The sequence below is a fragment of the Rhizobium yanglingense genome (genome assembly GCF_977109285.1).
The window spans coordinates 393,775-506,697 of the sequence record NZ_CDSAWY010000004.1 but is presented as its reverse complement, the minus strand read 5'-3'; the positions used below and the strand labels follow the sequence as shown (position 1 = coordinate 506,697).

Here is a 112,923-nt window from a genome sequence, read left to right as displayed (position 1 = left end):
TCCAATTTTGCGACGGTGTAAGAATCAGTTGCAAATCTGGTGCTTTAATCGGGAACTTCGCGACAGGGTTTTTTCGGCTCACGACACTACAGAACTAACTGCAGTCGAAGAGGAAACCATGGAGGCCAGCGTAAGGAAGCTTTTCGAGCGATACGAACGCTGTTTCAAGCAGTCCCTCCGCGGCGACATTGAAATGGATGAGGTCGCATCGCTGTATGCTTCCGACTTCCTAGCTGCCTCGCCTGCTGGGGTGATGACTGGAAAGAACGATGATCAACTCAAGCAAGTCATGGCGCAAGGTTATGCGCGCTATCGGGCGATAGGGACGAAGGAGATGCGGATACGCAATGTCCGGCCTGTCCGCCCATAGATGAACATCATTGCGTGGCCCATGTCGCTTGGAGAGCAACCTATGTCCGGCAAGGATCAACCGGACGTGGCGATAGATTTTGATGTTCACTATCTTCGTCCAAGAGCTGGACGGGGAGCCGAAAGTATTTCGGCTGGGTGTCAGGCGACGAGCAGGCGCTTTTAAGGAAGCACGGCATCATCTGAAGTCCGCTCACTGCCCAATCACGACACCGATCCGTCGCGCGATTCCTGGGATCAGGATCCACAGTTGAGGAAAAACTCACATGACCGCTTCGACCCGGCCAGAGCGGATTTGTCAGCCGGTCGATGCGGCGTTGAAAACCGATAACTGAGCGTCGAAAGCACGCTTGTATGCCGGCCGCGCTTCGCCACGGGCAACATAGGCGGAGAGGTTCGGATACTCGTCCAGTATACCCGATCCTTTCAATCTGAGCAGCACCGTGCACCATCATGAGGTCTCCGGCACTGAACGCACCATCGAGCCAGTCCGCATCGCCAAGCCGAGCGGAAAGTTCGCCCAGCCGCGCCCGGATGCGGTCCTGGACGAGAGGCAGGCGCTGTTCATACCAGGGCTTGTCGCCTTCCATGTACCATGCGACTTCGCGATCAACGATCGGCGGCTCCACCGTGCTGAGCGCGGCAAACATCCATGTGATCGCGCGCGCCCGGGCACTGGCATCGTCCGGCAGCAGGCCGGGATGGCGCTCCGCGATATGGAACACGATTGCTCCCTAACTCGAACAGGGCGAGATCGCCTTCTTCATAGGTCGGAATCTGCCCGAAAGGATGAAGCGCGAGATGCGCGGGTTCCTTCATCGCTTTAAACGAAAGAAGGCGAACGTCGTAAGGCTGGGCCAACCTCTTCGAACGCCCAGCGAACGCGCATGTCCCGCGCCAGGCCCTTGCCGCCATCGGGCGACCGTTCAAAGGCGGTAATAGTGATAGTCATCGCTGTTCTCCATAGCACGTCTGTCTTGAGGACGAGTGGCTAAACGAGATTCCGACACTGCCATGTCTGCGATCGTCGCTTCATCGTTGGATTTCCTTCGCACCAGTTTTTATTGTCGCAAATCGTCGAATGGGCGTTTTTGATGACGCGGTCCCGGTTGCAAAGCAACTGCAGGCTTTTTTGAGGATTTTCTGGCCCGGATGTGCGAAAATCGCGAAACGGCACGCAAACAGGGCGGCGGCAAGATGTTCGTTTTCTCAATCCAGGATTTGCAAGGGCTGCTGGCAGCAGATGCGCCTCCCGGTGCCTCTGCGCGGACCGGCCTCAATTCCCTTCCGCGCCTTCGGCATCCGCCCGAGCCGGATGAATCCGAACACCTGCACGATTTGCGAACTCATGTTCACACGCGTGATGAAAGCCCGCAAGATCACTGTTGATGTATCTGTGCTTTTTGCGGATCTGAGAGGCTATACGGCGCTTTCGCAGTCGCTTTCGGCAGATACTGTCTCGTCGCTGCTCGATGATTTTTACGATGAATGTGCCGCAGCCATTTGGGAATACGACGGCCTTCTCAACAAGACGGTCGGGGATGCCATCATGGCAATATTCAACTTTCCGATCCACCACCAGGACCACGCCGAACGTGCTGTGCTCGCTGCGCGTGAGATTCAGCGCCGCTGCCAGTTGCGTCGTGAACGTCACATGGCTGAAGGTGCCGGGCTGGACGGAAGTGAGCTCGGCATTGGTATCGGCATCGACACCGGCGAGGCCAGCTTCGGAGAGTTCGGCCGATCGCACCGCGACCTGACTGCGATTGGAACGGTTGTGAATACTGCCGCTCGCGCGCAGTCAGTTGCTGGCGCAGGGCGAGATTCTCGTTACCAAGGCCGTTTGCGAGCGGGCGCAGAGCCAAACGGCCGACAGCAAAGGTCGGGCATACCGCCTGAAGGGCTTTGAGGAGCCGATTGAGCTTTACTCGATCTGAGCACCGTTGAATGCCAGGTCGCTTGAATACCGCACATTTAGAGCCGGGCGGGTGACGCGCTTTCGGGCTGCAGATAGCAGAAGCTTCCTTGGCGAGCCACCGCGGGACGCAGCCTCATTCTCAGCGGGCGCGCTCAGTCCCTCGATCGGCGGCAGCGGTTCACATTCCTCGCAGATACAGCAAAACGGCGTGATTGCGATCGCCGTCATACTCCGCGCAGTGCCCAGCTTGCGAAGGGGTGGGGAGATTCCGCCATTTCCCTTTCCGGCTCAGCTTTCGCGCGAAAGGCAATCCTTCATGCTGTTGGCGATGCCGCGCATCAGTGTGAAATAGAGATCGGGACCGGCCTCCAGCGTTGCCGCCTCCGGGTCGAGTACGCCGGCTTTCGCATCGGTGCCTTCGATGACGACATTGACCAGGCGCGGCTCGAACTGCGGTTCGGCGAAGACGCAGGTGGCGCCGAGGTCGGCAACCTTCTTGTGGATCTCCGAAACGCGCTCGGCGCCGGGCATGTTTTCCGGGCTCACCGTGATGGAGCCGGCGACGCGGACGGCATAGCGATGCTCGAAATACTGGTAGGCGTCATGGAAGACAATGAAAGGCTTGTCCTTTACCGGTGCGACGATGCCGGTGATTTCCTTGTCCAGCGCATCGATCTTTTCGTCGAGCGCCTTGGCATTGGCCTGGTAGGTCAGCGCGTTGGCGGGATCGGCGGCCACCAGCGTCGTGGTGATTTCCGCAGCCATGGCCTTGGCATTCATCGGGTCGAGCCAGAGATGCGTGTCGAATTCGCCGTGATCGTGATCGCCTTCTGCATGCGCGTCATGATCGTGCCCGGCCTCTTCGTGCTCATGTCCGGCTTCCGCCTCGTCGCCGTCATCGTGCGGTTCGAAGGCGCCGCCTTCGCGAAACTTCAGCTTCACAAGGCCTGGCGCATGCTCCAGCTCGGCAATGCTGGCGCCGGAGCCTAGCGATTCCAGCGGCTTTTCGAGGAATGCTTCGAGGCCGGGACCTGCCAGAAGATCACCTTGGCGCTCTGCAGTGCGCTCGCATCCGACGGCTTGAGATTGTAGGTATGCGGGGAGGCGGCGCCATCGACGATCAGTTCCGGCGTGCCGACGCCCTGCATGATCGCCGAAACCAGCGAATGGATCGGCTTGATCGAAGTAACGACTACCGGCGCATCCGCCGCCTCGGATGCCCCGGCCAGCAGGATCGCCGGAATCGCAAGGGAAAGGCCCATAGCCAGTTTCATGTTCACGCTCCGCTTGAATAGCAATTGTAATGTTATTACATCAATTGCGTAATGCTATAACGTGTGCGATAGCATGACGCAACAGCACTGTCGGAAAAATGATGTTATCTCCCGCAAACCCTGCCTCGAAGCCGCTGGTTTCCCTCCACAATGTGGGCGTCCGGCGGGATGGCCGCTGGCTCGTCCGGGGCGTGGAGTTTTCGATTTCACGCGGCGAGATCGTGACCCTGATCGGTCCGAACGGCTCCGGAAAATCGACAAGCGCTAAGGCGGCGATCGGCGTTTTGAAGCCCGATGAGGGCAGGGTGGAGCGGGCGAGCGGCCTCAAGGTCGGCTACGTGCCGCAAAAGCTTGCGATCGACTGGACGCTGCCGCTCACCGTCCGGCGCCTCATGACGTTGACCGGCCCGCTTCCCGAACGCGAGGTAATGGCCGCGCTCGAGGCCGCCGGCATGGCTCATATGCTGAATGCCGAGGTACAGGCACCCTCTCCGGCGGCGAGTTCCAGCGGGCGCTGATGGCGCGTGCCATTGCTCGCAAGCCCGATCTGCTCGTGCTGGATGAACCGGTGCAGGGCGTCGATTTCTCCGGCGAGATCGCGCTTTACGATCTCATCAAGCAGATCCGTAATTCTACCGGCTGCGGCATTCTCTTGATCTCGCATGATCTCCATGTCGTCATGGCGGAGACCGATACGGTGATCTGCCTCAACGGCCATGTCTGCTGCCGTGGCACGCCGGAGACGGTCAGCCAGAGCCCGGAATATGTGCGCCTCTTCGGAAGCCGGGCGGCAAAGACGCTCGCCGTTTACAGCCACCACCACGACCACACGCATCTGCCGGACGGCCGGGTGCTGCATTCGGATGGTTCGGTGACGGATCATTGCCATCCGGACGACGGCCATCACCACGATCACGACCACTCGGATCATGACCACGACCATCATGCGGGAGAGCGCCATGCTTGACGATTTCTTCGTCCGCGCGATCCTTGCCGGTGTCGGTCTGGCGCTCACCACCGGGCCGCTTGGCTGCTTCATCATCTGGCGACGCATGGCCTATTTCGGCGATACGATCGCCCATTCCGCGCTCCTCGGTGTCGCGCTGTCGCTGCTCTTTGAATTCAACCAGACGCTTGCCGTCTTCGCCGTTGCGGCGACGGTTTCGATCCTGCTGCTCTTCCTGCAAAAGCGGCAGGCGCTGTCGGCCGATGCGCTGCTCGGCATCTTGTCGCACGCGACGCTGGCGATCGGGCTCGTCATGGTCGCCTTCATGAGCTGGGTACGCATCGACCTCATCGCCTTCCTTTTCGGCGATATCCTCGCCGTCTCGAAAACCGACATCGCATTGATCTGGGGTGGCGGCCTCTTTGTCGTCGCCGCGATCGCCTGGCTCTGGCGTCCGCTGTTGGCATCGACCGTCAACCCCGAGCTTGCTGAGGCCGAGGGGCTGCAGCCTGAGCGGGCGCAACTCTTTTTCATGCTCCTGATGGCGGTCGTCATCGCCATCGCGATGAAGATCGTCGGCATCATGCTGATCACGTCGCTGCTAATCATCCCGGCGGCCGCGGCCCGCCGCTTCTCGTCGACACCGGAGGTCATGGCCGTTCTCGCATCGCTGATCGGTGCTGCCGCCGTCATCGGCGGCCTATTCGGCTCGCTCACCTACGACACGCCGTCAGGCCCTTCGATCGTGGTTGCCGCACTCATTCTCTTCATCCTCAGCCTGCTGCCGCGGCTGGGGCGCAAGGAACCGCAAGGACAAGGCTCATGAACGCACCGCAACTGACCAAGAACCAGGCGCTGGTCTTCGACGTGCTGGAAAAGGCCGACGGCCCGCTCAGTGCCTATACGATCCTCGACAAGCTGCGCGACCACGGGTTCCGCGCGCCGCTGCAGGTCTACCGTGCGTTGGAGAAGCTGCTCGAATATGGCGTCGTGCATCGGTTGGAGAGTATCAATTCCTTCGTCGTGTGCGCCCATCCGAACGAGAATTGCCACAGCCACGGCACCGTTGCCTTCGCGATTTGCGAAAGCTGCGGCCATGTCATGGAGTTCCACGATCACGAGGTCGATCACCGGCTGATGGACTGGACGCGCGGCAAGAAGTTCAAGGCGGAGAAGACGACGATCGAAATCCGCGGTCTTTGCGAGACCTGCGCCGCCTAGCGCAATTCCGGGGAGTTAGTCGATCCGCTTCAGGTCGCGGGCGAAACGCTGCCAGTTGGCGACATATTTTTCCGCCGAGCGCCTAAGCCCGTCGATCGCCTTTTCATCGAGCGTCCGTATGGCGCGGGCAGGCGAACCGACGATCAGTGAAGCGTCCGGAAATTCCTTGCCTTCCGTCACCAGGGCATTGGCGCCGACAAGGCAGTTGTTGCCGATCTTCGCGCCGTTCAAGACGGTTGCGCCCATACCGATCAGCGAATTGTTGCCGATCGTGCAGCCGTGGACGATCGCGTGATGACCGATGGTGCAGCCTTCGCCGATCGTCACCGGAAAGCCCGGATCGGTGTGCAGCATCGCGCCTTCCTGGATATTGGTGTTGTTGCCGACGGTGACCGGCTCGTTGTCGCCGCGAAGCACGGCGCCGAACCAGATGCCGACGCCTGCGCCAAGCTCCGTCTGCCCGATTACATGCGCGTCCGGCGCAATCCAGTAGAGCCCGCTCGGCGGCAGTTTCGGCGACAATCCTCCAAGCGCGTAAACGGGCATGGCAATCTCCTCAGACGACGGTTACGGAAAGCGTCGCGATACCGTCGATGCCGCATTCGACGCGATCGCCTTTCTTGACGGCGCCGACACCGGCCGGCGTGCCGGTCATGATGACATCACCCGGCGCCAGGACGAAGAGCTTGGAGAGCTCTGCGATGATTTCCGACATCTTCCAGATCATCTGCTTCAGATCTCCATCTTGAACGCGCTTGCCGTTGTGATCGAGCCAGATGCGGCCCGCGTCCGGATGGCCGAGGCGGCTTGCGGGCACGATTGCCGAAACCGGTGCCGAGTATTCGAACGCTTTCGCAACTTCCCATGGACGGCCGAGCTTCTTCGCCTCGGCCTGCAGATCGCGGCGCGTGAAATCGATGCCGACGGCGTAGCCATAGATGCAGTCAAGCGCGTTGCCGAGGGGAATGTTCTCGCCGCCCGATTTCAGCGCAATCACGCATTCTGCCTCGTAATGCACGTCATTCGAAAGAGACGGATAGGGAAACGGCTTGCCGGGAGGCAGCAGGTTGTCGGCGTTCTTCTGGAAGAAGAAGGGTGGCTCGCGGCTCGGGTCGTGCCCCATCTCGATCGCGTGGTCCGCGTAGTTGCGCCCGACGCAATAGACGCGGCGCACCGGAAAGACGTCGCTGCTGCCTTCGATGGGAAGCAGAACCGGCTGCGGAAGTGGGATGACGGTGGCGGGGCTTGTTGCGGACATTGAGATGCTCTTGCTGTTATCGAGTCCGGCGATCTTAAACGGAAAATCGCAAGCGGGGAAAGCGCAACGGGACGATTATCCTTCCGTGCCCGAGACATCGCTGCGAACGATCGGCATAATAGGCCGCAAGTTCGGGGATCATCTCCGACAGCGTCTGGAATACGGGATCGTCCGGCGAAAGCTTGCCGGTATATTTCATTTCCACGAAGGCCTGGTGCGCCGCCAGCGCCGCGGCATCCGCGTGATGCAGCACCGTGAAAACCGGGGTGGGGAGCGTCTTGCCTTTGACGAGGACACGGTCGAGCTCGGCGACCGTATAGGTGCCCGCCACAAGCTTCGCAGTCTGTTCGCCGAGAAGCAGAGCGACGCCATAATTCTTCGAGGCTCCCTCCAGGCGCGAGGCGAGATTGACCGCATCCCCGAGACAGGAATAGTCGAAACGCCTGTTCGAGCCCATGTTGCCCACAACGCACTCGCCGGTATTGATGCCGACGCCCATTTTCAGCGCATGCAGCGGCGTTCCGTTTATCCTGGCCTCTTTCTCGAGTTGCCTGTTCAGGCTCGCGATCGCTTCCTGCATCGCGAGCGAGGCGGCAACAGCATGTAGAGCATGATCCGCATCGTCGAGCGGCGCGTTCCAGAACGCCATGATGCAGTCGCCCATATATTTGTCGATCGTCCCGGCGTGATCCATCACGACATCGGAAAGCGGCGTCAGCAGGCGGTTGATGAGCCCGGTGAGCTGCTCCGGATCGTCCTTCAGCGTTTCGGCAATCGTCGTGAAGCCCCGCACGTCCGAAAACAGGACAGAGAGCGTCCGCCGCTCGCCGCCGAGCTTCAGCTGTGATGGATCCTCGGAAAGCCGTTTGACGAGATCGGGCGATATGTATTGCGAGAAGGCGAGGGTGACCTGCTTCTTCTTGCGCCGCTCTTCGGCAAAATCGAATGCCGCCTGGCCGAAGGCGACGGACACATAAGCCACGACCGGCCCCAGCGGCGAGACGAACAGATTGCCGAAGCGGATGCCGGCATAGCTCAGCGCCGCCGCCACGCCGATGACGACAACTGTGGCGGTGAATGTCCGCCAGCCCGTGGATTTCCAGACGGTCGCAGCAGCGAGAATGGCGGCAATCAGGATGGCGAAGGCAACCACTGGAAGGCGCGCCAGTTCGATCGAATAGCGGTGCACGATATTGTCGTAGATCGTCGCCTGGATTTCGACGCCGGCGACCAGTCTGCCCGTATGGACCGTGTAAGGCGTCGCAAAAGCATCGGCACCTCCTTTTTCGATTTCCGGCGCATTCTGCAGGCTAAGTCCGACGAACACCACGCGGTCCTTGAAGAAATCCTTCGGCAGAAAGTTCTCTGGGTCCAGCGCCTGATAATAGGAAACCGTCGGATAACTGCGTGATGGTCCGAAAGACTAAATCAGTGCGTTGGCGGGCAGGCGGCCCGGTGCCTTCCCGGCTGCCTGCGCAAGCGTTATGGCAAAGCCGTCCTGATAGGACGGGATGGTGCGGAAGACGCCGTCGCCGCCGAGGTCGATCGAGGCAATGCCGGTTCTCGCGCCGGCTTCTGTCAGTTGCGGCATCGGCGTGGCGCGGATCAATTGGTCGGCCTGCGGCGTTTGGATTAGCGTCTCGTCGCCGGCAAGCACAATGTCCGGCCCGACCGCCGCCGTTATTGCCGCATCGTCCTCTCGCGAAGACTGTTCGGCCATGATGATATCGAGGCCGATCGCCTTGGCGCCCGCTGCGCGCAGCTGCCGGATCAGCCGGGCATGCAGGCTGCGCGGCCAGGGCCATTGCTCATTCATCTCCGCCAGCGACGGCTCGTCGATCGCCACGATCACCGGCGCATCGGCAGGCGGCAGCGGGTCGTCGACGGTCGAAAGATAGTCGAAGCTCCGCAGTTCCAGCAGCGACCAGGCGGGCAGACGCGAGAGCAGCGAAATGGTAATCAGCGTCAAAAGCACCAGTACCGCCAGCCGCACTGGCCGGCTGCTGAACGGCCAGCCTGGCTGGCGCATTTTATGCCCGGTATCCGCGACCGCGATCATCAGAAGCGGATTTCAAGCGTGCCTTTGAACACGCGGCCCCAGCCGTTGAACCCTGAGGCGACCTCAAAGTCCTCATCAAGCAGATTGTAAGCTGCGGCTTCCAGTGCGAACCGTTTATCAAGTGGCTCCCAGACAAGATTTGCATCGAGCGTCCAGTAATCGTCAACAATCTCATCGGACTGATCGCCGTGCCGTTCACCGACATAGTTGGCCGCAAGCGTAGCTTTCACATTGGCTTCGTTCACCCACGTGAGGGCAATTTGTCCGGAGTGCTTTGGAAGGAATGGCAATTCTTGGCCATAACCGCCGCTTGACGGGTCGTTATCTTCGGAATCGCTGAGAGCGTAGGTCGCGGCCAAGCCAAACCCATATCCCAATGCAATGTTTGCTGTAAACGAAGCACGATCTGCGCGCGCTTTGCGAGTGTCAAAGCTCTCCAGCGCAATGATGTTGTCGATTGAGAGATCGCGTAGTTCCTGATGCTGGAAGTCAACAGCCGTAAACAACCAGTCATTCCATTCAGCATCCCACCGAACAGTGAACGTATCCGCATACCCTGAAAGATCGGTGCCGAATGTGTTAGGCTGCAGGCCAACGATGCCGACCGGGGCAAGGGTTGGCGTGGTGCCGTTCGTGCCTTGTCGCAAATAACCGGCTCGCAGCCAATGGCCTTCCGCCGGCGACCACGCGATTCCTATACGGGGCTCGAGACGTTGAATGTCTACCTCGTCGCCTTGGTAAAAGGTACCGAAAAGCGCGTACTGTGCATTCAAATCGGGCGTTATCTCATGAAGGAGATCGATGTACACCTTGCCATAGCGTGTACCGGTATGTTCCTCGACCTCACCGAGAGGAACGCCAACCAATGAAACACCCGTGGTCGTTTCTGTGTCGATCCATCCTCCTTCGACACCGTAGCGCCAGGTAAGGTCATCCATTCCGTAGGTGTGATTTATCGCGCCAACGTAATTTTCCTGCTTAGTGTGTATCAGGCTTGAGAACAGACCGGGAATTAGTGGCGGAACGAGAATGTTTTGATCCATCGAAGAATCAATCGATGAATAGAAGAAAGCCGAATTTAATACGTTTCGATATCCGAACGTGTGGCTCAAGCCAACTCCGGCAATGGTAAATTTGTTATCCAGCCCATAGTAGAGGCCCGGCACCAGCGGCAGAAATGCTCTGGAGGGAATGTCGAGATCGTATTTTGAAATCTGAATGATTGACGAAAGCGACGAAACGATCGTCCGGAGTCATGGAGGCCGTCACGTAGCCATTGCCGGCGACCAGCTTGGTATCGGTGTTTAAATCAAGTGTGCCGTTATTGTATTCGCGGGTCGTGTCCGAGGTCTTTTCCCATTGAAAATTTGCGAAAAAGCTGATGGGCCGGGGTTCGTTGGAAAAGCCCTGAATTTCAGCCTCACCCAAGGATCCCGCATTTTCTTGCGTCAGCGTTGTTCCGGCGCCAATCGAGCCTTCCAGGAAGGGCATGCGCGCGAGATTTGCCGACCGCGAACGACCTGAAAGCATATGGGGATCGAACAATAACCCTTGAATGAAGGATGAATAGGATGACGCGTTTGCGGTGTTGGTGACCACATTCCCGCCATAAAGAAATAAATTGGCGAGCGGGTTCACGCTTCCACGAAAAGTCTGGTCGAAATAGCTACTTCCCGAAAACGGATCGAAGACAGCATCCCCGTAATATTGGCCCCAGGCGTCCAAACCTTGGAGGCGGAAAGCTGCATTGAGCGTCGAGCCGCCGTTTTGGTTGGCTCCAAGCGAGGCGTAATATCCGCCCTGCGCGCGCGATCGCTTGAGGTATTCACGGGCACTCTTCATCGCGCCATCAGAGTCATAGTCGTCAATTGCAACGGCTGCGCGGAATGCCGCGACAGAAGGATCGTTCTTGTCCAGTCGATCGGCATTGTCGAGCGCCTGGCTGGAGGCTTCGCGGTTGCCATTCTCGTAGTGGCCGGCGGCGAGCATCAGCTGCGCCTGCGAATAGCCCGGGTTGGCAGTTGAGGAGGCGAGCAGGTCATCGACCGCCTTCTCCCTCTCGCCCATCTGCAGATAGTAGCGGCCGCGTGCCAAAATGGCGATGTTGAAGGCCGGGTCGGCGGCGAGCGCCAAATCGATCTCGCGCTTGGCTTCTTTCATGCGCGACTGGTCGAGATAGAGGATCGCGAGATTTGCATGGCCAACCGGATCGTCTGGATCGAGTTCGATGGACCTCTTGAGTGCGGCTTCCGCTTCACGCGTCGCACCGCGGGCATCTTGGAGCAGGCCGAGGTCGTTCCAGGCCGTGGACGAGCCCGGCGCGACCTTGATCGCATAGTTCAGGTCCTCCAGCGCTCCGTCGAGATTGCCTTCATAGTCGGCGCGCATTCGGGCGCGGGCCTGCAACGCATTGGGGTCTGTGGGGTGGATCGAGAGCGATCGATCGATCGCCTCCTTCATCTGGATGCGGTCGTTGATCAGCATCGCGAGCTGCGCGCGCAAGGCGGGCAGGGTGGAATCGTTCGGATATCGCGCTTCCGCCTGCTTCATCGTCGCTATCGCGGCTGGGATATCCTCAAGGAACCCTGCCGTGTAGGCCTTCATCACGGCAGCATAGGGTCCCGTGACGTTTGCCGGCGGCTTTTCGGCATGACTTCGGATCGCGCAGTGAACGCGAATAATAGCTGCCATAGGCCGCGATGCTCCGGCGCTGCGGATCGAGCACCCGTTCGGCCCGCGAGAACAATTTTGCTGCCTCGTCGTATCGCTTCTCGGCGCCGGCAATCAGGGCGTCGATCAGGTCGGCACGGGCGCGCTGGGCGGCAGAAAGCTTGAGCGTGCGCGCATTCGCCAGCAATTCCAGCGCTTTCTGCCGGCCGTCGAGCGACAGTTGCACCTCGGCTAGCGTCAGCCAGTCCTCCGCACTTCTTGCCTCAGGTGCCCTGGCTTCGATGCGGTCGCGTTCGTTGCGCATCTTCTCAACCGGAAGCGGCGAGGCGGGCATGAAGGTGAAACCGCCGCGCAGCGTCAGGTAGAACAGCATCTGCTCGCGGTCGTCCGGCGTAACGATGACGAGCTTGCGCGGCGCCTGGCCGATGGTGGCGACGGCTGCTTCACCCTGCGCGACCTCGACGCTGCCGTGCTCGTTCTTCAGCTCCACGCGGCCTTCCAGCACGATCAGGGAGGTCTGGTCGCCCTTGACCGTCAGCGTCCAGTCGGTGCCACGGATGGCAGCTGCCGCGGCCGGTGTCTGAACGGTCAGGCCCGAGCCGCCGCGCTGGGCGCGGGCCCACATCGTACCGGATTGGAGGTTGAGGATCGTATCGCCCGCCGGCGCCATCTGTTTGACCTGCAGCGACGAATTCCGGCCGAGGCGTACCTGCGTGCGGTCCGCGAATAGGATTGCGAGCTGGCCGGTGGCATTCGTGCGCAGCACGTCGCCGCCCAACAGATCCTGACGCAGATCGACATTCTGCCAGTTCGACAGGTCGACGAAGCGGACTTCCTCGCCGACCTTGCGGTCGATGACGGAGCCTGCGGCCGGCGCTGCGCGCTGCACAGGATGAGCGGCTGCCGGAAGCGCAAGACAAGACGCCGCCACAGTCAACACCGCAATGGTGGAGACGGAATTGAAAAACTTACCCCTCATGTCTAAAGCGTTTGTCTACATCAAGTTGAAAAGTCAAGCTGTGTTGTACGCGCGCTATTGCTTTGCCTGTGAAGTGTAATATCACGGAAACACTTTGGGCGGGAGTTGAGAACGTGACGGATTTCGAAAGTGCGGCAGAGCTTATGAGGAGTGGGCCTTCGACAGGAGGATATCGGTGCAGAGTATTTTGATCATATAAAGAAAATCAACGATATATTTTACGACCAGATTAAGATTTCTGACCAGAAAGCCGCGTATATTTTTACTTTTATGCTCGCCTTTTTGGTGAGTTCAAGCGATGTGCGCAGCGTATTTACCTTGGGCCGCTATGTGAACGGTTATCAGCAAAGCATGCTTTTCTCGGGATTGCTTGCCGCGGCCTCGGTCTTTTCAATCATATCGGCCATCCTCGTAGTGCTGCCGCGCCACGTGAACAAGTCGACCTCCCTGTTCTGGGGCTCTTGGGGCAAGCACCGCCATCGCTTCTGGGATGCGGCGCAGCGCCGGGACGAGGTCTATCTTTTCAACGAGTACCTGAACAATGCCGATATTCTCTCGGCCATCGCGCGTGGAAAGTACCGCTGCGTGACCTTCGCCTTCCGCGGGCTGATGGTGACCGTCATCGCCTATGTGCTCCTGCTCATTGCGGCTTGAGCGATGCAGCTGCGGCGCAAGCTGGCCTTGGACCTATTTCTTGGCTATAAGCCCTCGTCCTGCGCGAGCTAAGCTCACCATGCTCCGGTTCGGAGCAGCGGGGCGACAGCGAAAAGGCGGCAATATGTCTGTGGCGGAGGGCAAGCGGCACCCAATGGCCCCGTGTTCGCCGGTGCGCCGATGATCGACGAGGCTCGGAGCGACATGGCGGCGGAAGCGGACGGCTCCGTAAAATCAAACTAGGCAGCTCTGGCAATTCGCCGGAGCATCATAGAAACCCGTTGCCTCAGAGATCCTTGAACCCGTCTCCACAGTGGACATACGTCTCAATAGATCACTCAGCCTGATCGTGCTGGCGCTTTACGCGACTTGTCCATACGCGAGGGACCTGACGGATGGGCAGTGGGCGCTGATCGCGCCGATGATTCAAAGGCCGAGCCTGGGGGGCGGCGGCGTTTACTCCTGCGTGCCGGTTTCTGCCCGCACGACCTGCCACCATGTTATCAATCACGCTTCTAGCGGCGCTCGACGCCCTTTGCCACCAAGATGTCATCAACGGCTGTCGAAATCAGAAATTCCGACAGCTGCTTGGCAGCTTCTGCGTCCGTTGGATCAGCGCTCATTCCAACGGCGAAGTCAACGTAACTTTGGAGTTCTGCCGGAAACCGCCCGACAAGTATGACCTCGGGAGCGGCTGCAAGAATCGAAGTCACGGGAACGACCCCCAACTCGGCTTCCCCACGGCCTACGGCCGACGCTGTCTGCCCTCCTGGTACGGCCACCAGCTTGGGCTTCACCTCATCCGCTATTCCCAAGCGTTCGAGCAAATCGGAGAAGTAGCCACCGCTGGTTCCTTCACTGGCGTAGGCGATTGATCTGGCGCTCTTCAACGCATGTTCGAATGCTCCCACGGACCCAATTTTGAGCGGTCGACTGCCTGCCTTGGCCGCCACCCCCATTGCTATCCGGCCGAACGCTACCTGGCTTCCCACCTTGACTTTTCCCAAGGCGGTCAGATCCTGAACCAGGTTCGGGTTGATGATGACGAGGTCAAAAGGTTCCCCAGCTTCAATCTGCTTCTTTACTGTCGGATTGAGCTCCCACTTGACCGCAACCGTGAATCCTGTCGCCGTTTCGAACTGGGATATGAGAGCAAGGACGGCGGGTCGGACCGCAATAGCGCCAAAAAGCCGGATTTCCTGATTCATGGCCTAACCTGAAATTGGTCGAAACGATCTTCCTTTACAATGCATATCCAGCCCGCGTTCCACGGCTGCCGGCCAATCTATGTTCAGCGTCCATCGCGTCGGCCCCCTAAACAAACCGACACCCAATGAATCCATTCCAGAATCATGCTGGGAATGCACTTCTGAAGCACGCTCAAAGAGAGGGGAAAGGCAAGCCCAAGCCACATTGGCGGGGGCATTCGATCTAACCTTGACCCGCGACCACCCAGCATTCAGTACCCGAACGCAGTTGCAGATGATCTCTCGAACTTCATGATCTCTCGTCATCGGCCTCGACCGCATCGGGTTCCGAGTTGCGTCCGTGCCGTGCCAGCGAGAGCACCAGCAGATCGCAGTTCCGGCAAGCCTCGATCTTTCGGCCGGCAAGATCGTGCGCCATGAGCCAGCCTTCATCGCGGTCATGCAAGCGGATAGGGCCGCGAGGGCGGCGTCGCTAGCGTAAGCAGGTTGCCGTCAGGATCACGCACCTGCGCCAGCGTGGAGTAGTCGCCCTCAATGTCGTCCCCGAGCACGATCCCCAGGGCCTGCAGCCTGCGGCGCTCGGCCGCGACATCGTCGACGACAAGGAACATCACGCCCCTGCCGGCGATCTCATCGTCGGTTGAAAGCGCTAACCCGCCCTGATCGAAGAGCTCCCACTGCACCAGCGTGTCCATTGGCCGATAATCCGGTCCACGACCGAGCAGCTTCGTATACCAGCCTTCAGCCGCCGCAAGGTCTGCGGTGAGCAATGTAGTGTAGATCTTCTGCAGGTTCATAGTTCTTCTCCGGGCCAAACTCGGCGTGAAACGCTGGCCGACCAGCAAGGCTGCCGCGACATCTGGAGCGAAGCGCCCCGTTTCAGTCAATGAGAAAGCGCGCCGTATAGTGTCAAAGAACGGCCGAAAAAGCGAGCTGCGTTGAATGCAGACGCGGGCAACTAGTCGCGGCTTCAAAAAAGCGGCCCTGTATCAGCGCAGGCTTGGGTTGATAGTGATGGCGTCCGGCGGCATGATCGCGACTAGCGAAGGCGCCAACCGCATTCGGCTCGCCCGCTCAATAGATGACTGATCAATGCCAGCATTGCGGGTGTGCGCAAACAGGTCGCTTCTATGCGTCCGTGTTCGGCGCTGGACCTCATCGAGATCACACTTGGCGGCCGCGTGAGCCAAGCTGCGTCCTGCCGACAAGAGGCGCATTTGACGCGCTGTGTGACGAGGTCTCTCAAGCGCCTTTCATGGTCTCGAGTCCGTTGCTTTTCTCGAGCAGCAGGCGCCGGAACCATGTGTGGCGCAGGGTCGCTATCGTTGCGTCGATGCCAGAGCATCGTCTCGCGATAGCCGGAATAGTCGAGCGGGACGGGGAAAGCGCTGATGCCGCGCCAATCAGACAAATCGAGAATGTTGGCCGATAGCGTGCAGATCAGGTCAGTCCGCGCGATGATCGGCGGCACGGCCATCGCATAAGGCAGGCCCATGATGACGTTCCGCTTCAGGCCGCGGTCGTCCAACATTCTGTCGATATAGCCCTTCAGATCACCGACATGGGTCACTACCAGATGCGGGTATTTCAAGTACAAATCGAGCGTAAGGTCCTGGCGTATCTCCGGATGTTCGGATGATACGATCGAAATCCAGTCCACGTGAAAAAGCTGGGCGCGTTTGATTGTGGTCGGCGCGTCCGGAAGGATTGTGATGGCGAGATCGATCGAACCTTTTTCCAGGCAATCGACAATTTCTTGGCGATGCAGGCTGCGCAACACGATTGAGGTTCCTGGGGCTGTAATGCGTAGAGCCACCATCAGGTCGGGCATGAGCGTCGCGGCAATGTGGTCGGTCGTGGCGATACGGAAGATGCGGCGGGAGCTTTGCGGCGCGAATTTCGCCATGTCCCCCAAAGCGTCCTCGATCTGTCGAAGCGCGAGCCTGATCGGGTCCGCCAGGTCAAGTGCCTTCTCAGTTGGCCGAACGCCATCGGCGTAGCGCACGAACAGATCATCCCCGAAGAGCGCTCGCAGATTGGCAAGGCGCTTACTCATTGCGGGCTGACTGAGGCCGATGCGGACGGCGGCCGCACTCGCCCGAACCTTCACTCAGCAACGCATCGAAGGCGACGAGGAGATTGAGATCGACACCCGCTAGGTTCATGGGACTATTATTCCATATGTGAATATCGGAATATCTAATATCGATTGGATGAATGCAAAGGCAAATGTGACAATGGAGATCCAACGGAGATCTCTCACTATGCGACGATTAGCTTTTCTCACCGCCCCGGCTTTCCCGCTCCTTGCGTCTCTCGCCTTGGCGCAAACACCACCGCAAGACCGGCTTTTTGTTTTATCTGATACCGACATGGTGCCTACGGTCTACGAGACGGGGCACCTCGGTCCAGTCGATCCTTACCACACGGACACGCTTGGGATTATTGCATCGCCGTCCGGCTCGGCGACCCCTGGCCTGACGCGGGTTTCTAATTCAACTTACGGTCCGCCGGGAGCCCTCGACGTTTCCGCCGACGGACGCATTGTCTTTGTGGCGGAGACCTTCGAGAAACGCCCTGAAGGCGCGACCCGTCTTGACGAGCTTCCGCAAGGCAACACCGTGCGTTCTCTGCGGGTCGAAGGTGTGCAGGCTACCGAGATCGATAGCGTGAGCATCGGCACGCAGCCTCAAGCGATCCATCTCAACCCGGCCGGCGATCTCATCGTCGCGATCACGGTCGATGCCGAGAAGGAACTGGCATTCGTTCCGGTGAGGGACGGGCAGTTCGGCGAAGTTGCCAGGTTCGGTCTCGGTCTGGAGCCTTCGACCGGCTTCATTCCCCTGAGATCGACCTGGCTGCAGTGGCATCCGAGCGGACGCTACGTTGCTGTGAACCTTGTCGACCGAGGGCAGGTCGCCTTCTACGAGATCGTCCGTGCCGCCAATGGTTCCGTGGCCGTGGTCAGACCGTGGGGAAATCGCGTTCAGACGAACAAATTTCCCTTCGTCGGCCAATTCTTCGCCCGACGGACTGCATTATGTGACCTCTGACGTCCAATGGGGTATCGATACAGCCGGCTTCTATGGTGTGCAGGAAGGTGTCCTGACGACCATTCGCCTGGCCGATGTAGGCGCCACAGGCGATGACGCACGCCATACGGTGCCGCAAATCACCCTGGGAGGGTGGGGTGGCGAGACGATCGCCTTTTCTCCCGACGGACGTTTCCTCGCCAGTTCAAATCTTCGCGGCACCGGCAAGCCAGACGGGTCCTCCGACTGGACCGAGGCAGCCTCGATAAGTCTGTATGAACGGGACGCGGAGACGGGCCGGCTGACCCAGAGCGAGGCGAGTGGCCGATTGCTGGTGTACTACCGCAAGGTCTCGCTTTCGACAGGGCCGGGCGCGTGTTGTTCATTGGCGTAAATCGCTATCGAAACGAGGATACGCAACTCGGCGGCGCTGTTGAAATTTGGCGAGTTCAAACAGAAGGCGCCCCAACTATGGCTGATTCAGGAGAACGGATCCGGCTCCCAGCAGGCGTACACACTGTGGTCGCAAGATAACTCGCCAATACACGCGGCATGGTAACAGCCCGGATCGGCTGTTCGCGAGGAGGTGTTCTATTCTTGAGGTTCCTGGTCCCTCAATCGCAATTCCCAAGTCCGCTTTTTCAGTCAGGAGCTTGCTGCCAGCCATATCTGAAGGTCTGGGCTTCGCTTGGCACGAGGGCGCCGTCCCGCTTAATCCGATTCTGTGCGGTATAAGCCTTCGTCCATTTTTTTCGCGTTCGCTCTGATACGCACCCATCAGTGCTACAAACCCTCCTGCAAGTTCTACGCCGTAGCATTGGCATCTCACAAACGGGCGCAAAAGGCAGAAAACGAGATTCAGCGAGACATGACGGAACTCACCGGAAGGCCTGGAACACAAGGAAAATCCCACTATTCTAATGGCCTCGTGCTCGCGGTTGCACCGATGATCAATTCGACGGACCGTCGCAGATTTCCTTAGTAATAACAAGTATATATGCGAGAATGCATGTACCATGTACCAAAAAAATCTGAATGGATCGAGGAAGATGCAACGGTCCGACAGAGCGGAGGCCGTGGTCACAGGCCCCGAAAAGACGGTCGAAGTTCGTCGTCACGAGGCGAACGTTCCCCACGTCTCCTCCGGACAGATCAAGGACCAGGCGGTGAGCGGATAAATTTACATTCGCCTCCGGTCGGAGGGCTTCCGCCACTGCGGCATGAATATCTGTCGTATCGAATTCACGTTCGAACAATGAGAAGACGCGGTCGGTCGCAACAAAGGTTCCGATCCCTTCGATCGGTGCGGCATCCAAGGCAACGTTCAGCAGCTTCCTGGCGGAACTGTCGTGGACAACGCCGAGCCGATCCAGGTCTAGGCAAGAAGAGGGAGCAACTGGCTGCCCTGCCGTTTTATTTCCGTAAGGTATGGCGTATCGGAGAGCACGAAATGGGTAATACCAAGCTCTTCATATTTACGCAGCGAGCGCGCAACGTCCTCGGCTGACCCGACCAGCCAGGTGGTTCCCGCTCCACCTCCGCCGAATTTCCCCGGCGCCGTGTAGAGATTGTCATCGAGCACGTCGCCTTGCCGGGCAAGGTCCAGGAGGCGTTGCTGACCGACGGCAACCCCGTGGCGATGGTCCTGCCAGCTTCCCGCCGCTCCCTCGGCCATTTTGGCGACCTTCGCTTCGGCGTCGGCCCAGGCTTGCTCCGTCGTGTCCCGAACGAGGGTCGTGATCCTCAGGCCGAATTCCAGTGGCTGCAGGTCGCGATCGAGTGTCTTGCTGAGTGCCTTCAGCCGCTCGATCCGCTCCCGCACGCCATCCAATGGTTCGCCCCAGAAGAGCTGCACGTCGGCTTCGGTCACGGCGACCCGCTCGGCCGCTTCCGAGGCACCTCCGAAATAGAGTTTGGGATGACGGCGATCGCCGATCGGTGCGAGCCGCGGCGCCGCCGTGGATCCGGTTACCTGGAAATGCTCACCACTGAAGGTGACGTCTTCTTCGGTCCAGAGCCTGCGGATCAGCCGCATGAATTCCTTGGTGCGGGCATAACGCTGCACCTGGTCACCTTCCTGGTCGCCATAGGCTGCAAGCGCATCCGGCCCGGAAACGACGTTGACGCGCACACGACCGCCGCTCAGATGATCGAGCGTCGCTGCTGAGGAAGCGAAATTTGCCGGTTTCCAATAGCCGGGCCGAACCGCGATCAGTGGCTCGAAGGTCGTCGTGCGGGCGGCGAGCGCAGTTGCGATGGTGAATGTATCGGGCCGTCCCCAGCCCGTGCCGATCGCGGGCGCCTTTCCAGCCATGCTGTTCCAGAGCTTCTGCCTGGCTCGTCAGGGTGTCCAGGCTGTTGTGATCCGGATCAGCCGCATCGCCTCGGTGGCCGGCTTTGACGTCGTTGGGAATGTACCAGAGGAATTCGGAACGGTTACTCATGATATATCTGTACCTGATTTCGAAGTCTTCCTTCATCGAGCAAAATCCTGACCGTCTTCGCCGCGTTCAGGCGCATCTCGACGGCTGCATGATCGGAATAGAAGGCATTGTGCGGCGTGATCACCAGCCGCCCGGCAAGCCAGTTCTCTCGGTTACGCCACGCTGCCAGCAGTGGATGATCACCGGGCGGCTCCTGACCAACGTATCAATGCCCGCGGCGGCGAGATGTCCGCTTCGCAGCGCGGCCTCGAGCGCGTCGAGATCATCGATCAGCTCTCCACGTGCGGTGTTGACGACGATCGCTCCGTGCTTCAAGCGGGCGAGACCAGCCGAGTTCAGAAGGCCGCGCGTTTCGCGTTCGCCGGGCAATGCAGCGTGACGATGTCCGACTGAGCGAGGAGCTCCTCCAACTGGTCTGTGCGCTCATAGCCGATGACCTTCATGTCCCGGGCGGCTGGCCCGGATCATAACCAAGGATGCGGAAGCCGAATGGTTTCAGCCGATTGACGACAGCGGTTCCGATCCGCCCGACGCCGACGAACGCCCACCGTGGCCCGGTTCGAACGCGAAAGCGGCTTGAGGCTGTGGACCTGCCATCCCGGACTATAGCCGCGGGCACGAGCGTCGTGTTCCCAAAGCCGCCGATGCAAGGACAGGATCATCGCAAGCGCGTGATCGGCGACTTCCTCGGTGCCGTAATCCGGGTTGTTGGCAAACGGGATACCGGCGCCTGTGAGTGCCGCCAGATCTGTCTCATAGCCGACGCCATAGCGCACCACGCGCCCTGCAACGGGTCAGGTGGGCGATGCTTTTCGCTCCAAGCTGTGCGCCCCGACCATCAGGGCATCGAGCCTTGCCAGGCGATCAGGGGCGAATGATGCCTCATCCGTGCTGGCGAAGAAGTCTATCTCGACATCATCGCCGAGCACGTCCGCTTCGAGATCGGGCGCGCCGATCATGTGGTCGGTTATCCCGACCACGTATTTCTTACGATCTGTCATTCTTGTCCCGATGCGTTGGCGCTAGCGCGTCATTCCCCATTTCGCCACCGTTCGCTGCTCCAACTGGCGGAACAGGACGTTTTCGACCAGAAGGCCTAACAGGATGACCATGATCAGCCCGGCGAAAACCCGGTCGGTGTAAAGCTCGTTGCGGTTCTGGAAGATGTACCAGCCGAGCCCGCCCTTGCCGGAGGAGGCGCCGAAGACGAGTTCGGCCGCAATCAGGGTGCGCCAGGCGAAGGCCCAGCCGATCTTGAGCCCCGCAATGATCGATGGCAGAGCGGCCGGTACAAGGATCAAAAGCACATACCGCAAGCCGCGCAGTCCGTAATTGCGGCCCGCCATCCGTAAGGTTTCCGGCACGCTCGTGAAGCCGGTATACATGTTGAGCGCCAGCGGCCAGAGCACCGAATGGATCAGCACGAAGACGAGGCTCCCTTGTCCCAGCCCAAACCACAGGAGCGCCAGCGGCAGCAAGGCGATCGGCGGCAGGGGATTGAGCATGGAGGTCAGGGTCGATAGGAGGTCGCGCCCGATCCGGGTTGAAACGGCAAGCGAGGTCAGAACGAAGGCCAGAACGACACCTGCCGCATAACCCTTGATCAGGACATCGAGCGAGTTCATGGCTCGGCTCGGAATGATGCCGCTGGAAATATCCTCCACCAAGGCTTTTATCGAGGCGGTGAACGACGGCAGGAGCAGCTCATTTCCCTGAAGCCTGGCGGCAAGTTCCCACAGCAAGGCAAGACAGATCAGGATCAGGCTCTTGCGCAGCCAGGTGCGCTGCCAGAGGCGTTCGTACAGCGGCAGAGCCTCTTCGCTTTTTAATTCAGCAAGCGGCTCGAGCGGCAACTCGTATTCGGGGCGGATAGGAGGTACAGGGCGGCGCGTCCCGCTCTTGGCGCCTGTGCTCAAGACTTCAGTCATGCCTGGCTCCATCAACGGCTTCGGCCTCTTCGAAAAGAAGGCGGTGGATGCGGTTTGCAGCTGCCTGAAAATGCGAGCTCCCGCCACTTTTGAGATCCCAGTCATGGCTGTTGATCTCCGCTCGCATGCGTCCCGGGTGCGGCGACGAAAGCGCGATGCGGTTGCCGACGACCAGAGCTTCCTCGATGGAATGGGTGACGAACAGCAGGGTGAAGCGAACCTCTTCCCAAAGCGCCAGCAGTTCCTCCTGCATTTTCCGCCGCGTGAGCGCGTCCAGAGCGGCGAAGGGTTCATCCATCAAAAGGACGCGCGGTTCCATTGCAAGCGCGCGAGCAATGGCTACTCGTTGCTTCATGCCGCCGGACAGCGTGTTCGGATAGGCGTCTGCGAAACGGGTTAGGCCGACTTTCTCGATATAGTGCTCGGCGCGTTCGGTGGCCTCTTTGCGGCTGAGGCGGCCTGAAGCCCGCACCGGGAACGCCACGTTCTCCCGCACCGTCTTCCATGGCGGCAACTGGTCGAATTCCTGGAAAACGACGACGCGATCCGGACCGGGGCCGTGCACCGGCCGCCCGTCCAGCAGGATCCGTCCCTGGCGAGGTGCAATGAAGCCGCCGACGGCTTTCAGCAGGGTGGACTTGCCGCAGCCAGAAGCCCCGAGCAGGATGAAGCGATCTGCTTCCCCAGACGTCAAAGCTGACATTCTGCGTGGCGCGAACCACCCGACCGGGCGCCTGGTATTCGAGGGTGACGCCCTCGACCGAAAGAAGGGGCGGGGGAGGCGGAACACCGTTCTCCCGAACGGGTGCAGTCATGCCGTCCATTCTCAATTCCATCGTTGACGGCCCAGAACAGGCTTGCATCGCATCTAGTCCTGAGCCGTGAAGGTTGTGATGCGATATCAGCTGCCGTTTTCGCCGTATGCCTCGGGGAAGAAATAGTCCTTCCAGGAACCTGCCTGGTTTTTCAGGACGCCAAGCTTGTGCAGCTCGGCCGCATAAACGAAGGTGTTCTGAGGCCTGATCGTGAAATCGTTCTCGGGATCGTTGATGATATCGAGAACGAACTGCGGCGACAGCTTCGAACCCTGCTGACGGATGAAGGCTTCTGCAGCCTTCTGCTTGTTTGCGTTGATCCAATCTGCAGCCTCACGCAGGGCGGCGTAGAAGGCTGCATAGGTCTTCGGATTTTCGTCGTGGAAGGCCGTGCTGGTATCGAGTACGTTGAACGTCGCCGGCCCGCCCAGAATGTCATAGGAACTGATAACCTTGTGGACTGCCTTACCTGCCTGCAACGCCTGGTAATCGAAAGAGCGCAGAGGAAAAATGCGAGTTCACCTCAGTGCCGCCGGAAATCAATGCCGCGGTCGCATCCGGATGCGGCAGGCTTCATCGGAAATCTGGTCGAGCTTCTGGAAACTGTCGGCCCCGAAGAGCTTGGCAGCCTCGATCTGCAGCGTCCGCGACTGGAAGCCAACACCGGCGGCAGGCACCGCGATACCGGTTCCTCTGTCGCTGAAATCCTTCAGCGTATGGACATCCGGATTGGTGGTGATGAGATAGTTCGGCGAGGAGCCGAGGGCTGCCGCTGGCTTGACGTCACCCTTGGTGCGATCCCACATCGTCAACGCAGGCGGCACAGCCTGCCGAGACGATGTCGAGATTGTTGGCCAGAAGCGCCTCGTTCATACGCCGTCGCGCCGGAAATGCTCGCCCACTCGACGTCAATGTCGACGCCAGCTTCGTTGCCATATCTTTCGATGAGTTTTTGGTCGCGAACGACATCCAGGAGTCGGGTGGGGAATGCCGAACTGCTGTGCGATCCTTATCTTGCCCTCGGCTGCGGCCTGTCCTGCGAGCAGCGTGGCGGCAATGCCGAATGCCGCGCCAAGAGCCGTGCGGCGACCAAATTTGACGCTCAATGTCGTAAGGCCAAGTGCCTTCATAAATACCTCTATTCGGCGAAATGATTTAAGTGAACGCGATGAAGCGCGTGCTTCTCCGCGTCGATTCTTGGAAAGCTGCATCTTCGATGAAGACGAGAACCAGCTTTATGCCAAAGAACAGCCTAAGGTTCACCACGAATTCTATCGATACAGTCGTGTTCTGTTCTGGCGCGTGAAATGAGAAGCGGATCGCTCGGCACGGTCGAAATGTCGGAAAAAATCTACTTGGCGCGCGGTGTTCTGCTCGAAGCAGGCGACTTCGCGGGTGGGAGTTCTTCGGTACGATGCGGGCGGCGGCGGGATTCCTACTCCGCCGCTATCGCCGCAGAGGTCGAGCGTGCGTTGATAAGCATCGGCAGGCCCTCGCGAAGCGCCCGGTTCACGCGGCCGAGGATGGCAGGCGAGGGGGCGCCGTCGGTGAAATCACGGCCCGAGGCATAGATGGCGCTCGGCGTGACGAAGGCTTCGGAAAATGCGAAAAGCGGGCGCCGATTGGTGCTCGACAACCAGCGAATGCCGGTCTCCGCCGCCCGTAGCCGTCAGCACGATCGGTTTGCCACGCAGATCGGAGGGATCGAGCAGATCGATGACATGCTTGAACAGCCCGGTATAGCGTCCGCTTGTAGGTTGGCGATCCAATGACGAGCGCGCTCAGGGCCTCGATAATCGTTCGGATCACCCTACGAGCAACGGGATCCAGATCGGTCACCGATCTCGCCGCCGTCGAGATAGATGCCAGATGCCTCGAGCGCGTCGAACACCCACGTGCTGCAGGCCAGATTGTTTCGCCAGAGCTTCGGTCACGCTTTCGACGAAACGTCTTGTGCTCGACGGGCGGGAGATGTTGCCGGAAAAGCCGACGATCAGATTGTTGCTCATTCCAATTCCTTTCAGAAAGTGTTCGGAAGGCTGGGAGGAAACGACGTCAATACCTTCCCCGTCAGGCCGTCTTGTCGAATGGATAGGGTCTTCTGATAGCCCGATTGGGCGACCTCGGCCCGGTTCCATCGGTCGAAGGCGGCGCGACCGAGAATGGAGACGGACGTATCTTCCTGCGGAGACATGGACGAGCACGGACTGGATATCCCGGAAATGCCGTTCAGAGAGCCCAGATCGGCGTTGAGGCCCGGATTGCCGATTCCGCGGACTGCCCATCTGCACGGCTTCGCGGATCTGCCGGCCGGCAAGGAGCCGCGCTCTTATGCAGGCCTCTACCGCTGCGTCGAGCTTGCTTTCAAGCGCGCCGAAGATGATCTGGCGGGCACCGGAGACGAGCAGGTCAATTTCGCCTGAGAGCGCGACGAATCGCTGGGTGCGAGCCGATGGGATGACCCAGATTGGCCGGCACACGTTCATGCGCAAAGCGGATGAAGGCTTCCTGTGCGGCCTCCGCTGCGCCTGGGTCGATTGCGGTCAGCGCCAAGGTGATCGCCGCATGGCCACGATTGTCCCTGCTGGGCCGCCCGATCGATCGACGAGCTCCAGCACGTTCTCCGCCGGGATCTCGACGTCAGTATATTCTACATCATGCGACCCTGTGGCGCGCATGCCGAGGCTTTTCCGAGTTCTCCGATTACCCGGATGCCAGGCAGACCCGTTCGGCACGGCGAACGTCCCAACCCTTGACGCGCGCGGCCGTCTCGTCCGCCTACGCGCCAGACGAGAAAGTGAGTGAGGCCATAAGCGCCTGTTACGAAGCGCTTGCGACCGGTGATTGACCAGCCCTTGGCGGTGCGACGAGCAATTGTCGCTGGCAGGCCGCCCCGCGCCGGCGACCCCGGTTCCGGCTCGACGCGAGCCGCGAGTCCAGCGATAGCGGACGCTGCTTCGCCTCTGCCGGCGGACACGCCTGTAGAGATCGTCCGGCCAATCGCCTTGCGTCGCTTGCGCCAGGGAGACGGTTCGAAGATCGTCATGGCGCTGGTTAGCGCCAGGCCGAAAGGATCGCCGCGTCCGACAGTGCCGCCAGAATGTGGGCCGCATCGCTCAGCATCGCACCTTCACCGCCGTAGCGGGTTGCAACGGTGCTTTCGAGAAGGCCGGCCGAATGAACGGCACGGGATTCTTCGGTCCAGGGAAGCTGCGGCGCAGGGCTTGATCCGCATCCGGTGCGGCCTCTGCGAGAACGCGCACCGTTGCGTCGAGAACAGTTGGATCATGGGACATGCGGCTCAGGGCTTTCTGGCTGGCGAGGGAGCGGCATCCTTCACGAAAGGACAGATAACTCCCTCTGCTCCTTACGAAGGAGAAAAAGAAGAGGGCTTGCAGTCTGGCGAGGGGGCCAGACCGCGCGCAACATGCAGCCGCCTTTTTCTTCGCATCTTCCCGTTCGCGAATACCTTCACGCACGAGCGGCAGATGTATGCGTCCGTAATCGACCGCATCGTTGTAATTGTCAGTAGCCGCGGATCGAGATCAGATCGGCACCGAGATCGATGTTGATCGAGAATAGAGCGAGTCTGCAATCGTGCGCGGAGATATCCAGACAGAGCGCCGTGGTGGCACCGCTGGCGTTGGTGGCGGTGACCGTCGGGTACCAGAGGGCGCCGGTGTGCAGTGCACGTCGCCGCGGGATGCAATGTCCAGCAGCCGCTGCGAACCGACATTGGCCGGCGGTGCGGCGTTGATGGGCGCGCGTGCCAAGCCTTTCTGGCGGTTCTCGTTCAGCCGATCCAGAACGTTATTGGCCTTTTCCCACGCCAACTCGTCGGTCTCGGCGACGATCGGCCGGAAGGTGACCCATATGCGCCGACGGTCTGTCCGGGCCCGCCCCTGCCGCCTACTGCGTCGATCCGCTCGATCTGCTGTTTTGTTTCGGCCAGCGGCTCGGCCCAGAGCCCGAAGATATCGCAGAGCGAACCACCGATGCGATAGGCGGCATCCGAAGAGCCGCCGAGTGAAATCGGAATGAGCCCGTTTGTCGGGCAGCGCCGCCGCTGCGAAATTGCTTGAACTGATAGTAGTTGCCGTCGAAATCGAAGGGCTCCGTCGACGTCCAGGCAAGGCGCAGGATGCGGATATATTTCTTCCTGTGCCGCTCGTAGCGCTACTTCCTCTGTTGAGGAAGTCGCCTTCACGCGCCTGCTCCTCGTCGCTGCCGCCGCGCAATGAAGTGGACCACAACGCGGCCGCCGCTCAACTGATCAAGGGTGGCCGACGATTTGGCTGCGACCGTCGGATAGACGGTCTTCGGCCTCGAGCGCCACGATGATCTTGATGTTCTTCGTGTGTGCCAGCACGGTGGCGCCAGTTGTGAAGGGGTCGAGGGACGACGACGCGTAGGGGATCAGCGTATAGTTGAAACCGGTAGTCGTCGAGTGCGCGTGCGTATCGCTCCAGATAGCGAGGATCCACGGGGGCGTCGCGTATGCGGGTTCAGGTCGTTCGACGCATTCGGGAAAGCTTACGCTGATGAATTCCGCAGCCATGTCATCTCCTTGGGTTACGAACAGTGACACGAAGGTAGGCCGCAGCGACGAACCGAGGAAGACAGGTCGTTTCTCTTTCTACTGAATTTATAGAAAATATCCTCTATGATGGCCCGCGAGAGATAGGAGTGAGCCACCGCTATGGCGTTGTTTCACGCTCATGGTGCGTGGCCGGCGACCATCCAAGCGCTGGAGCCACCGTCTGCGCCAAATCGGTCAACAGCCGCACGTTTTCGGCAAGTCCGAAGGCCGGGGGCAGAAAGAGCACGACCTCGTCCGCCGCTGCAAGGCCGGGGTCATTGAACACCGCCTCGATCACCTGGTCGGAAGTGCCTTGGAAGACCGGCGAAATCAGGATGTTCCGGCAGGCTGGCTGGGAGGTGCGAGTGCACCCTTGGGGCGCGACGCGGCAATTCCCTTGGTGCGACGCTCGAGGTCATAGGCCGCATATTTCTCGCGCAGCTCTGCGGTGGTGCCGACCAGGATGGAGGCGGCGACGGCCACCGCTGGCGGCTCCGTTGCCCAGGCCTTGCGCCAGGTGGCGCGGAAGGTCTCGATGATGCGGGCCTGATACTGCCCGAACGTCTCGCCCTCATCATGGTCGTGCAGTACGGTTCCCGAGATGAGCCCGATGCCCAGTTCGGCTGCCTGCACCGCCGAGCTTAGACTGGCCGAGCCTTGCCGAATACGGGCCCGCAAGGTCGGGCTATGCGGTGTCACGCGCAGCTCCGCACCTTGAGGCGCGCCCTGGCCCGGCTCGACGACGGTGTGCAGGACGTCACCTGAAATTGCGGAGAGGAAGCGTGCCTGACGGCGTTTCGCTTCCGTTCGGTGCGTCGGCATCGACTGCACCGAACACAGCATCGAAGGCCGCGTTGGCACCGGTCGAAATGGCGAGTTCCAGCCGGCCATCGATCAGCAGATCCGTCGTCCCTGCCGCCTCCGCGAGCAGGATCGGGTCCTGATAGCGCATCGGGATGACTGCCGATCCGAGCCTGATACGCCTGGTATGCTGGCCAACGGCAGCGAAGAACGGAAGCGGTGAAGACAGGTAGTGATCGAAATGTCGCTGGTAGGCCCAGCCGGACTGGTAGCCGAGCTGTTCGGCCTGTCTGAACAGTTCGATCCCGTCCCGCAGCCCCTGAGCCGGCCCGGCCTCGTCGTTGAACGACACGCGGGTGTTGAAGCCCAGCCGTTGCTTCGGACGGAACGATGCGGGCAGGGTGCTGGCAGGTGCAGCAATGGTCATGCGATCTGTTCCTTTCGGAGAATTTGCCGAGATTTTGGCTGCGGCACGCGGACGGGATCGGCGATGCTCGACGGGATCGATTCCAGCAGCGATGCGGTATAGGGGTGTTGCGGATTGCCGAAGATATCCGTGACCGTCCCATGTTCGACGATGCGGCCCCGGTGCATCACCGGAGACAGTGTGCGCGAGCTGGCGAATAAGTGCCAGGTCATGGGAGACGAACACATAGGTCAGGCCGAGCCTGGCCTGCAGAGAAAGCAGGACTTCGACGATGTCAGCCTGAACGCTGACATCGAGAGCGGAGGTGGGTTCGTCCAGCACGATCACGTCGGGTTTAAGGACCAGCGACCGAGCGATCGCCACGCGCTGGCGCTGACCGCCTGACAGGGCTCCGGGCTTGCGCGTGAGGAGGTGTTCGCCGAGCCCGACATTGGCGAGCGCTTCGCGGACCTGCTCCGCCCGCTCCTTGGGCGTCCCGATCTTGAACCGGTCCAGAGGCTCGCGCACCAGATGCTCGACAGTCCACGTCGGGTCCAGCGAGATGAACGGGTTCTGGTAGACAAGCTGAAGATGGCGCCACACCACCCGCAGCGACTGGTGCGAGCGACCGACAAGGCGCTCGCCGGCAACCGAGATTTCGCCAATGTCGGGTTCTTCGAGCCCCAGCAGCAGCCGGATCGTCGTCGTCTTGCCTGAACCCGATTCGCCGACCAGCGCATGGGTCGTACCGGCCGGGACGGTGAAGGAAACGTCGTCGACCGCAGTCAGGATATTCCCATCGACCGCGAACCGCTTGGTGACGGCGCTGACTTCGATCTTCGGCGCTTCGCTGCCACCTCGCAAACGAAAGCCTGGGTCACGCAGCCTCGCATAACGATCAGGGTTGAGGGCCGGAACATCGGCATGCAGTTTCCTGGCATATGCCGAAGCCGGCGACGAAAAGACAGCCGATGTCTTGCCTGCTTCCTGCACGAGGCCGTCCTTGAGGACCACCAGTTGGTCCGCCCGCTCCGCCGCGATTGCCAAGTCATGGGTGATAAGGAGCAGGCTGATATCCAGCTCTTGCTGCAAACGCGAGAGCAGGTCGAGGATCCGCTTCTGGATCGTGACATCGAGCGCGGAGGTCGGCTCGTCCGCAACCAGGAGCGCGGGCCGCGGCAGGACCGCAAGGCCGATCAGTACCCGCTGCAGCATGCCGCCGGACAGCTGGTGAGGATAGGAATCGTAGACCCGTTGAGGGTTGTCGAGCCCGACCTGGGCAAATGTTTCGAGAATGAGCGCCTTGCGGATGGCCGCATCGGCCTCGTCGGTCAGCGCCGCCGCCTCCATCGCCTGCACACCGATCATTCGCACCGGGTTGAGTGCGTTGCCGGGATCCTGGGGTACAAATCCAATGGCCCGTCCCCGCAACGGCCGGAACCGACGCTCGGGTAGCGCCAGCAGTTCCTGACCATCGAACTGGACATGTCCGGTCGCCTGCGCGCCGCTGGGGAGAAGCCGCAGCACCGCGCGGGCGATGGTCGATTTGCCCGAGCCAAATTCTCCTATGAGGGCAAGGCTCTTGCCACGGTCCAGGTCGAACCCCACGTTGCGAACGACCTCGTTGCTTCCGTAGGAGACCGATAGCCCATCGATTCGAAGTACGGGGGCAGCGTGTCGTGGCGCTGGCGCCACTGGAGCGGTGCGAATGAGAGTGGCGGTCAATCTGTCTTGCGAAGCCATCGGCTGATCCTATTCACGGAGAGGACGGTCAAGATCGTGACGAAAGCGGGGGCGTATATGAGCCACGGCCACTTGAGGTAGTCCTTGCCGATCGAGATCAGCAGGCCCCAGTCGGAGGCGGGCGGCGGGTCGCCGTAGCCGAGGAAGGCGAGGCTGGCGATCACCAGGATCAACTCGCCGAACTGCAGCACTGCGAGCGGCAGTACGGATCGTGAGGCATTGGGCAGGACGTGACGCCAAAGGATATACCAGCGCGAACCGCCGAGCAGGAACGACGCCTCGACGAATGGCGCTTGGCTGGTCTTAATGACTTCCGCGCGCGTCACGCGGGCGAAGATCGCCACCGCCGACACACCGGTGGCGATGGCCGCGTTTACGGTCTCGAAGCCGATAGCAGTGACGACGATGACGGCGAGCAGGAATTTTGGAATAGCCAGCAGCACATCGACCAGGCGGGCGAATACGACATCGACCCAGCCGCCGAGAAAGCCTGCCAGAAGGCCGATGAGGCCTCCGGCGACAACTCCGATCACGACCGCGATGAGCGCGCTCGATACGGAGGAGGCTGTGCCGTAAACCACGCGGGTATAGACGTCGCGCCCGAGGTGATCGGTGCCGAACCAATGGGCAATGCTCGGCCCGAGCAACTTGTCCGCCGGGACGCCGACAACCGGGCTATGGCTGGTGAACAGACCTGGAGCAAGCGACCACGCGATCACGAGCGCGATCACCGGGAACGATAGTGCCACAATCGGCGGTATTCGCAGCGCTCCCGCCCAGCCGGCGGTTTTGGCATTCGAGAGAGTGGAATTGAGGGCGAAGGTCATGGAGTCACCGCCTTGGTCGCGCCTATGGAGGTTTCGTCCGCGGTGGTCGGACGCCGCTTCGGCCCGCCAAGGAGCTTCACGCGCGGGTCGAGCAACGGGTAGAGGAGATCGGCGATCAGGTTGACGAGCACGAAGACCACCGCCCCGAGCGAGACGACCGCCTGCAGGACGGGCAAGTCCTGTGTGCTCACTGAGCGTTGCACCAGACTGCCGACACCGGTGCGGCCGAAGACCGTTTCGGTGATCAACGAGCCGCCGAGAAGCTCTCCGATGGTAAGAGCGATGACAGTAACGACGGGCAGGGAGGCTGGCTTGAGCAAATGCTTTGCGAACAGGCGCATCTGCCCGATCCCGCGACTGCGGGCGACCGCGGCATATTCTTGCTCTGCCTCTTTATCGAGATTTGCAATGAGCACTTCGGCGATCTGCGCGGATAGGGGTATCCCGAGTGCGACTGCGGCAAACAGGGTTGCCCAGAAGCTATTCGGGTCAATGACGCGGAAGAGGCCGATCTGGAAGCCGAAGACGTGGATCAGCACCAACCCAATCACGAAATTGGGCACCGACAGGAACAGCGACGGGAAACCTCGCAGCAATCCCTGACCGAACCGTTTCGGAACAAATCGGGTCCCGTAGGCAACCGCCACCGCCAGTACCAGAGCGACGGCGAGCCCCGCCGATGCAAGGATCAGCGTCGAGGGGAGAACTTCGGCGATCAAGGTTGCCACGGGTCGGTTGGATCGCATCGACATGCCAAGGTCGCCGCTCAAAAAGCCGGACAGCGATGTCCACAATTGCACGATGACCGGCTTGTCCAAGCCCTGAACGGCGACGATCTGCGCGATCTCCTCCTCGCTGAAGCCGTTCTGGGGATTGCGCAGGACACTCGTGATCGGGTCGCCAGGCAGGATACTGACGACAACGAAGGTAAAGACATAGGCCAGCAGGATAACGACGGCCGCCTGGCCGAGCCGCTTTGCGGCATAGGTTAGATAGGCAGTGCTCATGCCGACAACCTCCTCACATTGCTCGGTTTCGCGACGCGTCAATCGGTAATAAAGGCGGTGTAGTAGCTGGCATAGGCGACGCCGTTGTAGACTTCGCCCTTGAGGGTCGGCGACTGCACGTAAATGCGCTGGACGATCTGCGTGCGCGGGATGAAGTAACCCTGCTCGAGGACGTATTTCTGCAGCTCGTCGAGGAGCGGCTCTCGGGCATCGATGGAGGCGGCACCGGCGATCTTGTCGCGCAGTCCGTTGAGCTTTGCATCGCTGTCACCCAGCGCGAACCAGTTTTCGCCGTTGTTGGCGTTGGTAAGGATGCTGGCGACAGTGCCGGCGTCGATGAAGCTGCGCGTCACTTCGTAGGCCGGCACGGCCGGACCGCCATACTTGACCTTCTCGCCGTACGTCACGACGTCGTAGGCCCGGATGTCGACCTTCCAGCCGATCTTGCCGAGCTGCTGGGCGATGGAGCTCATCGATGGACTTCGACGTCGCGAGGTAGGGGTTTGAGTGAAGCGTTATCGCCAGCGGCTTTCCTTCCTTGACGCGTATGCCGTCGGCGCCCTTGAGCCAGCCCGCCTCGTCGAGGAGCTTCTCTGCCTTGTCGGGGGCATAAACCAGCAGGGCGCCGTGATCGGTCGCGCCGGGCACGTTGCTTTGAATGAAGGATTTCGCCAGTTGCCAATCTGCTGTGTAGACTGTGTCGATGATCTCCTGCCGATTGATGCCGGCCTGAAGCGCCTGACGCACCTTCACGTCACCATAGGGCGGAAGCTTGGTATTGACCGCCCAGCCATTCACGAAGCCAAGATAACGCGGCGTCGCGATCGTGAATCCCTCCTCTTTAAGGGATTTCAGCTCCTGAGGGGAGGCATTGTAAGCGACGTCGGCTTGCCCGGACTGAACCGAGGCGACCCTGAGTGATGGTTCTGACACTAGCTTGTAGGTGATCGAGTCGAGAAAGGCCGGACCGGTATGGCCGACGGCCGCAGGACCCCAGTTGTAGTCCTTGCGCTTCACCAGCTTGACGAAATCGCCCTCCTTCCAGGAGACGACCACATAAGGACCGCTGCCGGAGGTCTTGCTAAGGTCAGCCTGCTCGGCAGCGGGCTGCGCGATGGTCTTCGGGGAAATCAAGATCGAGCCGTGATAGCCGAGCGTTGGGATAAAACCGAGCGTCGGCTTCTTGAAGAAGACCTTGACCGTGGTCGCGTCGACCGCCTCGGCGTGGTCGTAGGTTTTGGGGAAGAGACCGATCGGGTTGATGCCTTCGTTCTTGCGCCCTGCGTACCAGATATCGAGATTGGCGACGACGGCGGCTGCATCGAGCGGCGAGCCATCGGAGAAGGTCACGCCGCTCTTGAGATGGAGCGTGAATTCGGTAGCCTTCTCGTTCTGCTCCCAGCGGTCTGCGAGCCAGGGACTGACCTTGCCATCGGCGTCGACATAGAGGAGCTTGTCGGTCGACATGGCCCCAGATGTGGCCCTGGAAGCTGGAGATCGCGCTGTTGTTCGGAATCCATGTGTCGCCGGGCGAGTTCGATCAGGAAGGTGATGTCGCCGCCGTCGCGCGGGCTGTCGGCAGCCTGGGCCGGAGCAAACCCCGTCGTTGCGACCAGAACGGCTGCAGCCGCCGCGGATGTCGTGATCAGCAGCCGGCGCCTGGAAAAGGAGAGCAAGGTAAAGCGTTCGGTCATGAAGGGTCCTGATGGTTCGAGTTGTTGTCTGTGCCTGTAATTTCGAGCTGTCTCAGTTCTACCAGTGCGTCCTCATCCAGATTTCCTGCGAACGGTGCACCGAACCGCATCCGCTTCGGCGACCTTGCCGAGCCGGCGAAACGCCTGCCTGAAAACCGAGAAAAGTCTGTCTGCTTACGTCACCTGGACGGCCAGAACGAATGCTTGGCGCTGGCGCAATTGCTCAGCGCTTGATCGCCATTCAGCCGAAGACCGTGCTTGCTGATAGTTTTCCGGTCGTGAGCGGCCCCTTGTTTTTTGACGAGAAGATCATGGCGATAGCCTAGCATGGTGGCTCAATGGAGAAAGACCAGTTGTTCTTTTTCTACTAAAATTATGGATTATTTTGCCGTGGTTCTCGCAGCTGTTAGAATCAGCTTTTCAGGGGACTTTCGATCGTTACTCACGGCGCTGTTTGATCAGGGCTGGATCTGTCAGCCGATACACCGAACTTCATCCCCTCGAAAATCCGCAACGGCGGCGGTTCTCCGGCAAACCGTTTCACTTCTACCTTCGTGATCTGTCCGGTTGAGCCCTGCGCCAGCTGGGAAGTTCCGACATCGCGAGTGAGGATGTTCGGATTGCCGTGGACGCACATGGCTTTCTCTGCCGTCGGGTCGTCCGGCGCGAACCATGCGCCCGTTGCAAGCTGCATGACGCCCCTTCGAACGTCTTCACTCAACACAGCTGCAGCAAGGCAACTGCCTCGCGCGTTGAAGAGACGCACGATATCGCCCTCCAAGATGCCGCGCTTGGCCGCATCAACGGGGTTGATACGAACCGGCTCCCGGTCCTTGATCTTGGTCGAGCGGCTGAATTGGCCATTGTCCAGCTGGCTATGCAGGCGCTGATACGGTTGGTTGCAGACCAGATGCAGCGGCGAGTGCCGCGGCGGTTACGCCGGAACCGCAGCTTGCGATAACAGGCTTTGAGAAATCGAGGCCTGCCGTCTCGAACGCCTTCGCGATGCTGGCGACATCCACCAATTCGCCCGTCTGGGAATTGGTAAGCGCGTTGAAGGGAAGGTTGAGGCTACCCGGAATATGGCCGGAGCGCAGTCCCGGACGCGCTTCCTTCTCGTCTGCCGTGAAGCGGGCGGCGGACCGTGCGTCGATGACCTGATCGGCCCGGCTATGGAGATTGCCGAGGACCTGAGCCTTGGAACGCACGGCGTCAGGATGGAAGCTCGCGTGGAAATGGCCCATGCGTGCCGGCGTAACCTGATTGGTGACCGGGCGACCGTCCGCCAACCATTTCCTCAAGCCGCCGCCGAGCACTGCGACCTTGTCGTGACCGAAGGTGCGCAATGTCCACCAGACGCGACCGGCCGACATCAGGCCGGGCGTATCATAGACTACGACGGTGCAGTCGTTCGAGATGCCGAGGTTGGAGGCATAACGCTCGAAGGCATCGGCAGAGGGCAGCAAGTGCGGTAGCGAAGTCTCGTGATCGGCAATGTCATCGATATCGAAGAAGCGCGCGTTGGGGATATGACGCGCCGCAAAATCCTCGGCAGCGACAGGCGTGACGCCCGGTAGCTTGAAGGACCCGTCGAGAATAACAAGGTCTGGATGGTCGAGATGTGCCGCCAGCCATTCGGTGGAGACGAGGGAACCCGGCAGGGAAAGAGACATGGAGAACTCCGGAGATATGTCTGGTAGGCCGCAAACTGCGTCGCGGGCAGCCGTTGGCGAAGAAATCAGGCGACCAGTTTTTCGCCTTTGAGATGTTTTTCCAGGAAAGGCAGGCTGTCCTGTCCCCAGTAGAGTTCATCCTCGTAACCGAAGGTCGGAAGGCCAAACACGCCGGCGGTCTTGGCGGTCTCGTAGTTGGCTTTCCGGATCGCCTGCACAGCGTCGCTCTGGCCCTGCTCATTCAATGCAGCACCGTCAAAGCCCGCAGCGTCAGCAATCGCCCAGCGGATCTCGGCGTTGCCGATATCCTCGCCGCGCGTCCAGAAGGCTTCCTGAAGCGCTTTCGTCAGCTTGAGCCAATCTTTGCCTGCCTCGATGGCGGCGATGACCATGAAGCCGGCCGGTGTCGGATCTGAAAGGGCGGCGCGGTTGTCGAAGTTAAGAACCTTTCCCCGCAGTGCCGCCCAGCGTTTCAGGTCCTTCGTCCAGTAGGCCCGGCGCGCTTCCGGCCGATTGCGCGAGTAGATACCGCCATTGTCCTCAATCAGGGGAATGACATAGGGGCGGATCATGGCGCCATGCTCGCTCGCCAGTGCCGCGAAGGGCTCCAGGCCGATGAAGGCCCAGGGCGAGCCGATGCCGAAGAAATAATCGATGGTCTTTGTCATGGTCTGCTGCTTTCAGGAGGGCTGATCGGTGGAGACTGCCGTATCGAAGACGGAAAGTGCGCAATCGCGGGCAACGAGAACGGCGCGCGGATCGCGTCCAACCGCCACCGTGGCGAGGGCTCCTTCATAGAGAAGGGAAAGATGCGCCACTGCTTGGTCCGGGGTGTCACTTGCTCTCGCCATGATGGCGGCAAATATGTCCCTCACCATCGCCTTATGGGTTCGCGCGACGGACACAACACGTTCGGAATCGCCGTGCTCGGCGACCGCAAGAGCAAAAGCGCAGCCCCGAAACTCGGGGCTATCGGCCTTTTCGTGCAGGCGCTCGAAGATCAGTTTGATCTGGTCCCTTGGAGGCCCGGCTGCATCCAACACTTCCTGCAGCGAACGGATAACCCGATCGTGACGAGCCTGGAGATAGGCTGCAACGAGATGGTCCTTCGACGGGAAATGACGGTATAGCGTTGCCTTGGCAACATTCGCTTCCTCTATGATGCGATCTATGCCGACCGCCCGGATGCCTTCGCGATAAAAAAGCGCGCTGGCGGCGGTGAGGATCTGGTCTGCTATGGCTTCTCTCATGGGGCTCTTCAGGTTCGTTGTGTCATCGTCATGGGATCGGCAGACTGCCGCTCACCTCGCTGCAGCGAGACCGGTCTGTCTCGCCTGATGGGATTTGTCGACCAGTTGCAGGATCGCGTCAAGCGGCAGCGCGCTCGAGAAGTCGCCTTGATGTGCCAATCTCCCTGCAAGCACCTGAACAGCCGCATTGTAAGGTGTCGATGTGCCATGGAGACGACCAAGCAAGACGATCTCGCCGTTAAGAAAATCGACCTCGCTCGACGCACCGCGCGTAAAACTTTGCCAGGTCGATTGCTGGCCCGGATGGATGCCGCTGTTTTGCGCCGTGCGCCAATCCGAAATATCGACGGTCCGCTCAGACGGCAATGCAAGTGTGTACCCAGCAGCCTGAAGAGCGCGTCGCGCCTCATCCACGAGAGCCTCCCCGATCGCACCCCGCAGATCGGCGGCCCCATCGAACAGTTCCAGCACGTTTCGCACGTTGTGAAGGAGCTTGGCCGATTTCCAGCGACGGATCTCGGCGCTTGCCTCTACGAGATAGCCCGCATGGTTCAGGTCTGCGGCAATCCGGTCGCCCGTTTCGTCACGCCCAAATGGAAAGCGCCCGACCGTGATCACGCCAACCTGCGGATCTCCGCCCACAACGACCTTGCCCGTCTCGGTAAACCGTGCCGGCGTCAGGATACTTGCCCCATAGACATGGGTAAAGGTCCTGAGCGCAGCCGCTTCCGTTGCAAGCCCATTTTGGAAAGTTACCACCGGAAGGCTTGTCGCCGCCGCACCTGTGGAGTTCGATACGTTTCGCCAGGACCAGAAGGCGAGGGCGCCGGCCGCATCCTGCGACTTCACCGTCAGCAACAGGATATCGTCCGGCGTCAATTCGGGTGGATCGGCTAGGTCGAAGGCATTCAGATTTATCTGCCGCGTACCCGAAGGGCGCTGGTAGCTCAGGCCGTGTTTCCTGATGTGGCTGATCTGCGCTCCGCGGCCGACCAATGCATATTTGATGCCGGATTGCTCGAACTGCGCAGCGAGGCTCGCGCCGACCGCGCCGGCCCCGATGATAACATAGCGTGTCATCTGTTTTTCCTCGTCCTGTCCTGCCTCACACACACAGATTCTGCCTGAGGGTCTCGTGCTGGTAGTCGTGGTGGAAAATATCCCGCGCCGCTGCAGTTCGGGGATCAGGTGATCTGTCACTGCGGAAAGGCCGAGTTCGTATTTCAGGGTGAAGGCCAGGAAATTGAATCAATCGGTGCGCCCCGCTCGTACCGATCCTGCAACTGATCGGCGATATTCTCGACCGAGCCGATGGGGAACCAACGGCCGGCACCGCTGGAGTGATCCCAACGGATGGTTCGGATACGAGGCTTGGAATAATCATTGGTCTCCTAAAGGCCACAGGCAAAGGCGGGTCGGATACAAAAACCGTTCGCTACCGCATGTCAGGAAGCCTAAGGGAACAGGGCGCCACCAAGAAAGACTGGTCGTTCTTTTTCTGCTGAATTTATAGAAAATAGTTTGGTGATTTGCTGTTTTGCCGCGACCATTGTGCACGGGAGCTTCAAGGGATCTGAGAACGCGGTGCGGCGAAGACGAAGCTTGCAGCCTCAAACTGCTGGTCTTAGCAGCCGCCGGAGCGATGATGCCGCCAAGCTCTCCTCAAGACAATTTTTTCATTTCCGCTGCCATTGATGCAACGGCGTTCCTTAGCGCCGAGCGGATGCATACATACCTTTAGAGCTAACGATATCTGCGAGAGCCCGCTTCATGGCAAAATCCCTGCATCTTACAGCCTTCATGCGTCCGGTCAGCCTGCACACGGGAGCGTGGCGTTATCCCGGATCTTACCCGGACGCGAATTTCAATTTCGGCCATATCAGGTCGTTCATCCAAAAGCTCGAGGAGGCGAAGTTCGATGCCTTCTTCATGGCCGACCATCTGGCCGTGTTGAACATGCCGATCGACGCGCTTGTCCGCAGTCATACGGTCACGTCGTTCGAGCCCTTCACGCTGCTTTCGGCGCTTGCCTCGGTCACGGAAAAGATCGGCCTTGCCGCCACAGCTTCGACCACGTTCGACGAGCCGTATCATGTCGCCCGCCGCTTCGCCTCGCTTGATCATATCAGTAACGGACGCGCCGCCTGGAATATCGTCACCACGTCCAATCCCGAATTCCGCCCGGAATTTCGGCCTGGACGAGCATGTCGAACATGGCGAGCGATATGCGCGGGCGCGCGAATTCTACGAGGTCGTCACCGGGCTCTGGGACAGTTTTGCGGACGATGCCTTCATCCGCGACCAGCAAAGCGGCATTTTCTTCGACGCGGCGAAGATGCACGTGCTTGATCACAAGGGTAAAGAACTCAGCGTGCGTGGCCCACTTAACATTGCCCGGCCTGTCCAGGGCTGGCCGGTGATCGTGCAGGCGGGGCAATCGGAGCCCGGTCGCCAGCTTGCCGCCGAGACCGCGGAGCTCGTCTTCTGTTCACCGCGCGATCTTGCCGCCGCCAAGATGCTTTATGCGGACATCAAGAGGCGAATGCCAGCGTTCGGTCGCAAGCCCGAGCATTTGAAGATCTTGCCGGCTGCACTCATCGTGATCGGCGACACGGTCGAGGAGGCGAAAGCCAAACGCGCCAAGCTCGACAGCCTTGTGCACTACGACAGTGCGATCGCTTCACTGTCAATCGCGCTAGGCCATGATGCATCGGGTTTCGATCCCGATCAGCCCTTGCCGGAAATTCCGGAAACCAATGCCAGCAAAACCGGACGCGCCCAGGCCGTGCGCTTGGCGCAGGAAGAGAAACTGACGGTTCGCCAGCTCGCACAGCGCTACGGCGGCTATGCCGGACTTGCCTTCGTTGGGACGCCGCAAACCATTGCCGACGAAATGGAGGCCTGGCTTTCGGAGGAAGCGTCGGACGGATTTACAGTCGTCTTTCCCTATCTACCCCAAGGTCTGGACGATGTAACGCAGCGGCTTGTTCCGGAATTGCAACGGCGTGGCCTTTTCCGCAACGATTACGAGGGAACGACGCTTCGCGAACATTTGGGCCTTCCCCGCCCGGCTAACGCGTTCTTCGCCTAACGGGGTTTGCCGGGGGATGCGCACCAATATGGCTCTGCTGCACGCTGCCCACAGTAGAGGACGTGCATCGGAGTTGAAGGTTCCCCGCAAAGTATGCTTTTCTCAGGCTTGCTTGCCGCAGCCTCGGGTTTTCGATCATATCGGCCATCCTCGTGGTGCTGCCGCGCCACGTGAACAAGTCGACCTCGCTTTTCTGGGGTTCCTGGGGCAAGCACCGCCATCGGTTCTCGGATGCCGCGCAGCGCCGGGACGAGGTCTACCTCTTCAACGAATATCTCAACAATGCCGACATCCTGTCGGCCATCGCGCGCTTTCCGCGGGCTGATGGTGACCGTCATCGCCTACGTGCTACTGCTCATTGCGGCTTAAGCGATGCAGCGATGACGCGAGCTGGCCTTGGACCTGTTTCTTCTGTATAAGCCCTCGTCCCGCGTGAGCTGAGCTCTCCATGTGCCGGTTCGGAGCAGCGGGGCGGCAGCGAAACGAGATCGAGTTATGACGCAAGGCAAGATGTCTGTGGCGGACGGCAAGGGGCATTATTCCAATGGCTCCGTCTTCGCCGTTGCACCTATGATCGACTGGACCGATCGCCATTGCCGGTATTTCCACCGGCAGATCAGCCGGAATGCTTTGCTCTATACCGAAATGGTCGTGGCGGACGCGATCATTCACGGGCCGCGGGAGAGGCTGCTGTCGTTTGATAGCGACGAGCATCCGGTGGCGCTGCAGCTCGGCGGATCGGATCCGGTGAAACTTGCTGAGGCGCTGCGGATCGCCGGGCCCTACAGCTACGACGAGATCAACCTCAATGTCGGCTGTCCTTCGGACCGGGTGCAATCGGGAACCTTCGGGGCCTGCCTGATGCTGACGCCGGAGGTGGTGGCGAATTGCGTTAAGGCCATGAAGGCAGTCTCCAAGGTACCGGTCACGGTAAAATGCCGGATCGGCGTGGACGAGCAAGAGCCGGAAGAGGCACTGCCGGAACTGTTGGCGCGGGTGCTGGACGCAGGCGCCGATGCCGTGTGGATCCATGCGCGCAAGGCCTGGCTCAAAGGGCTGAGCCCGAAGGAGAACCGCGAGATCCCGCCGCTCGACTACGGCATCGTCTATCGCATGAAGGAGCGGTGGCCGGAGGTCTTTATCGGTATCAACGGCGGCATCCAGACGCTGGACGAGGCAGCGGCGCATCTGGAGCATGTCGACGGCGTGATGCTGGGGCGGGCGGCCTATCAGAATGCGGGGATCCTGGCGGATCTCGATCACCGCTTCTTCGGCGCGCCGGCGGCCGAGCCGGACTGGGACGGGCTGCGCGACCGCATGATGGCCTATGCCGTGCGGCATATCGAAACCGGCGGGCGGCTGCAGCATGTGGCGCGGCATATGGTCGGGCTCGTCACCGGGCTGCCGGGCGCCAGGCGCTACCGGCAGATTCTGTCGAGCGATGCGGCAAAGGCAGGCGCCGGGCCGGAGGTGATCGCGGCGGCGTTTGCGGCGGTGGATTTTTCAGGTGCCAAGGAGGCGCTGAGCGCCTGAGGCCCAAAGCAAAAACGGCGCCTGGGAGGCGCCGTTCTCATTCCTGCCGTGGCAGAAACTAAAATCAGTTGGCCGAGATGTTGACGGCCTTCGGGCCCTTGCCCATGCGGTCCGGCTCGGTGTCGAAAGTGACCTGCTGGCCTTCGCGCAGCGACTGGATGCCGGATGCCTGGAGAGCGGAGATGTGGACGAATACGTCCTTTGCACCGCCGTCAGGAGTGATGAAACCAAAACCCTTGTCCTGGTTGAAGAATTTTACGACGCCTTTGGTGGCCATGTGGGATAGTCCTTTTCCCTTAGTCTGTCTGGTATCCGCGCCCCCGAGAGGAAGCGGACGGCTTTAGCTTTCGTCCCGTTAGACCGGAACGAAGGGTCAGTCGGAGAAGTCACGTACGGGGAAAGAACGTCTACGCAGGCGGGGGTTACCCGCGCCGCCTTCCGTAACGGAAGGCTTTACCACATCTGTCCAGTCACCGGCATGCTAATGCCCGAGTGCTGCAATTGGTGACAGCATTTTGGGAAAAAAGCAAGCGGCAATATTGTGGCATGCGCTGATGCAAGCCCGGAAACGCCAAAGATTCAAACACTTGACGAAATGTTACCTTTCGCAGTGCGGCCTGTGTCATTTGCGGATTCCGTAACGGAACGGGACCGTGCCGCGCTTCCTCTGCAGCGATATCGACCGCCGCCTGCACCCTGCGGTTCCATACCCGCCGCCATCTGCGGCGCGCCCCATTCCCTGTGTTTTTCAGAGCAATCCAACCTCGGCGCGTCGGCGCCGTGCCGGCGCCGTGAGTGACTCTCTTACAGTGTTGAATGAGCCTCCCGCGCCATGGACGTGGCGCTGCTGGTGCCCTGTGACAAGCATAGGAATGAGGGATGGCCGCCGAAGTCGGTTCATCGAAGCGCTCGTGCGTCCCAGCGAATTCACATGCCGCTCCACAATTTCGTCCCGACTGGACCCGAATATGGCGGGCGCGGGTGCTTCGGGCTTGATGCCGGAGGGCCGAGGGGGTAGGTCACGGGAGTGGGGACAGGTGAATGCTAATGGACAGGTGGGCGGTTTGATCGATCCCTATATTTTGCTTGGACTTGACCGCGACGCCGGCGAGCAGGCGATCCGAAGCGCCTGGCGCAAGGCCGCCAAGACCGCGCATCCCGACTCGGGCGGCGATGCGGAGCATTTCGGCCGGTTGCAGACCGCCTACGAACTCTTGAAGGACCCGGTGCGCCGCCGCGTCTACGACGACACCGGCTACGATCCGCAGCTTGCCGACCCCAAGGACCTCGAAGGCGTGCTGATGCTGGAAAAGCTCGTCAACGACGTCATCCTCGACGAGCGCGAACCCGGCAGCTTCGACGCGGTGGCGGCCATGCGCAGAAAACTCTCCGACGATATCGTCAAGAACCGCTTCCACATCCTGGAGCTGGAGCGCCACCGCAACCGCGTGCGCCAGCACATAGACCGCCTCGGCCGTCGCCCGGAAACCGACGTGCTCGGCTCCATGCTGCGCGCCCGCAGCCAGTCGATCACCGACGCCATCCGCAAGGCGGAAGGCCAGATCGAGGCGATCGAGCATGCCTATCAGATGCTCGAGGGGTATTCCTACGAGGTGGAAATGGTGGCGATGGTGGCCGTGACGGAGCGGCGTGGGGAGGCCGCGGAGTAGGGGGCGCTCCACGGCTGTCGGTCATCCTCGGGCTTGACCCGAGGATCCACGCTTAACGTCCAATTCTGGATATTGATCCTCGCAGGCGCATCGCAGGCGTGATTATACGGATCATATGCGCGCATTTATGGACGGCCGGTCGGAAACTGGTTTCGCATGTCGTGACCGACAACGATTTCCGACCAGGTGCTGCACGTCGATCAGTGGCTTGACTGAAGGGTGCATAGAAAGGGTCATTCACCGCGCCGACTGGATCCCCGACCGAGTCCTCGATGGGGAGGAAGTTCAGTGGCCCGGACGCCCGGTCTTGCCCTTCGTCCGGCCCTTGCGCTTCTGATCCGCAGGGTCCTCGTAGGAGCCGGCGCCCGTTTTGCCGCGGACGAGGGGGCGGGGGTCGTCGCTGGATCCTCGGGTCAAGCCCGAGGATGACGGAGAGGAGGGCGCGTCGGCGCGTTCCGGCTGGCCTTCTTCCAGCGGTGAGAAGGGCTTCGTGCTCTTCGCGGCATCCGGCTTTATCGGCAGCTTGCCGGTGACTGGTTTTTCGGTGCGGCCGACGGTCATTTCGTCGAGGGTGTTTTTGCGGAAAAGGGGCTTCCTCGCGGGTTCGGCGACGTCGCGGCCCATTTCATCCAGATCGGGCTTGCGGAAGAGCGGTATTGCGGTGTCGGTGCCGGGTCCCATGTCGTCGAGGCTGGGTTTGGCGAAGGAGGAGGTTCCACGCCCGCCCTCGTGGTTCGAGACTGTCCGTTGAGCCTCCTCACCATGAGGGCTTCTGCTGGCGCCAGTTGCGGCACGGCTTGCTCCACCCCCATGCTGAGGCGCGGAGGTCGAAGACCGGAGCCTCGAGGCATCCTTACGTCCGCCCTCCATCGCCCTTGACTCCTCGCGGGCCATCGGGTCGTCCATGACCGCCAGCTCTGCGGCCTTGAGGCGTTTGATTTCGTCGCGGAGGCGGGCGGCTTTTTCGAAATCGAGGTCGGCGGCAGCGTCGCGCATCTGTTTTTCCAGCGCGTTGAGATGAGCAGCCAAGTTGTTGCCGACGAGGTTGCCGCCGTCGGCGAAACCCTTGCCGGAGACGCCGGAGATGTCGGCGCGGACGTGGTCGCGTTCGTAGACCGAATCGAGGATATCGGAAATGCGGGCCTTCACCGATTCCGGGGTGATGCCGTGTTCCTCGTTGTAGACCACCTGCTTTTCGCGGCGGCGGCTGGTTTCCTCCATGGCGCGCTTCATCGAGCCGGTGACGGTGTCGGCATAGAGGATGACCTTGCCGTCGACGTTGCGCGCGGCGCGGCCGATCGTCTGGATCAGCGATGTTTCGGAGCGCAGGAAGCCCTCCTTGTCGGCGTCGAGGATGGCGACGAAGCCGCATTCGGGGATATCGAGGCCCTCGCGCAAAAGGTTGATGCCGACCAGCACGTCGAAGGCGCCGAGGCGCAGGTCGCGGATGATCTCGATGCGCTCAAGCGTGTCGATGTCGGAATGCATGTAGCGGACACGCACGCCCTGCTCGTGCAGGTATTCGGTGAGATCCTCGGCCATGCGCTTGGTAAGCACTGTGACGAGGGTGCGGTAGCCCTTGGCGGCAGTCTCGCGGATTTCGCCGAGCACGTCGTCGACCTGGGAGCGGGCGGAGCGAACTTCCACCGGCGGGTCGATGAGGCCGGTCGGGCGGATGACCTGTTCGGCGAAGACGCCGCCGGCCTGCTCCATCTCCCAGCCGCCCGGCGTGGCGGAGACAGCGACGGTGTCCGGGCGCATCGCATCCCATTCCTCGAAGCGCAGCGGGCGGTTGTCCATGCAGGACGGCAGGCGGAAGCCGTATTCGGCGAGCGTCGCCTTGCGGCGGAAGTCGCCGCGGTACATGCCGCCGATCTGCGGCACGGTGACGTGGCTCTCGTCGATGAAGAGCAGGGCGTTGTCGGGGATGTATTCGAAGAGGGTGGGCGGCGGCTCGCCGGGGGCGCGCCCGGTCAGGTAGCGCGAATAGTTCTCGATGCCGGCGCAGGAGCCGGTGGCCTCCAGCATCTCGATGTCGTAGCGGGTGCGCTGCTCCAGGCGCTGGGCCTCCAGCAGGCGGCCGGCCTTTTCCAGCTCGGCGAGGCGGAGCCTCAGCTCCTCCTTGATCGCCTTGATGGCGCCGTTGAGGGTGGGGCGTGGTGTGACATAGTGCGAATTGGCGTAGATCTTGACCGATTTCAGGTCGCCGGTCTTCTGGCCGGTCAGCGGGTCGAACTCGGTGATGGCGTCGATCTCGTCGCCGAACATGCTTATGCGCCAGGCAGCATCTTCGAGGTGCGCCGGGAAGAGCTCGATCGTGTCGCCGCGGACCCGGAACGAGCCGCGCTGGAAATCCATGTCGCGGCGCTTGTATTGCTGGGCGACGAGATCGGCGAGCAGCTGGCGCTGGTCGAGACGGTCGCCGACCGACATCTGGAAGGTCATGGCGGTGTAGGTCTCGACCGAGCCGATACCGTAGATGCAGGAGACGGAGGCGACGATGATGCAGTCGTCGCGCTCCAGCAGCGAGCGCGTCGCCGAGTGGCGCATGCGGTCAATCTGCTCGTTGATCGAGGATTCCTTCTCGATATAGGTGTCGGAGCGCGGGACGTAGGCCTCCGGCTGGTAGTAGTCGTAGTAGGAGACGAAATATTCGACGGCGTTGTCCGGGAAGAAGTTCTTGAACTCGGAATAGAGCTGGGCGGCGAGCGTCTTGTTCGGCGCCAGGATGACGGCGGGGCGCTGTGTCGCCTCGATCACCTTGGCCATGGTGAAGGTCTTGCCCGAGCCGGTGACGCCGAGCAACACCTGCGAGCGATCGCCGTTTACCAGGCCCTCGACGAGGTCCTTGATGGCGGCCGGCTGGTCGCCGGCGGGCTGGTAGTCCGAAGCCATGCGGATGGTGATTCCGCCTTCGGATTTCTCCGGCCGGGCCGGGCGGTGCGGTGTCCAGATCTTGCCGTTCTTGTGCAGTGGATTGCCGGACTCGATGAGCGCCGAAAGCGCCTCGACCGTGGCCGTGACGGCGGTGCTGGCCGAAAGCTGCGAGGCCTCCTCCAGCGTCGTATCCATGCCGGAGACCGGATTGAGGCCGGCGGCGGCGCGAGTCTTCGGATCGGTCGAACCGCCCATCGAGGTGCCGCGCGCCGATTTCGAGGCGGCGATCTCCACCTTCTTGCGGTGCTTGCCGGCCTTGGAGGCTATCTCGCGCTGCGTCTCGACGCTCGACGCCTCGGCATCGGCCTCGAGCTGCTTCACCCAGTCGGCGACGGAGCCCTCCAATGAAGCGCCTTCAATGGACGACTGCGGGGCTTCCTCGAAGCCGTTCGGGGCGGGGGATTTCTTCGTCGATTTGGCCATGCGCGGAATATGGAGAGAGTCAGCGCTAAAGGGAAGAGGCAAAGAGTACAAAAGGGAAACGAATAAATCGTTCGCATTTGGTAAATAGTGCCGATCAATTTTTTCCCGGCCCAATTTTTTTCGGCCGTTGTCGGCGCGGACGGCTGCCCCACGTCCTTGGCAGGTAGCGGGGCATGTAACGGGGCATGTAACGGGAGCACCCACCTGGGGCATGTAACGGGCCACAGGCGCCACGAAGGAGAGCAGATATGAGAAAGATCATCACCGGTGCATTTGTCAGTCTCGACGGCGTCATGCAGGCCCCGGGCGGCCCGGACGAAGATCCCGTCGGGGGCTTCAAGTACGGCGGCTGGGTTGCCCCTTATTTCGACGAGGCGATGGGAAAGGCCGTGGGCGAGATGTTCGCCCGGCCGTTCGATCTTCTGCTCGGCCGCAAGACCTACGATATTTTCGCCGCCCATTGGCCCTATGTCGCTGCCGACGACCCGATCGGCCCGCTGTTTGACCGCATCACCAAATATGTCGCGACCCGCAATCCGGGCTTCAAGCTCAGCTGGCAGAACAGCCAGATGCTCGGGGACGACGTGGTCGGCGCACTCAGGACGCTGAAAAGCGGGGAGGGGCCGGATCTGCTGACTCAGGGCTCGACCGACTTTCTGCAGACCCTGTTCAGAAACGACCTGGTCGATGAAATCAATGTCTTCTTCTTTCCGGTCGTGCTCGGGAAGGGCAAGAAATTGTTCGGCGACGGTGCCTTTGCGGGCGCGCTGAAACTCGTCGGATCGAAGGTCTCCGGATCCGGTGTCACGATCAACAAATACGTCCGCGACGGCGACGTCGTCACCGGCTCATTCGAATTCGAACAGCCGACCGCGGCGGAGCTTGAGCGGCGCAGGAACCTGAGCTGAGGCGAACGGGTGCGCCTGACAGGTTGATAGGGCCGGGGTGTCCCACCTTCGGCGCGGAGGGACAATCGCCGTTTATGCGGTCAGGACGTCCTCGATGTGGATCGGCAGGGTCCGCACGCGTTTGCCCGTTGCGTGGAATACCGCGTTCGCAATCGCCGGTGCGGTTCCCACCAATGCAATCTCGCCCAGCCCTTTCACGCCGAGTGGGTTCACATGCGGATCGACCTCGTCGACGAAGAGTGCGTCCAGCTTCGGGATATCGAGATTCACAGGCATGAGGTAGTCGGCCATATGGGCGTTGACCGGCCGGCCGTTGCGCAGATCGAGGACCGTGCGCTCCATCAATGCCATGCCGATGCCCCCGATCATTCCGCCGGTGCATTGGCTTCTGGCAAGCAGCGGGTTGACGACGCGCCCTATGCCATAGGCCCCGACGATGCGGCGCACCCGGATCGTGCCGACATCGGGATCGATGGCGACTTCAGCAAAAACCGCGCCGAAGGAATGCATCGAAAATCGTTCCGTCACCTCCCGATCGCGCTGAGCAGATCCGTTGGCTTCGATCGGAATGCCCGGTCTCTGGCGACGATGTCCTGATAGGACAAACCCGGCGACGCGCTCCCCGCGGCGGTGAAGACGCGCCCCGCTCCACTCAAGATCGTCCACCGACGCCTCCGAAGGCCGACGAGCCGGCATCCTCCGTCGGCACTGGCGGGCGGCCTGCGCCTGTGCCTCAAGACAGGCAGCCCGGATTGCCGACCCTACCGACGCCATCGTCCATGAACCGCCATGCGAGGGTGTCTGGCGGGTAATCCGACCTGCCGAGCCTGAACCGAACCTGCTCCAGCGGCAGTCCAAGGAATTCCGCCGCTACCTGGGTCATGGACGTATAGGTTCCCGGACCCATGTCGCTGGCAGCCGCCTCGACCTCAGCCACGTTCCGTCGGCCAGCAGCCGAACTCTGGCGTTCGCAGGTGCATGGAAACGCCGGATAGGTTGCGGTGGCCGCTGCCCATGCCGATCTGAAGACGTCGCGTCGCGCATGGAGCGCGGTTCGGGGATCCGTTCGAGCCCAACCAAAGCGGTCGGCGCCGAGTTCATAACATTGCATCAGCGAGCGGCTGGAGAATGGCTTGTTTTCAGCTTCATCGTTCTGCGGCTCGTTGCGGCGTTTCAACTCTATCGGATCGATCCCGAGCTTATAAGACAATTCGTCCATGGCACTTTCGAGCGCAAATATGCCGCTCGCTTCGCCAGGACCGCGCATGTGATTCGGCGTGTGCTCGTGTCGAGTTGCGCCAGGCGGTAGCTGGGTGCTCACGTTGGGGCAGGAATAGAGGTAATCGGTGACGGTGGTCAGGGCCTCCGTGAATTGCTCGTAGCGGCTTGTCTCTCCCGCGCCTTCGTGAACCACTGCCCGTGAGCCTACCCTCAAGCGTTGCTCCAAGAGCAATCCTCTGAAGCGTGCCGCGGCCGGTGACCGGTGGTGAAGAACATCTGCTTGCGGGTGAGCACAAGCTTGACCGGCCGTCCGACATGGCGTGCTGCAAGTGCCGCGAGCGTGACATGCGGCCAAGTCCGGAGGCTCGTTCCGAAGGCGCCGCCGATGAACGGACAGACGACTTCGACGTTGTCGACGGGCAGGTCGAACACTGCTGCGATCTCGGCTTGCTCATTCACGAGATACTGGCTCTTGCTCCAGAGGGTCAGCCGATCGCCGTTCCAGACTGCGATCGTCGCGTGCGGTTCCATCGGATTATGGTTCTCGCGGGCGATTTCGTAGATTCTCATCGATTTTGAGCAGGCCGCCTGCATCAGCGCGGCTTCGGCATCGCCCCGCGATCTGTCGGCATGCCCGTCCTCTGGAGCGATCCTGGCTACACTGCGGATCGGCGTGGTCGACGATCGGTTGCCGGGCCTCATAGGTGATCCGCAACGCGGCGGCGGCGCGCTCGGCATGGTCCATGGATATCCGCCACGACGACGGCGACGGGCTGGCCGTAGAAGCGCACGCTGTCGTCCTGCCAGTACGTGAAGGCGTTCGCCGACCGCTGGATCGATGACGGCCTTGTGCGGCAGATACGGCCAGACGTTCGGCGCGTTGCGGTGCGTGATCACACGCAACGACACCGGGCATGCCCTCGACCTCGGCGCTTTCGATCCCGGTCACTCGGCCGAGTCCGACGGTCGCGCTGACGATGCACGGCGTAGAGCTGGTCCTGGCTGGTTGAAATCGGCGGCGTAGCGCGCCTTGCCCGTGACCTTGGCGCGGCCGTCGACGCGGGTCAGAGGCTTTCCGATGAGGTTCATCGCTCATGCGACCTCTCCCGCCATTTCGAGCGCTCAGGACGATCGTCCTGGGCAAGAGCTCGACCTTGAAGTGCGTTGTGGTGCAGCGGCCGGACGCCCTCGCGTGGCCAGCTGCGCGGCTGTCCTCGAAGGCCTGCCTGCTCCGGCCTTTCTTCCAGCCAAGCGCGGCCTCGCAATCGCGCAGCCGCCAAGGCCGCGTGCCGACGCCGCCTGACCGCAATGACGGGCCTCGCGGATCACGCCGTCCTCGACCGCGAGGACAGCAGCCGCGGACACCAAGCGCGAATTCGTAGGAGGCGCGGTCGCGGACCTTCAAATAGCGGGCGCTGCGCTGCATGTGAGGTCCGCTCGGGCACGCGGAGTTCGACGATCAGTTCGCCTGGCAGCAACGTATGTTCGAGATGCAGGCGTATCGCCCGGCAGCCGGAAGAGCTCCTCCACCGGGAAGCTGCGCTCGCCCTGCGGACCTCGAACGCGCATGGTGGCGTCGAGCGCCACCAGCGCCACCGCGACATCGGAAGGATGCGTCGCCACGCAATGGTCGCTCGTGCCAAGGATAGCATGACCCGCATTCAACCCATCGATCGCGGCGCAGCCCGAGCCGGGCGTGCGCTTGTTGCAGCCGACATCGAGCATGCGGAAATAGGGACAGCGCACCCGCTGCAGCAGGTTGCCGCCCATCGAGGCCATATTCCGCAGTTGCGGAGAGGCGCCCTCGATCAGGCTTTCGGCGATCAGCGGCTGCAGACGCTTGAACATTTTCGGATCGGCGGCGACTTCGGCCATACGAGCGAGCGCGCCGATGACCAGATCCCCACCTTCCGCACGGATGTCGCGCAGGGGCAAGCGCTATTGATGTCGACGAGCCGTTCGGGCCGCTCGACCTCCTCGCGCATCAGGTCGACGAGTGTGGTGCCCCCGGCAATATAGCGCGCGCCCGCTGCCGGCTGCCGCTATAGCGTCTTCGGTACTGCGTGGCTTCTCCAAGACGTGAAGGGAAACATGGATCAGCGCCTTCCGCCCACGTTCGCTGAGCTGCCGCGACGATGCCCGGATAGGCGCCGCAGCGACAGATGTTGCCGCTCATCCAGAACTGGATCTCTTCCGGCGAACCTGCATGCCCTTCGGCTATGCAGCCCAGTCCGGACATGATCTGGCCGGGCGTGCAGAACCCGCACTGCAGGCCCTCGTGCTCGACGAACGCCTCCTGGAGCGGATGGAGCGTCGCCGTCCTTCTCGAGCCCCTCGATCGTCTCGATGCCGGGCTCCGTCGTGCATCGGATGCCAAGCGTCAGGCAGGAAACGACACGTCTGCCGTCGACGAGAATGGTGCATGCGCCACAGGCACCCTGGTTGCAGCCCTTCTTCGTGCCGGTGAGATCGAGCGTCTCGCGCAGGACATCGAGAATGGACTGACGCGGATCGACAGTCAGCATATGAGCGCGGCCGTTCACGGTCATCGTCAACGGCTACGTCTCGTTCATGACGGCTGCAGGAGAGCTTGTTGCCGCCATAGACTGATGTGGCAATGCGGCCAGCGCTACCGCCCCGGCGGTTGCCTGAAGCGCTTCCCTGCGCGACATGATGGGACCTGGCGGATGCAATTCAAACGTATTCTCGGCCATGAAGGGACCATCCTCTTCAACGCAATTGGGCGCGCGAAGGATAAGATCCGATGCCGCCAAGCTGCTGTCGCGATCTTTCGGAGTTGTTTGAATATTGCGACGATCGACGGAGAGCGAGACTGCACGAGGGCGAGGCTTGTGCCACACTCAGGTGCTTCTTGCTGGACGCGAGTGCTGAAACAGATGTTGGTTCTCAGAGCCGGTGGCGGAATTCGCTCGGTGTAAGGCCCGCCACTTTGCGGAAGCTCGCCGGTGAAAGAGGACTGGGTTTCGTATCCGACGACGAAAGCGATATCGATGATGCGCAGCCTTCGGTCTTTGAGCAGCGTCTTGGCATAGGCGATCCGCTGGCGGGTCAGCCACTGATGCGGCGTGTGCCCGGTGGCCATATGGAAGGCCGTGCAGAAATGGAAGCGGCTCAAATTGACCAGGTCCGCCAACTCCTGGATGCCTGATATCCTCGGCGAGATTTTCACGCATGTAAGCTGGTGACGCGCTTGACCTGCCAGCCCAACAGTCCGCGCCGCGGTCGAAGGCGAGATCGACGTCGAAATCGCTGAGTGGAATCTGATGAGTTGGAGGCAGACAAGATCGAGGAGTTGCTCAATAAACAGGTGAGACATTGCGTCTCGCGAACTGATTTCGTCGTTGATCAGCTTCATGATCGCGAACAGTTTGGGGTCGTTGAAATGCACGCGGTCGATCAGCTCCGGCTCCCGGCCATTCCCTACCTGATCCGCACATGCCAGGAGGCGATTATGGCCAAGAAATATGTTCGAAACCTCGACGGAACCTTCTGACCCGCCAAAGGCCATCATGCCCTCTTGGCGCTAACGTTATCATCCCCATCGCTGCGGGAGCAGCAATCGTCTGCCGGCCCATCTTTACCGATGAGAGGCCGTCCCCGGCGTAATTTGCGGAGAGAACATGATCCTTCAAGGGCGGCAAATTGTACTCGAACGGTATCGTTCCGCCATCGGCCGACTAACCGCGTCTCTCCGGAAAACACCTCTGGAATGACGGGTGGCGATAGGCCTCGCTGCAAACGGCGAATATGAAGGGTCGTGTCCGCAAGCCCACTCCCACCCATGTAGATATCTCTTGTCGATCCGCAGGAGCCGTACTCCTTCCCGAACCCGTAGCATCTCCCGCGCCGTTTGAGAATGTTGGCCGCGTACCCAATTCGGCTTATCTTGCGCTACTTCTTCACTTCGAAGCAGGGGTGCTTCTCGGGCTGTTCTCGGTCGGCCAGGCCGGTGCTTTGTGGCGGTCAAACTGTCGCAGGCGCGGAACAAGGGCAGGAGTGCTGCCGTTGTCGGGCGTTGCCATCCGGCAACCCCGGTTCCGGGCCAACCTCTCTTCGACGGCATCCGGACATTGCCCGCCTCGCCGCCGCTTTCGGACGGAGGAAGCATAATGTCCGCATTGGAAAGCCTGCGCGCGCTCAGCCAGCAGCAGCGCAACACCGTCATTGCCAGCTATCTCGGCTGGACGCTCGATGCCTTCGATTTCTTCATTCTCGTTTTCGTTCTCAAGCATATCGCCGAGGAGTTCCACACCGACGTCCCGGCTGTTTCGGTGGCGATCTTCCTGACGCTTGCGATGCGGGCGGTGGGCGCGCTGATTTTCGGGCTTGCGGCCGACAGGTTCGGGCGGCGCGTGACGCTGATGGCCGACGTGGTGCTCTATTCGCTGTTCGAATTCCTGACCGGATTTTCGACGGGCCTGACCATGTTCCTCGTGCTGCGCGCATTCTATGGCATCGCCATGGGCGGGGAATGGGGCGTCGGCGCCTCGCTGGTCATGGAGACCGTGCCGGAGGAGAGCCGCGGCATCGTCTCCGGCATCCTGCAGGCGGGCTATCCCTCCGGCTATTTCGTCGCCTCGATCGTCTTCTTTTTGCTCTTCCCGGTGATCGGTTGGCGCGGCATGTTCTTCGTCGGCGCGTTGCCGGCGCTTCTCGTGCTCTATATCCGCCGCAATGTCGCCGAAAGCCCGGTCTTCCTGAAGCGGCAGGCGGAGGGACGGCGGCCGTTCCTCACCATCCTTAGGGAAAACATTCCGCTGTTCGTCTGGTCGGTGCTGCTGATGACGGCATTCAACTTTTTGAGCCACGGCACGCAGGACATCTATCCGACCTTTTTGGAAACGCAGCGCAACTACGACAGCTACACGACCGGCGCGATCGCCATCGTCTACAATATCGGCGCGATCTGCGGCGGGCTGTTCTTCGGCCAGCTATCGCAGCGGATCGGGCGGAAGCGGGCGATCGTCATCGCCGCGCTGCTTGCCGTGCCCGTTGCGCCGATCTGGGTCCATGCGCCGGGGCCGGTGCTGCTCGCCGTCGGCGCCTTCGTGATGCAGTTCTTCGTGCAGGGCGCCTGGGGCATCGTGCCGGTGCATCTCAACGAGCTGTCGCCCGACGAGGTGCGCGGCACCTTCCCGGGTTTCGCCTACCAGCTCGGCAACTTGCTTGCCTCCGGTAACGCCACGATGCAGGCGGGGCTCGCGGCGCACTGGAACGGCGACTATGCAACGGCGCTGCTGATCGTCGCCAGCGCGGTGGCGGTAGCCGTCGCACTTCTTTCCGGCTTCGGCTACGAGAAGAAGGACGTGCGCTTCGGCACGGAGGAAGCCGAAACGCCGCAGGGCGTTTTGCACAGCTGAACGGCGAGGGACCTGGCGCGATGTGCGCCGGGTTCCTCATCGCCTTGCCATAGGCCCCTCTTAACCGCCCGACGCTCATGTCTGTCGCGCGCAGGTCAGGTATTGCGTCCCGCCCGCGAGGGTTTGATGGCTTCCACCGACAATTTCGCTTTTCTGCTGCCGGTCATGATGCTGACGTCCGGCTGCACGTTCCTGCTCGTCGCCGGGTTCGGATCGCGCGAAGCGCACCACAGCATCGGCCGAAAATCTGGTCATTGTCTTCTCCTTCCAGCAGACATACCAATCCAAATCTCACGGCGATTTGGAATAAATCGATTGCAACCTTTTAGTGTATTGTGATGTATTGCTGGGTGGCCTGCGATGGGACGGGTTTTTGCGCCCAGGACCGCAGTATTTGAATCGGGCGAACTTGCTCGCCAGGTATCAATCCTATGTAATCATCGCATGCATACAGTTTCTGGCTTCAGTCGAATCCGTTTGGACTGTGAGGATTGTGTGCGATGACGTTCAAGTGGCGGAAAATGACGCACAAGGAGGGACATTCCATGCTTTACGCCATCCTGGCCTATCACGACGAGAAAGTGGTCGAATCCTGGACCAAAGAGGAGGATGCAGCGCTGATGAGCGAACTGCTCCAGGTCAATGATCGCCTCGTCGAGGAGAAGCATCTGGGACCGGCTGCGCGGCTTGGCCCGACAGGGCGCGCCGTGACATTGCGGGGGACGGGTGCCGGCATGATCACCGACGGCCCGTTTGCTGAAACCAAGGAGCAGTTGCTCGGCTTCTACGTCGTGGATTATCCAACGCTTGAGGCAGCCGTCGCCGCAGCGCGCGACCTGCGCCGCGCCAATCCCTCCGCAGTCTATGAAATCCGGCCGATCTCGCTTTATCTCCCTGGTGCGCCACTGGCATCGCGGGACGAAGGTTAGCGCCCGAGCTGTCGGCGGTGGCATTCGCACCGCTATATCGGCGTCTTCGGTGGGGAGGGGCTGCGGCATGTTGCCATGGCCCCTTGAGCCCTGGCTATTTGGAGATACAAGCTGGCGCTAGTTTTCTCCCATCGGATTCGCCCATGTATTTTTCGCTAAACCCCGCCGCCATCTGGCCTGTCGTCATGCTTTTCGCCTCCAACATCTTCATGACCTTTGCCTGGTACGGGCACCTGAAGCACAAGGGCAGTGCGATCGCCCTTGCCATCGTCGCGAGTTGGGGGATTGCCTTCTTCGAATACTGCCTGGCGGTGCCAGCGAACCGTATCGGCTCGGCGGTCTATACGACGGCGCAGTTGAAGACGATGCAGGAGGTGATCACGCTGATGGTCTTCTCCGGTTTTTCGGTTTTCTGGCTTGGCGAGAACCTGACCTGGAATCACGCCATCGGCTTTGCGCTGATCGCCGTCGGCGCCTCCTTCATCTTCCGCGCATGAACGCTACCTTTCTAATGGATTACAAATAGTCCATGTCGGGAAATTTACCGAATTGCTGACGCATTTGGCTGGGAGGCTGTCACCATTCAGTGATCAGGAGGTGACCGTTCATGAGCCTCTCTTTCCAGACGATGGCGGCCATCCGGTTCGGCTATGGATTGCGGCCGGGCGAGGCGCCGCCGCAGAACAAGGACCAGTTGCTTGGTCAGGTGAAGGACGCCGCGCTGCGCGCGCCGTCCTTTCCGGCCGGCGGCATCGATGGACGCCATCAGCAGATTGTCGATCTGCAGGACCGGCTCCGGGAGCTGCGCCAGAGCGGTAGCGACGATGAGGTGCGCCGGAAAAGGCGCAAAGCGATCCAGAAGCAGGTGCAGCAGGGGTTCCAGCGTGACGCCTACGCGCGGCTGATGCAGGCCGTGCTTTCGCCGAACGGATTCTACGAGCGGCTTGCGACCTTCTGGACCAATCATTTCTCGACGAGCGCGAACAAAAGCCTGCCGATGCGGATGATCGTGCCGCTTTACGAGGCGGAGGCGATCCGGCCCAATATCGGCGGATCGTTTCGCGACCTGCTGCGGGTCGCGACGGAGCACCCGGCGATGCTCATCTATCTCGATCAGGCGCAATCGCAGGGGCCCGAATCGGCCCGCGGCATGAAGCAGAAGAAGGGTCTCAACGAGAACCTCGGCCGCGAACTGCTGGAACTGCATACGCTGGGTGCGGGCAGTGGCTACACGCAGGCCGACGTGCGCGCCGCGGCAATGGTGCTGACCGGGCTGACGATCGATCGCGAGGAGATGGACGCGGTTTTCCGTCCCGGCATTTCGGAGCCCGGCAGACATTCGGTTCTCGGTGTCAGCTATGGCGGCGCGAAACGGTCGCGGAAAGACTATCTGGCGCTGCTCGACGATCTTTCTATCCATCCGATGACGGCGCAGCATATCAGCCGCAAGCTCGCGGCTCACTTCATCTCCGATCGGCCACCGGAGGAGATGGTGACGGCGATGGCGGATGTCTGGAAAGGGACGGACGGCGACCTGACGGCCGTTTATGGCGCAATGCTCGACCATCCCGCAGCGTGGCGCGACGAGGGCGCGAAGGCGCGCCAGCCGTTCGACTATGTAGTGACGGGCTTGAGGGCGCTGAACGCCGGCCGCGACAACGGTATTGCTGGCGACTTCATGAAGGCCGATCAGGAAGACGACGACGATGTGATGGCGCCGTCGAAGGACATGGCGGGACAGGACAATGCCATGGGCGGCGATGCGGGCGCAATGGCGCCCGATCCTGCCAAAGAAGCCAAGTCCAAGCGGCGCATGGCTTTCCAGACGGCGCGGGCGCTGGGGCAGGGTGCACTTCGCCGTATGGGCCAGCCGACTTGGCTGCCGCCGAGCCCCGCAGGCTTCGAGGAGAATTTCTCCGCCTGGATAACGGCGAGCCAGCTTGCCGAGCGGCTTGCCTGGGCGCGGCGCGCTTCCGCCCAGTTCGGCAAGGACGAGGATCCGCGCCAATTCCTAAGGTCGACGCTTGCCGATGCGGCGCGCGACGAGACGATCCGCGTGGTTTCGCAGGCGCCGAGCAAGATCAGCGGCCTGACGCTGGTTCTTGCTTCCCCCGAATTCAACCGCCGATAGGAGCTGGTCATGACCGAGATTACGCTTTCCCGCCGCGGCTTTCTCGCTTCCGCCTGTTGCCTTGCTGCCGCTCCGATCTTCACGCCGGTCACCTTCGCCGCCATGCCCGGCGACAACCGCTTCGTGACCATCGTGCTGCGCGGCGCGATGGACGGCCTCGACCTCGTGCAACCCTACGGCGACGCAGCTTTTGCGGCGCTGAGGCCGACGTTGGCGCGGACGCCGGATAAGGGGCTCCTCGACCTCGACGGGCATTTCGGGCTCAATCCGGCGGCGGCCGACCTGATGTCGCTCTGGAAGAGCAGGGAGCTTGCCTTCGTGCATGCGGTTTCGACGCCCTATCGCGACCAGCGCAGCCATTTCGACGGGCAGGACATGCTGGAATCGGGCGGCGAACATGTGGCCGAGGAGAAGACCGGCTGGCTGAACCGGGCGCTTTCGGTGATCCCGCGCTCGGATGCCCGCAAGGCGATCGACGTGAATACCTCGACGGAGCTGATCCTTTCGGGCCCGAACAATGTCGACGTCTGGGCCTCGGATTCCAATCTCGGAACGGCGAAGGACGAGATGCAGTTCCTGATGCGGCTCTATGCCGGCGATCCGGCCTTTGCCAAGGCGATGGAAGAGGCGACGCGCGCGAACAATGCGGCGATGATCACCGAGCCGGACGGCAAGCGCGACGAGAAGATCGCCGACGTTGCGACGCTCGCCGGCAATATGCTGAAGGGCGACTACCGCATCGCGAGCTTCTCGATCACCGGCTGGGATACGCATGTGGCACAGACTGGGCAGTTCAAACGGCCGGTGCAGGATCTGGCACAGGCGATCAATACCCTGAAGGCGACGCTCGGTCCGGTGGTCTGGTCGAAGACCGTGGTGCTGGCGATGACGGAATTTGGCCGCACCGTGCGTCAGAACGGCTCCGGCGGCACCGACCACGGCACCGGCGGCTGCGCGGTTTTGGCGGGCGGGGCGATCCATGGCGGACGCATTCTCGGTAAATGGCCCGGCATTGGCGCCGGCCAACTGCTCGACGACCGCGACCTGATGCCGACGGCCGACGTGCGCGAGATTGCCGCCGCGATGCTCTACCGGCAGTTCGACGTGACGGCTGGGGACCTGACGGGCAAGATTTTCCCCGGATTGAGCTTCGACAAGGACTCGCAGTTTTTGAAGGCGTGATGAAGGCCGGGCGTTAGGGAGGCTCTCTTTGCGCCAACAAAGGAAGGCGGACTTCAATTTCTATTCTGGGGTAGCGCCGCGTTACTCGAGGTCGTGCGCCCTTTCTGTGAGCGCCGGTTCTCCAAAAGGCGCAACAGCAAGTTCCGTTTTCTCTTGCGCTGGACAAGATCAATATCACTGACAAGCTTTGCGCCGCCCTCGCGCCGCTCCAATGTGATCTTGCGGCTATGGAAGGCTTCCAGCTCAGCTCGATGCGCTACGCTTATGATGGTGACCTTCGGCAGTTCATAAATCAACATCTCCATCATCTTGTCCTGACTCTTCTCATCCAGTGCTGACGTTGCTTCATCCAACACGATGATGTCGGGCGCGTGTAGCAGGAGACGCGCAAAGGCGAGCCGCTGCTTTTCGCCACCCGACAACGTCTGGTCCCATGGCGCGTCGTCCTCGATCTTGTCGTTCAGATAATCGAGTCCCACCTTCTTGAGGGCCGCCTTGATCTCATCCAGCGTCCAGCTGTCGGCGGCGCGGGGATAGGCGATTGCACGGCGAAGCGTCCCGGAAGGGATATAAGGCCGTTGCGGTAACATGAACAGTCGTCTGTCGGCGTGGAAATTGACGCTGCCGTCACCCCACGGCCAAAGACCTGCAATGGCCCGCACCAGCGTGCTCTTGCCTGAGCCGGATTCTCCGGCTACGAGCACCCGCTCGCCTGGTTCGATCGCGACCTGGGTTTCCTTGACCACGGCGGTGCCGTCATCAAGCGACACGGAGAGATCGTTTAGGCTGAGCATCGTATCGCCTTCAGTTTCACCGCGCTTGATGCGTCCCAAAGCGTTGCTCTGTTCCGCGCGCTCGAGCCCGTCGAGCGACATCATCAGCGAAGCGATGCGGCGTGCACAGGCGTTCCAATCGGCGAGACGGGGGTAGTTGTCGACCAGCCATCCGAACGCGCTTTGAACGATGGCGAAGGCAGAGGCAGCCTGCATCACCTGTCCAAGGCTCATGCTGCCTTCGAGAAACTTTGGAGCGCAAAGCAAAACCGGCACGACTGGCGCAAACAAGCTCGACCCCTGCGACACAAGCGCTGTGCGCATATGTTGGCGCGCAAGGAGCGCCCATTGCCTGAGCACCTTGGCGAACGTCTTCTCGACGTCGTTACGCTCCTCCTCTTCACCGCCGAGCAATGCGATACTCTCGCCGTTTTCCCGTACATGCGTCAGCGTATAGCGAAATTCGGCTTCCGCCTGATTTTTGACCTCAGAGACGTGGACGAAATGGCGGCCGATGACCGCCATCGAGCTCGATGTGATCGCGGCATAGAGTACCGCGGTGATGACGAGGAAGCCAGGAACAGTGACGGTCGAACCTGCGATTGTCAGACTGAGGGCTCCGCCGATGGACCAAAGCACCACGATGAAGGTCGAGGCAGACAGAAATGCGGAAATGACACCCGCGATGAAATCGACGGGTGATTCGGTGGCAATCCGCAAATCTTCCGCGACGCGCGCTTCGGGGTTTTTGTGGTCGCCGCCGATGAGGTTCAACTGATAGTAACGGCCGTTTGCGAGCCAGCGCGCGATGACTGCTGTAGTAAGCCAGCAACGCCAGCGGCGCTGAATCGCCATACGAAGGGCGACTTGTGCAACGACAAGGACGACGGTTCCGAGCACCAGTGGCAGGAATACGGCGCTCAGAAAATATACGGTGCGGGCATTGTGTTGCTCTATGGCGTCAAAAATTGCGCGATTCCAGACATTGATTCCATACTGAAAGCCGACATTGATGCCGATCAGGGTCAATAGCCCGATTGAGCACGGCCAAGCGAGCCTGTCGCCGCCGCGGCCCCAGTAACCGCGCGCGCTGATCCAAAAACGCGTTAGCAAGTACCTCTTGCGCGCCTGCTCGGCCTCCTCAGGGGTCAACTCTGTATCGGGTTCGATGACATTTGGCGGCGGCGCGACCTCGACAGTCGATGCCTTCTCTTGGCGCGACGTCTCGGCACCGTGCGGGTTGGTGCCGTCGACCGATTTCGGATTGAATTTAGCGTCGGTCATACGCACGACAACGGCGTAAAAATCAAAAGGTTTCATGATGCCAGTGTCGAACATGGTATCGGAGGGCTTGTCTTAAAAATGAGGCGGTCGCCGCTCGAACTCACAAGGCACCGGGACGCCAAGCCACATTGCGCATTTTCCAAGTCGGCATGCGTGGATGCTGAGAAGGGGAGGTTCGGGCACAACGCTGATGGGTGGGGCACCTTCACCACGCCTGGCAAGACAACTGCAAGAACTTGAGCCCTTTCTTCGGCTGCCATCCGGTAGGCGTGCGGTACCGCTCGTCCCGTAGTTATTACGTCCTCGATGAATGTAAGGCGGTTTCCCGCGACATCCTGCCCCTCGCTCTCGCTACACGCGCCATAAGTCTTTGCCTCTTTGCGAACCAAACAGGCAAGGAGGCCTGTTCCGCACATTGGAAATGACTGGCGTTCTCCCCGGCTTGAGCGTTAACTGTTGTTCTGACGGAGGAGGTGACATGAAAGAGGCCGCCTCCACCGATAGAACGGATCACTGAGATGCAGGTGATGATCGAGGGACAGTCACGCTTCCAGCCTTTCGGCTTACCTTATTGGGGTTTCATACATCTCAACAAGGGAGTTGGAAGCATGACTGCCTCTTATGATTACCATATCGGCGTCGACTATCACAAATCCTACAGCCACCTGGTGGTGCAGGACAGCAGCGGCAAGACGCTCAGATCCGGCCGGGTGAAGAACGACCGCCAGTCGCTTGGCGGCTTTCTCGAACGCTATCGCGACAACTCGCATGCGGTTGTCGAGGCCACTCGCAACTGGATGGTGATCTACGACTGGCTCGACGACATTTGTGATGATGTCGTCCTCGCCCATCCGTGGAAGGTCAAGGCGATCGCCGATGCCAAGATCAAGACCGACAAGATCGACGCGACGGTGCTGGCGCATCTGCTCAGAGCCGACCTGGTGCCGGAGGCCTGGGCACCTGGAGAGCGCGCCCGCGAGCTGCGCATCGCCCTGCGTGAGCGGATGTTTTACGTGCGGCTGCGGACGATGACAAAGAACCGCATCGTCACGGTGTTTGATCGCTATCCGGAGCAGACGGCGCAGTTGAAGAAGCTCGGCGACCTGTTCGGCAAGGCCGGCCGCATCCAGCTGGCGCAGGTCAAGGTCTCGGAGATCGACCGCATCCAGATTGACCGCGGTCTCGACTTCATCGGCGACATCGATGTGCGGATCAAGCAGTCGGAAGCAACGATCCGGGCAATGACCAAGGTTAATGGCAATGTGAAGCTGTTGAAGACGATCCCCGGCATCGGCGAGTTCTTCGCCCGGCTGATCGATGCGGAGATCGATGATGTCGGTCAATTCCGCAATCCGAAGAAGCTTGCCGCCTATGCCGGGCTGGTGCCGTCGACCTATTCCTCCGGCGGCAAGACCTTTCACGGCAAGATCATCAAGCAGGGCAACAAGTGGCTGCGCTGGGCGTTCGTCGAGGCGGTGGCTCCGGCCATCGCCAGCGATGCGCAGCTTCGCGCCCAATACGAGCATCTGAAGATCAGAGGAGTGAACAAGGCGCGTGTTGCCATTGCGCGCAAGCTTTTGACGATCGCCTTCCAGATCCTGCGTGATCAGCGCGCTTACGAGCGGCGCGGTGAAAGCCCCATGGAAGGCGCGTCGACGATATCCCGGTTGTCCTGATGGTCTACTAGCGAGCCCGGCAGGTCCGGGTTGCGCTCCTTGAGGAGAATGGGAAACCGGGAGCCGAACGTCACTCTGTGACCGAAGCTAAGGCATCAGGTCACGCATTGGAGATTGGTTCGAGAACCGCAGGACGGCAACAACCTGTCCAGCGAAGGGAAGAGATTTAGCCGATCGGCAAAAACGCTGATCAAACCATAACCGAACCCAAGGAAAAGCCGCCAGTTAAAGGCGTTTTGCCCCTTGTGTTCTTTCATTGGAGAAAACCATGGCCATGTATCTCACGCGCTTCAGCTACACGCCCGAGACGTGGGCGCGCATGATAGAAAACCCCGAGGATCGCCGAGAGGCGGCACGTACTTATATCGAATTTGTGGGCGGAAAGCTCCATGGGTTCTGGTACGCCTTTGGCGAACATGATGGTTGGAATCTGTGGGAGGCGCCTGATAACGTATCGATGGCGGCTGTCGCGCTAGCTATCGGCGCAGGAGGCGCGCTCAGCTCTATTGAGACCACTGTTCTCCTCAGCGTCGAGGATACGATCGAAGCCTTGGAAAAGGCGAAGTCGATTCGATATCGTCCACCGGCGGCGTAGGCGCGGCCCAATGCTTCCCATCCATGTTGAAGACGCGCGATGTTTCGTTTGAGTCTACTTCCGACGAACGCCTGGGCCGGAAAGCGCCCAAGAGCGGACGTCGGCTGGCTTATGATGGATAGCCGCCCTTCGGCAACCGACCCAGAACCGCTGAGCCAGCAGCAACCGGTATCGCTCCCACGCCATCCGGGTTACGATGCGTAGCTGAGAACGGGCGCGGGCGCCCGTCGGACCACCTACGTCGGGAGGGCAGTGTGAAATCGCCAACAGTGAGAGTTATGGCAGCGGCCGAGGAAGATCTGGCGGTCGAAACGGTCATGCTGGCGTTTGCAGCGGATCCTATGGCGCGATGGACTTGGCCGCATGCACACCAGTACCTTGCGGCCATGCCGCGAATGATCCGGGCGTTCGGGAGCAGGGCATTCTCTAACGGAAGCGCCTTTTGCACCGACGGCTACGCCGGGACGGCGCTGTGGCTATTGCCCGGCGTGAATTCCGACGAGGAAGGGCTTGGTGCGGTGCTCGAGAGCACGGTTGCGCGCGCTCTTGCCCCCGAAACCGCGGCCATATTCGAGCAGATGGTCGCGTACCACCCGACCGAACCACATTGGTACCTGCCCCTGATCGGCGTCGACCCGGCGCATCAAGGCGAAGGTCACGGCGACGCCTTGATGGCGTACTCACTCGCACGGTGCGATCGCGATCACGCGCCAGCCTATTTGGAATCCTCGAACCCGCGCAATATTCCGTTCTACCGACGCTACGGCTTCGAACCGCTCGGCGCGATCCAGGTCGGTTCGTCGCCGACGCTCGTCCCGATGCTGCGGCGGCCGCGTTGAGCTTCAGTTCGATCAGATAGTTTGTGGCATACGGGCGCCGAGCGCGGCACAGCCGTGAAACGAAGATGGAACGGACCGGCGAGAACGTTTGCCGGCGGGCGCCTAGTCGGGTTATACGCGATGTCTGCTTTTAGACGTCGGACGATCTAGCTTTGACGACCGGCGTGAGGGCGCAATGCTACCGGGCCAAGTCGGACGCTGGTGACCCCGGGGGCTGCCGTTCGATCCGCGACTAATGCGCACAAGCTTAACAGCGTCATCGTAGCCGAGCTGATCCACGGTGTCCCGATCCTGCGGTTGGTTTACCCAAGTCTCAATCGGGTTGATCAAGGATGCTGCGAGTGGGATGGGAAGCACTAGAGCTGTGGGGTAAAGACGCGGTTCGCATCGAACGGCTCGCTGGCGGGGTTGCCAATGACGTCTGGAGCGTGCACATCCACGGGCAACTTGCAGTCGGTCGTCTAGGTACCAGGAGCAACGCTGATCTGGCGTGGGAGGTTGAACTCCTCCGGCACCTTGACCGTGAAGGTCTGAGCGTGCCGGTGCCGATCCCGGCGGACGACGGCCGGCTATTCGCGGATGGCCTGATGGTTATGAAATACATGCGTGGCGGACCACCCGAGACCGAGGGCGACTGGCGTCGCGTAGCCGAGACCCTCCGCGAACTGCATCGTTTGACGCAAGGCTGGCCGCAGCGCCCAGGGTGGCGATCCTCGACGGACCTCCTGCATGCCCGAGACGGGGACGAGGATCGACCTTGCCGCGATGCCGCCAGATGGCGTCGCTCGATGCCGCGCGGCGTGGGCACGGCTTATCGGATGTGAGACAAGGGTCGTCCACGGCAATCCCAACAACCCTGCCAACATCCGCATGACCACGGACCGCGTGGCACTGATCGACTGGGATGAGTCGCATATCGACGTCCCCGACTTTGACCTCGTCTTGCCCCATAATGCTGCCGATCTGGAAGCCGGGGCGTATGACATCGCCGCGCAAGCATCGGCCGCATGGGAAGCCGCCGTCTGTTGGGATGACGAATACGCGAAACAGCGACTTGCCGAAGTTCGAGCGGTCTAAGCGACGGCCGCTCCTGGCGCATCGATGCAGTCGAAGCTTAGCAGCGGCTCGAAGGTCCGCTTTTGACCCGCAGCAGACGATTTTTGCTGCCGCCGCCGCGGTGCATGACCTCGGATGACCGGTCTACGGCATGGAAAGTTCGGGACGCTTGCGCTTCCTGCGCGAGCAGGTTAAACACTGAACTATATGGTTCAGTATGTAAGTCCTCCCCTCGATCTCTCGTTTGCGGCGCTGTCCGATGCGACCCGCCGCGGGATCATCGATCAGCTTGGGCGAGGGGACGCGTCGATCACCAGTCTCGCGGATAAGTTCCAGATGACGCTGACCGGCATGAAGAAGCACGTCCAGGTTCTCGAGCGGGCGGGGCTCGTCGTCACGCAGAAGGTCGGACGGGTGAGAACCTGCAAGCTTGGGAAACGCGGCCTCAAGGCGGAGGCCGAGTGGATCGAGGCGCATCGCAAGCTCTTCGAGGCCCGCTTCGAAGCATTGGACGAAATCATCAGCGAAATGAAACAGGAGGGAAGCGATGAATCAGCAAGTTAACAGTGCAGGTGGTGCGCAGAACCGCACGTCAGTCGAGCGCAGAGGGGATCGCGAACTCGTCGTAACGCGGACATTCAATGCGCCGCCGAGCACGGTTTACAGGGCGTGGAGCCAGCCCGAGCTGTTCCAGCGCTGGTGGGTGCCAAAATCGGCATCCGGCGTTTCGCTCGTATCGTGCGATATGGACGTCCGTACCGGCGGCAAATATCGGCTGGAATTCGGCGCCGGCGGTTCGGACACCATGGCCTTCTATGGCAAGTATCTCGAGGTGGTGCCGAACGAGCGCATCGTCTGGACCAACGACGAGGGCGAAGAGGGCGCGATCACGACCGTGACCTTCGAGGACCAGGGCGGGAGGACACTGCTGAATTTCCACGAAGTCTATCCGTCCAAGGAGGCGCTTGAGGAAGCACTACAGGGCTCGGCGGCCGCATTGCCGGAGCAGTTGGAGCAGCTCGACGAATTGCTTTCCAGCATAGGCGAGTAGCGCGGGTCGGGAAACTCGCCTCGGGGGAACGTCTGCTCTTGGGAAGTGACTCCACCGGCCTTTCCGGCCGGAGCGAGGCGCGAAGCTGTCCTTTAGTGACCGGACTGTCGATGTCCGCTAGCGGCCAACAGCGGATGAAACGCTCGGCGGGAAAGCGCCAACAGCAGACATTGCCGGCATCGCAAAACCGTCTATTCTGCGACGTTGCAAAAGCCAGGAAAACAAGTGTCGCTTTAATCGGGAATTTCGCGACAATAGAGAACCACAATATGGAATGATTATCGAGATTGGGACCATAAAAGATGTTGAGTCGTGGGCGAAGCTTCGCGTTGCGCTGTGGCCGCATCACTCGCTCGAAGATCATCGAGCTGAGTTGGGCCGGGCGTTTCTTTCAGAAAGTGGAGAAGCCGTCGCGTTCATCGCTCGAAATGCTGCGAATGGAGCTGTCGGGTTTGCTGAGGCCACTTTGCGACATGATTATGTGAATGGATGCAGCAGCTCGCCCGTTCTATTCCTCGAAGGGATTTATGTCCGGCCCGTTGACAGGCGAAAGGGTATCGCACGATTGCTTTGCAATGCCGTTGCCGATTGGGGGAAGTCGCTTGGGTGTGTTGAGTTTGGCTCCGACGCACTGCTTGAGAATTCAGCCAGCCATGCGCTCCATACCGCTTTAGGATTTGAGGAGACACAGCGCGTCGTGTTCTTCCGAAAGCCACTGTAGGCCGGTGTTGCCCTTCCACGAGGATGGTTCGCCGCACAAATCCTGACTTTTGCGACACTCCGGTCTTTCCTGAAAAGCGTTCGAGGATTCACGCCGCAAAACTCTGTCGCAAAAGTTGGAGTTTCGCGGCGGATTTTTGCGACGGCCAATGACCGGTTTGGGCCGGAAGCAAACAAGACGTTTCGCCTCGCACCACACTCCGTTAAGAGGCTGGCGGCTTGTCTTCCGCGAGAGTGTGCGCCACGACCGCATTTGCATGACCGTGGCCCATTCCGTGTTCGCTTTTCAGCATACCGACAAGTTCCATGTGCTTGGCAGGATAGTGCTTTCGCACGAGCTCTTGCCAGTCATCGATAGGACGGCCGTATTTCTTCTCGATTGATGGAAAATAGGAAGCAGGTCCTTTAATCTTCCCGGTGGTCATAGCGCGTCATCCCCTTTTCGTGCCGCATCGATCACAGCTACGTCGATTTTCCTCATCGTCATCATCGCGTCGAATGCGCGCGTTGCTTGTTCGCCACCTGCTGCAAGCGCTTCCATTAGAATGCGAGGTGTGATCTGCCAGGATACTCCCCACTTATCCTTGCACCAGCCGCATTCGCTTTCCTGACCGCCATTGCCGACGATGGCGTTCCAATAGCGATCTGTTTCTTCCTGATCCTCGGTGCTGATCTGGAATGAGAAGGCTTCGCTGTGCTTGAATGTGGGGCCGCCGTTCAATCCGATGCACGCGACACCCGCCACCGTGAACTCGACGACCAACACATCTCCCTCTTCTCCATCGGGGTATTTGCCGGGCGCGCGGATGATGGCTCCGATCTTGCTGTCTGGGAAGGTGTCGGCATAGAAGCGGGCGGCTTGCTCAGCGTCCTTGTTGTACCATAGACAAATGGTGTTCTTAGACATCGCGTGGTCCTCCTGGTCGTTGTCCTTCAGATCGAGAGCCCGACCTGATGATACGATGACGCACCAGCCGCCCCCGATCCGACATCATGATCAAAATCGCTGCTCTCTTTTAACCCCTCTCGTCTTGCGCGGGCCAAACGCCGGCAACCTCGGCCGCCTTGCGCGGTGAGTGCAACTGGTCATTGCGACCGTTGCAGAATTGCCTATTCTGCGATGTCGCAAAAGTCAGGAAAACAAGTGTCGTTTTATTCGGGACTTCTGCAAAAGGTCATTGACCGCTTTCGGCCTTTACGCACACTCGGCACAGTGGTCTTAATTTCGGCGAAAGAGATGTCGAAGCTCCGTAGGCGTCAAAGTCAGGGATGAATAATATGGCCACCTTTATCCTTATACCCGGAGGCTGGCAGGGCGGTTGGGTCTACCAAAAGGTGGCAGATATACTTACTGCGCACGGGCACAAAGCCTTACCGATCACGCTTTCGGGGCTCGGCGATGCTCCCGCCCCAACGGCCAATCTTGAAGATCACATAGGTGAGGTCGTTAGTGCTGTGAAGTCGCATCGCGACGACCTGGTGATTGTTGGACAATCCTACGGCGGGATGGTCGTGAGCGGCGCAGCTGATGCTGCGGCATCGCAAATCCGGGCGTTGGTCTATGTAGACGCCTATGTGCCTGATTCCGGTGAACTCTGTCTGGTCCTTGACGTCGCCTCGTTTTCGAGATGTCTTCGTCGCGGGCGCGAAGGCTGACGGACTCACTTGCGCGCCGCCTCCCAATCTTGACCCGCGATGCCGGCCGCATCCGATTGGGACGTTTCTCCAATCTATCAATCTCAGCGGACGTTGGCGTGAAGTGCCGCGCAAGACCTTCATCGGTGCATTTGGATGGGAAGGAAGTCCGTTCCTTGACCTTTATCAACGCTTAAACGGCGAGCCGGAGTGGTCGACCTTTGCCTTCGATTGCGGGCACAATGTAGCACGGCTGAAGCCCGAAGCTCTGACCGAGATATTGCTAGCTCAGGTTTGACCAACGAATGACTGCAATCCACCCAAATACGAAATGCCGTGTAGCGAATTCCCAATTTTCGCGCCAAAAACCGACAATGCTGAATGTTCAGGAATTCTCTGTCGCAAAATTCCCTCGCAAAAGTCGGCGTGTCGCCACCGATTTTTGCGACCGCCTCATGGCGGCTTTGGGCCGGCTTGCCGGAGAACGCTTCGGCCGAAATGCGCCCAAAAGTAGCAGATTTGCCTCGGTTTGGGTGCGCCATTAGCGGACGCCAGGACTTTGCCAACGACTATAAAAAAGACATCAGAACATCAGCGCCATGCCGACCCGCCGAAGTGGATCGGCACCCTTTTCCACTTCCGAATGGAGAACGAATTGGAGGCGCGGCGAGCATTTGTCTCGTTCAATGAGCTGAAAGCCCAGAGACTCATAGAAGGGCGCATTGAACGGCGCGAAGCGATCCGTCGTCAGTGTTGCTCCCTTTAGCTTTCTTGAGCGGCCCTCACTAAGCATCGTCTCCATAAGCCTCCTGCCAAGGCCCTTTTGTTGCCAGCTGGGATGCACGTCTATCTCCCCGATGTGAAGCCAGCCTTCGGTAACATACCCTCCACCGTAACCGACGGGGACGTCTTTCTCATCGAACACACCATAGAGAAGCCCGTGGTCGAGGTACTTCTGCAACTCCTCCTCACTGCTTGCCGATGGCTCGCCGCTGACGGCATGTGCGTCGCGCAACGTTTCAAATGATGCCAGTTCTATGGTTCGCAACGCGGAAAAGTGATCGCGGCTGGCCTGTTTGATAAACATGTTCGATCCGAATCCGTGTCTTGTGGGCAACGGGGAGATTGGCAGCGGCGACGACCTCAAAGGGCAAGTCCGAAGGATGTCTCGGTGACGGCTGCGGTGGCTTCGTCAATCTCAAGCGGAATATCGGGAATGCCAGTCCTGGAACTCAGCAACGGTGCGAACGTGATGGTCCATAACAGCCTCATAGACCAACGCACTCGAAATTTTGTCCGACCCCTCTGGTAGTTCGGCCAAGACGGTTTTGATCTGAAGGATTGTTTCCCGGTCTGTCTCAGTGAGGCGAGGCATCAGCGTCCTCAGATGTGCGAGGTCGGGCTGCCTTTCCGGCTTATCGACCAACCAAATATCGATGGTCCACATCGCTTGGTCCGGTGCTCGGACCGATAGCCACAGATAGAGCCCATCCGGATATTTCTCAGGTTCTACGTTCCAGTTCGCGGTGTCGTTGCGAAAGCGCACCGAGAAAACGCTTTCGGTCACCTGCATGAGGCGAGCGCCAATACCAGCAAATGCTTCGAGGGCGTTGGCATCCAACTTAGGACAGGCAACAGTAATATCGATGTCGCGCCGGACCATAAGACCCATGGCGGAACTGCCAACACGGGTAGGATGCCCGACATGAGAAAGAAGTTCATCAAGGTGGAGCGCTCGTACGATTTCATCAGCTTCAGTCTGTAATCGTCGCTGGACTACCAACAGGTCGGACATAGTCTTCCTCTAATCGCGTTATTCCAACCTATTAAAGCAAGTTCGCACCGCTCTGGAAGTTCGACATTCCATCGTCCGATAGCCATGCGACTTGGCCGAAGGGTTGATGTGCGAGATGATCGGCCTTTCGGTCGCGGAATGGTGGCTGGATTCCTGCGACCGGCACAGGAATGAGGATGGATGGAACCAATCGCTGCCATAAATATGAAGTCTCCCGCGGTGTTTCTTAGGCGACTGGACGATGCCGGCGAGACCCGTGAGCAGGCGGGTGAGGCTGAGGCCGATGACCATCGCCATTATGGCGCGGATATAAACAAAGACCTCCGGTGTCGCCACCGCTTGCATGATGTCACTCCTTGGGGACCGGCTTCGGCGCGCCGTTTTCGTCGAGCGCCACCATGATGAAGGTGCCGGCCGTGACCTTTTCCATCTTGTTGTAGCGCGAACGGTGCGCCCAGGCCTCGACGCAGAGGGTGATCGAGGTGCGGCCGACGCGGTCGATGTCGGTAAAGACCGAAAGTGTGTCGCCGACCTTCACCGGCAACTGGAAAGCCATTTCCTTGACCGCGGCGGTGACCACGCGGCCCCTGGCGCGTTCGGCGGCGCGGATGCCGCTCGCCAGGTCCATCTGCGCCATGACCCATCCACCGAAGATATCGCCTGCGGGGTTGGCGTCGCCAGGCATGGCAAGCGTGCGGAGCGTCAATTCGCCTTTCGGCTTCGGGGTCTCGGTCATGGTCCTACTTCGTGATGTTTGCGGTTTCGATTCCGCCCGCACGGTAATGCAAAGCGCAAGCGAAATGAACACGCAAAAGGCCGGCGTTTTGTGCGCTAGGCGTCGCCGGTCCTGAAACAAATCTCTTTAATATAAAATTCTAAGATAATTCAGATCGTTGCAACGGGAGCCGGACCGCCGGCAACCACCTTCCGTTACGTTATGTCGCCTCACTCTAATATTAGTTCACCATCCAGTAATGGATCCCCCTCATCATTCAAAGATCGATTCTGCATGGGAATGCCGGGGGAATTCATGCGTAACATCAAGATATCAACGCGTCTGTATTGTCTCGTCGGCCTGACGTTGGCGATCTTTGTGGCGACGATGGTTTTCTTTCTGAACTATTCTTATTCCGAACTGGAAATGGAAAGAAAATCCGGTCTTGCGCAGATGGACGCGACGGCCGTCAACATCCTGCAGAAATACTACAAGATGGAACAAGCCGGCACGCTGACGCGCGATGAAGCGCAAACGGCGGCGAAAGACGTGATCGCTGCCATGCGCTACGGCGGCAGCGGCTACTTCTGGATCAACGACATGCACCCGGTCATGGTGATGCATCCGATCAAGCCGGAGCTGAACGGCACCGACCTTTCGCAGAACAAGGACCCGGCCGGCAAATTCCTATTCATGGAATTCGTCAATGTCGTGAAGGCCCATGGCGAGGGTTTTGTCGACTACTATTGGCCAAAGCCAGGTGCTGAACAGCCCGTCCTGAAATACTCGCACGTCGCGGGCTTCGAGCCCTGGGGTTGGATCGTCGGCACCGGCGTCTATTCCGACGACCTTGCAGCGCTCTACTGGCAGAATGCGATCTGGACGGCGATTCTTTGCGCGATCGGAGCTGCGATCATCGTTTCCGTCGCCTATGCGATCGTCAAGAGCGTTACCGCACCCATCGCACGGATCGGCGCGGCGATGCATGAGATCGCAGGCGAGAACGGGGCGGTCGAAGTCTCCGACAGCGATCGGCGTGACGAGATCGGCCACATGGCAAAGGCCCTCCTGGTATTGCGCGACTCGATGCTCGACCGCACGAAAATGCGTGCCCGTGAAGACGAGCGCCAGCGCGAGATCGACGGCGAACGCCGCGGCAATGAAGAGAGCCTGCGCGCCGCAGCCGAGCGCCAGAACCACGCGATGCAGACGCTGGGGGCCGGCCTCGAAAAGCTTGCAGCCGGCGATCTCACGGTTTCGATCGGCGATCTCGGCGAAGACTATTCAAAGCTGCGCACCGACTTCAATGCCGCCGTCGGCGCTCTCAACGACGTCATCCAGGCGATCGCCGAATCGAGCAATGTCGTGAACGACAACGCATCGGGTATCAGCGAGGCTACCAACAATCTGTCGAAGCGCACCGAGCAGCAGGCTGCTGCTCTCGAAGAGACGGCAGCCGCACTCGATGAGATTACCGCAACGGTGCGGACCGCGTCCGAACGGGCGACCGAAGCCCGCGAGATGGTCGCCGAGACCAAGGCGAGTGCTGGAAAATCCGGCGAAATCGTGCGGAATGCCGTTAGCGCGATGAGCCGGATTGAGGACTCCTCCAGCCGGATCGGCCAGATCATCGGCGTGATTGACGAGATCGCGTTCCAGACCAACCTTTTGGCGCTGAATGCCGGTGTCGAGGCCGCACGCGCAGGCGAGGCCGGCCGGGGCTTTGCGGTCGTGGCGCAAGAGGTTCGCGAGCTCGCGCAACGTTCGGCAAATGCCGCCAAGGAGATCAAGACGCTGATCAGCAACTCGGCGGCGGAAGTCGAATCCGGCGTCGCGCTGGTTCGCTCGACGGGCGATGCTCTGGTCGAGATCGAGACGCTGGTGAACAAGGTCAACGACCATGTGAATACAATTGCCACCGCGGCGCGCGAGCAGGCAACGGGCCTCCACGAGATCAACACCTCGGTCAACCACATGGATCAGATGACCCAGCAGAACGCTGCCATGGTGGAGGAGACGACGGCGGCGAGCCAGACGCTTGCCGAAGAGAGCAGCCAGCTTCGTACGCTGCTTGCCAAGTTCCGCCTCGGCTCGCGCGCGTCGCAGCATTACGCACGGCACGCAGCTTGATCAGCGGTGGAGCCGGGTTCGCCCGGCTCCGCTCGCAGGGGTAAGCTTTCATTCATCGTTTTTAGCTAAATTCGAGTCAAATTCTTCAATGCAAGCAGGGCTGCGGGAGCGATGGAGAGTATTGTGTCTACCTCCCTTTTGCGGCGCGTCGCGCTGCCGGTCCTGATATCCACCAGCCTCGCGACCTGTTCCATCAGCGACGGCATGATACCGCCGGCAAGCATCGACCGGGGCACGAAGGTGAGTTCAATCTCGCCTATGCCGGGGCAAGGTGCGATGCGCATGGCGCCCGCCGATGCGCAGGCGTCCTATCCCGTTTCCAACGCACCGGTTTCAAACACGGAAGGCTCGATCGATTATCTCGACACGCCGAACCTTGCTGGCGCCGGGCATTCTGCGCGCGCGGGCAGCCAGCCGATGCCGAAGAAGCTGCCGATGATCGACAGCGATGAGGGACTGGCGCAAGGGCAGGGGCAGCCGCAGAACTGGGGCGGCACCCAGCAGCTTGCAGTGCCTTCCGGTGGCGTCAACATGGATGCGGAGCTTGGCGCGGAACCCGTCGTCGGGCTGGCGCAGGAACAGCAGATGCAGATCGCCGAAGGAAATTCGGCGGAACCTGTGGTCGACGGGATCGGCACCGACAATCCGACGCAATTGAACCGGACGGCAATGCCGCGGCCCGCAGCGCAGGCCGAGATGAGCCGTGCCCCCGTGTGGAACGACGGCCGTTCGGTGATCGAGCCGTCGCGCGTTCCCGAAGAGGACGAGAGCCAGGAAGTGGCGATGCTCAGGCCGAACGACCCGATGATGAGCCGGCCGGTCGCCCCCGACCCGAACGTGATGCCGGCCTCCGAGCTTGCCTGCCGCCGTGAGCTGAAGCGCATGGGCGTGATCTTCACCGATAAGCCGGCGATCAACGACGGCCCGTCCTGCCAGGTGCCTTATCCGGTCTCGCTGCAGGGGCTTTCCGGCAAGATCGGCGTGAGGCCTGCGGTGACGCTGAACTGCCAGGTGACGCTTGCCTTCGCCAAATGGGTGAAGAACGAACTCGCGCCATCGGCCCGCTTTCGCTACTGGTCTGGCGTCAAGACGATCCAGCCGCTCGGCGGCTATTCCTGCCGGCGCATGAACAACAGCCGCCAGAGATACAATCCGATGTCCGAACACGCACGCGGCAACGCAATCGACGTCGGCAAGTTCGTGCTGAAGAACGGCCACCAGATCGATGTGCGCAGGAAGGGCCTCTTCTCGTTCCGCGAGGGCAGGCTACTCAAGGCCGTGCGCTCCGACAGCTGCCGGTATTTCAACACCGTGCTCGGCCCCGGCAGCAACCCGGAGCACTGGAACCATTTTCACTTCGATCTCAGATCCCGCAAAGGCGGCAGGGTTTATTGCAATTAAGCCTGGTGGGCGACCGATGCGGGACCGGCGGATGGCAGCTTGGCGTCGGGAGCCAGGAGGACCGCTCGCATTGGCAATGCCGACTTAAAGCGGATTCTCAGACCAGATCGCGAAAAGCGTCGACGCGATCCGATCCCGACAGCCTTGCTCGATCCTGAGTGCTACTCATTGATCTCCGGTTCGACGAGCCGTGCCAGGTTTCGCAGCGACTCCTGCCAACCAAGGTAACAAGCCTCTGGTGGAATAACGTCGGGCACGCCTGCCTGCGTTATCTCCAGCTCGGTCCCGACCGAAACTTTCTTCAAAGTCACAGCGACTTCCATTTCGCCAGGCAGGTTGGGGTCGTCGAATCTGTCCGTGTAGCGCAGGCGTTCGCCTGGGGCGAGCTCGAGATATTCGCCACCAAATGCGTGGCTTTTGCCCGTTGTAAAGTTCCGGAAGGACATTTTGAACTTTCCGCCGACTGTCGGTTCAAAGTGATGCACAGTGCAGGTAAAGCCGTTAGGGGGAAGCCACTTGGCGAGCGCATCCGCTTCGACAAACGCGCGATAGACCTTCTCCGGGCTGGTTGCCAGGACGCGATGCAAGCGTATGGTGTTCGGCATGGTCGTGATCCTTTTGAATTGATGGAATTGACGATCCTAAGACGTACGAGGCTTTGCCAATCCGACACCGGATCGATCTGTTGCTGAGGTAAAATCACTGAGGCCCCACGCTGTACGATTTTAACCGAGATCAGCCATCGTCGGAAAACAAACCCTTCCGCTTTGCCAAAACGCAGACATTGCCCACGAGAGGCAGCTTACCTGGCCGGCTGCCGCATAGGCGACCAAATTACGTCCCACCATTGCGACCGTGGGTATTGTCCCATGGCACGCTACCAGGGAGGGCGACATGACCGTCAAACGCATTGTCGCGAACATCGCGGTTTCCGATATAGAAGCCGCCAAGGCTTTCTATCAAGGCATCCTCGGCATGGATGTCGTCATGGATCATGGATGGATCGTGACTTATTCGGCGGATGCGAGCGCGGGGCCGCAGGTCAGCTTTGCGACCGAAGGTGGCTCCGGAACGGCTGTGCCCGACCTCTCTATCGAAGTCGACAATCTCGATGAGGTCTATCAGCGGGTCATCCGCGAAGGTATCGCGGTGGAATATGGTCCGGCGAGCGAGCCTTGGGGGGTGCGGCGGTTTTACGTGCGCGACCCTTTCGGCCGCCTGGTGAATATCCTGAGGCATGCGTAATTTCACTTCGGTATGGCAGGAATCGATGCCTTTAGACGAAAAAAAGAAAGCCGGCTCAAGAGCCGGCTCAAGCTGGGCCGGCCGGGAAGGGGAACGCGAGGCCGGATTCTTAGGATTTCGTGACTGGCAATGACTGCTTACTATACGCGAGGCAGCGAAAATCGGACGTAACGAGCGCCCTGGAAACGGTTCCGCAAAGCAATGGGCGGCGGCGCGGAAGCCGTTGCTTGCCTCGACACTTCTTATCTGCGAAGAAGATCACCGCTTGATGACAAATAAAACCTGCGGCTGATTTTCTTTGCCGTGATCCGGCCTGCGTGGAAGGTGGGGGAGATCGCGATGCCGGCTGTTTCGGAGCTTGCCCTTTTTGCAGTGATGCTGGCGGCTGCGGGCGCGGTTGCGGGCCTGCTTGCCGGTCTCTTCGGCATCGGCGGCGGCGCGATCCTCGTTCCGGTGTTTTATCAGGTGTTCGGCTGGCTCGATGTGCCGGAGGCGGTGCGCATGCACCTGTCGGTCGGAACTTCGCTTGCAATTATCGTTCCGACGTCGCTCAGGTCCTATATGGCGCATCGCAGTCACGGGGCGGTCGACCAGAAGCTCCTGAGCGGTTGGATCATCGCCGTGCCGCTCGGCGCGATCATCGCGGCGGTGATTGCCTCTGAAGCGTCGAGCGTGACCTTGCGATTGATTTTTGCAGCCGTCGCGATGCTCGTCGCCTTCCGCATGATGTTCAACCGCGCGAGCTGGCGGCTCGGCAGCGATTTGCCGGGTAATCCATTCAAGTTCCTGGTCGGGACGGGCATCGGTATTCTTTCCGGCCTGATGGGGATCGGCGGCGGCGTTCTCAACAATACCTTCATGACGCTCTATTCGCGGCCGATGCACCAGGCGGTGGCGACGTCTGCAGGCGTTGGCGTGCTGATCTCGCTGCCCGGATTGTTCGGCTATGTCTGGGCCGGTTGGGGGGTATCGGGCCTGCCACCGTTTTCGACCGGCTTCATCAACTGGATCGCCGTGGTGTTCATCATTCCGCTGACGATGTATATCGCGCCGATCGGCGCGCGGCTCGCCCACCGGATGAGCAAGCGTCAATTGGAGATCGGCTTCGGTATCTTCCTGATCGTCACTGCGGCGCGGTTCCTCATCAGCATCTACGCATAAAGATGCTTTCGCTGAATAGTCTGTTCAGCGCCGGCAGGATGTCAAAGTGTAACAAAGGGGCTATATAGCGGACGAAAAACGAGGAAATACTCAAGAAATCCGCAATGGCACCCATCATTTCCATCCGAAATCTCACAAAAAGCTACGCCAACGGGTTCGAGGCGCTGAAAGGCATCGATCTCGATGTCGAGAAGGGCGAGATCCTGGCCCTGCTCGGGCCGAACGGCGCGGGCAAGACGACGATGATTTCGATCGTCTGCGGCATCGTCAATCCGAGCAGCGGCCAAGTGCTGGTCGCCGGGCACGATGTCGTCAAGGATTTCCGGGCGACGCGGACGATGATCGGGCTGGTGCCGCAGGAACTGACGACGGATCAGTTCGAGACCGTCTGGAATACGGTGAGCTTTTCCCGCGGGCTGCACGGCAAGAAGCCGAACCCGGCGCATATCGAGAAGGTGCTGCGCGACCTTTCGCTGTGGGACAAGAAGGACAATATGCTGCGGGAGCTTTCCGGCGGCATGAAGCGGCGCGTGCTGATCGCCAAGGCACTCAGCCACGAGCCGGAGATCCTGTTCCTCGACGAGCCGACGGCGGGCGTCGACGTGACGCTGCGCAAGGATATGTGGCGGGTCGTGGAAAGGCTGCGCGAGTCCGGGGTCACCATCATCCTGACGACGCATTACATCGAAGAGGCCGAAGAGATCGCCGACCGCGTCGGCGTGATCAACGGCGGCAAGCTGCTTCTGGTCGAAGACAAGACCGCTCTGATGACCAAGCTCGGCCGCAAGCAGCTGATCCTCGAGCTTGCCGAACCACTGGACGAGCTGCCCGAATGTTTCTCCGGCAAACGGCCTGTCGCTGGAACCCGACGGAAACCGGCTGATCTACGATTTCGACGCGCATAGCGAGCAGGAGAGCATTGCCGCGCTGCTCACCCGACTTGCGGCGCAGAACATCCACTTCAAGGATCTTTCGACGCGGCAGAGTTCGCTCGAGGATATCTTCGTGGCGCTCGTGGGAGGCACGAAATGAACTTGGAAGCCATCAAGTCGATCTATTTCTTCGAAATGGCGCGCACGCGCCGCACGCTGCTGCAGAGCGTCTTCTCGCCGGTGATTTCCACCTCACTCTATTTCATCGTCTTCGGCGCGGCGATCGGCTCGCGCATCCAAGAGGTGGAAGGCGTTTCCTACGGCGCCTTCATCACGCCGGGGCTCATCATGCTGACGCTGCTCGGGCAATGCATCGGCAACGGTTCCTTCGGCATCTATTTTCCGAAATTCACCGGCACGATCTACGAGGTGCTGTCAGCGCCGGTTGCGATGACGGAGATCCTGCTCGGCTATGTGGGAGCTGCGGCCACCAAGGGGCTGCTGATCGGGCTCGATTATCCTTCTGACGGCCAATGCCTTCGTGGAGGTCAGGATCGAGCACCCCTTCATGATGATCCTGTTCTTCCTGCTGACGGCGGTCACTTTCAGCCTGTTCGGCTTCATGATCGGCATATGGGCAGGCAACTTCGAGCAATTGAACCTGATCCCGATGCTCGTGGTGCCGCCGCTGACCTTCCTCGGCGGCAGCTTCTATTCGATCAACATGCTGCCGCCCTTCTGGCAGGCCGTCAGCCACTTCAATCCGGTGCTCTATCTGGTGAGCGGTTTCCGTTGGAGCTTCTACGGCATCGCCGACGTCAATCCGCTGCTCAGCCTTGGGATGATCACCATGTTCCTGGCGATCTGCCTTGCGACGCTTGGCTGGATTTTCAAGACGGGATACCGGCTGCGGAACTGAGACAGGCCTGCGCCGGGCGGGATGTTGTCGACGGCGATGTCGCCTTCGATAACGCCGCGCTCTAAGCGCCTGCCGTGCTCGATCTCGACGACGGTATGAAGAGCTTGTCACCGGTGACGAGGCGGGCATCGCCTTCCGTGCAGTTCAGATCGATGGCGGCGGCGACCGAAACAAGGCGATACATTGAGCGCTGCGCCATCGCCCACATCATCGGTCTGCGCTTGGCTTTCGACCGATTTACCGAAGCGAGTGCGGCTGGTGCCAGTTAAACGCCTCCGGCCGCCGGTCTTGGCGCTGTTCGACATGATCGGCCGCCTTTGCAAGACTGTGCCGGCCGGCGATTAGATCCTGTTGATTGTCGGCAGGAAGGATACGACCTGCCTGCGGTTGGCGGCATCCAGGGTGTCTATACGGTCTTTCCAGAATTGTGCGGCCTCGGGCGTATCTTTTTCCCAGCAGCGTGTCGATACGATGTTATCGTCGATCACCGCGCGGCGATGGCCGCCCAGGCGTATATATTCGTCCGCGAGTTGCTTCGAGGGATTATCCATGGCCAGCGCCTCCTTTCAATCCTTTCAACCCGGATGCGGGACGCAAGGTTCCATGGGTTGAAGAATATAGAGCCGGGCCTTGACGCTATGCGCCGCTCCTCAAGCCCTCTTTGGTGCCTTCTGCGACGTGTTCAGTGCCACAGCGGCGCGAATGAGCGCCTCCAACGCTTCTTCATCGATCTCGTCGCCCTCGTGGAAATCGATGGCGCGCCGGGTGTTGCCTTCGAGGCTGGAGTTGAAGAGGCCTGAGGGATCCTCCAGCGAGGCACCCCTGGCGAAGGTCAATTTCACGGCATTCTTATAGGTTTCGCCGGTGCAGATGATGCCGGCGTGCTCCCACACCGGAACCCCGACATGTTCGAGGGCTTTCTCATTTACCTCCTCGACCACTTCAGGATCGGCCTCCTTGATGAGGCTTCGCAGCCGGGCGAGCGTCCCGCCCCGCCAATCGCTCAGCGCCGCTATCTTTCGCATCGATCAGTTGAGACGGAGACGCTTCTGCTTCTCTTGACGGCGTGTCTTCTTCATGCGTGGTTGTCGCCTTCATCATGATGGTGCGCTGCTCACAGTCGTTCGCCGGGCAACTGGCTGGCTTGCTTCACCCAATCGGCGAACTGAGCTTCGTCCGAGCTGTCGTCCTCATGGATGTCGAGATAGCGCACGTCCTTGTGCTTGGACTCGCCGGGCGGAACAGGACGCAGCGACGTGCCGCGGAAGAACGCCACTTTCACGTATTTCGTGAAGCAATGAAAGCTGAGGAACCAGCCCTGGTCCTCGACACCATAGAAGGGCGAGTTCCATTTGACCGCCTTGTGCACGCCGGGGACGGTGCGCACGATGAGCGCGTCGAGGCGGCGCCCGACGTCGCTTTTCCAGCCCGGCATGGCCGCGATGTAGGCCTGCACGGGGGCGTCGCCGTAACCCTTGGCGATCTGAGGGTTGCCGCCTGAGAGGAGGACCGGTTCTGTGGAGGCCGGTTTGGCTGTGGCCTCGTTTGCCTTCGCTGACTTCCTGGGCGTCTTGCGGTCCATTGTGTTCATGCCTCCCCGCTGACGCTTCGCGCGCTGCGCCACTTCGTGGCGTAAGGCAGCACGAACATATAGAGACCGGTAAACAGGAGCAAGAATAGCGGCAGCAGTGGCGAGTAGACGACCCAGCCGGGAGGTTCTCCCAATCCCATAGCGACGAAGTTGGTGATGACGGTCGCCGTAAAGGCGATAGACAGCCAGCGGTGGAAGTGCCGAATCCATTTATTCCAATTCAATGGAATCTCCTCTGAGTATCAGCCGAAGCGCAACACGGAAAACATCAGTCTGCCCGTGTCAAGACCTGCTCCAAGTTTGCAAAGAACTGCTGCCACCCTGCCTTTGCGCCTCCGTAAGCCTGCTTCTGATCCGGCCGGAAGCCCGACTGCTCCATGCGCAGGTGGGTCCCCGTGCGCGTTGGGGTGAGCGTAAAGGTCACCACGCTCTGCAGATTAAAGGCTGCATCGTCGTGCGCAAAATTCCAAGTGTAGGACAGTGTTCTGTTCGGCTCGACGGCGAGGACTTCGCAGTCCAGCACGCCGCCCCAGTCTCCGCGAAGATTGAAACGGTGGCCTACGTCAGGCTTGAAGTCGTTCTTCATGAGCCACTCCTCGATCAGGTGTGGTTGCGTGAGCGCGCGCCAGATCTTTTCCGGTGGAAAAGGAATCTCCCGTTCGACAATGACGGAAAGCGCTTCGGTCGCGGCTTTGTTCATTGGTCCATCCTTTTGAGCAGATCTTCGAGGTCGTTGAACCGGCTCTGCCAGAATCCCGCCATCTGGCTTGTCCAGTCGATCAGCGGGGCCAAGGCGCCGAGCTGCGCGCTATAGTGCGTATGGCGGCCTTCGTGTCGGTCGCGCACCAACCCGGCCTGCTTCAGGACTCCCAGATGCTTTGAGACGACCGGCTGTGAGACCCCGGCCCGGGCCGTCAGGGCTCCGACCGTCTTTTCTCCCTCGCGGCACAGCCGCTCGAAGAGAGCCCGCCGGGTCGGATCGGCGAGCGTTCTGAAGAGCATATCGGGAGCGTTCGACATTTGGGATCCATACCCCGCTGACTATTGATTGACATATAGCCGCATAGGTATGATTGAGTTAAGCTGGAACGCAGAGCGGATGCCGATCACCGAATAGGCCTCCGCGATTTTACCATACCCCGTTGGCTATGCGTGGTGCATTGTCGTCGCCGATGATACGTGGCCGTGGCAATGAGGAGAAGCGCGCCCTGTTGCCTGCTATTTGCAGCCTAGTCGCGCATCCTGAGCTCGTCTGTCTGCATCTGCAGGGAACCCAGCGTTTGGAGGAAGCTCATGCCGAGCAGGCTCTGGTCGAGCGCGCCGTCTGCGGCAACGCTGGCGGCGACGTCTGTGCGCACGATGGGGCCGATGGCGATGCGGTCGAGCGTCACGGGCGCGGCGCGGGCGCGGCCGTTCGCCGTCATGACGGTCATCGAATAAGCTGAGGTTTTCAGGGATGATGCCGATCCGCTCGGCATCCGCATGCGACAAGGCCACCATGCTGGCGCCGGTATCGACGAGCATCGGGATCGTCTGGCCGTCGACGGAGACGTCGGCCTCGAAATGGCCGTTCAGCAGTTTGTGCAGGATGATCTCGCTGCTGCCGTCGCGGGTGGTGACGACGACGGCACGGCCGGGAACAAGGCCGGCAAGCAGGCGGTTGCCGACGCCGAACAGGTCCTGGCGGTAGAGATAGACGGTTGCGAGGGCCAGGATGATGACCAGCCAGATCATCAGGTTGCGCATGGTTTCGCCGGCGCTGCGGCGGCTTGCCCAAATGCCGGCAGACAGCATCAGCACGATCGGCAGGAGATAGATCATGCGCCCGAAATCGTCGATGTTCATGCCGAGCACGCGGTCGCTGTCGTGGTTATAGACGAGCACCGCAAGGCCGATCCCGAGGATCAGAAGGAAGAGCCCGAGCCGGTTCATGAACGGTGCTCCGGCATTGCGGCCGCCTCGGCGGACCAGGACCGCCGGTTCGGCAAAGAGGCGCGTGGCAAGGACAGTCATGATGCGCTGCCTTTCCTCATCCGAATAGGACATCCAGTTGCCGATCTCCTGAAGCGTGCGGCCGCAACCCGTGCAAAAGCCGGTTGCGGGATCGATCGAGCATACGTGGATGCAGGGCGTTTGCATCAGCGGAATATCGTGATTTCACAAGGCCGTGGCAAGGGCGCAGAAGGCTGCGATTTCGGAAATCTGCTGGGCGGCGCCGAGCGTGTCCCCCGTATGGCCGGCAAGCTTGCGTCGGATATAGAGCGTGAAGGCGATGACCGCGATGCCGGTTGCAAGCAGGCTGCAGACAAGCGCCAGCAGGCCGAGCGCCGGCCAGACGAGAAGGGCCGAAAAGAGGCAGGCCGACACGACCGCGACATGCATTGCGCTTTCGCCGGGCTGGCCCGAGGAGGCGGCGATGCCGTCCGTCTTTGCGGGCGGCAGACGGTGCCAGTGCCAGACGAGGGCGGCACGGCTGAGGCAGGCGGCCGCAGGGATAGCGAAGGCGGCGGCAAGCGGGGCGACCTCGCGGGCGATGGCGGCAAGCGCTGCGGCGCGAAGTGCTAGCGAGAAGACGAGGGCAATCGCGCCGTAGCTGCCGATGCGGCTGTCCTTCATGATCGCCAGCGCGTGGTCGCGGTCGCGTCCGCCGCCGATGCCGTCGGCAGTGTCGGAGAGCCCGTCCTCGTGCAGCGCGCCGGCGATGAGCGTCTGGACGGCGAGTGCGACGAACGCCGCCATCAGACGGTCGGCGCGCAGGCCAAGGAGAATGAGAAAGACGAGAGCCGGAAGAAGGCCGATCAGAATACCGGCGAGCGGGAAGGCGCGTACCGTGCGACTGAGCTTGCCGTCGTCTGCGTAAAAAACCCATTGCGGCACGGGAAGCCGGCTCAGGAAAGCGACGGCGCGGGCGGTGTCGAGCGCATAGGCCTTGATGTTCATGTCCCCAACTTCATGCATGAAGGTGCGACGCTTTTCGAGTTGTGACGCCTGGCCGCTGCCTTTAATAGAGTCGCGACGAAAGAAGCCGATTTGTCTGCAAAAGACAAGTTGGTCCCGGATCTCCGGACAGATGCAAATACAAGGAAGCTGCATTCATGAGCGTTTCAGGCCTGCCGTTCGACGATTTCCGTGCGCTGCTGCGCGATCTGCCGGGACCGGATACCCGGGCGCTGGTGGCAGCGCGCGAGCGCGACGCGCAGCTGACAAAGCCGCCGGGCGCGCTTGGGCGGCTCGAGGAGATCGCCTTCTGGCTGGCGGCCTGGACGGGCAGGGCGCCGGCCGTCAACCGGCCGCTGGTTGCGATCTTCGCCGGCAATCACGGCGTGGCGAAACAGGGCGTCACGCCCTTTCCGCCGGCGGTGACGCAGCAGATGGTGGAGAATTTCGCTGCCGGTGGTGCGGCGATCAACCAGATCTGCGTCGCCTACGATCTCGGGCTGAAGGTCTTCGATCTGGCGCTCGACTATCCGACCGGCGACATCACCGAAGAGGCAGCACTTTCCGAGCGCGACTGCGCGGCGACCATGGCCTTCGGCATGGAGGCGATTGCGGGTGGCACGGACCTGCTTTGCATCGGCGAGATGGGGATCGGCAACACGACGATCGCTGCGGCGATCAATTACGCGCTTTACGGCGGCTCGGCGCGCGACTGGGTCGGCCCGGGAACCGGTTCTGAGGGCGAGATGCTGGAGCGCAAGGTGGCAGCCGTCGAGCGCGCTGTCGAGCTGCACCGCGACCATCTGAACGATCCGCTGGAAGTCATGCGCCGCCTCGGCGGCCGCGAGATTGCGGCAATGGCCGGCGCCATTCTCGCCGCGCGCGTCGAAGAGATACCGGTGCTGATCGACGGCTATGTGGCGACGGCGGCAGGCGCCATCCTGCAGGCGGCCAATCCGTCGGCGCTCGATCACTGCCTGATTGGCCATGTCTCAGGCGAACCGGGGCATCTCAGGGCGATCGAGATGCTCGGCAAAACGCCGCTTCTGGCGCTCGGCATGCGGCTTGGCGAGGGAACGGGTGCGGCCCTTGCCGCCGGCATCGTGAAGGCCGCCGCGGCCTGCCATTCCGGAATGGCGACATTCTCGCAGGCGGGCGTTACCAACGGACACTGAGCGCTGCAGCTTTGTGTCAGACGGATGACGGGTGCTTGCGGCGGAAGCCTGGAACCGGTATTCGCATTTTGACCGATGGACGGCGGCTGCGGCCGCCGCCGACTGCAAGACGAGGGCGCGCTTTGACCAAACCTGCCATAGGCAAACTGACGGGTGTGAGCCATTTCTTCGCTGCCGCCGTCTATTCCTGGGCGGGTTTCCAGCGTCTGATCAAGGAATCGGCTTTCCGGCAGGAGCTGCTTTTTGCCGCGGTTTCGCTGATCCTGCTTGCCGCCGTCGGTGCATCGCTTTGCGGAAATGATGATTGCCGTCGTGCTATTTCTGGTGCTCTTCGCCGTGGAGGCGCTGAATACGGCAATCGAGGAGGTGATCGATCGCATCTCGCCGGAAATCTCGATGGTCGGCGAACATGCGAAGGATCTTGGCTCCTTTGCCGTCCTCTGCGCGCTTGCCGCGTGCGGGCTCTATCTTCTCGTCACGATCGGCACGCGCCTCATCGCGATCGTCTTCGCCTGAGGCGGATGGCGTCAGGCATCAGGATTTTCTCCGATCGCTTTTTCGAAAAACAGGCTGATCGGTGACGGCCTGTAAGCGCCGAAGGGGCCTGCGCTCCTTGTATCCGGCTGAACGATACAGGCTTTGTCCATCCGTATTCCTGATACCGACTTCCATCTTGATAAGACGAATTCCTTTGGACAAGGCCGCTGGCTTCCAACGGCTTGCAACGGTGCTCTTCCAACGCCCCTTTGTCTGATCCTCTGATCCACGATCATCCGCTTGAGCTCCGCCGGTGCCGATCATGATCGTCGAAGAGCGCGCAGCACCCTGCTGCGGAAAGATCGCCAGGGCGTGCGACAAAGACTCGAAATATGGGGTGCGGACAATGTCTCCGGATCGAGCGGCTCTGCGAGTCTCGCCGGGATAGAGCGAAGCCGCAATTGCATCGGACAGTAAGAGCGAGCCGACGCCACGTCATCTTGCCGCGGGCTTTCCTCTCTGACGCTCAACATCAATTGCACTGATCTGTCACCCTGGTTTCGTGCAGATTGCCGTGATTAAGCGAAGCTCTTCCGGCTTGCGGTGAAACGGCGCTGCGCTTCCTCGACGGCCGGCAGGCTCTGCAGCACGCGCCTGGCAGGCAGGATGGCGATCACTTCGGTGCCTTCGCGCAGCTTTGATTTCAGGACGAACTGGCCGTCATGCTTGGCAAGGATCGCCTGGACGATCGGCAGGCCGAGGCCGGTGCCCTGTTCGGCGCTCTTGATGGCGATCGAGCCCTGGCCGAAGGCGGAGAGCACGACGGGGATTTCGTCCTCTGGAATGCCGGGGCCGTTGTCCTTGATGGAGATGTACTGGCCGCCGCCTGCCGTCCAGCCGACCTTGACATGGATTTCACCGCCTTGCGGCGTGAACTTCACTGCGTTTGAGAGCAGGTTCAGCACCACCTGGCGCAACGACTTCTCGTCGGCCCAGACAGTACGGCAGGCTCCGGTTCGAACTGCTGGGTGATGGAAATGTTCTTGCCCCTGGCACGCAGTTGCACCATGCCGATGCAATCTTCCGCGATATCAAGGAGCGAGATCGCTTCTTCGATGAGCTCGTATTTCCCGGCCTCGATGCGCGATAGGTCGAGGATCTCGTTGATGAGGTTCGAGCAGATGCTGGCCGGAGCGGTGGATGTCGTTCGTATATTCCTTGTAGGTCGGATTGTTCAGCGGGCCCATGACCTCGGCCGACATCACCTCGGAGAAGCCGAGGATGGCGTTCAGCGGCGTGCGCAGCTCATGTGACATGGAGGCGAGGAAGCGCGACTTGGCAAGGTTTGCCTCTTCCGCGCGCCGGCGCGCTTCGTCGGACATGGATTTGGCGACTTCGAGCTCGGCGATCAAGTCGTCCTTTTCCGACTGGAAGGAGAGGATCTTGAGGTTCGACTGGAAGAGGCGGTCGCTTATGTAGTTGAAGAAAATGATGGTCGTCGTGAAAACGGCAGTGAGGCTGAGCTCAAGCAGGTCGCGCGAGATGCCGGCCTTTGCAGCGAGTGCCACGACGGAGGGTGCGAAGGCAACGAGCACGGCGGGCGTCAGCATGAAATTCGACATTGCCGTCAACGGAAAGCGCGATGAGAAGCGTCGTGCCCTTAAAGAAGAGATGAAGCCGGAGGGATCGCAGGCGCTGCAGTCCTGACAGCGCAAAGACGGCCCATGCAGCTGCCGATCATCAGCTGGCCGAAGAGCAAGACGCAGCGCCATTTGCAGCGCCGGAGGTTTCCGGAGATGATCTCCTGTTTTGCGGGCTTGCTTGGCCAGCACGAGATAGATGTTTGCCGCATAGGCAGTCAGCGTCAGTACGGCCCAGAGGAAGATTTGTGTGTTGCCTGTGAAATAGATGCCGAGGACCGCAATGATGATGCACGAAGAAGCGGCATGATCGATCGCGCCCTGAATGAAGGTCTCGGTCGATGTGCATCCTCAGCGCGTCCGCGATCGATAGGCGGCGGTTCCGCCAGCAGCGGCCGGATTGCAGCCGTTCGCGCGTCTGCCGTCACCGCGCCTGGAGACCGCCTTGTTGCGGTGACTGCGCGAGCGGTCGACGATGATCTTGTCGGTCGACGTGCTGACGCCGGTACTCATTGTGCACAACGCGGGTGACATGAACCCTTGCAGATTACGCGCAGTAATCCCAAGCAGATGCTGCCGTTAAAGGAGTTGTTTGCCATTTCTGCCAACGGTTTGTTGTTCACAGGAGGCGAAATGCGAGGCAAAAGCAGTGCGTTTTTCGGAACGATTACGCGACGGCGGGCTACCGCTCTCGCCACGGCTCGCGCTCGGTCTGGCTGATCGCCGCCAAGCTCGATCAGATCAAGCCGCGATAACCGTGCACGCCGGCCGACTTCATGCGTGATCAGACGGCGACACGCCTGACGAACGGTGCCGAACGCATCCGGCTGCACGGCATCGATGCGCCGGAGCTTGCGCAGACATGATCTGCGCGCGCGGCGGAACGCGCTGGGCCGTGCGGCCGAGGAGGCGCGCCGAGACACTGCAGCGGTCTGGCCCGGCCGGACGGGATTTATCCTGATGCCGGCGGTGCCAGCAGGACCAGTTACGGCCGGCTGCTCGGTCGATCGTGTCCGGAGCGGCAGGCATCGATCTCATCGGAAATGGTGGTCGGCGGGTCATGGCCGTCGCATCATGGGAACTACCAGTTCGGCAAGAGGAGCAGTCGGCGGCGCGCAGGGAGGCGCAGGTCATCTGGGCGGGAGACATTCGAGCGGACCGTCGCGACGTGCGCGGCCGGGAGCACCGTGCAATCGCGGATTTGGAGGACGCCGGGTGCGGGTTCACCATTGTCCGCCATCGCGTGGACGGGACCATGGTCGAGCTAGCGCCGGTGCGTGATGACGGCGCTTGGCCGCGCTGCGCGGCGAAATCGCCCGCTGTCGTCATCTGCCGCGATATGCCGCTCACTGCGAATGGCCGACGACCGGCTGCCGCACGAGCCCCGGCCGGTCGTCGTCATGTCGACCACGGCGCGCATCCTGATTGCCGGGCCAGGCGCCGGGCTTCAGGGTGCACGAAAGCGGCGTTGCCCTTCAACGATGCCTCCGGCGACCGGCTGCGCCACTGGCTGCAGCGTCGAGCGCGAGACATTCGACGACCCGGAGCGGTTCGCCATCGTGCCCATGGGCTTCCGTTTTCCGCGGCTACGACGCCAAGGGCAGCGACCTGCCGCCCCGGCGCGAATGCGCGCCGCACTGGCGCCAGCGGGTGATCGGTCGGCAATGCCGCAGATCGAGCTTGATCCTCGCCATGCGGCCAATATGCCCAGGCATGGCACCTGGGCGGAAGGCGGCAAGCCGAAACCATGACCGAAACGGTGCAAGGCGTGGCGCGAGACGCTGTCTCCATGCCGCAGTCCGGTCGGCATTCTTGCCCCTGCCGCATCCCAGCTGGCGCAACACCGGCTGGCTGAAAAAGAACCCATGGTTCGCGGAGGAGCTGCTGCCGGTTCTGCGACAACATGTGGAAATGCGGCTTTAGTGAAACAATTTTCTGTTTTTCTGCCGAAATTAGTGTATTGAAAGGAAATTAATTCAGGAGGGTAGACGCATTGGATCGCCTAGACCGTAAGATTTTGCGCATTCTGCAAGAAGGATTCCACGCTGGCCGTTGCCGATCTGGCGAAAAAGGTCGGCCTTTCCACGACGCCCTGTTGGCGGCGTATTCAGAAGATGGAAGAAGACGGCGTCATCCGCCGGCGCGTGGCGCTGCTCGATCCGGTCAAGGTCAACACCAAGGTCACGGTTTTCGTTTCCATCCGCACCGCTTCCCATTCCATCGAATGGCTGAAACGTTTCTCCGAGGTGGTTCTCCGAGTTTCCGGAAGTCGTCGAATTTTATCGCATGAGCGGTGACGTCGATTACCTGCTGCGCGTCGTCGTGCCTGACATTGCGGCCTATGACGCTTTCTACAAGCGCATGATCGCCAAGATCGAAATTCGCGACGTGTCCTCCGCGTTTGCGATGGAGCAGATCAAATATACGACCGAACTGCCGCTCGATTACATGCTGCTGGATAATCCGAAATCCGGCGAGGAGTGAGGTCTAGCCATTCTGCGGGAAGAGCAAGGTTGGCACGTGCCGCTAATTATCGCGGCCAAGTAGCCGCACCGGCAACGTTACTGTTTTGTGCTGCTATTGCCCTGCCTCATGCCTTGTGCTCGTCACAGACCAGTGCGCCCAAGTCCTTGGGGCGGAAGACCCTTAACGTCGCATCATTCATTCACGGCGCAGACACGCCGCACTGATGCTGCAAATAGCTAACGTCGCGTGTGCCCTTGCATTCCCCCATGCTCGCACTCGCCGGGCTCCTAGGTCCATCGCCCCACTACCTTCTCATTGGTCAACGCCCGGACGGCGTCCTTGCCGATCCAGCGGGCGATCTTGTCGGGGCTTGCGGCAAGGCGTTCGGCGAGGGCCAGAGCCGGGGCGTGGCAGTCGCGGCTGCGCTTGCCGATGTTGCGCAGCGCCCAGTTGACGGCTTTGCGCACGAAGTTGCGCGGGTCGCCGGAATGCGCCTCGATCAAGGGGAGCCAGGCGAGGAGAGTTTCGTCCGGGTCCTGCTTGCGGTGGACAGCAGCGCCGGCGATCATGGCGAAGGCGGTGCGGCGGACGAACTCGCGATCGTCGGCGGCAAATTGCAAAATTACGTCATCGAGCCTCGCCTCGACGAAGAGGTCTGCAGCGCAATCGACGATTTCCCAGGAGTTGAAATCCTTTACCCAGCGGCAGGCTTCGGCGGGCGTGAGCTTCTTCGGCTCGGCTGTGTAGAGCGCCAGCATGCGTGCCTCGCGGATATCGCTTTGCCAGAGCTCCTGCGCGCGGGCGTGGTCCTTCTTCCGCAAGGCGGGCGATTTTTCCTGGAGATCGGGATTGGAGATGCCGAGCGCGCTACCGGTGACGATGCCGAAGCGGATCATGCCGGCAATGTCTTCCTCCGAGCGCAGCGTCTGCAGATGCGCGATCAGCTCGGCTGCGCTTGCGGAGGGGCCGATCATTTTTCCAGACGCGCGAGCAGGGAGGAGGTATCCCAGCGGGCGCCGCCCATCGCCTGGACCTCGCCGTGAGAACTGGTCGACCAGCGCGGCCAGCGCGCAGTTGCGCGCCGTTGGCGATCGGGCCTCGGTCGAGCACCATGCCCGAGGTCCTTGCGCATCCAGTCGACGGCGAAGCCGAACTCGAACTCGCCGCTGCGCGGCATGGTCTTCCGGCGGTTGTCCATCTGCCACGAGCCGGGCCGCCCCCTTGGACACCGACGTCGATAGACGCTTCGTCGGTGTCGAGCCCGGCCACGCTGGCCGAAATGCACGGCCTTCGGCGAGGCCCTGGACGACGCCGGCGATGGCAGATCTGGTTGACCATCTTGGTCAGCTGGCCCGAGCCCGGCAGGCCCCATGAGGCTCGATCGCCTGCGGGCATAGCGCGTCGAGCGACCTGGCTTGCCACGCGCGCCAGACGGCCTCGGCGTCGCCGCCGGCACATGACGGTGGGCTGGCCGTTTTCGGCCCCTGCCTGGCCGCCGGAAACCGGCGCGTCGATGAAATCGCTGCCTTTTGCCTTGGCGGCTTCATAAAGCTCGCGGGCGACTTCGGCGCTGGCGGTGGTGTTGTCGATGAGCACGGCGCCCTTCTTCATGCCTTCCACAACGCCGCCCTTGCCGGTGGTGACCGAACGCAGGTCGTCATCATTGCCGACGCAGGTGAAGATGAAATCGGCATCTGCTGCAGCTTCGGCAGGCGTCGCGGCGGATTTGCCGCCGAACTTGGCAGCCCAGTCCGCAGCCTTGGATACCGTGCGGTTATAGACCGTGACGTCGTGGTCGCCCTTCGTCTTCAAGCCACCTGCCATGGGGAAACCCATCACGCCGAGACCGATGAACGCGACTTTTGCCATATGCCAGATCCTTCTCCTGAATTCGGGGCATGATTAGCCGAAAGTGCCGCGGCAGGAAAGCCAAAGTAATGCCGGTCCGGTTTGCCTGCGCAAACTCGACGGCATGATTTGGAATAAAATTTCGCAAAACGGGCACATTCCGGTCAGCAAAATTGCCGTGGCGGCAAAACTTACAAATAAAATTGTCGATATAATATATAGAGATTATCATTATCAAAGCATCGCAACGAACCGGCAGTTCAAGGATGCTGCCGTGAAGAAAAGGGGATTGCCAACGATCTCTCGACGCCAGACGCTCGGACTTTTCTGGCGCTGCTGCGGCGACCGCCGTTCTGCCGGCCATCAAACCCGCACGCGCTGCAGCCACCGAATTCCGGAATCGGCTGGCAGAAGAACGGCGTGCTGGCGCTCGCCGAAGCGCCGCGGGGCGCTGGAGAGCCGACTTGCCGATCGCGGCATTTCGGTCAACTGGTCAGAATTCACCTCCGGCCCGCCGCTGCTCGAAGCGCTCGGTGCCGGTGCGCTCGACTTCGGCGCGACAGGCGACGTGCCGCCGCTCTTTGCGCAGGCTGCAGGCGGCCATCTCTATTATGTCGGCACCTATCGTGGCAGCCCGGCGGGTTCGGCGATCCTCGTGCGCAAGGATTCTCCGATCAAGACACTCGAAGACCTGAAGGGAAAGAAGGTTGCGTTTAAGCGCGGGTCGAGCGCGCATAACGTTACGGTAAAAGTCTTACGCAAGGCGGGGTTGACGATCGATGATGTCCAGCCGCTGGACCTTGCGCCGCCGGATGCGGCCCCTGCCTTCAAGAACGGCAGCATCGATGCCTGGTCGATTCTGGGACCCTTACCTTGCAATCGCCGAGGCCGATCCGGAGACCCGTATCCTGACGACGGCCGAGGGCATCGTTACCTCATACAGCTACTTCCTCGCCAATCAGGAGTTCACCGATGCCAACGCTCAGGTGATCGTCGACGTGATCGATGAACTCGGCAAGGTCGGTAAGTCGGCGCAGGGCAAGCTCGACGAGACGGTCAAGGAGCTCTCCGAAATCACCGGCGTGCCGGCTGAGGTGACCCGCGTGACGCTGTCGCGGCCGGGCGCCGATCTCGGCGCCGTGACGACCATCACCGACGAAGCGGCAGCCTACCAGCAGGCGCTTGCCGATGAATTCTACAAGCTCGGCATCGTGCCGAAGCCGTTGACCACCGGCGACATCGTCTGGCGGCCGAAGGCGAGCTGATTTCTGTTCCGGTTTTCAAAGGAGTTTTCCGACCCATGAGCGCTTCATCCAAGCCTATCGATTTCCTGTGGTTCATCCCGACCTCCGGCGACGGGGCCTATCTCGGCTCCGGCGAGCTGACCCGCGCGCCGGATATCGGCTACATGACGCAGATCGCGCAGGCCGCCGACCGGCTCGGCTATTCCGGCGTGCTTTTGCCGACGGGCGTCGCCTGCGAGGAGTCCTTCGTGACGGCCGCGGCCCTTTCGGCCAAGACCGAGAAGTTGAGGTTCCTCGTCGCGATCCGTCCAGGCACCGCGTCGCCCGCCTATTATGCGCGGCTGACGACGACGCTCGACCGCATCTCGAACGGCCGCGTGCTGCTCAACATCGTTGTCGGCGGCAGCCCGGGCGAGCTTGCCGGAGACGGCATCCATCTGGAGCATGACGAGCGCTATGCGCATGCAGACGAGTTCTTCACCGTCTGGGAAGAGCTGCTGGAAAAGGGTGTCGCGAGCTTCGACCGCAAATATATCAAGGCAACCAATGCGCAGCTCGGCTTTCCGGCTCCGTTCCAGACCCCGCGACCGCCGCTTTATTTCGGCGGCTCGTCGGATGCCGGGATCGATTTCTCGGTGCCGATGTTCAGAAGTACATCTCTACCTGGGCGAGCCGCCCGCACAGGTCGGCGAAAAGATCGAGCGCGTGCGCACCGCCGCGGCCAAGAAAGGCCGTGACGTGAGCTTCGGCATCCGCCTGCATTTCATCGTCCGCGAAACGGATGAGGAAGCATGGGCGGCGGCCGACCGGCTGATCTCCAAGCTCGACGATGCGACGATCGAGGAAGCGCAGCAGCGTTTCGCCAAGGAGTTCGATTCCGTCGGCCAGGCGCGCATGGCGGCCCTTCATGGGGCGGTCGCCGGACAAGCTGGAGGTCTCGCCGAACCTCTGGGGCCGGCGTCGGTCTTGTGCGGCGCCGGTGCCGGGACAGCACTGGTCGGCTCGCCAAAGACGGTCGCCGCACGGCTTCGCGAATACCAGGACCTCGGCATCGAGACGGTGATCGGCTCCGGTTATCCGCATCTGGAAGAGGCCTACCGTGTCGCCGAACTGCTGTTTCCCGAACTCGGGCTCGACCGCCAGGAGCAGCACCACGGCCTCAAGAGCGATTTCGGCCGTCACCGGGTCTTCGGCGGCGGCAGCCATGGCGGCAATCTGAAGGTCGTTTCCGGCTCCTGATTTCAAAGCACGCAAGGAGATAAGCATGTCGGTTTTCGAAACGCCGTTCACGCGAGCGATGGCCGGCAGGAGAGCCGCAAGGTGCGCTCTCGATTTTCGCTTCCGAGCCGCGAAGCGCTGCTGCCCTTTCGGTGCCGCTCGTAATCATTCTCGCCTGGCAGGCGGCGTCTTCGGAGGGGCTTATCTCCTCACGTGTCATGCCGTCACCGGCGGATGTGGCTGTCGCCTTCTGGTCGAGCCACGCTATCCGGGCAGTTGCCGCATGACGTTCTCGTCAGTGCGTGCCGGGCTTTCGCGGGGCTCATCGTCGGCGGGTCGATCGGCTTCCTGCTCGGCATTGCGAACGGCGTTTCGAAGATTTCCGAGCAACTGACGGATACGACATTGCAGATGCTGCGCACCATTCCGCATCTGGCGATGATCCCGCTTGTCATTCTCTGGTTCGGGATCGGCGAAGAATCGAAGCTCTTCCTCACTTCGCTCGGCGTGCTTTTCCCGGTCTATCTCAATACCTATCACGGCGTGCGCAACGTCGACCGCGACCTGATCGAGATGGGCAGGGTCTACGGCATGGGCGGCTGGACGCTGTTTCGCAAAGTGATCTTTCCGGGCGCGCTGCCCTCGATCTTCGTCGGGCTGCGCTATGCGCTCGGCATCATGTGGCTGACGCTGATCGTTTCGGAATCGATCGCCGCGTCCTCCGGCATCGGCCACATGGCGAACAATGCCCGCGAGTTCATGATGACGGATGTCGTGGTGCTGGCGTTGGTGATCTATGCCGTGCTCGGCAAGCTGGCGGATGTCGTGGCGCGGGCGCTGGAGCGGCGGACGCTGACGTGGAACCCCGTCTATCAGAAATAGGAGAGACGCAATGACCGTCATCACGCATGAGCGCTTCCAGGGGACTGCTGAGCCGGAATACGAGACGGAAGCGGCCGTTGCGCAAGCCGGTGCCGCTTCGATCACGCTGACGGGCCTTGAGAAGAGTTTCAGCGGCAACCGGGTTTTGCGCGGCATCAACCTGCACATTCCGGCGGGCCAGTTCGTCGCGGTGATCGGCAAGAGCGGCTGCGGAAAGAGCACGCTGCTTCGGATACTCATGGGGCTCGATCAGCCGACGGCCGGTGAGTTGCGCTTCGAAGATACCGCCGGTGCCGAGGGCCAGCCGAACGCGCGCATCGTCTTCCAGGAGCCGCGCCTGCTGCCGTGGCTGAGCGTGGCGGAGAATGCAGCCGTCGGGCTTGGCGACAATGTGGAGAAGCGGTTGGCACTGGCGCAAGCGGCCGCGGTGCTCTCCGAAGTGCAGCTTGCCGAGAAGGCGTCGGAATGGCCGTCACGGCTTTCCGGCGGCCAGCGGCAGCGCGTGGCGCTGGCCCGGGCGCTGGTGAGCAAGCCCGGCGTGCTGGCGCTTGACGAACCGCTCGGGGCATTGGATGCTCTGACGCGCATCAGCATGCAGGAACTCCTCAATCGCGTCTGGCGCGAACTCGGCTTCACCGCCGTACTCGTGACGCATGACGTCAGCGAGGCGGTGCATCTGGCCGACCGGGTGATCGTGCTCGATGAGGGGCGGATCGCGCTCGATCTGGCGATCCCTTATCCGCATCCGCGCAGGCACGGCAATGCCGAACTCGCCGAACTGGAGGGCAAGCTGCTTGCGGCGATCCTCGGCAAGGAAGCGGCGCGTTAGGTTAGCTTTGTCGATTTCGCTCGGAAATCCAGCGATCGAGATGGCCAAGCGCGTCCTGCTGCAGGCGGTAGGTGCGGACGCGGCCGGCCTTTTCGGACTGCACGAGGCCGCTCAATTCCAGCACGCTTAGATGCTTCATCACTGTCGGCAGCGTCATGGAGAGAGGCTTTGCCAGCTCCATGACGGAGGCGGGGCCGCGGCCGAGGCGATCGACCATGCCGCGGCGGCTGCGGTCGGACAAAGCGTGAAACATCCGGTCGAGGGCGGCAGGTTCCATGATCATTCGGTGGGCATTTCGCTGCGGATGCGCTCGGGGAGCTGGTAACTGTACGGGTAGAACTTGAAGTAGGGCAGTGCCTCCTTCAGCACCCGCGCAAAGGACGGCCGCTCGAGCAGGCGTTCGTAATAGGCGCGCAGCTTCGGCTGGTCGTCGCCGAAGGGAACGAGCGTTTCGGCATAGAAGAGGGCTGGTGCCGCAGCGCAATCGGCCATCGTGAAGCTGTCGCCGGTGATCCACTGGTTGCTGCCGAGCTGCTGCTCGATCATGCCGTAGGCCGTTGCATGCGTGCCGCGTGCCTCTTCCACGCCGTGCGGATCCTTGCCGCCGTCCGGCCGGAGGGTATCGGTGACGATCTTCTGCATCGGCGTCTGCACATAGAGATCGAAGAAGCGGTCCCAGAGGCGGACGCGAAGCGCCCGGTCGATATCGTCCGGCAACAGGCGGATAGGGCCGGGGTAATGCTCGGTCGAGATATTCGATGATGATGCTCGTCTCGGGGATCGTGCTGTCCAGCGCCTCGTCGCGCAGGACCGGCATCTTGCCGACCGGCCAAAAGCGGAAGAGATCGGCGCTCGACGGTTCATCGGCCAGATCGACGGTGCGGTTTTCGAAAGGCGTGCCGTTCTCGTAAAGCGCGATCAACACCTTGTGGCAGAAGGAGGCGAGGGGATGTCCGTAAAGAACCAGCGACATGGATCGAGCCTTCAGTGATCGGAAAGTTTACTGAATGGCTAAGTATCAGGCTGCGGCGCTGGCCGCAAGGGATGGTTTCCTGATTGGGTAAGTATCCGATGCAACGCGCCGATCCGTTATTTCTTATGTCGCGTCAGGGAGGCTAGATCTCATAAGCGAACGCAGTGGGCCTTGAAGGATCGTGCGCCTCAGCCGGCCAACCGCGCAATCACCAGATGTCCCGGACGTCGGGCTGACCTTCCTGCATGCGGACGTTGATTTCGCTCATCTCCGACGAGGCTCGAAGCCGGTCGCAGTCAGGCGGTCGCGGATATAGGTCTTCGGCGTGCAGCGAAGCGCTGGTGCGGGCCGACGGCGTATAAGGGCGGCCGTCGAGCGTCCCTGGCGGGAGCGTCTCGGAGGAAAAGATGAAGCAGGCCCCCGGGGGTCAGGTTTTCGGCGACGCCGAAGAAGAGTGGCTCCAGGGCGCCGAGATAGGGCAGCACGTCGGTCGCGGTGATGAGGTCGAAGGCGCTCTTCGTCGTTGTCGTCGAGGAAGTCCTCGACCTCGGCCACGATAGAGCGTCTCGTAGATTTCCTTCTCATGGGCGATCTCGACCATGTTTTCGGAAATATCGATGCCCGTCATCTCCTCGGCAGAGGTCGCGCAGCGCTGCCGCCCGTGAGCCCCGTGCCGCAGCCGAGATCGAGCAGGCGCTTGAAGCGGTCGAGCTTCAGCTCCTGCAGGCGCTGGCGCACCAGCATGGGGACGTGGTAGCTGAGTTGCTCGACGAGCACGTCCTCGAAGACTTCGGCATGCTGGTCGAAAAGGGTTTCGACATAGGCATCCGGCGCCCTGACCGGCGTTTCGCCGCGGCCCATCGAGGCGATGCGGACGGCCGCGCCGCCGTGGTCTTCCGGGTCGATTGCCAGCACCTCCTCATAGGCCCTCACGGCAGCGTCGATGTCACCGGCCTTTTCGAGGGCAAGGGCGCGGTTATAGGCTTCCGCAAGCGCTTCCTCGTCGATCTTCTTTGCCATTGCCGTCACCACCTTTTTGTGTTCAGGCAAGCCTCTAAGGCGGCTTGCCGCCTTTTGCAATGGCGGCCTTGGAGGCGCAGAATGCGAAAATGGAGATCTCAATAAGAAGGAAAGGGAGGAATGCCATGACGACGGACATCAGCAAGCCCGACCTTGACGAGAGCGCCCGGAAGGAGGCAACGCCGCCACTGCCGCTGACGCCGGTCGAAATCACCAATACGCTCGCGCACTATTATCGCGGCGAACTTGGACGCATGACGAGTTGGCGGGATCGCATCGACCGGACGTCGAACTGGGCGATCACGGTGGTCGCTGCATTGCTCTCCCTCTCGCTGTCGACGCCGACCGCGCATCATGGCGTGCTGCTCTTCGGAATAATGCTGATCTCGCTGCTCTTGCTGATCGAGGCGAGGCGCTACCGGTTCTTCGATATCTACCGGGCCCGCGTCCGGCAGGTCGAAAAAAACTATTTCGCGCAGATCCTGTCGCCGGAGGCGAATTCCGCGCGCGATTGGGGTCCGGTGGTCGCAAACAGCCTGCGCAAGCCGACGTTCCTGCTGACCTATGCGGATGCCGTCCAGCGGCGGCTGCGGCGCAACTACAGCTGGATGTATCTCATCATGCTGCTTGCCTGGGCGCTGAAAATCACGACACCGAAACTGCAGACCGAGGGCAGCGCCCTGGCACAGACGCATTCCTGGGCCTATGTGATCGACAATGCCGTTCTCGGGCCGCTTCCGGGGCTCGTGGCGATTGCCCTCGTGGCGGCCTTCTATCTCGCCATCCTCTACGGCGTGTTACGCCGGGAACCCGACAGAGGCGAGTACATTCATGGCGAGGCGCATGTCTAGCGGCCTCAATGCAGAATGAACTCGCCTTTCAGGGCGCGCCATTCCGTTGCCGAAATCAGCTTGCGGTGGATGTAGCGCACCGAATGCAGCGGGCCGTCCAGTTTCTCCTGCCAGAACTTCAGAAAGCCGCGCATTTCGGGAAAATCCGGAGCAAGATCGTATTCCTGCCAGATGTAGGTCTGGAGGATCGCCGGGTGATCTGGCAGGCGGTAGAGGATGTGGGCGGTCGTCAGCCCGTATCCCTGAAGCTGCTTTTCGAAATCCTTGTTCATCTCAGCCTCGGTTTCGTTCCCATGTCACGTTTGTGAACATTATATGAATGGAAACACGCGTCGGTTAACGCAAGCTTGACAGATGTGGGAGGAAAAGGCTATTTGTTTTTGATTTCAATGGCTTGGCAGCACTCATATGGGAGTGCTACCAAGCGGTCAGCGCTTTAGATGCCGTGTCAGGCGGCGCTCGATCCAGTTCCAGAAATGCCGGAGCGCTTCGACGATCGAAAGATAGAAGATCGCCGCCCAGAGATAGGTCTGATAATCGAAGGTGCGCGAGAAGGCGTAGCGGGTTTCGCCCATCAGATCGAGAACGGTGATGATGGCGACGACGGCAGAGCCCTTGATCAGCAGGATGATTTCATTGCCGTATGGGCGCAGCGCCACGATGAGCGCCTGCGGCAGAACGATCTTGCGGAAGGCGACGGCCTTGTGAATGCCGAGCGCTGACGCTGCCTCGTGCTGGCCGCTCGGCACGCTTTCGATGGCGCCGCGCAGGATTTCGGCTTGATAGGCGGCGGTATTGATCGTCATCGAGAAGAGACCGCAATACCAGGCGTCGCGGAAGAACCACCAGAGGCCGGCGGCTTCGAGCTGCGCGCGGAAGCCGCCGAGGCCGTAGTAGATCAGAAAGAGCTGTGCCAAGAGCGGCGTGCCGCGGAAGACGTAGACGTAGCAATAGGCTAGCGTGCTGATGATCCTGTTCTTCGACATGCGCGCGAAGGCGAGCGGCAGGGAAAGTGCTGCGCCGAAGATGACGGAGATCGTCACCAGGATGATCGTCGTCATCAGTCCGTGCAGGTAGCGCGGACCGTAGCGCGTGAACTTGTCCACGTCCCAGCCGGCGATCACCATGTAGATCAGGCTTGCGGCAAGCAGCGCCCAAAGCAGGACGAGGAGCGAGCCGACGACGCGCGTGCCCGTTATCGGCTTGACGATTTCCTTCGGCGCCGGCTGCGGCGGGATGAGGGTTTGCGCATAGCTCATCGGCGGGCCCCAGAGCGCTTCGCCCAGCGTTCGATATAGCTGAGGCCGATCGACGAGATGATCGCAAGCGCGAGATAGAGGCCGCAGGCGATAATGTAGAAGAAGAAGGCCTGCTTGGTGACGCGGACGGCGACACCGGTCTGGCGCAGGATGTCGGCAAGGCCGATGATCGAGACGTAGGAGGTGTCCTTGAGCAGGATCATCCACAGGTTGCGTGAGGCCGGGCAGGGCGATGCGGATCAACTGCGGCAGCACGATCAGGCCGAGCGTGCGGCCGTGATGAAGGCCGAGCGCATAGCCGGCTTCGTACTGGCCCCTCGGAATGGCGCGGAAGGCCGACAGCAGCACTTCCGCGCAATAGGCCGAAAAGACCACCGAGAGCGCGATCATGCCGGCGACAAAGGCATTGATCTCCACCCGCTGCTCGTAGCCGAAGGAGGTGAGCACCGACTGGATCAGGATCTGCAGGCCGTAATAGATGATGAAGAGCGTCAGGAGCTCTGGCAGGCCGCGGAAGATCGTGGTGTAGATGCCCGACGCAAGGCGCACCGACCTTTCTTCCGATTGCTGGCCAAGCGCGACAAAGAAGCCGATGATGAGGCCGACGGGAAGCGTCAAAAGCGCCACGGTGACGGTAGTCTTCAGGCCGAGCGCGATTTCGTCTCCCCACCCTGCGTCGCCACAGGCGAGGAGGGTCGATTGCCCGAACCAGGTGAAAACGCCGGCAGGTCCGCAGAGCGGATCAAGATGTATCCTATCCAGGCCCAGAACGAGCCCGGCGCGGAAAACAATCCGCCCATGCCAACTTTCCCCTCACGGCTTATGCCGTTTTGATCTTTCCATGGTTGTCAAACAAAAATGGCGGAAGAGCAAGCCTTCCGCCACCATCTTTGCCGGTCAGTTACAGGTTTTCTTATTCGCCGTAAACGTTGAAGTCGAAGTACTTGTCCTGAATTTCCTTGTACTTGCCGTTGGCGCGGATCGCTGCGATCGCGGTGTTCAGCTTGTCCTTGAGCGGGTCGCCCTGGCGCACGGCGATGCCGGCGCCCTCGCCGTTGATTTCCTTGTCGACGGGAAGCGTCGTCAGGATCTTGCAGCAGGCGCCGGCTTCCGACTTGATCCATTCGGAGAGAACGACGACGTCGTCGATGGCGGCGTCGATACGGCCGCTCGAGATGTCGAGCTTATACTCGTCGGCGGTCGGATAGAGCTTGAGCTCCGTGTCGGCAAGGTGCTTTTCGGCGTAGTTGGCGTGCGTCGTCGAGGTCTGTGCGCCGATCGTCTTGCCTTTCAGGCCGGCGACGTCGGTGATCGTCGAGTCCTTCGGCACGGCGACGGCCGGCGGCGTGTTGTAGTACTTGTTGGTGAAGTCGACGAGCTTCAGACGCTCCGGCGTGATCGACATCGACGAAACGATCATATCGTACTTCTTGGCCTGCAGCGCCGGAATGATGCCGTCCCAGTCGGCGCTGACGAAGGTGCATTCGGCCTTCATTTCAGCGCAAAGCGCCTTGGCGATGTCGATGTCGAAGCCCTTGATCTCGCCGCTGGCGTCTACGAATTCGAAGGGCGGGTAGGTCGAGTCGGTGCCGATCACGTACTTCTCGCCGTCGGCCATTGCCGAACCTGCGAAAAGCGACAGCGCTGCGAGTGAAGCGGCTGCGAGAAAGCGGGTGGTGATACGCATGAGGATCCTCTCTGTTGGTTGGCCGCTGCGTCTTCTTCTTATCCGCCAGCGACCGGAATGCGGCGGGCACGGGGCACCGCCTTGGCGCGATAATCAAACCTTTTTTTTGCAAATTGCAACTGGAATCGCTGCGGAATGGCGCGGCGCAAACTGTGGCAAAGATGAACGGCACCGAACCGCAGCATTCATACCGGGTTAATGACGGGCTTCCTAAAACAGGGGGAACAAATCCGGATTTGGACGATTTGGATCCTTGAGTCCGCCCACAAACGTCGGGACGCCCTGCAGGTGTTCCAAAAGGCTCAACAAGAAGACGAGGAACCCCATGGGAATGAAATCGAGATTGTTTGCCAGCGCCGCTTTTCCGCTGCTTTCGCTGTCGCTGGCTATGTCGCCGGCCCATGCAGCGACCGCAGCCGGTGGAAGTGCGCTGCGGCCCATACCGCAGGTGATCAGCGGCAGCTACGAGGTCGCGCAGGATGCTGCGCCTTCGGATGAAGAGCTTCTGAAGAAGAAACGCAAGCGGCCCGCCGAGGAGCAGCAGCCTGAGGCACAACCCGAGCAGGAGGCGCCGCAGGCCGAACAGGAAGCGCCGCGTCGCAAGCAGCGCAAGGCAGACCCCGAACCCGAGCAGGCCCCGGAAGCGCAGCAGGCTCAGCCAAGCGAGGAACAGCCCCGACGCAAGAAGCGTCAAGCCGCGCCGGAACAGGCCGCGCCCGAGCCACAGCAGGAGCAGGTAGCGCCTGAGGCTGCGCCGGAACAGCAGCCCGCGCAGAGATCGAGAGCGGCCGCGCCGCAAGCAGCGCGAGCAGCAGCCTGCACAGCAGGAAACAGCGCCCCAGCAGGGCGAAGCCCAGCCGGAGGCCGACGAGCCGCAACAGCAGACGGAAGAGGCGCAGCCCGAGCAGCAGCGCCCGCGCAAGCGGCAGCAGCAAGCAACTGAAGGTGAGCAGCAGCCCGCGGCAAAACCCCGCCGCAAGCCCGTGAAAGAAGCTCAGCCTGAGCAGCAGCCGGCCGAGGATAAGGCCGCCGTTCCCCAGAAATCACCGGCGCCCGAGAAGGCTCCTGTGCCCGCCGACATCCCGCGCACCCGAAGAACCGCCGGTTCCCGCAGAGCCGGGCGAGGCGCAGAAGCCTGCCGAAGGTGGCGAACAGCCGCTGCAACAGCAGGGCGAGCAGGTGCCCGTCCAGCCCGCAGCGCCGACTGGCGAACAGCCGAGCGGTGATGCGCAGCCGACAGAACAGGCCATTCCTGCTCCTGAGAAAGTGACGCCGGAAGAGCTCGATCGCCGCAAGCAGATCGCCGAGGATCCGAGCAAGAGCAATGAGACCGTTGTCCTGCCGGTCGAGAACGGTGCGGCCGTGCTCGACAGCGACAAGGATGCCGACCGGGCTGCCGGCCGGGGCGGACGGCGTGAACGTGATCGCCTGCGCGCTGCAGAGCAGCAGGTCATCGCCGCCCCGAAATCCGATGCCGATGCGCAGCTCGCGCCGGAAGGCCAGCGCCGTCCTCCGGTCAAGTTTGAGGCGGTGACGAGCGAAGAGGGCCGCAGGCTTGACCGCAGGCCAGAGTTCATGAGCCCGGAAGGTGCGCGCGTCGAGCGTTACGAGGGTGACGACAACCGCACCATCATACAGTACAACAACCGGATTGTGGTGCGCAGCGATGACGACCGCCGCTTCCTCAGGGACGGCGAACGGCCGCTCTACGAACAGCTTTCGCGGGACCGTTACCGCGAGACGATCGAGCGTCCGGAAGGCTATCGCATCGTGACCATCCGCAACCGCTATGGCGATATCATCCAGCGCTCGCGCATCGACGGCGGCGGCCGCGAATATGTTCTCTATTATTCGCCGGAACTCTACGATGATCCGGACCGCGGCTACTTCGAGGATCCGGGCGCTGATTTGCCGCCGATGCGGCTGGGGATCCCGGTGCGCGATTACATCATCGACACAAGCAGCAATCCGGATCGCGATTACTACGAGTTCCTGAGCGAGCCGCCCGTGGAACCCGTCGAGCGCGTCTATTCGCTGAACGAGGTGAAGTATTCGGCCCGTATCCGCGACAAAGTCCGTCGTATCGACCTCGATACGATCACCTTCGCGACGGGTAGCGCCGAGATCCCGATGAGCCAGGCCCAGAGCCTGCGCAAGGTCGCGGATGCGATGAACGAGGTGCTTCAAAAGGATCAGAGCGAGACCTTCCTGATCGAAGGCCATACGGATGCGGTCGGCTCCGACCAGAGCGAATCTCGTCCTTTCGGACCAGCGTGCCGAATCGGTCGCCAACGTGCTGACGGACGTCTATGGCATTCCGCCGGAAAATCTTGCGACGCAGGGTTATGGCGAGCGCTATCTGAAGGTCAATATGGATGGTCCGGAACAGGAAAACCGCCGCGTGACCATTCGCCGCGTCACGGCTCTGGTGCGCCCGGTCGCGTCGAACCAGTAAGGCAATCAGCTCGAGGAGAAAATGCCGTCGCTCGCGCGGCGGCTTTTTCTGTATTTGCAAGCCGGAGAAAGTCCGATCTTGGCGGCGATGAAATCGGCGATCTTGGTCGTGTCGTCGAGATTGAAGACCGGCAGATCCGTGTCCGTGATGGGATGGTCGGCGGCGATGGCGCAGATATGCGGATCGGTCGGTGCCAGCGGATCGCGCCTGGCCGCTTCCAGGCGGCGGGCTTCGATCTTCGGGATCGGTTCGCGCTTGTAGCCTTCGATCAGTACCAGGTCGCAGGGAGCGAGGCGTGCGAGGATTTCCTCGAAGGCCGGTTCGGGGGCGCCGCGCAACTCATGCATGATGGCATAACGGGTGCCGGAGACGATCGTCACCTCATGCGCGCCGGCCTGCCGGTGGCGGTAGCTGTCGGCGCCGACCTTGTCGATATCGAAATCGTGGTGGGCGTGCTTGATCGTCGAGATGCGGTAGCCGCGGCGGGTGAACTCCTCGACGAGACGTACGGCAAGGCCCGTCTTGCCCGAATTCTTTCCAGCCGGCGATTCCGAATATGCGTGGTCCGGTCATGACGAGCACCTGCAGCCAGCGCTCGGCTTCCACCAAGTCGTCGGGCGTGTTGATGTTGAAGAATGGGTCGAGCAGGCTGGCGCGCGTCGGATGCAGCGGGAAGGCAACTTCCGCAACGTTATGCCGTAACAGGAAGTCGCGCACGCGCCGGCTTTTCGTCCGTTGCGATCCAGCCGGCGAGTTCGTCCCCAAGCGAAACCGGCCAAAGGCCGAAGACGGGATGAGGGCGGCCTTCGGAGGTTGCGATCGCGATCTTTGCCGGGGAATCGATTACGGCGGCGAAATCGGCGACAAGCTCTGCCGGGAAGAAGGGACTGTCGATCGAAACGGTCACGACATGGCTGACGCCCGGAAGCGTGGCCGCATGCGCCATTGCGGCATGGATGCCGGCCATCGGTCCTGCTTTGCCGGGGACGATATCCGGAATGAAGCGCAGGCCGCATTGCGGCTCGCTGTCGGCATTCACCGCAATTGTAGAGACCTGCGGGGCCAGCCGCGCGATGGCATGATCGAGCAGTGAGCGGCCGCCGAGCATGACGGAGGCTTTGTCCTGCCCCATGCGCGTCGAGCGGCCGCCGGCGAGGATGACGCCAGGAATATTGGTGGTCTGCAGGGAAAAATCGGCCATGGCGGTTCTCAGACGGGGCTTCTGGGCTCGGATTCCTGCGCCATCGGCGGCACGCGGCGTTTGGCCTCGCGATAGAAAGTATAAAGGCCGGACGCGATGACAACCGCAGCTCCGCAGAGCGTCCAGAAATCGGGCACCTCGGCGAAGAAGAAGACGCCGAGAAGTGCGGAGAAAATCAGGCTCGTATAGCGGAAGGGCGCGACGAAGGAGACTTCGCCGGTGCGCATCGCGAGGATGACGCATTGATAGCCGATCAGCACCAGGACGGAAGCGAGCAGCAGGTGCGAAAGCGAAGTGAGGCTGACGGGCTGCCAGCCGCCGAGCGCCGGCATGAGGAGCGCGCCGAAGAAGGCGACCGACATCGCGGTGATGACGGTCACCATTAACGAGGGGATTTCGGGATCGATGGAGCGGGTTGCAAGATCGCGCCCCGCCGTCACCAGGACGCTGGCGACGCAGAGAAGGGCTGCGGGCGTGAAGCCTTCGGGACCGGGGCGGATGATGATCATGACGCCGAGGAGGCCCACCAGGATTGCCGACCAGCGCCGCCAGCCGACTGGCTCGCGGAAAAAGAGTGCTGCTCCGAAGGTCACGACGAGCGGCAGGGACTGCAGGATGGCCGAGGCATTGGCGATCGGCATCATGCCCAGCGCCGTGATGTAGAAGACCGCGGCAAGCACTTCGCAGATGACGCGCAGGATGATAATCGGCTTCAGCACGATGCGCCAGGAGCGGAGCGCCCCTAGATGGCGGGCGATCAGATAGACGAGAATGCTGGTGAAGACGCCGCGGATAAAGATGATTTCGCCAGCGTTCATATAGCTGATGACCGACTTGGAGAGGGCGTCGCTAGAGGAAAAGCCGGCCATGGCCAAGCTCATGAAGATTGCGCCCTGGGTATTGCGAGACCGCGGCATGAAAAGAGATTCCGATTTTCGTGCCGTCCCTTTAGAGGGGATGGCGCATCAAGGGAATCGAATGAAAGTCACATCCAAAATAAATCGATTGCGCGGTGCACAATAAGCGGCGCCAATACCGAGTTTGGTGGCCGGGACTATGCTCAAGCCACGGTTTTCAAAGGCAAATCTTTTTTGTTGCGTGGCGTGTTGGAGTATTGGCCACGCAGAGCCGCCGCATTGTCGCGAAGTCCTTCTGTTCGACATGTGCCGGAGAGCGAGGTGATCTCTGGCTCCATAAGATCGGCACCGGCAGAATTGGAACCCGCCCTCGACCGTCCGTGTTATTTTGTTTTCTTCAAGCAGGGCAGGAAACGGGTGGCTGCAGCCGCACGGTTTTGCGATCTGAGTGCCGAACTTAATCTTCAGCAATGAACGGAGTGCGGCATGAACAGCCTGAATGGAAAGATCGCAATTGTCAGTGGCGCCAGCGCCGGTATCGGCCGCGCCGCGGCCAAACTCTTTGCCGCCGAGGGGGCGAAACTCGTCGTCACGGCACGGCGTGAGGCAGAATTGGAAATGCTCGTCGAGGAGATCGAGGCCGACGGCGGAGAGGCGGTTGCCGTTGCAGGCGAGATACGCGACGAGGGACTGCATCGATCGCTCGTGGAAACGGCGTCAAGGCGTTTCGGGGGGCTCGACATCGCCTTCAATAATGCGGGCGGCACCGGCGCCTATGGCTCGCTTGCCGATATCTCGCTCGGCGATTGGCGCGATACCGTCGACCTCAACCTGACAAGCGGATTTCTTGCCGCCAAGCATCAGGCGCCGGCGATGGTTGAGCGCGGCGGCGGATCGATCATTTTTACCTCGACCTTTGTCGGCCATACGGTCGGCATGCCCGGCATGGGCGCTTATGCGGCGGCAAAGGCGGGGCTAATGGGGCTCGTGCAGGTGCTAGCGGTTGAATTGGGGCCGAAGAAAGTGCGCGTGAACGCACTGCTTCCAGGCGGCGTCGACACACAGGCAAATCCGATCAACTTCCCGGACGCCACGGCGGAGACGATCGCCTTCGTCAAAGGCTTGCACGCGCTAAAGCGGGTCGCCCAGCCGGAAGAGATCGCCAAGGTGGCGCTTTTCCTGGGCTCGGATATGGCGAGCTTCGTCACCGGTTCGACAATGCTCGCCGACGGCGGCGTTTCGATCAATCGCACATAACGTCTCCCTGTCCAAAAATTTGAACAAATCCGGGCTGTTGGCGTTTTCCATTCATGTCCAGTTAAAGAGGAGAAGGAAGATGGATTTGGAATCGTGTCGAAGGGAACTGGAAGCAGATGAAGGGTAAGATCAAGGAACAGTGGGGCAAGCTCACTGACGACGATCTCGACCAGATTGCGGGCCGCCGCGAGCAGCTTGAAGGCAAGCTTCAGGAGCGCTACGGCATTGCCAAGGATCGCATCCATCGCGAGGTCGACGACTGGTATGAGCGCCAGACCTGGCATTGAGCATGAGCCCGGTTCCCGCCGGGCTTCCTCCAGAAAGAAGACACATCATGCCGGAAGATGTTCCAAATTCCACTGAACCGCCGCGTGGTCCCACACCCACACCGGATGCGCCCGAACGCGTTCAGGAAAAGCCGCCGTTAAAACCGAGTCGCACCACCTCTTCGGACGACAAGAATCCCCAACGAGCCGTCGCCCCTCGATCCGGCACTGTTGCCGATCGGCGATCCCGCGGCGCTGCTTGAGGCACTCAAGTGGAAGCGCTCACCCTCGCCAAGATCCACGCCGGCGGAAACTGCCGGGCGATTATGGCGGCGGTCAATAATGAAGTCATGGCCCTTCGGTTTGCGGCCGATAGCTTCGTCAATAGCGTTGCTTAGGAGCTCGTTGCCTTCTGATGCCCGCAAGGGAGCACGCAAATCTGCTGCATCCTCCTGGCCGAGGCACATATAAAGTGTCCCGGTACAAGTCAGGCGAACACGATTGCAGCTTTCGCAGAAATTATGCGTCATCGGCGTGATGAAGCCGAGACGACCACCCGTTTCCGCAATTTCGACATAACGGGCAGGGCCACCCGTCTTGTAAGGAATATCGTTCAGCGTGAATTCTTCCCGCAGCCTTGTTCTGAGCAGCGACAAGGGAAGATATTGGTCCGTTCGGTCGAGATCAATTTCGCCCATTGGCATGGTTTCGATAAGTGTCAAGTCCATGCCGCGGCCATGGGCCCAGCGCAGCATGTCCGGAATCTCGAGCTCGGTTGAAATCCTTGAGCGCGACCGCATTCAGCTTGACCTTCGATGCCGGCGTCCTGCGCCGCGTCGATGCCCTCCATCACCTCGGCCAAGATCGCCCCAGCGGGTGATGGCCTTGCGGAACTTTGTCGGCGTCGAGCGAAGCACGAGCGAGACGTTGATGCGGCGCACGCCGCAAGGTCCGCCGAGCTCCTCCGCATGGCCGCGCGAGCTGGGAGCCGTTGGTCGTCAGCGTCAGCTCCTCCGAGGCCGGAGCCTGATCCGCAAATGTCGCGAGATCTCGCGGACGAGGATGCATGATGTTCTTGCGCACCAGCGGCTCGCCGCCCGTCAGCCTTCGGCACCCCTCGCGCACGCCCTTGGCGATGAAGGCCGTGCACAGAGCCGGTCCAGCTCTTCCAGCGTCAGAAGGTCCTTCTTCGGCAGGAATGTCATGTGTTCCGCCATGCAGTAGGTGCAGCGGAAATCGCAGCGGTCCGTGACCGACGACGCGCAGAGTAAAGCGACCGCCCGCCCGAAAGGGGTCGATCATCGGGGCTGCATCTGCCACTAGAGGCGATGCGCTTGCTATCGAACCAACGTTGCTGTTCACCAAAACCTCCGTCGTCATGGTAATGTGGACAGATGTGGCTGCACCGTCAAGGGAAAGGCGGGGGACGCACGGTAAATTGAGCTTGCCTCGAAATGCTCGATTGCCTACTGCTCTGTGACAATTGGAGGGGAGCGATGAGCGATATCTGGCCGACTGAACTGCGTGTCTCGAAGGACCGGCAGCGTCTGACCGTGACCTTCAACGACGGCCAGAACAAGTTTGATCTTCTGCCGAAATGTTACGTGTGCTTTCGCCCTCGGCAGAAGTACAGGGCCATGGGCCGGGGCAGAAGTTGACGGTTCCCGGCAAGCGCAACGTCTCAATCATCTCGATGACGCCGACCGGCAATTATGCCGTGCGCATCGGCTTCGACGACATGCACGATACGGGCATCTTCACCTGGATCTGATCCTGCGCGAGCTCGGCGAGCGTGGCGAGGAGCTTTTTGCGCAATACGAGAAGGAACTCGGCGAGAAGGGCATGAGCCGCGACGTCGCGGAAAAGCCGCGCTGAGCGATCAACAGCCATAAAGGGAAAATGGCGGAAACCAGGAAGAACTGGTTGCGTTCGAAGGGAAGTCCGGCCGACAGCAAGGTCAGCTTTCTCAGCTCTTCTTCGATCTGGTGTTCGTCTTTTCCATTTCTCAGCTTTCCCACGCACTGGCGGCCCACTACGCGCCGCTCGGCGCCGCCGAAGCGGCGCTGATGACCTTCGCCGTCTGGTGGGTCTGGGTCTTCTACCGCCTGGGTGACGAACTGGCTCGATCCGGACAAGATGCCGGTGCGCGGCATGCTCGTGGCGCTGATGCTGCTCGGGCTGGCTGTGCTGTCGGCCTCCATCCCCGAGGCTTTCGGCGACAAGGGGCTGCTGTTTGCCTGCTGCCTACGTGGCTGATGCAGGTCGGGCGCTCGCTCTTTGCGCTCTCTAACCCAGGACTGACGCGACGCCGGCCGCGCCGAACTACGCTGAACTTCGTCCGCATCACCGCCTGGCTCGCGGCAGCCGGCGTCTTCTGGATCGCCGGCGGGCTGCTCGAGCATGACGGCCCGGCTGATCGCCATGGGTTGATCGCGTCCTGCGATCCAATATGCCGGGTCCGGCCGCGGGCTTCTGCCGTGCCGGGGCTCGGCCAGTTCCACGGCGCGCGGACTGGGACGTATCCGGCGCCCACATGGCGGAGCGCTGCGCGCTCTTCGTCATCATCTGCCTCGGCGAAGCGATCCTCGTGTCCGGCCGCACCTTTGCGGAGCTGCCGTTCTCCGGTCCTGACCACCGCCGTCTTCGTCACGCGCTTTCGTCGGCACCGTCGCCATGTGGTGGCTCTACTTCCGCTTCGGCCATCGGGCGCGCCGCCCACCGCATCGAGCATGACGAGACGCCGGGCCGCCTTGGCGCGGCAGGCCTTCACCTATGCGCATATCCCGATTCTCGCCGGCATCATCGTCCATGCGGTCGCCGTCGAGTTCATGTTCTCGCATCCCCACGACAGCCGGCGATCTCGGCGTCGCTGGCGGCGGTCCTCGGCGGCTCCGGCCTGTTCCTGATCGGCAATCTCTGGTTCAAGGGCGCGACCGAGCGGGCGGAGCGCCGCTCTCTGCATCTCGCCGGCCTGGTGCTGCTCGATCCTGCTGGCCTTCCTGTCGCGCCGGTGCATCGAGGTCTATGCTGATGGGCATTCTGGCGACGCTGGTGCTGATCGTCGTTGCCGCTTGGGAATACCGCTCGCTTGCCGGTACGGGGGCGGCGGCGACGCTGCATTGACATCAATCCTCGTCGCGCAGATCCTGCTGCAGCACGCCGATGATGCGTTCCATCGAGCTTGCCATGGCCATGCACTGCTCGATCGGCTCGGGGGACAGCACCCGCTCGATCAGGTTGGTCTGGATCACCATGGCGCGCTCGGTGACGCTGCGGCCCTCGGGTGTCAGGTAGAGCCGCAGCACGCGCTTGTCCTTGTCGTCGCCGCGGCGCTCAATCAGGCCGCGTTTTTCCATCTGTGGCAGCAGCATGCTCATATTGGAGCGGCCGACGAGGAGCTTGCGGGCAAGCTCCTGCTGCGAGATGCCCTCGAAGCGATAAAGATTGATCAGAATATCGAGATGCGGGGTCTTGATATCGAGCTCTGCCAGCGAGCGGCCCAAGGATTGCTGCATCAACTGGCAGGCGCGGGCGACGGCGATCCAGCTGCGAAAACGCGGATGATCCCAAGGAAGGGATTGATTTTTGTTCATCGTTGTACTTTATTGTTCAGTGTTGAACATTATTGGATTCCCACTATGCCAAACTTTGCACTCAAGGTCACCCGCCTCCTGCGGATTTTCGCTGTTGCAGGCGGTTTCACCGCGTCTTGCGGGCAAGACGGCATTCCGGCTGTTCTGCCTGACGCCGTCCGCAAAGCCAAAGGGCGCAAAGGCCAGAGCGGCGCATGCGGCCGGCCGGGTTTTCCTGCAATCGGCGGAGCGAATTGAGTTTCGCCTTGCGGGTGGGCGGCGGGCGCATGCCTACCGGATCAGCGGCGGTGCTGCCGGCAGGCGGCAGCGTTACCTTGTGACGCACGGCTGGGGATCGAGCATGGAATACATGACCGATCTGATCGGTGCGCTTGCCGCAAGCGGAGCGGAGGTGATCGGCGTCGATTTTCCGGGCCACGGGCGCGCAGGCGGACGCTTCCTGCATATGGGGCTTGCCGTAGAGACGATCGCCGCAGCCGAGGCGCGGTTTGGGCCATTCGACGCGACAGTCGGCCATTCCTTCGGCGGCGCGGCCCTGATGGTTTCGGCCGCCGGCCTGCTACCTGGAAATCGAAGCGCTGTCGGCCGGAAAGATGTCACAATCGGCTCGCCGAGCGAGATGAAATGGCTGTTTGCCGGCTTCGGCAGGATGGTCGGCCTCGATAGGGCGGCACAGGCGGCGCTTGAGGGTGAGGTGCATCGGCTGACCGGCCGGAGACGGAGGATTTCGATGCGGGGAGGCGGCTGCAACGGCGCTACTGATCCCGTGATCCACGCGGAAGACGACAAGGAAGTCAGCGCGAACGATGCGCGGCGCTACGCCGCCTCGGCAGGAGCGTGCGGCTTCTGGGCCAACGGCTCTCCGGCCACCGGCGGATCGTCAGCGCCGAGCCGGTACTTGCGGAGATCCAGCGTTTCCTTGCCGATGATCCCATCAAAAAAGATGCTGAGATCATTCCGCTTTTTGAGCTTCCGGGCAAACGGCGTCATTGTAGCGTCATTTCGGGCGGCTAGTGGGCGGTCTTTGAAACGTGGCAGGACGATCATGAAAGTCATCAGGACGGTTGAGGAACTCGGCAAATCTATGCGGGAGGCCTGACGCAGGCGTCCGTTGCCAAGGTGACCAGGGTGCTGACGCCGCTCTATCGCCAGATGATCGAGCTTCGCCCTTCATGGCGCTGGCGACCGTCGGGCCGGAAGGGCTCGACTGCTCGCCGCGCGGCGACATCGGCGGTGTCGTGCGGGTGATCGACGAAAAGACGCTGCATCTGCCCGACTGGCGCGGCAACAACCGCGTTGATTCGCTTTCAAATATCGTGCGCGATCCGCGCCTTGCGCTCATGTTTCCTAGTGCCGGGTTCGAACACGACGATGCGCATCAACGGCCGCGGGGTGGTGTCGAACGACGAGGCGCTGCTCGAAACTTTCGAGATGGATGGTAGGCATCCGCGCACCATCGTGGTGATCACCATCGACGAGGTCTATTTCCAGTGCGCCCGCGCGCTTATGCGAGCGCAGCTTTGGAACCCGGAGAACTTTGCCGATCCTGCGAAACTGCCGACGCCCGGCCTGATGCTCAAGGCGGCGGCGGAAGATTTCGATCACGAAACCTACGACCGGGAGTGGGCGGACCGTGCGGCAAAGACGATGTGGTAGGTAGCCGTCACCGAATGGTGACTGTTACGACTTGTAGATCAGCCAGCTCTTGCTGAGTCTTTCTGCATGCCATCCTGGTAGAGGATGCAGCAGTTGCGCCCGGCATTCTTTGCTCCGTAGAGAGCGATGTCGGTCTTGTAGTAAAGCTCGCCCGGATCATCGGCGTTCGATGCCATGCAGACACCCATGGAGACGGTCACGGGGCCATAATTCACGCGGGTGCGGGAATTCTTGAACGGAGTGGCCTCGAGCGTGCGGCGGATGCGCTCCGCCATGCTCATCACTTCCTCCGGCGTATTGCCGTCGACGATGGTCAGCGCGAACTCCTCGCCCCACCGGTGCGGGCGACGAAGATATCGCGGCGGACATTGGCACGGATAACGGAGGCGACGGTCGCGAGGATCTTGTCGCCGACCGGATGGCCGTAAGTGTCGTTGATCTTCTTGAAATTGTCGATATCGGCGAGTACCAGCGCGGTAATGGGCTTCAGTGTCGGATTGTCGAAGACGGCGGCGAGGCGATCGTCGAAGGCCCGGCGGTTGGAAAGGCGCGTCAGCGAGTCGGTATTGGCTATGCGCTTGTATTCATCGAGTTCCTTGCGGACCCGGTCCATCTCCTGCGAACGCTGGGCGACGTTCTCGACAGTCCTTTCGCCATGCGCCATCGTATCGCCGGTCGCCTCGGTGAGAATAGTGATGGCGTTTTCGATGAGTTCGACGCTGGCGGCACTCTTGGAATTGATGCGCTTGTAGGTTTCGCCGAGCAGCTTGTTGTAGCTTTCAGAGCGAGGTCTCCTCCTCGGCGCAGGACGCGCAGGAGCCCTTCGAGCTCGGCGGCGATGCGCGTGTGCGCGTCGTCGAAGAAATCCTCGGGCGGGCGAATGGGTGAAGTGCTGCGCGCCGAGCGCGTCGAGTTCTTCCTGGGTCGTCTGACTGCCAAGGGCAGCAAGGTCGCGCGTCAAGGCGGGGTTGGAGCCGATATAGGCCTCATAGAAGAGCTCGTAATTGCGCGGGATTGGCGCGACCCCCATCGAGCGCATGGCATAGGTGATCTGACCTGCCACGTCGGGGAAACCTGCGCCTTTGGCGCTGCAGCCGCAGTCATTCGGCATACTCCTCAATGAGATTTCGAAGGCAATCTTCTATTGACTAGCTTAAATTCGTTGGGAAAGGATTAAAGGCATATATACTAAAGATTAGATGTGAGTATTCTGCTCCCCCGGCGATGAAATACTAGGCAATGGAAATCAGGCGAAAACCTGAAGTCTTTCTCACATTTTGGCGCATTTTGCTGCGAAAAACCCCCAAATTACGCGGGCATTTCGGACGATTGTCTTTGATCGTCTTCGATTTGTTGACAGTTGGTGTCGAAAATTTGCTCTTTTGTAAACGGTGGACGAGGCGCACATTCCTTCTCAATGGACCTCGAGGGTCCTACGGAAGGCATGAGATTATGGAAACCTCTCGTCATACGTCCCCGCTCATTCTTGCGGCCGCCATCGTCGCCGGCTCGG

Annotated in this window: 89 protein-coding genes and 43 pseudogenes (1 of these 132 only partly in view); 56 read left to right on the top strand and 76 right to left on the bottom strand. The window is 61.0% G+C overall.

Translation table 11 applies throughout. The features are described 5' to 3' along the window. Positions 1-118: 118 nt before the first annotated feature. A pseudogene (locus ACW4PC_RS07505) lies at positions 119-555 on the top strand (nuclear transport factor 2 family protein). A gap of 112 nt (positions 556-667) precedes the next feature. On the opposite strand, the pseudogene ACW4PC_RS07500 reads toward ACW4PC_RS07505, so the two are convergent. Further along, positions 668-1,321: pseudogene (locus ACW4PC_RS07500) on the bottom strand (glutathione S-transferase family protein). Positions 1,322-1,612: 291 nt separating this feature from the next. Here ACW4PC_RS07500 and ACW4PC_RS07495 point away from each other — a divergent pair. Beyond that, a pseudogene (locus tag ACW4PC_RS07495) lies at positions 1,613-2,306 on the top strand (adenylate/guanylate cyclase domain-containing protein). 269 nt (positions 2,307-2,575) lie between these two features. Here the strand turns inward: ACW4PC_RS07495 and ACW4PC_RS07490 are convergent. Then, positions 2,576-3,561: pseudogene (locus tag ACW4PC_RS07490) on the bottom strand (zinc ABC transporter substrate-binding protein). Between the two features lie 101 nt (positions 3,562-3,662). Between ACW4PC_RS07490 and ACW4PC_RS07485 the strand changes: the two are divergent. From ACW4PC_RS07485 to ACW4PC_RS07475, 3 genes and pseudogenes are all read left to right on the top strand, one after another. Beyond that, positions 3,663-4,528: pseudogene (locus ACW4PC_RS07485) on the top strand (ATP-binding cassette domain-containing protein). After that, positions 4,521-5,333 carry a zinc ABC transporter permease subunit ZnuB gene (gene znuB, locus ACW4PC_RS07480; RefSeq protein ID WP_455873630.1) on the top strand — a complete coding sequence of 271 codons (813 nt, stop codon included), beginning with the start codon at positions 4,521-4,523 and terminating at the stop codon, positions 5,331-5,333. The pseudogene ACW4PC_RS07485 and the gene znuB overlap by 8 nt, the downstream one beginning before the upstream one ends. Beyond that, the gene (locus tag ACW4PC_RS07475) at positions 5,330-5,728 is read left to right on the top strand and encodes a Fur family transcriptional regulator (RefSeq protein WP_074068577.1); all 399 of its coding nucleotides are present in this window, start codon (positions 5,330-5,332) and stop codon (positions 5,726-5,728) included. Before znuB ends, ACW4PC_RS07475 begins: the two co-directional genes overlap by 4 nt. A 15-nt stretch (positions 5,729-5,743) precedes the next feature. On the opposite strand, the gene ACW4PC_RS07470 is transcribed toward ACW4PC_RS07475, so the two are convergent. From ACW4PC_RS07470 to ACW4PC_RS07455, 4 genes and pseudogenes are all read right to left on the bottom strand, one after another. Further along, positions 5,744-6,274 (bottom strand): gamma carbonic anhydrase family protein, encoded by a 531-nt coding sequence (locus ACW4PC_RS07470; protein ID WP_455873343.1) that lies wholly within the window; start codon positions 6,272-6,274, stop codon positions 5,744-5,746. Between the two features lie 10 nt (positions 6,275-6,284). Next, on the bottom strand, positions 6,285-6,986 hold the full coding sequence (locus tag ACW4PC_RS07465) for a fumarylacetoacetate hydrolase family protein (protein WP_455873342.1): 702 nt from the start codon (positions 6,984-6,986) through the stop codon (positions 6,285-6,287). 34 nt (positions 6,987-7,020) lie between these two features. Beyond that, positions 7,021-9,015 (bottom strand): annotated as a pseudogene (locus ACW4PC_RS07460) (CHASE2 domain-containing protein). A 29-nt stretch (positions 9,016-9,044) separates the two neighbouring features. Continuing rightward, positions 9,045-12,694: pseudogene (locus tag ACW4PC_RS07455) on the bottom strand (FecR domain-containing protein). Positions 12,695-12,807: 113 nt separating this feature from the next. Between ACW4PC_RS07455 and ACW4PC_RS07450 the strand changes: the two are divergent. Further along, positions 12,808-13,348 (top strand): annotated as a pseudogene (locus tag ACW4PC_RS07450) (Pycsar system effector family protein). A 515-nt stretch (positions 13,349-13,863) separates the two neighbouring features. Here the strand turns inward: ACW4PC_RS07450 and ACW4PC_RS07445 are convergent. The 4 genes from ACW4PC_RS07445 to ACW4PC_RS07430 form a co-directional block, all read right to left on the bottom strand. Continuing rightward, positions 13,864-14,556 (bottom strand): molybdate ABC transporter substrate-binding protein, encoded by a 693-nt coding sequence (locus tag ACW4PC_RS07445; protein WP_455873341.1) that lies wholly within the window; start codon positions 14,554-14,556, stop codon positions 13,864-13,866. A gap of 289 nt (positions 14,557-14,845) precedes the next feature. Further along, on the bottom strand, positions 14,846-14,974 hold the full coding sequence (locus ACW4PC_RS07440; protein ID WP_455873340.1) for a hypothetical protein: 129 nt from the start codon (positions 14,972-14,974) through the stop codon (positions 14,846-14,848). A 19-nt stretch (positions 14,975-14,993) separates the two neighbouring features. Next, positions 14,994-15,353, bottom strand: coding sequence for a VOC family protein (locus tag ACW4PC_RS07435; protein ID WP_455873339.1), 360 nt, complete (start codon positions 15,351-15,353; stop codon positions 14,994-14,996). Between the two features lie 242 nt (positions 15,354-15,595). After that, the gene (locus ACW4PC_RS07430; RefSeq protein ID WP_455873338.1) at positions 15,596-16,612 is read right to left on the bottom strand and encodes a LysR family transcriptional regulator; all 1,017 of its coding nucleotides are present in this window, start codon (positions 16,610-16,612) and stop codon (positions 15,596-15,598) included. Positions 16,613-16,928: 316 nt separating this feature from the next. On the opposite strand from ACW4PC_RS07430, the gene ACW4PC_RS07425 reads away from it, so the two are divergent. The 3 genes from ACW4PC_RS07425 (at position 16,929) to ACW4PC_RS07415 (ending at position 18,766) form a co-directional block, all read left to right on the top strand. Beyond that, on the top strand, positions 16,929-17,609 hold the full coding sequence (locus ACW4PC_RS07425; RefSeq protein ID WP_455873337.1) for a hypothetical protein: 681 nt from the start codon (positions 16,929-16,931) through the stop codon (positions 17,607-17,609). Continuing rightward, the gene (locus ACW4PC_RS07420) at positions 17,599-17,982 is read left to right on the top strand and encodes a hypothetical protein (protein ID WP_455873336.1); all 384 of its coding nucleotides are present in this window, start codon (positions 17,599-17,601) and stop codon (positions 17,980-17,982) included. The genes ACW4PC_RS07425 and ACW4PC_RS07420 overlap by 11 nt, the downstream gene beginning before the upstream one ends. Before the next feature lie 655 nt (positions 17,983-18,637). Then, complete coding sequence (locus ACW4PC_RS07415; protein ID WP_455873335.1) at positions 18,638-18,766, top strand: hypothetical protein; 129 nt, start codon at positions 18,638-18,640, stop codon at positions 18,764-18,766. A gap of 197 nt (positions 18,767-18,963) precedes the next feature. Here the strand turns inward: ACW4PC_RS07415 and ACW4PC_RS07410 are convergent. The 9 genes and pseudogenes from ACW4PC_RS07410 to ACW4PC_RS07370 form a co-directional block, all read right to left on the bottom strand. Beyond that, positions 18,964-20,032: pseudogene (locus ACW4PC_RS07410) on the bottom strand (LLM class flavin-dependent oxidoreductase). A gap of 120 nt (positions 20,033-20,152) precedes the next feature. After that, a complete protein-coding gene (locus tag ACW4PC_RS07405; RefSeq protein WP_455873334.1) occupies positions 20,153-20,401 on the bottom strand; it encodes an NAD(P)-dependent oxidoreductase in 249 nt (82 codons plus the stop codon). Between the two features lie 70 nt (positions 20,402-20,471). After that, on the bottom strand, positions 20,472-20,651 hold the full coding sequence (locus ACW4PC_RS07400) for an NAD(P)-dependent oxidoreductase (RefSeq protein ID WP_455873333.1): 180 nt from the start codon (positions 20,649-20,651) through the stop codon (positions 20,472-20,474). Position 20,652: 1 nt separating this feature from the next. Further along, positions 20,653-20,808, bottom strand: a pseudogene (locus tag ACW4PC_RS07395) (C-terminal binding protein); the annotation flags it as partial. Positions 20,809-20,826: 18 nt separating this feature from the next. Beyond that, the gene (locus tag ACW4PC_RS07390) at positions 20,827-21,033 is read right to left on the bottom strand and encodes a hypothetical protein (protein WP_455873332.1); all 207 of its coding nucleotides are present in this window, start codon (positions 21,031-21,033) and stop codon (positions 20,827-20,829) included. A gap of 21 nt (positions 21,034-21,054) precedes the next feature. After that, positions 21,055-21,960, bottom strand: a complete 906-nt coding sequence (locus ACW4PC_RS07385; RefSeq protein WP_455873331.1) for an ABC transporter permease — start codon at positions 21,958-21,960, stop codon at positions 21,055-21,057. Continuing rightward, positions 21,953-22,784: pseudogene (locus ACW4PC_RS07380) on the bottom strand (ABC transporter ATP-binding protein). The gene ACW4PC_RS07385 and the pseudogene ACW4PC_RS07380 overlap by 8 nt, the downstream one beginning before the upstream one ends. A 77-nt stretch (positions 22,785-22,861) precedes the next feature. Beyond that, positions 22,862-23,254 (bottom strand): hypothetical protein, encoded by a 393-nt coding sequence (locus tag ACW4PC_RS07375; protein WP_455873330.1) that lies wholly within the window; start codon positions 23,252-23,254, stop codon positions 22,862-22,864. Between the two features lie 60 nt (positions 23,255-23,314). Further along, positions 23,315-23,587 carry a hypothetical protein gene (locus ACW4PC_RS07370; RefSeq protein WP_455873329.1) on the bottom strand — a complete coding sequence of 91 codons (273 nt, stop codon included), beginning with the start codon at positions 23,585-23,587 and terminating at the stop codon, positions 23,315-23,317. Positions 23,588-23,755: 168 nt separating this feature from the next. Between ACW4PC_RS07370 and ACW4PC_RS07365 the strand changes: the two genes are divergently transcribed. Further along, positions 23,756-23,929 (top strand): hypothetical protein, encoded by a 174-nt coding sequence (locus ACW4PC_RS07365; protein WP_455873328.1) that lies wholly within the window; start codon positions 23,756-23,758, stop codon positions 23,927-23,929. Positions 23,930-24,210: 281 nt separating this feature from the next. Here ACW4PC_RS07365 and ACW4PC_RS07360 read toward each other — a convergent pair. Continuing rightward, positions 24,211-24,784: pseudogene (locus ACW4PC_RS07360) on the bottom strand (NAD(P)H-dependent oxidoreductase). 183 nt (positions 24,785-24,967) lie between these two features. On the opposite strand from ACW4PC_RS07360, the gene ACW4PC_RS07355 reads away from it, so the two are divergent. Then, on the top strand, positions 24,968-25,198 hold the full coding sequence (locus ACW4PC_RS07355) for a hypothetical protein (protein ID WP_455873327.1): 231 nt from the start codon (positions 24,968-24,970) through the stop codon (positions 25,196-25,198). A 1,005-nt stretch (positions 25,199-26,203) separates the two neighbouring features. Here the strand turns inward: ACW4PC_RS07355 and ACW4PC_RS07350 are convergent. The 11 genes and pseudogenes from ACW4PC_RS07350 to ACW4PC_RS07300 all read right to left on the bottom strand — a co-directional run. Further along, positions 26,204-27,333 (bottom strand): annotated as a pseudogene (locus ACW4PC_RS07350) (LLM class flavin-dependent oxidoreductase); the annotation flags it as partial. Positions 27,334-27,472: 139 nt separating this feature from the next. Then, a pseudogene (locus ACW4PC_RS07345) lies at positions 27,473-28,582 on the bottom strand (LLM class flavin-dependent oxidoreductase). Next, positions 28,579-30,304: pseudogene (locus tag ACW4PC_RS07340) on the bottom strand (dipeptide ABC transporter ATP-binding protein). Before ACW4PC_RS07340 ends, ACW4PC_RS07345 begins: the two co-directional pseudogenes overlap by 4 nt. Further along, on the bottom strand, positions 30,283-31,131 hold the full coding sequence (locus ACW4PC_RS07335; protein WP_455873326.1) for an ABC transporter permease: 849 nt from the start codon (positions 31,129-31,131) through the stop codon (positions 30,283-30,285). The pseudogene ACW4PC_RS07340 and the gene ACW4PC_RS07335 overlap by 22 nt, the downstream one beginning before the upstream one ends. Further along, positions 31,128-32,138, bottom strand: a complete 1,011-nt coding sequence (locus ACW4PC_RS07330) for an ABC transporter permease (protein WP_455873325.1) — start codon at positions 32,136-32,138, stop codon at positions 31,128-31,130. The genes ACW4PC_RS07335 and ACW4PC_RS07330 overlap by 4 nt, the downstream gene beginning before the upstream one ends. Before the next feature lie 38 nt (positions 32,139-32,176). Continuing rightward, positions 32,177-33,832: pseudogene (locus ACW4PC_RS07325) on the bottom strand (ABC transporter substrate-binding protein). A gap of 442 nt (positions 33,833-34,274) precedes the next feature. Next, positions 34,275-34,751 (bottom strand): annotated as a pseudogene (locus ACW4PC_RS07320) (molybdopterin dinucleotide binding domain-containing protein); the annotation flags it as partial. Continuing rightward, positions 34,708-35,505: a sulfurtransferase gene (locus ACW4PC_RS07315; protein WP_455873324.1), complete on the bottom strand. Its 798-nt coding sequence runs from the start codon at positions 35,503-35,505 to the stop codon at positions 34,708-34,710. The pseudogene ACW4PC_RS07320 and the gene ACW4PC_RS07315, both read right to left, overlap by 44 nt. A 65-nt stretch (positions 35,506-35,570) precedes the next feature. Beyond that, positions 35,571-36,173, bottom strand: coding sequence for a DsbA family protein (locus ACW4PC_RS07310; protein WP_455873323.1), 603 nt, complete (start codon positions 36,171-36,173; stop codon positions 35,571-35,573). Between the two features lie 12 nt (positions 36,174-36,185). Further along, the gene (locus tag ACW4PC_RS07305; RefSeq protein ID WP_455873322.1) at positions 36,186-36,755 is read right to left on the bottom strand and encodes a TetR/AcrR family transcriptional regulator; all 570 of its coding nucleotides are present in this window, start codon (positions 36,753-36,755) and stop codon (positions 36,186-36,188) included. Positions 36,756-36,806: 51 nt separating this feature from the next. Continuing rightward, positions 36,807-37,835, bottom strand: a complete 1,029-nt coding sequence (locus ACW4PC_RS07300; RefSeq protein WP_455873321.1) for a ketopantoate reductase family protein — start codon at positions 37,833-37,835, stop codon at positions 36,807-36,809. Between the two features lie 690 nt (positions 37,836-38,525). Here ACW4PC_RS07300 and ACW4PC_RS07295 point away from each other — a divergent pair. The 3 genes and pseudogenes from ACW4PC_RS07295 to dusA all read left to right on the top strand — a co-directional run bounded on the left by ACW4PC_RS07295 (position 38,526) and on the right by dusA (position 41,379). Continuing rightward, a pseudogene (locus ACW4PC_RS07295) lies at positions 38,526-39,846 on the top strand (LLM class flavin-dependent oxidoreductase). A gap of 78 nt (positions 39,847-39,924) precedes the next feature. After that, positions 39,925-40,215, top strand: a pseudogene (locus ACW4PC_RS07290) (Pycsar system effector family protein); the annotation flags it as partial. Between the two features lie 141 nt (positions 40,216-40,356). Further along, a complete protein-coding gene (dusA, locus tag ACW4PC_RS07285) occupies positions 40,357-41,379 on the top strand; it encodes a tRNA dihydrouridine(20/20a) synthase DusA (protein ID WP_455873629.1) in 1,023 nt (340 codons plus the stop codon). A gap of 64 nt (positions 41,380-41,443) precedes the next feature. On the opposite strand, the gene ACW4PC_RS07280 is transcribed toward dusA, so the two are convergent. Then, the gene (locus ACW4PC_RS07280) at positions 41,444-41,656 is read right to left on the bottom strand and encodes a cold-shock protein (RefSeq protein WP_018900054.1); all 213 of its coding nucleotides are present in this window, start codon (positions 41,654-41,656) and stop codon (positions 41,444-41,446) included. 787 nt (positions 41,657-42,443) lie between these two features. Here ACW4PC_RS07280 and ACW4PC_RS07275 point away from each other — a divergent pair. Then, positions 42,444-43,049 (top strand): J domain-containing protein, encoded by a 606-nt coding sequence (locus tag ACW4PC_RS07275; protein WP_167363885.1) that lies wholly within the window; start codon positions 42,444-42,446, stop codon positions 43,047-43,049. Positions 43,050-43,334: 285 nt separating this feature from the next. Here ACW4PC_RS07275 and uvrB read toward each other — a convergent pair whose 3' ends face one another. Further along, complete coding sequence (gene uvrB / locus ACW4PC_RS07270; protein WP_455873320.1) at positions 43,335-46,409, bottom strand: excinuclease ABC subunit UvrB; 3,075 nt, start codon at positions 46,407-46,409, stop codon at positions 43,335-43,337. Between the two features lie 248 nt (positions 46,410-46,657). Here uvrB and ACW4PC_RS07265 point away from each other — a divergent pair, with 248 nt between their 5' ends. Next, on the top strand, positions 46,658-47,317 hold the full coding sequence (locus ACW4PC_RS07265; RefSeq protein ID WP_455873319.1) for a dihydrofolate reductase family protein: 660 nt from the start codon (positions 46,658-46,660) through the stop codon (positions 47,315-47,317). Between the two features lie 72 nt (positions 47,318-47,389). Here ACW4PC_RS07265 and ACW4PC_RS07260 read toward each other — a convergent pair whose 3' ends face one another. From ACW4PC_RS07260 to ACW4PC_RS07230, 7 genes and pseudogenes are all read right to left on the bottom strand, one after another. Next, entirely contained in the window at positions 47,390-48,091 is a 702-nt protein-coding gene (locus ACW4PC_RS07260; protein ID WP_455873318.1) for a molybdopterin cofactor-binding domain-containing protein, read from the bottom strand. Further along, positions 48,051-48,752: a molybdopterin cofactor-binding domain-containing protein gene (locus ACW4PC_RS07255; RefSeq protein ID WP_455873317.1), complete on the bottom strand. Its 702-nt coding sequence runs from the start codon at positions 48,750-48,752 to the stop codon at positions 48,051-48,053. The genes ACW4PC_RS07260 and ACW4PC_RS07255 overlap by 41 nt, the downstream gene beginning before the upstream one ends. Continuing rightward, positions 48,749-49,447, bottom strand: a complete 699-nt coding sequence (locus ACW4PC_RS07250; protein ID WP_455873316.1) for a molybdopterin cofactor-binding domain-containing protein — start codon at positions 49,445-49,447, stop codon at positions 48,749-48,751. The genes ACW4PC_RS07255 and ACW4PC_RS07250 overlap by 4 nt, the downstream gene beginning before the upstream one ends. Positions 49,448-49,483: 36 nt before the next feature. Further along, positions 49,484-49,627: a hypothetical protein gene (locus ACW4PC_RS07245; RefSeq protein WP_455873315.1), complete on the bottom strand. Its 144-nt coding sequence runs from the start codon at positions 49,625-49,627 to the stop codon at positions 49,484-49,486. A 312-nt stretch (positions 49,628-49,939) separates the two neighbouring features. After that, positions 49,940-50,473 (bottom strand): FAD binding domain-containing protein, encoded by a 534-nt coding sequence (locus tag ACW4PC_RS07240; protein ID WP_455873314.1) that lies wholly within the window; start codon positions 50,471-50,473, stop codon positions 49,940-49,942. 190 nt (positions 50,474-50,663) lie between these two features. Continuing rightward, positions 50,664-51,087, bottom strand: a pseudogene (locus ACW4PC_RS07235) ((2Fe-2S)-binding protein); the annotation flags it as partial. An 80-nt stretch (positions 51,088-51,167) separates the two neighbouring features. Beyond that, positions 51,168-52,070, bottom strand: coding sequence for a helix-turn-helix transcriptional regulator (locus ACW4PC_RS07230; protein WP_455873313.1), 903 nt, complete (start codon positions 52,068-52,070; stop codon positions 51,168-51,170). 598 nt (positions 52,071-52,668) lie between these two features. Between ACW4PC_RS07230 and ACW4PC_RS07225 the strand changes: the two genes are divergently transcribed. Further along, positions 52,669-53,919, top strand: coding sequence for an MFS transporter (locus ACW4PC_RS07225; RefSeq protein ID WP_455873312.1), 1,251 nt, complete (start codon positions 52,669-52,671; stop codon positions 53,917-53,919). A 75-nt stretch (positions 53,920-53,994) separates the two neighbouring features. Here ACW4PC_RS07225 and ACW4PC_RS07220 read toward each other — a convergent pair whose 3' ends face one another. Further along, complete coding sequence (locus ACW4PC_RS07220) at positions 53,995-54,174, bottom strand: hypothetical protein (RefSeq protein ID WP_455873311.1); 180 nt, start codon at positions 54,172-54,174, stop codon at positions 53,995-53,997. A gap of 290 nt (positions 54,175-54,464) precedes the next feature. On the opposite strand from ACW4PC_RS07220, the gene ACW4PC_RS07215 reads away from it, so the two are divergent. The 4 genes from ACW4PC_RS07215 (at position 54,465) to ACW4PC_RS07200 (ending at position 58,161) form a co-directional block, all read left to right on the top strand. Continuing rightward, the gene (locus ACW4PC_RS07215; protein ID WP_455873310.1) at positions 54,465-54,848 is read left to right on the top strand and encodes a YciI family protein; all 384 of its coding nucleotides are present in this window, start codon (positions 54,465-54,467) and stop codon (positions 54,846-54,848) included. A gap of 143 nt (positions 54,849-54,991) precedes the next feature. Beyond that, on the top strand, positions 54,992-55,345 hold the full coding sequence (locus ACW4PC_RS07210; protein ID WP_455873309.1) for a DMT family protein: 354 nt from the start codon (positions 54,992-54,994) through the stop codon (positions 55,343-55,345). Positions 55,346-55,455: 110 nt separating this feature from the next. After that, a complete protein-coding gene (locus ACW4PC_RS07205) occupies positions 55,456-56,979 on the top strand; it encodes a DUF1800 domain-containing protein (protein ID WP_455873308.1) in 1,524 nt (507 codons plus the stop codon). A gap of 9 nt (positions 56,980-56,988) precedes the next feature. Beyond that, complete coding sequence (locus tag ACW4PC_RS07200) at positions 56,989-58,161, top strand: DUF1501 domain-containing protein (protein ID WP_455873307.1); 1,173 nt, start codon at positions 56,989-56,991, stop codon at positions 58,159-58,161. A 53-nt stretch (positions 58,162-58,214) separates the two neighbouring features. On the opposite strand, the gene ACW4PC_RS07195 is transcribed toward ACW4PC_RS07200, so the two are convergent. Continuing rightward, positions 58,215-60,218, bottom strand: coding sequence for an ABC transporter ATP-binding protein/permease (locus ACW4PC_RS07195; protein ID WP_455873628.1), 2,004 nt, complete (start codon positions 60,216-60,218; stop codon positions 58,215-58,217). A 608-nt stretch (positions 60,219-60,826) separates the two neighbouring features. On the opposite strand from ACW4PC_RS07195, the gene ACW4PC_RS07190 reads away from it, so the two are divergent. The 7 genes and pseudogenes from ACW4PC_RS07190 to aac(6') all read left to right on the top strand — a co-directional run bounded on the left by ACW4PC_RS07190 (position 60,827) and on the right by aac(6') (position 66,156). Further along, a complete protein-coding gene (locus ACW4PC_RS07190; RefSeq protein ID WP_455873306.1) occupies positions 60,827-61,894 on the top strand; it encodes an IS110 family RNA-guided transposase in 1,068 nt (355 codons plus the stop codon). Between the two features lie 268 nt (positions 61,895-62,162). Continuing rightward, positions 62,163-62,489 (top strand): GYD domain-containing protein, encoded by a 327-nt coding sequence (locus ACW4PC_RS07185; RefSeq protein ID WP_455873305.1) that lies wholly within the window; start codon positions 62,163-62,165, stop codon positions 62,487-62,489. A 254-nt stretch (positions 62,490-62,743) separates the two neighbouring features. After that, the gene (locus ACW4PC_RS07180) at positions 62,744-63,328 is read left to right on the top strand and encodes a GNAT family N-acetyltransferase (protein ID WP_455873304.1); all 585 of its coding nucleotides are present in this window, start codon (positions 62,744-62,746) and stop codon (positions 63,326-63,328) included. A gap of 341 nt (positions 63,329-63,669) precedes the next feature. Then, positions 63,670-64,405, top strand: a pseudogene (locus ACW4PC_RS07175) (phosphotransferase). Between the two features lie 186 nt (positions 64,406-64,591). Next, the gene (locus ACW4PC_RS07170; RefSeq protein ID WP_028345466.1) at positions 64,592-64,948 is read left to right on the top strand and encodes an ArsR/SmtB family transcription factor; all 357 of its coding nucleotides are present in this window, start codon (positions 64,592-64,594) and stop codon (positions 64,946-64,948) included. Next, a complete protein-coding gene (locus ACW4PC_RS07165; protein WP_455873303.1) occupies positions 64,932-65,435 on the top strand; it encodes an SRPBCC family protein in 504 nt (167 codons plus the stop codon). The genes ACW4PC_RS07170 and ACW4PC_RS07165 overlap by 17 nt, the downstream gene beginning before the upstream one ends. 274 nt (positions 65,436-65,709) lie before the next feature. After that, positions 65,710-66,156, top strand: a complete 447-nt coding sequence (gene aac(6'), locus ACW4PC_RS07160; RefSeq protein ID WP_455873302.1) for an aminoglycoside 6'-N-acetyltransferase — start codon at positions 65,710-65,712, stop codon at positions 66,154-66,156. A 202-nt stretch (positions 66,157-66,358) separates the two neighbouring features. Here the strand turns inward: aac(6') and ACW4PC_RS07155 are convergent, their stop codons facing one another. Next, positions 66,359-66,580: a DUF4287 domain-containing protein gene (locus ACW4PC_RS07155; RefSeq protein WP_455873301.1), complete on the bottom strand. Its 222-nt coding sequence runs from the start codon at positions 66,578-66,580 to the stop codon at positions 66,359-66,361. After that, positions 66,577-67,062 (bottom strand): VOC family protein, encoded by a 486-nt coding sequence (locus tag ACW4PC_RS07150; RefSeq protein WP_455873300.1) that lies wholly within the window; start codon positions 67,060-67,062, stop codon positions 66,577-66,579. Before ACW4PC_RS07150 ends, ACW4PC_RS07155 begins: the two co-directional genes overlap by 4 nt. A 371-nt stretch (positions 67,063-67,433) precedes the next feature. Here ACW4PC_RS07150 and ACW4PC_RS07145 point away from each other — a divergent pair, with 371 nt between their 5' ends. Together ACW4PC_RS07145 and ACW4PC_RS07140 are read left to right on the top strand one after the other, a co-directional pair. Next, on the top strand, positions 67,434-67,811 hold the full coding sequence (locus tag ACW4PC_RS07145; protein WP_455873299.1) for an alpha/beta fold hydrolase: 378 nt from the start codon (positions 67,434-67,436) through the stop codon (positions 67,809-67,811). 103 nt (positions 67,812-67,914) lie between these two features. Next, positions 67,915-68,088, top strand: a complete 174-nt coding sequence (locus ACW4PC_RS07140; RefSeq protein ID WP_455873298.1) for a hypothetical protein — start codon at positions 67,915-67,917, stop codon at positions 68,086-68,088. 285 nt (positions 68,089-68,373) lie between these two features. On the opposite strand, the gene ACW4PC_RS07135 is transcribed toward ACW4PC_RS07140, so the two are convergent. The 4 genes from ACW4PC_RS07135 to ACW4PC_RS07120 form a co-directional block, all read right to left on the bottom strand. After that, positions 68,374-68,877, bottom strand: a complete 504-nt coding sequence (locus ACW4PC_RS07135) for a GNAT family N-acetyltransferase (protein ID WP_455873297.1) — start codon at positions 68,875-68,877, stop codon at positions 68,374-68,376. A 111-nt stretch (positions 68,878-68,988) separates the two neighbouring features. Continuing rightward, a complete protein-coding gene (locus ACW4PC_RS07130) occupies positions 68,989-69,585 on the bottom strand; it encodes a hypothetical protein (RefSeq protein ID WP_455873296.1) in 597 nt (198 codons plus the stop codon). Positions 69,586-69,603: 18 nt separating this feature from the next. Then, positions 69,604-69,930: a hypothetical protein gene (locus tag ACW4PC_RS07125; protein WP_455873662.1), complete on the bottom strand. Its 327-nt coding sequence runs from the start codon at positions 69,928-69,930 to the stop codon at positions 69,604-69,606. A 4-nt stretch (positions 69,931-69,934) separates the two neighbouring features. Continuing rightward, positions 69,935-70,321, bottom strand: a complete 387-nt coding sequence (locus ACW4PC_RS07120) for an acyl-CoA thioesterase (protein ID WP_455873295.1) — start codon at positions 70,319-70,321, stop codon at positions 69,935-69,937. 294 nt (positions 70,322-70,615) lie between these two features. On the opposite strand from ACW4PC_RS07120, the gene ACW4PC_RS07115 reads away from it, so the two are divergent. Together ACW4PC_RS07115 and ACW4PC_RS07110 are read left to right on the top strand one after the other, a co-directional pair. After that, positions 70,616-72,430, top strand: a complete 1,815-nt coding sequence (locus ACW4PC_RS07115) for a methyl-accepting chemotaxis protein (protein ID WP_455873294.1) — start codon at positions 70,616-70,618, stop codon at positions 72,428-72,430. A gap of 123 nt (positions 72,431-72,553) precedes the next feature. After that, the gene (locus tag ACW4PC_RS07110; protein ID WP_455873293.1) at positions 72,554-73,831 is read left to right on the top strand and encodes an extensin-like domain-containing protein; all 1,278 of its coding nucleotides are present in this window, start codon (positions 72,554-72,556) and stop codon (positions 73,829-73,831) included. 161 nt (positions 73,832-73,992) lie between these two features. Here the strand turns inward: ACW4PC_RS07110 and ACW4PC_RS07105 are convergent, their stop codons facing one another. Next, complete coding sequence (locus ACW4PC_RS07105; protein ID WP_455873292.1) at positions 73,993-74,436, bottom strand: SRPBCC family protein; 444 nt, start codon at positions 74,434-74,436, stop codon at positions 73,993-73,995. A gap of 289 nt (positions 74,437-74,725) precedes the next feature. Here ACW4PC_RS07105 and ACW4PC_RS07100 point away from each other — a divergent pair, with 289 nt between their 5' ends. The 4 genes and pseudogenes from ACW4PC_RS07100 to ACW4PC_RS07085 all read left to right on the top strand — a co-directional run bounded on the left by ACW4PC_RS07100 (position 74,726) and on the right by ACW4PC_RS07085 (position 78,028). After that, entirely contained in the window at positions 74,726-75,076 is a 351-nt protein-coding gene (locus ACW4PC_RS07100) for a VOC family protein (RefSeq protein ID WP_455873291.1), read from the top strand. 339 nt (positions 75,077-75,415) lie between these two features. Further along, entirely contained in the window at positions 75,416-76,237 is an 822-nt protein-coding gene (locus ACW4PC_RS07095) for a sulfite exporter TauE/SafE family protein (RefSeq protein ID WP_455873290.1), read from the top strand. 104 nt (positions 76,238-76,341) lie between these two features. Beyond that, a pseudogene (locus ACW4PC_RS07090) lies at positions 76,342-77,269 on the top strand (ABC transporter ATP-binding protein). After that, a pseudogene (locus ACW4PC_RS07085) lies at positions 77,266-78,028 on the top strand (ABC transporter permease). The pseudogenes ACW4PC_RS07090 and ACW4PC_RS07085 overlap by 4 nt, the downstream one beginning before the upstream one ends. Before the next feature lie 61 nt (positions 78,029-78,089). Here ACW4PC_RS07085 and ACW4PC_RS07080 read toward each other — a convergent pair. The 10 genes and pseudogenes from ACW4PC_RS07080 to ACW4PC_RS07035 form a co-directional block, all read right to left on the bottom strand. Further along, positions 78,090-78,227 (bottom strand): hypothetical protein, encoded by a 138-nt coding sequence (locus tag ACW4PC_RS07080; protein WP_455873289.1) that lies wholly within the window; start codon positions 78,225-78,227, stop codon positions 78,090-78,092. Between the two features lie 142 nt (positions 78,228-78,369). Continuing rightward, on the bottom strand, positions 78,370-78,579 hold the full coding sequence (locus tag ACW4PC_RS07075; RefSeq protein ID WP_052451528.1) for a hypothetical protein: 210 nt from the start codon (positions 78,577-78,579) through the stop codon (positions 78,370-78,372). Positions 78,580-78,678: 99 nt separating this feature from the next. Further along, positions 78,679-79,129, bottom strand: a pseudogene (locus tag ACW4PC_RS07070) (DUF1801 domain-containing protein). 13 nt (positions 79,130-79,142) lie between these two features. Next, positions 79,143-79,610: a DUF1801 domain-containing protein gene (locus tag ACW4PC_RS07065; RefSeq protein ID WP_455873288.1), complete on the bottom strand. Its 468-nt coding sequence runs from the start codon at positions 79,608-79,610 to the stop codon at positions 79,143-79,145. Positions 79,611-79,615: 5 nt separating this feature from the next. Then, entirely contained in the window at positions 79,616-79,843 is a 228-nt protein-coding gene (locus ACW4PC_RS07060; protein ID WP_455873287.1) for a hypothetical protein, read from the bottom strand. A gap of 44 nt (positions 79,844-79,887) precedes the next feature. After that, entirely contained in the window at positions 79,888-80,319 is a 432-nt protein-coding gene (locus tag ACW4PC_RS07055; RefSeq protein WP_455873286.1) for an SRPBCC family protein, read from the bottom strand. Beyond that, positions 80,316-80,639: an ArsR/SmtB family transcription factor gene (locus tag ACW4PC_RS07050; protein ID WP_039845103.1), complete on the bottom strand. Its 324-nt coding sequence runs from the start codon at positions 80,637-80,639 to the stop codon at positions 80,316-80,318. The genes ACW4PC_RS07055 and ACW4PC_RS07050 overlap by 4 nt, the downstream gene beginning before the upstream one ends. 209 nt (positions 80,640-80,848) lie before the next feature. Beyond that, positions 80,849-81,551: pseudogene (locus ACW4PC_RS07045) on the bottom strand (TIGR02281 family clan AA aspartic protease). Positions 81,552-81,608: 57 nt separating this feature from the next. Next, a pseudogene (locus tag ACW4PC_RS07040) lies at positions 81,609-81,758 on the bottom strand (DUF1289 domain-containing protein); the annotation flags it as partial. Between the two features lie 18 nt (positions 81,759-81,776). Beyond that, a complete protein-coding gene (locus ACW4PC_RS07035; protein ID WP_455873285.1) occupies positions 81,777-82,559 on the bottom strand; it encodes an adenosylcobinamide-GDP ribazoletransferase in 783 nt (260 codons plus the stop codon). Between the two features lie 155 nt (positions 82,560-82,714). Here ACW4PC_RS07035 and cobT point away from each other — a divergent pair, with 155 nt between their 5' ends. Both cobT and ACW4PC_RS07025 read left to right on the top strand, forming a co-directional pair. Continuing rightward, the gene (cobT, locus tag ACW4PC_RS07030) at positions 82,715-83,731 is read left to right on the top strand and encodes a nicotinate-nucleotide--dimethylbenzimidazole phosphoribosyltransferase (protein ID WP_455873284.1); all 1,017 of its coding nucleotides are present in this window, start codon (positions 82,715-82,717) and stop codon (positions 83,729-83,731) included. A gap of 122 nt (positions 83,732-83,853) precedes the next feature. Next, positions 83,854-84,247, top strand: a pseudogene (locus ACW4PC_RS07025) (diacylglycerol kinase). An 18-nt stretch (positions 84,248-84,265) separates the two neighbouring features. Here ACW4PC_RS07025 and ACW4PC_RS07020 read toward each other — a convergent pair. Both ACW4PC_RS07020 and ACW4PC_RS07015 read right to left on the bottom strand, forming a co-directional pair. Beyond that, positions 84,266-84,589 carry a hypothetical protein gene (locus ACW4PC_RS07020; RefSeq protein ID WP_455873283.1) on the bottom strand — a complete coding sequence of 108 codons (324 nt, stop codon included), beginning with the start codon at positions 84,587-84,589 and terminating at the stop codon, positions 84,266-84,268. A 197-nt stretch (positions 84,590-84,786) separates the two neighbouring features. After that, positions 84,787-86,361, bottom strand: a pseudogene (locus ACW4PC_RS07015) (sensor histidine kinase). Positions 86,362-87,203: 842 nt separating this feature from the next. Here ACW4PC_RS07015 and ACW4PC_RS07010 point away from each other — a divergent pair. Continuing rightward, positions 87,204-87,599, top strand: coding sequence for a hypothetical protein (locus ACW4PC_RS07010; protein WP_455873282.1), 396 nt, complete (start codon positions 87,204-87,206; stop codon positions 87,597-87,599). 242 nt (positions 87,600-87,841) lie between these two features. Then, positions 87,842-88,332, top strand: a pseudogene (locus ACW4PC_RS07005) (Lrp/AsnC family transcriptional regulator). A 269-nt stretch (positions 88,333-88,601) separates the two neighbouring features. Here the strand turns inward: ACW4PC_RS07005 and ACW4PC_RS07000 are convergent. Both ACW4PC_RS07000 and ACW4PC_RS06995 read right to left on the bottom strand, forming a co-directional pair. Beyond that, entirely contained in the window at positions 88,602-89,288 is a 687-nt protein-coding gene (locus ACW4PC_RS07000) for a DNA alkylation repair protein (RefSeq protein ID WP_455873281.1), read from the bottom strand. Beyond that, positions 89,285-90,183 (bottom strand): annotated as a pseudogene (locus ACW4PC_RS06995) (NAD(P)-dependent oxidoreductase). Before ACW4PC_RS06995 ends, ACW4PC_RS07000 begins: the two are co-directional and overlap by 4 nt. 277 nt (positions 90,184-90,460) lie before the next feature. Here ACW4PC_RS06995 and ACW4PC_RS06990 point away from each other — a divergent pair. The 5 genes and pseudogenes from ACW4PC_RS06990 to ACW4PC_RS06970 all read left to right on the top strand — a co-directional run bounded on the left by ACW4PC_RS06990 (position 90,461) and on the right by ACW4PC_RS06970 (position 94,335). Beyond that, a pseudogene (locus ACW4PC_RS06990) lies at positions 90,461-91,427 on the top strand (aliphatic sulfonate ABC transporter substrate-binding protein). A gap of 35 nt (positions 91,428-91,462) precedes the next feature. Next, positions 91,463-92,143: an LLM class flavin-dependent oxidoreductase gene (locus ACW4PC_RS06985; protein ID WP_455873280.1), complete on the top strand. Its 681-nt coding sequence runs from the start codon at positions 91,463-91,465 to the stop codon at positions 92,141-92,143. Then, a complete protein-coding gene (locus ACW4PC_RS06980; RefSeq protein ID WP_455873627.1) occupies positions 92,034-92,645 on the top strand; it encodes an LLM class flavin-dependent oxidoreductase in 612 nt (203 codons plus the stop codon). The genes ACW4PC_RS06985 and ACW4PC_RS06980 overlap by 110 nt, the downstream gene beginning before the upstream one ends. A gap of 58 nt (positions 92,646-92,703) precedes the next feature. Next, positions 92,704-93,506 (top strand): annotated as a pseudogene (locus tag ACW4PC_RS06975) (ABC transporter permease subunit). 10 nt (positions 93,507-93,516) lie between these two features. Beyond that, a complete protein-coding gene (locus ACW4PC_RS06970; RefSeq protein ID WP_455873279.1) occupies positions 93,517-94,335 on the top strand; it encodes an ATP-binding cassette domain-containing protein in 819 nt (272 codons plus the stop codon). A gap of 1 nt (position 94,336) precedes the next feature. Here the strand turns inward: ACW4PC_RS06970 and ACW4PC_RS06965 are convergent, their stop codons facing one another. The 3 genes and pseudogenes from ACW4PC_RS06965 to ACW4PC_RS06955 all read right to left on the bottom strand — a co-directional run bounded on the left by ACW4PC_RS06965 (position 94,337) and on the right by ACW4PC_RS06955 (position 96,328). Next, positions 94,337-94,618, bottom strand: a complete 282-nt coding sequence (locus ACW4PC_RS06965; protein ID WP_455873278.1) for an ArsR/SmtB family transcription factor — start codon at positions 94,616-94,618, stop codon at positions 94,337-94,339. Continuing rightward, positions 94,615-95,308: pseudogene (locus ACW4PC_RS06960) on the bottom strand (glutathione S-transferase family protein). The gene ACW4PC_RS06965 and the pseudogene ACW4PC_RS06960 overlap by 4 nt, the downstream one beginning before the upstream one ends. A 188-nt stretch (positions 95,309-95,496) precedes the next feature. Further along, positions 95,497-96,328 (bottom strand): annotated as a pseudogene (locus tag ACW4PC_RS06955) (methyltransferase). A gap of 125 nt (positions 96,329-96,453) precedes the next feature. Here ACW4PC_RS06955 and ACW4PC_RS06950 point away from each other — a divergent pair. Beyond that, the gene (locus ACW4PC_RS06950) at positions 96,454-97,179 is read left to right on the top strand and encodes a DUF2270 domain-containing protein (protein WP_455873277.1); all 726 of its coding nucleotides are present in this window, start codon (positions 96,454-96,456) and stop codon (positions 97,177-97,179) included. A 5-nt stretch (positions 97,180-97,184) separates the two neighbouring features. On the opposite strand, the gene ACW4PC_RS06945 is transcribed toward ACW4PC_RS06950, so the two are convergent. The 4 genes and pseudogenes from ACW4PC_RS06945 to ACW4PC_RS06930 all read right to left on the bottom strand — a co-directional run bounded on the left by ACW4PC_RS06945 (position 97,185) and on the right by ACW4PC_RS06930 (position 100,125). After that, the gene (locus ACW4PC_RS06945) at positions 97,185-97,451 is read right to left on the bottom strand and encodes an usg protein (protein ID WP_455873276.1); all 267 of its coding nucleotides are present in this window, start codon (positions 97,449-97,451) and stop codon (positions 97,185-97,187) included. 156 nt (positions 97,452-97,607) lie between these two features. Next, positions 97,608-98,438 carry an ABC transporter permease gene (locus ACW4PC_RS06940; RefSeq protein WP_455873275.1) on the bottom strand — a complete coding sequence of 277 codons (831 nt, stop codon included), beginning with the start codon at positions 98,436-98,438 and terminating at the stop codon, positions 97,608-97,610. Further along, a pseudogene (locus ACW4PC_RS06935) lies at positions 98,435-99,238 on the bottom strand (ABC transporter permease). The gene ACW4PC_RS06940 and the pseudogene ACW4PC_RS06935 overlap by 4 nt, the downstream one beginning before the upstream one ends. A gap of 113 nt (positions 99,239-99,351) precedes the next feature. Then, positions 99,352-100,125 (bottom strand): ABC transporter substrate-binding protein, encoded by a 774-nt coding sequence (locus tag ACW4PC_RS06930; RefSeq protein WP_455873274.1) that lies wholly within the window; start codon positions 100,123-100,125, stop codon positions 99,352-99,354. Between the two features lie 14 nt (positions 100,126-100,139). Between ACW4PC_RS06930 and ACW4PC_RS06925 the strand changes: the two genes are divergently transcribed. Both ACW4PC_RS06925 and ACW4PC_RS06920 read left to right on the top strand, forming a co-directional pair. Beyond that, a complete protein-coding gene (locus ACW4PC_RS06925; protein WP_455873273.1) occupies positions 100,140-100,382 on the top strand; it encodes a hypothetical protein in 243 nt (80 codons plus the stop codon). A 68-nt stretch (positions 100,383-100,450) separates the two neighbouring features. Beyond that, positions 100,451-102,580, top strand: a pseudogene (locus ACW4PC_RS06920) (OmpA family protein). Positions 102,581-102,585: 5 nt separating this feature from the next. Here the strand turns inward: ACW4PC_RS06920 and mobB are convergent. From mobB to ACW4PC_RS06905, 3 genes and pseudogenes are all read right to left on the bottom strand, one after another. After that, positions 102,586-103,153, bottom strand: a pseudogene (gene mobB, locus ACW4PC_RS06915) (molybdopterin-guanine dinucleotide biosynthesis protein B). Positions 103,154-103,156: 3 nt separating this feature from the next. Next, positions 103,157-103,781, bottom strand: a pseudogene (gene mobA / locus ACW4PC_RS06910) (molybdenum cofactor guanylyltransferase MobA); the annotation flags it as partial. An 8-nt stretch (positions 103,782-103,789) separates the two neighbouring features. After that, positions 103,790-104,698, bottom strand: a complete 909-nt coding sequence (locus tag ACW4PC_RS06905) for a DMT family transporter (RefSeq protein WP_455873272.1) — start codon at positions 104,696-104,698, stop codon at positions 103,790-103,792. A gap of 426 nt (positions 104,699-105,124) precedes the next feature. Here ACW4PC_RS06905 and ACW4PC_RS06900 point away from each other — a divergent pair, with 426 nt between their 5' ends. Further along, a complete protein-coding gene (locus ACW4PC_RS06900) occupies positions 105,125-105,895 on the top strand; it encodes an SDR family oxidoreductase (protein WP_455873271.1) in 771 nt (256 codons plus the stop codon). 83 nt (positions 105,896-105,978) lie between these two features. Further along, on the top strand, positions 105,979-106,182 hold the full coding sequence (locus ACW4PC_RS06895) for a CsbD family protein (RefSeq protein WP_455873626.1): 204 nt from the start codon (positions 105,979-105,981) through the stop codon (positions 106,180-106,182). A 263-nt stretch (positions 106,183-106,445) separates the two neighbouring features. On the opposite strand, the pseudogene moaA reads toward ACW4PC_RS06895, so the two are convergent. After that, positions 106,446-107,541, bottom strand: a pseudogene (moaA, locus tag ACW4PC_RS06890) (GTP 3',8-cyclase MoaA); the annotation flags it as partial. A gap of 116 nt (positions 107,542-107,657) precedes the next feature. On the opposite strand from moaA, the pseudogene ACW4PC_RS06885 reads away from it, so the two are divergent. Next, a pseudogene (locus ACW4PC_RS06885) lies at positions 107,658-108,036 on the top strand (gamma-butyrobetaine hydroxylase-like domain-containing protein). Positions 108,037-108,060: 24 nt separating this feature from the next. Beyond that, positions 108,061-109,284: pseudogene (locus tag ACW4PC_RS06880) on the top strand (low temperature requirement protein A). Positions 109,285-109,286: 2 nt separating this feature from the next. On the opposite strand, the gene ACW4PC_RS06875 reads toward ACW4PC_RS06880, so the two are convergent. Beyond that, the gene (locus tag ACW4PC_RS06875; RefSeq protein WP_455873270.1) at positions 109,287-109,754 is read right to left on the bottom strand and encodes a MarR family winged helix-turn-helix transcriptional regulator; all 468 of its coding nucleotides are present in this window, start codon (positions 109,752-109,754) and stop codon (positions 109,287-109,289) included. Between the two features lie 45 nt (positions 109,755-109,799). On the opposite strand from ACW4PC_RS06875, the pseudogene ACW4PC_RS06870 reads away from it, so the two are divergent. From ACW4PC_RS06870 to ACW4PC_RS06860, 3 genes and pseudogenes are all read left to right on the top strand, one after another. Beyond that, a pseudogene (locus tag ACW4PC_RS06870) lies at positions 109,800-110,768 on the top strand (alpha/beta hydrolase). 158 nt (positions 110,769-110,926) lie between these two features. Beyond that, positions 110,927-111,196, top strand: a complete 270-nt coding sequence (locus ACW4PC_RS06865) for a pyridoxamine 5'-phosphate oxidase family protein (RefSeq protein WP_455873269.1) — start codon at positions 110,927-110,929, stop codon at positions 111,194-111,196. After that, the gene (locus ACW4PC_RS06860; protein WP_455873268.1) at positions 111,186-111,410 is read left to right on the top strand and encodes a hypothetical protein; all 225 of its coding nucleotides are present in this window, start codon (positions 111,186-111,188) and stop codon (positions 111,408-111,410) included. Before ACW4PC_RS06865 ends, ACW4PC_RS06860 begins: the two co-directional genes overlap by 11 nt. Positions 111,411-111,434: 24 nt before the next feature. Here ACW4PC_RS06860 and ACW4PC_RS06855 read toward each other — a convergent pair. After that, positions 111,435-112,514, bottom strand: a pseudogene (locus ACW4PC_RS06855) (GGDEF domain-containing protein). A 348-nt stretch (positions 112,515-112,862) separates the two neighbouring features. Between ACW4PC_RS06855 and ACW4PC_RS06850 the strand changes: the two are divergent. Continuing rightward, positions 112,863-112,923, top strand: the 5' end (the start) of a protein-coding gene (locus ACW4PC_RS06850; RefSeq protein ID WP_455873267.1) for a hypothetical protein. The gene runs 164 nt beyond the window's last position; 61 of the gene's 225 nt are visible here — the first part of the coding sequence; the start codon lies at positions 112,863-112,865; the stop codon falls past the right edge of the window.

Bases quoted from the DNA above. Each gene is read 5' to 3' on its own strand.
- ACW4PC_RS07220 (WP_455873311.1), bottom strand. From the start codon at position 54,174: ATGACCAGATTTTCGGCCGATGCTGTGGTGCGCTTCGCGCGATCCGAA.
- ACW4PC_RS07115 (WP_455873294.1), top strand. From the start codon at position 70,616: ATGCGTAACATCAAGATATCAACGCGTCTGTATTGTCTCGTCGGCCTG.
- ACW4PC_RS06965 (WP_455873278.1), bottom strand. From the start codon at position 94,618: ATGATCATGGAACCTGCCGCCCTCGACCGGATGTTTCACGCTTTGTCC.
- ACW4PC_RS07435 (WP_455873339.1), bottom strand. From the start codon at position 15,353: ATGAACCTGCAGAAGATCTACACTACATTGCTCACCGCAGACCTTGCG.
- ACW4PC_RS07205 (WP_455873308.1), top strand. From the start codon at position 55,456: ATGAGCCTCTCTTTCCAGACGATGGCGGCCATCCGGTTCGGCTATGGA.
- ACW4PC_RS07150 (WP_455873300.1), bottom strand. From the start codon at position 67,062: ATGTCTAAGAACACCATTTGTCTATGGTACAACAAGGACGCTGAGCAA.
- ACW4PC_RS07190 (WP_455873306.1), top strand. From the start codon at position 60,827: ATGACTGCCTCTTATGATTACCATATCGGCGTCGACTATCACAAATCC.
- ACW4PC_RS07135 (WP_455873297.1), bottom strand. From the start codon at position 68,877: ATGTTTATCAAACAGGCCAGCCGCGATCACTTTTCCGCGTTGCGAACC.
- ACW4PC_RS07475 (WP_074068577.1), top strand. From the start codon at position 5,330: ATGAACGCACCGCAACTGACCAAGAACCAGGCGCTGGTCTTCGACGTG.
- ACW4PC_RS07265 (WP_455873319.1), top strand. From the start codon at position 46,658: ATGAGAAAGATCATCACCGGTGCATTTGTCAGTCTCGACGGCGTCATG.
- ACW4PC_RS07195 (WP_455873628.1), bottom strand. From the start codon at position 60,218: ATGACCGACGCTAAATTCAATCCGAAATCGGTCGACGGCACCAACCCG.
- cobT (WP_455873284.1), top strand. From the start codon at position 82,715: ATGAGCGTTTCAGGCCTGCCGTTCGACGATTTCCGTGCGCTGCTGCGC.
- ACW4PC_RS07355 (WP_455873327.1), top strand. From the start codon at position 24,968: ATGGACGAGCACGGACTGGATATCCCGGAAATGCCGTTCAGAGAGCCC.
- ACW4PC_RS07080 (WP_455873289.1), bottom strand. From the start codon at position 78,227: ATGGCGCAGCGCTCAATGTATCGCCTTGTTTCGGTCGCCGCCGCCATC.
- ACW4PC_RS07075 (WP_052451528.1), bottom strand. From the start codon at position 78,579: ATGGATAATCCCTCGAAGCAACTCGCGGACGAATATATACGCCTGGGC.
- ACW4PC_RS07440 (WP_455873340.1), bottom strand. From the start codon at position 14,974: ATGGCGCACGATCTTGCCGGCCGAAAGATCGAGGCTTGCCGGAACTGC.
- ACW4PC_RS07050 (WP_039845103.1), bottom strand. From the start codon at position 80,639: ATGTCGAACGCTCCCGATATGCTCTTCAGAACGCTCGCCGATCCGACC.
- dusA (WP_455873629.1), top strand. From the start codon at position 40,357: ATGTCTGTGGCGGACGGCAAGGGGCATTATTCCAATGGCTCCGTCTTC.
- ACW4PC_RS07210 (WP_455873309.1), top strand. From the start codon at position 54,992: ATGTATTTTTCGCTAAACCCCGCCGCCATCTGGCCTGTCGTCATGCTT.
- ACW4PC_RS07260 (WP_455873318.1), bottom strand. From the start codon at position 48,091: ATGGCGTCGGTAGGGTCGGCAATCCGGGCTGCCTGTCTTGAGGCACAG.
- ACW4PC_RS06900 (WP_455873271.1), top strand. From the start codon at position 105,125: ATGAACAGCCTGAATGGAAAGATCGCAATTGTCAGTGGCGCCAGCGCC.
- ACW4PC_RS07170 (WP_028345466.1), top strand. From the start codon at position 64,592: ATGGTTCAGTATGTAAGTCCTCCCCTCGATCTCTCGTTTGCGGCGCTG.
- ACW4PC_RS07465 (WP_455873342.1), bottom strand. From the start codon at position 6,986: ATGTCCGCAACAAGCCCCGCCACCGTCATCCCACTTCCGCAGCCGGTT.
- ACW4PC_RS07125 (WP_455873662.1), bottom strand. From the start codon at position 69,930: ATGCAAGCGGTGGCGACACCGGAGGTCTTTGTTTATATCCGCGCCATA.
- ACW4PC_RS07215 (WP_455873310.1), top strand. From the start codon at position 54,465: ATGCTTTACGCCATCCTGGCCTATCACGACGAGAAAGTGGTCGAATCC.
- ACW4PC_RS06940 (WP_455873275.1), bottom strand. From the start codon at position 98,438: ATGAGCTATGCGCAAACCCTCATCCCGCCGCAGCCGGCGCCGAAGGAA.
- ACW4PC_RS07310 (WP_455873323.1), bottom strand. From the start codon at position 36,173: ATGACAAAGACCATCGATTATTTCTTCGGCATCGGCTCGCCCTGGGCC.
- ACW4PC_RS06950 (WP_455873277.1), top strand. From the start codon at position 96,454: ATGACGACGGACATCAGCAAGCCCGACCTTGACGAGAGCGCCCGGAAG.
- ACW4PC_RS07305 (WP_455873322.1), bottom strand. From the start codon at position 36,755: ATGAGAGAAGCCATAGCAGACCAGATCCTCACCGCCGCCAGCGCGCTT.
- ACW4PC_RS07330 (WP_455873325.1), bottom strand. From the start codon at position 32,138: ATGAGCACTGCCTATCTAACCTATGCCGCAAAGCGGCTCGGCCAGGCG.
- ACW4PC_RS07415 (WP_455873335.1), top strand. From the start codon at position 18,638: ATGCAACGGTCCGACAGAGCGGAGGCCGTGGTCACAGGCCCCGAAAAG.
- ACW4PC_RS07385 (WP_455873331.1), bottom strand. From the start codon at position 21,960: ATGACTGAAGTCTTGAGCACAGGCGCCAAGAGCGGGACGCGCCGCCCT.
- ACW4PC_RS06875 (WP_455873270.1), bottom strand. From the start codon at position 109,754: ATGAACAAAAATCAATCCCTTCCTTGGGATCATCCGCGTTTTCGCAGC.
- ACW4PC_RS07165 (WP_455873303.1), top strand. From the start codon at position 64,932: ATGAATCAGCAAGTTAACAGTGCAGGTGGTGCGCAGAACCGCACGTCA.
- ACW4PC_RS06985 (WP_455873280.1), top strand. From the start codon at position 91,463: ATGAGCGCTTCATCCAAGCCTATCGATTTCCTGTGGTTCATCCCGACC.
- ACW4PC_RS07145 (WP_455873299.1), top strand. From the start codon at position 67,434: ATGGCCACCTTTATCCTTATACCCGGAGGCTGGCAGGGCGGTTGGGTC.
- ACW4PC_RS06970 (WP_455873279.1), top strand. From the start codon at position 93,517: ATGACCGTCATCACGCATGAGCGCTTCCAGGGGACTGCTGAGCCGGAA.
- ACW4PC_RS07315 (WP_455873324.1), bottom strand. From the start codon at position 35,505: ATGTCTCTTTCCCTGCCGGGTTCCCTCGTCTCCACCGAATGGCTGGCG.
- znuB (WP_455873630.1), top strand. From the start codon at position 4,521: ATGCTTGACGATTTCTTCGTCCGCGCGATCCTTGCCGGTGTCGGTCTG.
- ACW4PC_RS07100 (WP_455873291.1), top strand. From the start codon at position 74,726: ATGACCGTCAAACGCATTGTCGCGAACATCGCGGTTTCCGATATAGAA.
- ACW4PC_RS07225 (WP_455873312.1), top strand. From the start codon at position 52,669: ATGTCCGCATTGGAAAGCCTGCGCGCGCTCAGCCAGCAGCAGCGCAAC.
- ACW4PC_RS07055 (WP_455873286.1), bottom strand. From the start codon at position 80,319: ATGAACAAAGCCGCGACCGAAGCGCTTTCCGTCATTGTCGAACGGGAG.
- ACW4PC_RS06865 (WP_455873269.1), top strand. From the start codon at position 110,927: ATGGCGCTGGCGACCGTCGGGCCGGAAGGGCTCGACTGCTCGCCGCGC.
- ACW4PC_RS07445 (WP_455873341.1), bottom strand. From the start codon at position 14,556: ATGAATCAGGAAATCCGGCTTTTTGGCGCTATTGCGGTCCGACCCGCC.
- ACW4PC_RS07245 (WP_455873315.1), bottom strand. From the start codon at position 49,627: ATGAACCTCATCGGAAAGCCTCTGACCCGCGTCGACGGCCGCGCCAAG.
- ACW4PC_RS07280 (WP_018900054.1), bottom strand. From the start codon at position 41,656: ATGGCCACCAAAGGCGTCGTAAAATTCTTCAACCAGGACAAGGGTTTT.
- ACW4PC_RS07300 (WP_455873321.1), bottom strand. From the start codon at position 37,835: ATGACACGCTATGTTATCATCGGGGCCGGCGCGGTCGGCGCGAGCCTC.
- ACW4PC_RS07200 (WP_455873307.1), top strand. From the start codon at position 56,989: ATGACCGAGATTACGCTTTCCCGCCGCGGCTTTCTCGCTTCCGCCTGT.
- ACW4PC_RS06905 (WP_455873272.1), bottom strand. From the start codon at position 104,698: ATGCCGCGGTCTCGCAATACCCAGGGCGCAATCTTCATGAGCTTGGCC.
- ACW4PC_RS06945 (WP_455873276.1), bottom strand. From the start codon at position 97,451: ATGAACAAGGATTTCGAAAAGCAGCTTCAGGGATACGGGCTGACGACC.
- ACW4PC_RS07335 (WP_455873326.1), bottom strand. From the start codon at position 31,131: ATGACCTTCGCCCTCAATTCCACTCTCTCGAATGCCAAAACCGCCGGC.
- ACW4PC_RS07000 (WP_455873281.1), bottom strand. From the start codon at position 89,288: ATGATCGGCCCCTCCGCAAGCGCAGCCGAGCTGATCGCGCATCTGCAG.
- ACW4PC_RS07105 (WP_455873292.1), bottom strand. From the start codon at position 74,436: ATGCCGAACACCATACGCTTGCATCGCGTCCTGGCAACCAGCCCGGAG.
- ACW4PC_RS07185 (WP_455873305.1), top strand. From the start codon at position 62,163: ATGGCCATGTATCTCACGCGCTTCAGCTACACGCCCGAGACGTGGGCG.
- ACW4PC_RS07130 (WP_455873296.1), bottom strand. From the start codon at position 69,585: ATGTCCGACCTGTTGGTAGTCCAGCGACGATTACAGACTGAAGCTGAT.
- ACW4PC_RS06860 (WP_455873268.1), top strand. From the start codon at position 111,186: ATGGATGGTAGGCATCCGCGCACCATCGTGGTGATCACCATCGACGAG.
- ACW4PC_RS07425 (WP_455873337.1), top strand. From the start codon at position 16,929: ATGGTGCCTACGGTCTACGAGACGGGGCACCTCGGTCCAGTCGATCCT.
- ACW4PC_RS07035 (WP_455873285.1), bottom strand. From the start codon at position 82,559: ATGAACATCAAGGCCTATGCGCTCGACACCGCCCGCGCCGTCGCTTTC.
- ACW4PC_RS06930 (WP_455873274.1), bottom strand. From the start codon at position 100,125: ATGCGTATCACCACCCGCTTTCTCGCAGCCGCTTCACTCGCAGCGCTG.
- ACW4PC_RS07470 (WP_455873343.1), bottom strand. From the start codon at position 6,274: ATGCCCGTTTACGCGCTTGGAGGATTGTCGCCGAAACTGCCGCCGAGC.
- ACW4PC_RS07010 (WP_455873282.1), top strand. From the start codon at position 87,204: ATGGCCGACGACCGGCTGCCGCACGAGCCCCGGCCGGTCGTCGTCATG.
- ACW4PC_RS07430 (WP_455873338.1), bottom strand. From the start codon at position 16,612: ATGAGTAAGCGCCTTGCCAATCTGCGAGCGCTCTTCGGGGATGATCTG.
- ACW4PC_RS07120 (WP_455873295.1), bottom strand. From the start codon at position 70,321: ATGACCGAGACCCCGAAGCCGAAAGGCGAATTGACGCTCCGCACGCTT.
- uvrB (WP_455873320.1), bottom strand. From the start codon at position 46,409: ATGGCCAAATCGACGAAGAAATCCCCCGCCCCGAACGGCTTCGAGGAA.
- ACW4PC_RS07095 (WP_455873290.1), top strand. From the start codon at position 75,416: ATGCCGGCTGTTTCGGAGCTTGCCCTTTTTGCAGTGATGCTGGCGGCT.
- ACW4PC_RS07230 (WP_455873313.1), bottom strand. From the start codon at position 52,070: ATGATGGCCTTTGGCGGGTCAGAAGGTTCCGTCGAGGTTTCGAACATA.
- ACW4PC_RS07065 (WP_455873288.1), bottom strand. From the start codon at position 79,610: ATGGACCGCAAGACGCCCAGGAAGTCAGCGAAGGCAAACGAGGCCACA.
- ACW4PC_RS07155 (WP_455873301.1), bottom strand. From the start codon at position 66,580: ATGACCACCGGGAAGATTAAAGGACCTGCTTCCTATTTTCCATCAATC.
- ACW4PC_RS07390 (WP_455873332.1), bottom strand. From the start codon at position 21,033: ATGACAGATCGTAAGAAATACGTGGTCGGGATAACCGACCACATGATC.